Genomic DNA, 114,051 nt, shown 5'->3' on the forward strand with positions numbered 1-114,051 from the left:
TGTGCAGTCATGCGTAAATACCTGACTGGCGTCTGGGCTTGCCTGAAGCTCGGTGTGCCTTTCGATTCATCCGAGCTATTCAGCAATGAACACCTGAAAAACGCTTGACCACTAACAGAGTATCTACGGGATTGCGGCAAGCCAAAGCCCGTGTAGGAGCGCCGACCTCGGCGCGATAGGGTTGCAGCCAATCAGCAAAACCTGTGGCGCGACCGCAATTTCGTTCTTGTCAGAACAGCTTGCGGTACTGCACGAAGCCCGAGCGGTCGCCGATGCGCTCGTAGAGCAGTTGGGCCTTGGCGTTGGTCTCGTGGGTCAGCCAGTGCACCCGCGAGCAGCCCGCCTCCCTGGCCACGGCATAGACATGCTCGATCAGTTGCCGGCCGACGCCATTGCTGCGCACGTCCTTGGCGATGAACAGGTCCTGCAGGTAGCAGTAGTCGCCGATGGTCCAGCAGGAACGGTGGTAGAGCCAGTGCACCAGGCCGATGGCCTCGCCGTCGCGCCAGGCCAGGGCGGCGAACATCGGTTCGTCCGGGTCGAGGAAGCGCTGCCAGGTCACGGCGCTGGTGTCGGCGTCGATCTCGGTCATGTAGAAGCGCTGGTAACCCTGCCACAGGGGTAGCCAGGCGGCGTGGTCGGCGGCGCTGACGGCGCGGATTTCCACGGGAATGCGGACGGTCATGGGCAGCTCTCCTGAAGGTCGATCGACCGCCATCCTGCGATGCCTGGGCCGGCATCGCAAGCGACAGCGCGTCGCTGGCCCTGCTGCGTTGAATACCAGCCAGGCGCTAACGCCCGTTCAGGTAGGCCTTGCCGTAATGCCGTTCCAGGCGGGCCTGGAGCAGTTCCAGGCCGATCGACAGCAGCCAGTAGATCACCGCCGCGGTGGTCAGCATCTCGATGTAGCGGTAGGACGAGCGCCCGTAGGACTGGGCCAGGAACATCACCTCCCAGACTCCCATCACCGAGATCAGCGAGGAGTCCTTGAGCATGGCGATGAACTGGCTGGTGGTCGGCGGGATGATGGTGCGCATCGCCTGGGGCAGGGTCACCCGCCAGAAGATCACCACCGGCTTGAGACCCAGGGCCAGGGAGGCTTCGCGCTGGCCGGGGGCCACGCCGATCAGCCCGGCGCGGAAGATCTCGCTCAGGTAGGCGCCGTAGTTCAGCGACAGGGCGATGATCCCGGCGGCGATCGCGCCCGGCACCAGGCCCAGTTGCGGCAGGCCGAGGTAGATCAGCAGGATCTGGATCAGCAGTGGCGTGCCGCGGAAGAACGAGGCGTAGAAGCTGGCGATGCCGAAGGCCACGGCGCTCTTCGACAGGCGCGCCAGGGCGGTGACGAAGCCCAGCGCCAGGGACGCCCAGATCGAGCAGAAGCACAGGAACAGGGTCAGCGCCGCGCCCTGCAGGAAACCGTTCGGCGCCAGGTTGGCGCCGAGCAGGTTGGGCAGTTTCTCGAGGATGATCGAGAATTTCAGCTCGAAGCTGAGAAAGAACGCCACGCACAGGGCGAACAGGCCGGCCCAGGTGAGGTACAGGCGCGTACGGAAGCCGAGCAGGCGTTGCAACGGCGATTCGCGCACCGCCGGTGGCGGGCGCGGGGTTTCGGGGGCTGGCGTCATTGGCTGATGTCGGAACCGATCCACTTGTTGGAGATGGCCGCCAGGGTACCGTCCTGGCGCAGCTGGGCGAAGACGTCCTCGACCTTGGCCCGCCATTCGGCATCGTTCTTCTCGATGGCCACGGCGTTGGGTTCAGCGTAGAGCGGCTCGCCCGCCAGCTTGAAGCGCGGATCCTGGTCGATGCGCGGCTGTGCGGTGACCAGGTTGGTGAGGATGGCATCCAGACGCACGCCGGCGCCCAGGGCGAGGTCGTGGAAGGCCACGGTGTCGTTGTCGTAGGGGGCGACCTGGACGGCGTCGAAGGGATAGTCCAGCGGCTGGTCTTCGGCGCCTTCGATGACCAGATCCTTGTTCAGGTAGCTCTCGTAGGACGACGCGCTGGTGACGCCGACCTTCAGGCCGGACAGTTCCCTGGCCGACTGGATGCGCTCATCCGCGGCATTGACCACGATCACCGCCGGCGAGGCGTAGTAGGTGACCGGGAAGTCGAACACCTGCGCGCGCGCCTGGCTCGGCGTCATGGAGCAGATGCAGATGTCGTAGCGACCGCTCCAGCGGCCCGCGGCGATCACGTCCCAGGATGGCGTCTCCAGGCGCAGCTTGACGCCGAGCCGGTCGGCAACCGCCTTGGCCACGTCGACGTCGAAGCCATCGAGCTGATTCTGCTCGTTGAGGAAGGAGAACGGCGGGTAGTTCTCCATCAGCACGTTGACCAGTTCGCCATTCTTCTCGATGCGCTCGAGAGTGGGGCCGGCCAGAGCCTGGCTGCAGAGAGTGGCGAGGGTCAGCCCGAGGACCGGGAGCAGAGGGTTTTTCATGGGACTCCTTAGACGCGAAACAGGTTGTGGTGGGCACGAAGTCTGTATTAAATAGTTATAAATGATGCCGTCCAAATGAATTTAAGGAATATATATATGACGGAAACTTCTCTGCGCGCAGCTCCCCTGGTCATGCTCGATGGTGGTATGGGCCGTGAGTTGCAGCGCCGTGGCGCGCCTTTCCGCCAGCCGGAGTGGTCGGCGCTGGCGTTGACCGAGGCGCCCGATCAGGTGGAAGCGGTGCATGCCGCCTACATCGCCAGTGGCAGCGACGTGATCACCAGCAACAGCTATGCCGTGGTGCCCTTCCATATCGGCGAGCAACGCTTCGCCCGGGAGGGACGCGCGCTGGCCGCGCGTGCCGGCGAACTGGCGCGCCGCGCCGCCGACAGCAGCGTCCGCCCGGTGCGCGTTGCCGGTTCATTGCCACCGCTGTTCGGTTCCTACCGTCCGGATCTGTTCGAGCCGCAGCGTGTCGCCGAGGTGCTGACGCCGCTGTTGCAGGGCCTGGCGCCGCATGTCGACCTGTGGCTGGCGGAAACCCAGAGTGCGATCGCCGAAGCGCAGGCCATCCATGCCCATCTGCCGGACGATGGCAAACCGTTCTGGCTGTCCTTCACCCTGCAGGACGAAGAAACGGATGGCGTGCCTCGGCTGCGCTCCGGCGAGCCTGTGGCCGAAGCCGCCAGGGCCGCCGCCGGGATGGGCGTTGCGGTGCTGCTGTTCAACTGCAGCCAGCCGGAAGTCATCGGCGCGGCCATCGACGCCGCGCGCGAGACCTTGACCGGACTGGCCGTGGAGATCGCCATTGGCGCCTATGCCAATGCCTTTCCGCCACAGCCCAAGCAGGCCACGGCCAACGATGGCCTGGACCCGCTGCGCGAGGATCTCGATCCGCCCGGCTACCTGCACTGGGTGGCCGACTGGCGTGCCCGTGGCGCCAGCCATCTGGGAGGGTGCTGCGGCATCGGCCCGGAGCATATCGCGCTGCTGGCGCAGCGGCTGGTCTGAACGGCACCGCGTCATGCGCGGGCGCCGGAACTCAACGCCAGCGGCAACGCCCGGGCCGGTATGACGACCCGGGCGCTGCCCGGTCCGATCAGAAGCGCAACTGCCACTGGGCGACCAGGGCATGGTTCTGCGTGCGGCTGCCGTACTCGCCGCTGTAGCCCAGGCCCAGGCTCTGGCCATTGCTGATGCCCAGATCCAGGCCGGCTTCGGCCAGCAGGCTGTCGCGATCCAGGGCGCTGCCTTCGACGTTGAAGGCACTGCCGCCACTGAGGAAGGACTGCCGGGCCTGGCTATCGAGATCACCGTAGGTATGCCGCCAGCCCAGGCTGACACGCGGGGTCAGGCTCATGCCGTTGTCCAGGGTACCGAGGTGGGCCAGGCGCAGGCCCAGGGTGCTGCTGAGGTTGTCCTGTTTCTGGCTGTCGACATGCAGCGCCGCGGCGCCACCCTTTTCATCGTAGGACTCGTGGCTGTAGCGCTGGTAGCCGAGGCCGGCGAAGGGTTCGGCGAGCAGCCGGCCGCTGGCCATCTGGTAGCCCAGCTCGGCGAACACCTGCTGGCTGTCGGCGTTGTAGTCGCTACGCAGGCGGTCACTGAAACCGGCGAAGTCGACCCGTCGCGTACCGCTGTTGTCGTGGCGGCTGTAGGCCGCGCCCAGGCGCAGGGCGAAGGGGCCGCTCTGGCGCAGGGCATAGACGCCCAGGTGCAGGCTGTCGATATCGCTGGAGATGCCAGGGCCGGCATCCACATCGGTACGGGCGTAGCCGCCCAGCACGCCGATACGCCAGGTCGGGTTCAGCGCCCAGTCGGCGCCGAGCACCGCGCCGCGGGTATCCTGGGTCAGGTCATGGCCGCCCTGGCGGCCATCGAGCTTGCCGTGGCTGCCCAGGCCCTGCAGCCAGAGGCGCCCTTCGGCGCGCGGGTCGTTGAGGGTGCGGGCTTCGTTCGGCACGCCGCTGGCGGCGAGCAGTGGCGCTGCGTCGTGCAGCAGCGAGGCTTGCAGGTTGTCGGTCCCGCCCAGCTGCTGCATGGCGCCGAGCATGCTGCTGGCCACTTGTGCGTTGCCGGCCAGGCTGGCGGCCATGAGGCTGGCGTTGCTGCTGGCGGCCAACTGGTCGATGGCGTTGGCGGCAGTGCCGTTGCTGCTGGTCAGTACGGCGTTGTACAGCGTGCCGTTGCCCTGGGATTCCAGCGCACGCGCCGCGCCACGGCCGTTGGTGTTGCGCGCCAGGTCGGCGAAGCTGCGGTCGTTGCGGGCCAAGGTCAGGTCGACGTTGTGGGCAGCGTACTGCAGGGTCGGGGTCAGGAAGGCCAGGTTGCTGCTGAAATCGGCAAAGGTGCCGGTAATCGCGCCGTTAGCCTGGAGCACCTGATAGCTGCTCTGCAGTGGGTAGTCTCCCGCAAGCGCATCGATGCGCAGGTTGGCGCCGTTCAGGGCGACATCGCCGCCGACACTGAGCGTATTGCTGGCGCCTGCGGGGCTGACCGTCAGCGTCAGGGTCGAGCCGCTGGCCAGGTTCAGGTTGCCACCGACGACACCGCCGCTGAAGGTGGCGCCGTTGTCGACCTGCACATCGCCCTGCAGGGTGCCCAGGTTGAGCAGGCTGGCACCGCTGTAGATGCGCGTGCTGGCGCTGAAGTCGTCGCTGTCCAGGCTCCAGGTACCGCTGCGTACATCCAGGTTTTCGAAGTTGAGGCTGTTGCCGAAACGGCCGCCGGCGGCATCGTCGAGCACCAGCTTGTCGATTCCCGCGCCACCGTCGACGCTGCCGATGAAGCGTGCCGTGGAAAGCACGGTCAGGCTGTCGTCGCCATCGCCCAGATCCACGGCCAGGCCGTTGAGGCCTTCGATCAGGCCGGCATTGATCAGGCTGTCGTTACCGCCGCCCATCTGCACGGCGGCGGCCGCGGTGGTGCTGTTGGCCTCGTCGACGCGGGTGGTGTCGAGGCCGCCACGGATGCTGCCGCCGGCATGGTTGATCAGCACGTCGTCGAAGTCGCCGACCAGGCCGATGGCGGCCTCGTCCGCGCCGATGATGCTGCCGGCGTTGTCGATGCGGACCACGCCGCCCTGGGCGTCGCTGGTGCCACGGCCGCTGGCTACCGCGGAGCCGGCGGCGCCGTCGTCGATGAGGATGCCCTTGGCCTGGCCGAAGATGCTGGCGCCGGCATGGTTGATGAGGGTGCCGCCGCCGGCGGCGATGCCGTCCGCGCCGTTGGGGTGGCCGCCGGAGTCCAGGCCGCCGGCACCGGTGCCTTCGATGCGGCCGTGGTTCTCGATGTAGGCGATGCCGTCGATATCGACGCCGTCACCGTCGCCGTTGTCCTGGGTCAGGCCCGCGCCTTCGTGGTCGTAGACGTTGCCGGCGCCGGCGTAGTTGCCGCTGATCAGGCCATGGTTGATCACCACGCCGTGGCCGTCGATGCCGACGCCGGAGCCGTTCTTGCCCCTGATCTCGCCACCTGTGTAGTTGATGATCACCGGGTTGAGGATCTGGACGTTCTCGGTGGTGACGCCGTCGACCACCTTGTCGAAGGTCACGCCGTTGCCGTCCGCGCTGCGCACGATCAGGCGTTCCAGGCCGATCAGGTTGCTGTCCGCGGCGAAGGCCAGCGGGTCGCCGCCGTCGATGCCATGGCGCGGGCCGGTGATGGTGCCGTGGTTGAGGATGGCGACGTTGGCGCGTTCGTTCTCGATGGCCACGCCATCGGCGGCGGAGACGTCGGCTCCGCAGCCTACCGAGGCCGCCATGTAGTCGGGGCAACTGGTGTTGACCAGGCCGGTGGAGAAGATATGGCCGTAGTTGGTCAGGGTGAAGTTGCTGCCCAGACGCAGGGCGTCGTTGCCGGTGGAACTGATCACCGCCGTGCGATTGTCCACGGCACCGTTGATGATCTGGTTGTGCTCGCTGGTGTAATCGAGGTCGGCCTTGATCGCGCGTTCGCCGCCGATAGCGGCGCCGACCTGCGCGATGGTGCCCTGGTTGTCGATGACGTAGTGGCCGTCCTCCTTGTTGAGGCGGATGGTCTGCGCGCCGCTGGAGCTGATGACGCCGGTTTTTTCGTTGCTGAGGATCAGGGTCTGCCCGCTGGCGTTGGCATCGATGGCGCGTTGTGTGCCGGTATGCGCGATGGTGCCCGCGTTGTGGATGACGTACGTGCCGTTCTCGGAGTTGAGGTGCAGGGCGCTTTCGCCGCTGCCACTGGTGCTGATGGTGCCGGTATTGTTGAGGATCAGGCTCGAGCTGGCGCCGTTGATATGGATAGCGCGTTCGGCGCTGCTGATGCTGCCCGCGTTGTTGATGAGGTACTGACCGTTGGCGCGGGCGAGGCGGATGGCCGCGGCGCTGTTGGAGCTGATCGCGCCGCTGCTTGCGTTGTTGATGGTCAGGATCGGCGTGCCGGCGTTGGCATCGATGGCGCGGCCGCTGCCGGTCTGCGCGATGGTGCCGGCGTTGTTCAGTACCGAGGTGCCGGTCAGGACGTTGACCGCCACGCTACTGCCGCTGGTGCTCAAGGTGCCGCCCTGTTCGACGGTGCCGGTATCGGGCAGGGTCTGCGTGGTGGTCACGGTGCTGCCCGTGGCGATGGTGAAATCGGCCCCGACGGCCTGGCCGGCGAGGGCGGCCTGCAGGGCGATTACCAGAGGGAGCGGGTGCAACAGCGGGTTCAGTCGAGACATGGGGCACCAGTCGTTGGAGTAATAAGGCCAGCGACTATGCCCACATGATGTTACGGAGAGTTGACGGTCAGTCTGCGGCGCATTCACCGCACAGATCGAGCGCGAACAAACGTTCCACTTCGGCCTGCGGCAAGCCGGCGCCGAGCAGGGCGAACAGCTTGCCCAGTGCCGCCTCGCGGGTCATGCCGCCGCCGGATACCAGGCCGACCGCCGCCAACTGGCTGCCCGCCGCATACACGCCGAACTCGACATGCCCCTGGGGGCACTGGCTGATGGCGGCCAATACCACGCCCCGGGCATGGGCCTGGCGCAGCACCTCGAGCAGTTCGGCGTCGTCGCTGGGCCCCGTGCCGCTGCCGTAGCACTCCAGCAGCAGACCCTGCACGCCGCTGTCGAGCAGAGCCCGCAGGTGGGCGGCGCGCAGGCCGGGAAACAGCGGCTGCAGCGCGAGGTTGACCGGCTGGCGCGGCTGGCGGTAATCGATCTGCGCCGGCAGCGCCTCGAGGCGTTCGCCCTGGCGCCGGCGTGGCAGCACCTGGAAGGCATCGAAGGCATCGCTGCGCAGCTTGCCGACCCGGGCGCCATGCAGCAGCGCACCGTTGAAGAACAGGTGCACGCCGCTGGGAGCGCCGGCGGCCAGCACCCGCAGGGCGCCGAACAGGTTGGGCCAGGCGTCGCTGTTTTCGCTGCCCGCCGGCAGCATCGAGCCGGTCAGCAGCACCGGCACCGGCAGGCCCAGCAGCAGGAAGCTCAGGGCGGTGGCGCTGTAGGCCAGGGTGTCGGTACCGTGCAGCACCAGCACGCCGTCGCAGCCGTCCCGTTCGATGGCCTGGCGAATCGCCGCGACCATCGCCAGCCAGTGGCCCTGGTTCATGTTGGCGCTGTCGATCGGTGGCAGCAGCTCGCGGAAGATCCAGTTCGGCAACGCCGATTGCGCGTGCCGGGCCTGCTGCTCGCGCAGACGAGCCTCGAAACCGGAGGCCGGGGCCAGGCCGGCGGCGCTCATCTGCATGCCGATGGTGCCGCCGGTGTAGAGCACGAGGAGTTTTTGCGCTGCGGGCATGCCGTTGTCCTTGTGAGCAGAGTGGCTATGACGGGGTGGCAGGATACAACCGATCGCCGTTCATGGCAGGCTCGGCGTTCGCATCCGTGGCCATGGGCGGCACCAGGCCTGTCGCTGTCCGTCGCGGGGTCATGTGTCGGCCAGGGTGGTCGATGTGCCCGGGGCGGCGAACGGGGCAATCGTAATGGGGGATGGCAGGCAGCCATAAGCTGCAAGGCGGATGGCCGCCCCCTTCAAGCGGCAAGTAAAGGCGGTAGCGGACACTGCAGTCTGCGTGGGAGGGGCTTTAGCCGCTATTGGTCCGTCAAGGGCGCAAAGAGCTCGCGGCTAAAGCGGATCGCCGCCTGGCCCCTCCCACAGCCACAGGGCGTAGATACCGTCTTGAGCCTCACTTCGCAAGGGTGAGTTCAGGGTTGAACGGCTTGCCGGATTTCAGCACCCCGTAAGCGATGCACAGCAGCTTGCGCCTTTGAGCAACCACTCGGCCCGTTCGCTCGGATACGACATTGGCTCTGTGATGGGGCACTAGAGATCCGGCAGGGACGCCTGCACGTGTTGGGCGAATGCCTCGACCAGCAGGGAGGGCGGTTCATGATCGTATTCCAGGGCAATGCCCACGCTGGGCAATGGTGGCAAGGCCGCGCCGGTCTGCAGGATCTGCAGGTCGTCGGGAACCGCCGTCTGGGTCATGACCGCGATGGCCTGGCCTGAGCGCACCAACGCGGTCAGGCCGGCCAGACTGCTGGAGGCGTAGGCGATACGGAAAGGACGAGCGACTGCGCGCAGGGCGTGGCAGGCGGCCAGGTGATCCAGGGTGTCGGGATGGGACAGCGCCAGCGGCAGGACATCGAAGTCCAGTGCGGACGTGGTGGGGTGGCCGACCCACACCAGGGGTTCGCGGCGGATGACGGCCTCGGGACGTTCGCCCTCCGGCCACGACACCAGGGCCAGATCCACGGTGTGCTGTGCGAGGCGCTCGCGCAGTCGCGGCGTGGGCGCGCAGTCGACTTCCACCTGGGCCAGGGGGTGGCGTCTGGCGAATCCTCTCAGCAGTGCGGGCAGAAAGATCGTGGCGTAGTCGTCCGGGCAACCGAATCTGAGCGTGCCGCTCAGGCCTCGATCCGACAACTCGGCCAATGCCTCGTCGTGGCAGCGCAGAATGCGGTGGGCGTGAATCAGTAATTGCTCCCCCTGTTGGGTGAGCACCACGCCTCGGCCGGTGCGATGCAGTAGCGGTTGGCCGACGCATTGCTCCAGCCGCTTCATCTGCTGGCTCAGGGCCGCCTGGGTTCGGGCCACGCGATCCGCGGCGCGGGACAGGGCACGGGTTTCCGCAATGATCACGAAGGAACGCAGCAGTTCGATATCGAGAGATACTCCCAAGATATAAACACTCCTTAAGTCTCATATAAAAAGTATTAGATTTAATAAATGCATTTCTGCGCCTAATCTGCAAGCTCTTGAGTAATTACTTGTGGAGGGAATGGACGTGTCGGGGAATCTGGAGCCGGTATTCTGGGAAAATGCGCGCAAGCACCTGATCCGCTACGGCGGACAATTCGCACCGCTGATCATCGAGCGGGCGCAAGGCAGCTTTGTCTTCGACGCAGACGATCGGCCGATCCTGGATTTCACCTCCGGGCAGATGAGTGCCGTGCTCGGCCATAGCCATCCGGACATTGCCGCGGTGGTCGGCGAGTACGCCCACCGCCTCGACCACCTGTTCAGTGGCATGCTCTCGCGGCCGGTGGTGGAGCTGGCCGCGAAACTGGCGGAGAAGACCCCGGCGGGCCTCGACCGCGCGCTGCTGCTGAGCACCGGGGCGGAGTCCAACGAAGCGGCGATTCGCATGGCCAAGCTGGTCACCGGCAAGTACGAGATCGTCGGCTTTGCCCAGTCCTGGCACGGCATGACCGGCGCCGCTGCTTCCGCGACGTACAGCGCCGGGCGTCGCGGTGTCGGCCCGGCGGCGGTGGGTTCCTTCGCCATTCCGGCGCCGTTCCCCTACCGCCCACGCTTCGAGCGCAACGGCGAATACGATTACCTGGCCGAGCTGGACTACGCCTTCGAGCTGATCGACCGCCAGTCCAGCGGCAGCCTGGCGGCCTTCATCGCCGAGCCGATCCTCAGTTCCGGCGGCATCATCGAGTTGCCCGACGGCTACATGGCGGCGCTGAAGAAGAAGTGCGAGGAGCGCGGCATGCTGCTGATCCTCGACGAGGCGCAGACTGGCATCGGCCGCACCGGGATGCTGTTCGCCTGCGAGCGCGAGGGCGTCACCCCGGACATCCTGACCCTGTCCAAGACCCTTGGCGCCGGCCTGCCGCTGGCGGCGGTGGTCACCTCGGCGGCGATCGAGGAGCGCGCCCACGAGTTGGGCTACCTGTTCTATACCACGCACGTCTCCGACCCGCTGCCCGCGGCGGTCGGCTTGAAGGTGCTGGAGGTGGTCGAGCGCGATGGCCTGGTCGGCCGCGCCAATACCATGGGCAAGCGCCTGAAGGATGGTCTGCGGGCCCTGCAGGCGCGCCATGAGTGCATCGGCGACGTGCGCGGTCGCGGCCTGCTGCTGGGGCTGGAGATCGTCAAGGATCGGCGAACCAAGGAACCGGCTTCCGATCTCGGTGCGGCGATCACGCGAGAATGCATGAACCTCGGCCTGAGCATGAACATCGTCCAGTTGCCGGGCATGGGCGGGGTATTCCGCATCGCCCCGCCGCTCACCGTGAGCGAGGTCGAAATCGACCTCGGCCTGGATCTGCTGGATCAGGCCATCAGCCGAGTGCAGTGAACACCAAGGAGACGCTGCGCCCAGGCCGCTGTACGAGTTCCCCAACCTGCGCGGCGTCGAGCTGCTCTTCGCCTGAACTGTTTCACCCACCGATCGTTGTAGAGGTATCCATGAGCCAATCCTTGTTCGATTCACCGGAGATCCAGCAAAGACGCCAGCAACTGGCTGCCGCATTCCGCTGGGCGGCCGAGCTCGGCCTGCACGAGAGCACCTGCAACCATTTCAGCGTGATGGCGCCGGGTCTTGCGGATCATTACCTGATCAATCCCTTCGGCGTGCATTTCGCCGAGATGCGTGCCAGCGACCTGCTGTTGCTCGATGGCGAGGGCAGGGTGGTCGCCGGGCAGGGCGAGGTCGAGGCCAGCGCCTTCCACATCCACTCCAGCATTCACCGCGCCAATGCCCGGGCGGTATGCGTGCTGCACACCCACATGCCTTATGCCTGCGCCATTCTTGGCACCGAGCGGGGCCGTCTGGAGCTGTGCCACCAGAACGCGGTGCGCTTCCATGGTCGTATCGCCTATGACGACGAGTTCGGCGGCTTCAACGGTCTTGCCCTGGACGACGCCGAGGGCGCGCGCATGGCGGGGCTGCTGGACGACAAATCAGTGCTGATGCTGCAGTGCCATGGCCCCCTGGTCATCGGAGCCAGCGTGGCCCTGGCCTTCGACAACCTCTATTACCTGGAGCGTGCCGCCCAGGTTCAGGTGCTGGCGCAGTCCTGTGGGCGACCGCTGGCACTGATTTCCGAACAGCAGGCCGAGCGCGTCAGTGCGGATTTTCAGGCACAGGCCGAGCTCTATGCCGAGGCCCATTTCGCGGCGATCCAGCGCCTGCTCGACAAGCAAGACCCGACCTGGCGGCACTGACGCCCGGCCCGCCACAGAGACGGTGGCACCTGCAGTTCCCATAACTAACGTCTCTCCGACTTCGCACCTGCCTTCCGTGTCCTTACCGGGAGAACCGACGATGCGCATTTGCAAGCTTCACCCACGTTCCATCCTGCACACCCTTGCTCTGGCACTGACCCTGTCGTTCACCTCGCTGCTCCAGGCCGGCGACCTCGACGCGATTCAGGCGCGCGGCTACCTGCATGTCGTCACCGAGGATGACTTCAGGCCGTTCGAGTTCGTCGACAACGGCAAGCCCAGCGGTTTCAACCACGACATGATCGCCGAGCTGCGCACGTACGCGCCGTTCGAGATCCGCAGCAGCATCATTCCCTGGGCGGGCATGATGGCCGCGCTTTCCGCAGGCCGCTACGACGCCGCCGTCACCGGCACCATCGTCACCACCGACCGGCTCAAGGCGTTCAACTTCGTCGCACCCACCGCCGCGGCCACCCACTATTTCATCCGCCGTGCCGACGATGAAAGTCTCGCCAGCATCGCCGACCTGGACGGCAAGACCGTCGGTGTCCAGGCCGGCAGTGCCCAGCTCGCCCGCCTGCCGGAGTTGCAGGCCATGCTCGAGCGCACGGGTGGCAAGCTGGGCAGGGTCGTCGAGTATCCGTCCTACCCCGAGGTCTACGCCGACCTGGCCAGCGGCCGGCTCGACTACGCCATCAACACCATCATCGGCGCCCGCGCCGTGGTCGAGGAGCATCCGGGCCGCTTCGCCCTGGGCCTGCCGGTCTCCGGCCCCGGTTTCCACGGCTGGATGATCGCCAAGGACAGGCCGGAAGTGCTCGCCTTCCTTACCGACTTCGTCAACCACCTGCGCGACAGCGGCCGGCTGGGCGAGCTGCAGACGAAGTGGTTCGGGCAGGACTTTCCGGAGCTGCCCCGCGAAGCCATCACCTCGGCCGAGCAGTTCCAGAGCCTGACCACCGTCGATTGATCCACAAGGTGCCGCAAGGCACCTGCACGAGGAACCGCACATGGATGCCAATGCCTGGTTGTTGCTGCTGCAGGGCGCGTGGGTCACGCTCTGGATATCGGCCCTGTCCATCGTCCTGGGAATCGCCCTCGGCCTGGTCGTGGCGCTCGTGCGCGCGTCGCGCGTCCCTTTCGTCGCCCAGGCCCTGGCTGTTTACGTCAGCCTGACCCGGGCCACGCCGCTGGTGACCCTGGTGCTGATGATCTTCATCGCCGCACCGCACCTGGGCCTGGATCTCAGTCCCGCGGTGGTCGGCATCGTGGCCCTGACGCTGAACACCACGGCCTTCAATGCGGAGATCTGGCGTTCCGCCCTGGAGAGCTTTCCGCGCGAGCAACTGGAAGCCACCAAGAGCGTCGGCATGACGCCTGGCGTGGCCCTGCGCCGCATCGCATTGCCGCAGATGTTCCTGCGCGGGTTGCCGGCGCTGGTCAACGAGGCGACCTTCCTGGTCAAGGCCAGCCCGGCGGTGGCGGTGATCGGTCTGGTCGAGCTGACCCGCACCACCCAGCGTATCTCCGCTGCGACGTTCGAGCCCATGCCGCCGCTGCTGGCCGCCGCCGTGCTCTACATGCTTTTAATCTATGGCCTGGTGCGGCTGCAACGCGCTGCCGAGCAGCGCACGCTGCGCTTGGCCATGTAAAGGAGATTCCATGGACGCTTGGTACATCCTGTGGGCCGAACGGGCTCAACTGCTGTCCGGTTTCGCCACCACCCTGGCGCTTTTCGTCGGTGCCGCCGTGGGCGCCTTCATCCTGGCCGCGCTCCTGCTGCCGTTGCTGGAGGGGCGGATCACGCCGGCCCGGCGCCTGCTGCGCTCCTTGATCGATGGGGTACGCCTGCTGCCGTTCCTGGTGCTGCTCTACCTGCTGTACTACGGCCTGCCGCTGCTGGGCGTGCGCCTGGATGCGTGGGTCGCCGGCTACGTCGCGCTGATCCTCTATCACGGCCTGTACATCACCGAGATCCTGCGCGGCGCCCGCACCGTGCTGCCCAAGGGCCAGGCCGATGCCGCCCGCGCCCATGGCTATGCCACCGGCGGCCTGTACCGGCGCATCCTGCTGCCGCAACTGGTGCTGGGCAGCGCGCCGATGCTCGGCAACCAATTGGTGATCTGCCTGAAGGACACGGCCTTCTTGACCTTCATCACCGTGATCGAACTGACCGGCGCGGCGACGGCCATCCAATCCACCCACTTCATCCCGATCCAGGCCTTCGTGGTCGCGGTCGGGTTCTACTGGCTGATCAGTCTGGCCATCGAGGCGCTGACCCGCGCCCTGGGCCGCTGTGCGGCGAAACGAGGTTTGGCGTCATGAGCGACATCGTTGTCGAGATCCAGCACCTGTCCAAGAACTTCGATGGCGTGGAAGTGCTGCGCGATATCAACCTGCAGGTCACCCGGGGCCGCACCCTGAGCCTGCTCGGAGCCTCCGGTTCGGGCAAGTCCACGCTGCTGCGCTGTATCAATTGGCTGGAAGAACCCGATCGCGGCGTGGTGCGCATCGCCGGGCAGCGCATGGGTGTGAGCGAGGAGGGCAGGCGCCTGTCCGATCGCGCCCTGGCACGGCTGCGCGCGCGCACCGCCATGGTCTTCCAGAGTTTCAATCTCTGGCCCCACCTGACGGTGCTGCAGAACGTCATGGAGGCGCCCATCCATGTGCTGGGCGTGCCGCGTAGCCAGGCGCAGGCCGAAGCGCGGGCGTTGCTGGACAAGGTGGGCCTGGCCGCCAAACAGGACGTCTACCCGCACACCCTGTCTGGGGGGCAGAAACAGCGAGTCGCCATCGCCCGGGCGCTGTGCATGCACCCGGAAGTCATCCTGTTCGACGAACCGACCTCCGCCCTGGACCCGGAGATGGTCGGCGAGGTCCTGGCCGTGATGCAGGCGCTGTCGGCCGAAGGGCAGACCATGATCGTGGTGACCCATGAAATGGCGTTCGCCCGGGCGGCATCGGACGAAGTGATGTTCCTCGAGCGCGGAGTGATCCTGGAGCGCGGGACTCCTGACGATTTCTTCGAGCGCCCTGCCAGCGAGCGGGTGCGCCGCTTCCTCGGGTTACCGTCGAAGGAGGCTATCGTCCAGCCGCTGCCGGGCGTATGCCGAGCGGGTTCATAGCAGCCGGGTACCGAGGGGGATGTCGTCGTGGTCGGGGACGCACAGCGACACGCGCCCCTCGGCGTCATGGAAGACTGTGATCAGGCATTCGGAACGCAGCGGGTCGATTTGCTTGGGCGGAAAGTTGACCCCCGCTCACACTCGCTGTCGTGTAGAGACACCGGTCATCTCCGTATACGCGTTAAAGTTCTCGGGATCGCTGCCGAAAATTCCGCTAGGAGTTCGTTGCCGTGAGAGGAGGGACGTGCGATGGAGAACATGGGAATGTCCACCACGCTATCGGCGTGGCAGTCCAAGGTCGCGCCCGCGGGGCAGGCGGCACAGCAGGGGCAACCGCCACTGATTCGGTTGGACGCGCCGGCACCCGAGGCATCGGTGATCTACCATCCAGGCTCGGAAGACCCTGTCGATCGAGGCGATTTCGACGTGTATCAGAAGACGGGACGTCCCGCGTCCAACTATGCGATCCGCGCCGAACCGGTCGTATTGGCCGAACTCGGAGCCGTCCAAATCTCCTTGGCATCAGCCTACACGGACTTTCAGAAGGCACTGGCTGCGACTGATCCTGACCTTGTCGAGAAAAACTTTGGTTTCAGTGTTAGTCAGAATGGTCATCTGGTTGCCGTCAATGCGGGTTCATTGAGTCAAGATCAGATCCAGCGCCTGGAAACGGCGCTGAATGCTTCTTCTAGGCTTGTGAAAGCCGCCAACAGCTTTGCAAGGCTGAGCATGGAGTTCGTAGCTGCCAGCGCGGTATATGAGTACGGCAAGTTCCATCTGGATCTGGACAACTATGCCAGTACGATCGACCTTGGCCGGGCACTTGGCGTTGGTGCTCAGTCCGGACAGGATCGTTTCAACGGTCAGTGGGACATCCAGTTGTGGCGCAACGGTGAGAAGCGCTACGACGGTTGGGAAAAGCTCGTGGATGGGCAGTGGGTCGACGCACCCGAGTATCAGCCTCAGTCTGTCGTTGCTTACAGATGACGGCAGTGCCGGCTTGATGCCGGCACTGCGTGTGTTCGAAGGCTCAGCAAGGGGCTGCTGATCCGCGATTGGCTGCATAGCGCTTCCCAAGCGGATCGTCTCCCGGTTCCAGGGAGGGCTTGACGGCGGCATGTTGTCTGCCCGCATTCGCCAATGTTTGGCTCTGAACCCAAAAGACGGGTCGCCAGTTTCCCGTGGATGCTGCAGCCAGGTACCCGCGCGCGCCAAGGTGCTGGCCAGCGGCGGGTGTTCCAAGGCGATAGCGGCCGGTCGTAGGAATGGGTGCAACCCATCCGGCAATTGATGGGTTTCACCCATCCTACAGGCTGCCTCGCTTCTAGCTTCTAGCTTCTAGCTTCTAGCTTCTAGCTTCTAGCTTGTGGCTTGCAGCTTGCAGCTCAACGTCTGCTTCCGCCTTTTTGCAGTCATGGATGCCCGCAGCAGATCAGATATCCAGCCTGTAGGATGGGTGCACCCATCGGCAATTGATGGGTTTCACCCATCCTACGACCGTCCGCTATCGCTTTGTATCCGAAGGATGCGAGCGTGCAGCGGCTATCAGCACAGCTCCGGGTGTTTGTTGCAGGTGCCGTAGCCCTCGCTCTTCATCTGGTCCAGCGCTTGTTGAAGCCGTGCGACCACGTCGTCCGGCGTATCGAGGTTGAGCGCCAGGTACAGGTCGGAGCGGTCGAAGGTCAGCACGGTGCGCAGGCCGTTGACGTTGGCCTGGCGCGCCTGGTGCCGCCAGACCGGATCGGTGGTGCCCCACAGGTCGATGCGCCCTTGGGTCAGCTTGCCGATGTTTTCCGGGTCGCGCAGGGTGTTGATCGGCTGCAGGCCGGCCTTCTCCAAGGTCTGGCTGGCGGCGCTGTCCTTGTAGCTGCCGATGCGGTACTGGCTGGCCTCGTTGAGATCCTTGAGGTTGGGAATGTTCGAGCCCGGCGCGGCGAGCAGCACGCGCTCGACCTTGGCGATGGGGCCGACCCACTTGAACAGCGGGCGGCGGGCTTCGTTCATCGAGGTGGAGAACAGGCCGTGGTTGGCGTTTTCCAGGGTCGAATCGTAGATGCGTGCCCAGGGGAAGCGCAGGGTCAGGGTGTAGTCGATGCCGGCACGCTTGAACATCTCGCGCACGATGGTGGCGCTGACGCCCTTGATGTTGGCGTCGCGGGCGAAGTTCTTGTCGTTGTCGGCCATGTTGAACGGCGGAAAGTTTTCCGTTTGCAGCACGACTTTGTAACCGGCAGGCAACTCGGCCTGGGCGTTGAGGCTGATGACGCTCAGAAGGGACAGCAGACAGGCTGTGAGCCAGGCGGGTTTGACGGTCATGTGGCGAGCTCTCTTCTTGGCTGCGCCACCGTCATGCTCCGCGCCGTCCGGGGGCGGACGGCGCGGGGCCGGGAGGGACGTCAGCGCTGGTGATTGTGGGTCCGTGCTTCGACCGGTTTGCCCGCCGGCGGCGTCAGGTGCCTGAGCTGGTTGGGCGCGATCATGTTTTCCGGTCGAAGAATCTCGGCCAACGTAGCATCGTCGAGCAGTTGTTCCAAGCGCACCAGTTCCAATACGCCACGACCGCTGATCAGCGCCTCCTTGGCGATGCGCGTGGAGTTCTCGTAACCGATGTAGGGGTTGAGCGCGGTGATCAGGCCGATGGAGTTTTCCATCAGCGCGCGGCAGTGGGCTTCGTTGGCGGTGATGCCATTGATGCAGTGCTCGCGGAGCATGTCCATGGCCCGTTGCAGCAGGCGGATCGAGTCGAAGATCTTGTAGGCGATCAGCGGCTCCATCACGTTCAGTTGCAGCTGGCCGCCTTCGGCCGCCAGGGTCAGGGCCAGGTCGTTGCCGATCACTTCGAAGGCCACCTGGTTGACCGCTTCGGGGATCACCGGGTTGACCTTGCCCGGCATGATCGAGCTGCCCGGCTGGCGCGGCGGCAGGTTGATCTCGTTGATGCCGGTACGCGGGCCGCTGGAGAGCAGGCGCAGGTCGTTGCAGATCTTCGACAGCTTGACCGCGGTGCGCTTGAGCATGCCGGAGAACAGCACGAAGGCGCCCATGTCCGAGGTGGCTTCGATCAGATCCGCGGCCGGCACCAGCGGCTGGCCACTGATGGCCGCCAGGCGCTGCACGGCCAGGTGCTGGTAGCGCGGGTCGGCGTTGATGCCGGTGCCGATGGCGGTGCCGCCCAGGTTGACCTCGGTGAGCAGTTCCGGCGCCAGGCTGCGCAGGCGCGCCAGGTCTTCGCCGAGGGTGGTGGCGAAGGCGCGGAACTCCTGGCCCAGGGTCATCGGCACGGCGTCCTGCAGTTGGGTGCGGCCCATCTTCAGCACGTGGGCGAATTCCTCGCCCTTGGCGGCGAAGGCCTGGATCAGGCTGTCGAGGCTGGCCAGCAGGGTGTCGTGGCCGAGCAGCAGGCCCAGGCGAATGGCGGTGGGGTAGGCGTCGTTGGTCGACTGCGCCATGTTCACGTCGTTGTTCGGGTGCAGGTGCTTGTACTCGCCCTTCTGCAGGCCCATGGCTTCCAGGGCGATGTTGGCGATCACCTCGTTGGCGTTCATGTTGGTCGAGGTGCCGGCGCCGCCCTGGATCATGTCGACCACGAACTGGTCATGGAAGTCGCCACGGATGATGCGCGCGCAGGCTTCGCTGATCGCCGCATGCTTGGTGGCGCTGAGGTGGCCCAGTTCGCGGTTGGCATCGGCTGCCGCCTGCTTGACCATGGCCAGGGCCACGACCAGCTTCGGGTAATGCGCCAGCGGTACGCCGGACAGGCGGAAGTTGTTCACCGCGCGCAGGGTCTGGATGCCGTAGTAGGCATCGGCAGGCACTTCGAGGGTGCCGAGAAGATCTTTTTCGACGCGCAAGGATGCAGCAGCGGACATGATGGCTATGTTCTCAGGAAGGCGCGGAAGATACCGCGATGACCTCTAGAATAAGGCTTCAGGCCATTCGTCGACCAATGCTGTTACTTGCTGCCCTATGCGTAATCGGCATAATGTGGATGTGACTTACTAGGGTCTGTTGACGTTTCAGCACGACCGCGCCGGAGCCAGTTGTTGCGCGAGGCAAGGGCCGCGCCCGCTCCCGGCGGGCTTGCGGCATTTCCCACATCCCTGTGGGTCACACAGGTGCGAAGTTTGGCTGGCCAAATGAGCCACCGAGTAACGCCGCGTCGCGCAAAAACTGGCCCGGCCCTACGGGTTGCGCGGGAAATCTCGCCATGCGTCGTTGGAGGACTTGAAAAGGGAATGCCATTCCCTGCGTCCTCCGCCTCGCTTGGCGAGATTTCTCGCAGCAACGCGGCTTGCGCTGAAACGTCAACAGACCCTAGGCGCACCAAACGTGTGCGCAATGCCGCCGCGCGTCGAGGATGCCCCGTGAACCTGGAAACCAAATGGCTGGAAGACTTCGTCACCCTGGCCGCCACCCGCAGTTTCTCCGCCGCGGCGCAGAAGCGCTTCGTCACCCAGCCGGCGTTCAGTCGCCGCATCCGCAGCCTGGAAGCGGCGCTGGGGCTGACCCTGGTCAACCGTTCGCGCACGCCGGTGGAGCTGACCGAGTCCGGCCAGCTGTTCCTGCTGACCGCGCGCAGCCTGGTGGAGCAGCTCGGCGAAGTGGTGCGCCACCTGCATCACCTGGAGGGGCAGCAGGGCGAGGCCCTGCAGATTGCCGCGGCGCACTCCCTGGTGTTCAGCTTCTTTCCGGAGTGGATCGCCCGCCTGCGCCGCGATGGCCTGCCCCTGACCACCCGGCTGGTGGCCACCAACGTCGGCGAAGCCGTGCACTCCCTGCGCGAAGGCACCTGCGACCTGATTCTCGCCTACCACGACCAGGATGCCGCCGTGCAACTGGCGCCGGATCTGTTTCCCTCGCTGTTCCTGGGGCGCAGCGACATGCTGCCGGTCTGCGCCGTCGACGACAGCGGCGCGCCGCTCTACGACCTGGATGCCGGTCAGAGCGTGCCGCTGCTGGCCTACAGCGCCGGCACCTTTCTCGGCCGCTCGGTGAACCTGCTGCTGCGCCAGCGCGCGCTGCGCTCCACCACCGTGCACGAAACGGCCATGGCCGACAGTCTCAAGGCCATGGCCCTGCAGGGCCTGGGTGTGGCCTGGGTGCCAAGGCTGTCGATGCATGCCGAACTGGCCCGCGGCGAGCTGGCGATCTGCGGCAAGGAGCACTGGCACATCCCTCTGGAGATCCGCCTGTACCGCTGGAGCCTGTCGCGCAAGGCGGCGGTGCGCCTGCTGTGGCGCAAGCTCGAAGGCGGGGTGGGGCGGTAGGGCAGCTTCAAGCTGCAAGCCACAAGCCTCAAGTAAGAGCGAGAGCTTGACCGCGAGCTTGAGGCGCACGCCACACTAGCTTGCAGCTTGCAGCTTGCAGCTTGCAGCTTGCAGCTTGCAGCTTCGCGTTCATGGGGCCGGTGCAACGTGCAGCCGTTCATTGTCGGCGCTCACCGTCAATCGGGTCGTGCCCGGAGTCTCGAGCAGGCATTGCGCCAGGGCGGGTTCCAGCTCGACCCGTATACGGCGAGCCAGGGCGCGGGCGCCGAAGCGCACGTCATGTTCGCGGTACAGCCAGGCACTGGCGCTGGCATCCACCTGTAACGAGCGACCCTGGTGTCCAAGGCGCTGGTTGAGCTTGTCCAGCTCGATATTCAGCAAGGCATCGAGCCACTGTGCATCGACCCGCTCGAACACCAGCACGCGGTCGATGCGGTTGAGCCATTCCGGCTCGAAGCGCTCGTGCAGCACCTGCTCCAGCAGGGCTGCCTCCCCCGTCGGCGCCAGCCCCAGCCAGCGCCGCCAGCCACGGGCGAAACGCTCGCGGTAGCGCTGCGCCTGTTGCGCGCCGACATTGCTGGTCATGAAGATCAGGCTGTTGCGGAAATCCAGGGTGCGGCTGCCGGCGGTCAGGGTCAGCCGGCCATGCTCGAGAATACCGAGCAGGCTGCGCAGCACTTCCGGGCTGGCCTTCTCCAGTTCGTCGAACAGCACGATACCGGGTCGGCCGAAACTGCCGGCGATGGCCTCGGCATCGAACAGCGTGGTGCCTTCCTTGCTGCCGACATAGCCCGGTGGCGCGCCGGTCAGCGCGGCGGCGTAATGCGCCTGGGCCAGGGTGTGCATGTCGATGCGGCACAGGGCATCGGCGCGGCCGTGGATGGCCTGCGCCAGCAGGCGTACGATCTCGGTCTTGCCGACGCCGGTCGGGCCCATGAACAGGTTGACCGCCAGCGGCCGCTCGCGCTCGCCGATATCGGCCTTGACCACCTTGAGCAGCGCCTCGACCTGCGCCAGCACCGCCTCCTGGCCGACGATGCGCGAGCGCAGCAGGGCCATCACCGCCAGGGGCTCGAAGAGAAAGCGCGATGGCAGCCTGGCCGTAGCGCCCTGTTCGATCAGGCGCTCGCGGTTGTTCTCGATCAGGTCGTTGGCAAAAGGCATGGGCCGTCTCGATTTGATTGCGGGGTCGCAGAGACTGCGTGGAAGGGGCAGTCGCGGCTAAAGCCCCTTCCACGGTATTTCATCCGGCCGTGCGTTCCTTGCCCGGATGGGGCAGCTCGCCCACCGGGCAGTCGGCCACGCCGATGCTCGAGCGGGTGAGTTTCTCCACGTCCTCCCGGGCCTTCTGCGCATCCAGTACCCAGGTGCGGTAGAACTCGAACGGGCAGTCGGCCACGCCCTTGTCGCCATCGCCGGAGTTGTACACGCCGGTGTAGCCGCGATGCAGCAGCTTGAACAGGTGGTTCTGCGACTGGTCATTGGCGCGCGCGTCGCGGATCTGCGACACCGATAGCTGGGCGTACTGGATGCCCATCTCCTCCTCGCCGCATTCGCCGAGGGTGCGACCGTCGAAGCCAATCAGCGCGGAGTGGCCGAAGTAGCTGTAAACCCCGTCGAAGCCGGTGGCGTTGGCCACCGCCACGTAGCAGTTGTTGGCCCAGGCCATGGTCTTGGCCATCAGCACCTGCTGATCCTTGGCCGGGTACATGTAGCCCTGGCAGCGCACGATCAGTTCGGCGCCCTTCATCGCGCAGTCGCGCCAGATTTCCGGGTAGTTGCCGTCGTCGCAGATGATCAGGCTGATCTTCAGGCCCTTGGGGCCTTCCGATACGTAGGTGCGGTCGCCCGGATACCAGCCTTCGATGGGGCACCAGGGAATGCATTTGCGGTACTTCTGCACGATCTCGCCCGCATCGTTTATCAGCACCAGGGTGTTATACGGCGCCTTGTGCGGGTGCTCCTCGTGGCGTTCGCCGGTGAGCGAGAAGATGCCCCAGGTCCTGGCCTCGCGGCAGGCGGCGGAGAAGATCGCGGTTTCCTCGCCGGGGATGGTGGCGGCGGTGGCCATCATCTCGTCGTGGTCGTACATGATGCCCATGGTGCTGTACTCGGGGAACACCACCAGATCCATACCCGGCAGACCGAGCTTCATGCCCTTGATCATCTCGGCGATCCTGCGCGCGTTGTCGAGCACTTCTGCCTTGCTGTGCAGGCGCGGCATCCTGTAGTTGACGACGGCGACGCCGACGGTATCGGGGCTGCTGGAAATATCGCCGTGGCGCATAAAAGGCTCCTCAGGGAATCGAAAATACGAAAAGAGCGCTGAAGGCTCGAGGCTGAACGAAAAAGCGCTTTCTCACCCGGCTCTCCAGCCTCCAGCGCTTTACCTCGGCTGTTCGTCTAATGGCTGATCATCCACGGCCGCGCCGAGGGGCTGGCCTTGAGGCCGTGGGGATTGGCCCTGGTGCGCTCGACCGCTTTGCTCGGGCCGCAGCAACTGCAACTGGCGGGGTGTTTGCGCGTGGCCTTGTATGCTTCGAGGCTCTGCGGGGCATGGGCGCTGCGCTCGTTGGTCTCGTGCGCGCGGCGCTGGCTACCAGGCAGGGTGGTCAGGCCCGGTGCTGTGAGGATCACCCGCTCGCTCGGGGCATCGCAGTACGGACAGGCGCAGGCGCTGTCGCGCTCGGCCATTGGCCGCAGCACGCTGAAGTCGCCGCAGCTCGGGCAGTCGTATTCGTAGATGGGCATGGCAAGTTCCTCGAAAAAGTAACCCCTTGCCCGCTCCCACAAGCGGGAGAGGGGTAACAACAATCACTTGTCGTAGGCGATGGGCATGTCGATGCTGCCGTCGAGGAACTGGGTCGGGCCGCTGGCGCTGGGGTTGATGTCGAACTCGAAGATGTCGGTCGGCAGCCACAGGGTGGCGCAGGCGTTGGGGATGTCGACCACCCCGCTGATATGCCCCTGCACCGGCGCCGAGCCGAGCAGCGAGTAGCCCTGGGCCGGCGAGTAGCCGAACTTGGTCAGGTAGTTGATGGCGTTCAGGCAGGCCTGCTTGTACGCCAGGCTGACGTCCAGGTAGTGCTGCTTGCCGTCGTCGTCCACCGAGATGCCTTCGAAGATCAGGTAGTTGTTGTAGGTGGGCACGATCGGGCTGGGCTTGAAGATCGGGTTCCTGATGCCGTACTTGGCCATGCCGCCCTTGATCAGCTCGACCTTCATATGCACCCAGCCGGCCATCTCGATGGCGCCGCAGAAGGTGATCTCGCCGTCGCCCTGGCTGAAGTGCAGATCGCCCACCGACAGGCCGGCGCCGTCGACGTAGACCGGGAAGAAGATCTTCGAGCCGCGCGACAGATCCTTGATGTCGCAGTTGCCGCCATGCTCGCGCGGCGGCACGGTACGCGCGCCGGTGGCTGCCGCCAGGTCGCGGGCGGCGCCGCTGAGCTTGCCCATATGTGCGGTGGAGGTGAACGGCGGGTTGGCCAGCGGCGGCACGCGGGTCGGGTTGGTGTCGATCAGCGCCTGCTCGCGCCTGTTCCAGTCGGCGAGCATCTGGTGATCCGGCAGGCAGCCGATCAGGCCGGGGTGGATCAGGCCGGCGAAGCGCACGCCGGGAATGTGCCGGCTCTTGGTGAACATGCCCTCGAAATCCCAGATGGATTTCTGCGCGGACGGGAAATGGTCGGTGAGGAAACCACCGCCATTGCTCTTCGAGAAGAAGCCGTTGAAGCCCCACATCGAATCGGCCTTGGCGCCGATGTCGAGCAGCTCGACGATCAGCAGGTCGCCGGGTTCGGCACCCTTAACCCCTACCGGGCCGGACAGGTAGTGCACGGTGGACAGGTCGACGTCGCGCACGTCGCTGGCGTCGTCGTCGTTGTGGATCGCGCCGCCGGTCCAGTCGTAGGTCTCGAGGATGAAGTCGTCGCCCGGCTTGACCCAGCAGGCCATGGGGATGTCCGGGTGCCAGCGGTTGTGCACCTGTTCGTTGTCGGTAGCGGCCTGGTTGAGGTCGACCTTGATCAGGGTATCGGTCATGACGTTGCTCCTGGGACCTGTGGTGGATGCCGGCCGGGTAAGCGCCGGGGTACGCAGCCAGTCTCGGGGCAGCGTGGCAATCGGCAAATACGTTGGATGACGTATGCGCCAGGCCAGTGAATGCGCGGCCTCCGGGCATTTTTCGCGGGCGCGAAAAAGCGGCCGGCGCATGGAGAACACACCGACCGTAAAGCGGGAAATCAGCCCACAGCCCGAACGCTTGAGGCTTGAGGCTTGAGGCTTGAAGCTGCCCTTAAACCGACAGATAGCGGCTGATGCTCGCCTCGTCGACGTTCTCGCGCCGCTCCTCGACCACGAAGCGCCCCTTCTCGATCACCAGGAAGCGGTCGGCGATCTCCAGGGTGAACGACAGCACCTGCTCGGATACCACGATGGTCAGGTCGCGCAGGTCGCGGATCTCCTTCAGGCTGCGGGCGATGTCCTTGATGATCGACGGCTGGATGCCCTCGGTCGGCTCGTCGAGCAGCAGCACCTTGGGATTGGTGGCCAGCGCGCGGGCGATGGCCAGTTGTTGCTGCTGGCCGCCGGAGAGGTTGCCGCCCTTGCGCTGGCGCATGTCGTGCAGCACCGGGAACAACGAGTAGAGATCGTCCGGCACCTTGCCACCGGCAGAAGCCGGCAGGCCGGTCTGGATGTTCTCCAGCACGCTCATGCCGGGGAAGATCATCCGCCCCTGCGGCACGTAGGCGATGCCGCTTGCCACGCGCTGGTGGGTTTCCAACTGCGACACATCCTGGCCGTCCACGCGAATCTGCCCGCCCCATTGCGGCAGGATGCCCATCAGGCTCTTGAACAGGGTGGTCTTGCCCATGCCGTTGCGGCCCATCACCGCGACGATTTCCTTCTTCGCCACGTCGAGATCGAGTTCGTGGAGGATCTGGCTCTGGCCGTAGCCGGAAGCGAGGTTGCTGATGCTGAACATGTTCTGCTCCTTGTAAACGCTAGTCAGGCTACGGGACGCCACCATGCATACGGCAGAGCTCCTCAATGCCATGCCTTTCAACATGTTGGCGGCCCGAGAAGAGCGCTGGAGGCTCGAGGCTGGACGAAATGCGGCGTTGCTCTCCTCGTCCAGCCTTCAGCGCTCTTTGCGGCTTTATAGCTGTCGTTACCCGATAGCCGTCTTTCGAAGACGGTGAAAGGCATGCCCCTCAATGCCCCAGGTACACCTCGATGACCTTGGGGTTGCTCTGCACCGCATCCATGCTGCCCTCGGCCAGCACCTTGCCCTGGTGCAGCACGGTGACGCGGTGGGCGATGCTCTTGACGAACTCCATATCGTGCTCGATGACCAGCACCGAACGCCCCTGGCTGATGCGTTTGAGCAACTCGGCCGTGGCCACCCGCTCGCTGACGCTCATGCCCGCCACCGGTTCGTCGAGCATCAGCAACTGCGGGTCTTGCATCAGCAGCATGCCGATCTCCAGCCACTGCTTCTGGCCGTGCGAGAGCAGGTCGGCCTGGCGGTGCAGGTGCTCGCCGAGCATGATCTCCGTGGCCACCTGCTCGACCCGTTCGATCACCTCGGGCGAGCGCTTGAAGAACAGCGCGCCGAACACCTTGCGTCCCTTGGGATAGGACATCTCCAGGTTCTCGAACACCGTGAGGTTCTCGTAGATCGACGGGGTCTGGAACTTGCGCCCGACCCCGGCGCGGACGATGTCGTACTCGCGCATGCGGGTCAGCTCGCGACCATCGAAATCGATGCTGCCGGCGCTGGCCCTGGTCTTGCCGCAGATCAGGTCGAGCACCGTGGTCTTGCCGGCGCCGTTGGGGCCGATCACCACATGCACCTCATTGCGGTCGACATAGAGATTGAGGTCGTTGACCGCCTTGAAGCCGTCGAAGGACACGCTCAGCCCCTCGATGGCCAGCACCGGCTTGGGCATCTGGAAGCCGCTGGGATGGCTCATGGCGTGGTCTCCAGTTCAGGGGTGGGGCGTTTGCTCGCGGCGACCGCGGCGGGCGGCGGCGCGGCGACCACCTGCGGCTTGCGCCGCAAGCGCGCCAGCCAGCGCTTGCCGTGGCTGTCCCAGAGGCCGGCGAGGCCGTTGGGGAAGTACATCACCACGACGATGAACAGCCCGCCCATCAGGTACAGCCACAGCTCGGGGAAGCTCTCGGAGAAGTAGGTCTTGCCGAAGTTGACCAGCAGCGCGCCGTACACTGCGCCGAGCAGCGACAGGCGCCCGCCGACCGCGGCGAAGATGACCATCTCGATCGACGGCACGATGCCGACGAAGCTCGGCGACATGAAGCCCACCTGCAGGGTGAACATCGCCCCGCCGATACCGGCGAACGCCGCGCCGACGCAGAACACGAAGACCTTGAAGCTGGCCACGTCGTAGCCGGAGAAACGCACCCGTTCCTCCTTGTCGCGCATCGCCAGCAGCAAGCGGCCGAGCTTGGAGGCGATGATGAAGCGGGCGATGAGGATGCAGCCGATCAGCAGCGCCGCGCTGACGAAGTAGAGGATCAGCTTGGCCTCGTCGCTACGGATGTCCCAGCCCTTCAGGGTGCGCAGGTCGGTGATGCCGTTGACCCCGCCGGTCAGGCCCTGCTGGCCGATGATCAGCACGGTGAGGATCAGCGCGATGGCCTGGGTGACGATGGAGAAGTACACGTCGCCGACGCGGCGCTTGAACATCGCCAGGCCGATCACCAGCGCCAGCAGCACCGGCACCGCCACTACCGCGACCAGGGTGAAGCCGAGGCTGTGGAAGGGCTCCCAGAACAGCGGCAGTTCGGTGATCTGGTTCCAGTCCATGAAGTCCGGAATGCCGGGGGTGGACTGGATCCTGGTGCTCTCCGGGTCGGACGCCTCGAGCTTGAGGAACATCGCCATGCAGTAGCCGCCGAGGCCGAAGAAGATGCCCTGGCCGAGGCTGAGGATGCCGCCGTAGCCCCAGCACAGCACCAGGCCGACGGCGACGAAGGCGTAGGTCAGGTACTTGCCCACCATGTTCAGGCGGAAGGCGTCGAGCGCCAGCGGCAGCACCACCAGGATCAGCGTGGCGAGCAGCGCCAGGCCGATGGCGCCCTGCTTGCCGCCGAGCAGTTTGTCGAGTGTCGGGTTCATCAGCGGCTCCTTATTTGCGCACCTTGATCGAGAACAGCCCCTGCGGGCGCAGCATCAGGATCAGCACCACCGCCGACAGGGTCAGCACCTTGGCCATCGAACCGCTGGTGAAGAACTCCAGCAGCGATTGCGCCTGGGCGATGCCGAACGCCGAGGCGATGGTGCCGAGCAGGCTGGAGGCGCCGCCGAACACCACCACCAGGAAGGTATCGACGATGTACAGGGAACCCGCGGTCGGCCCGGTGGAACCGATGGTGGTGAAGGCCGCGCCGGCGACACCGGCCACGCCGCAACCGAGGGCGAAGGTCATGCGGTCGACGCGCCGGGTATTGATGCCCACGCCACGCGCCATCACCCGGTTCTGCATGGTGGCGCGCACCTGCAGGCCCCAGCGCGAACGGTAGATCATGAGGAACAGGGTGGCGGTGAGCAGAACGGTCAGGCCCATGACGAACAGGCCGTTGCGCGGAATGTCGATGGCCTCGGTGGGGTTCCACGAGCCCATCAGCCAGTCCGGCAGGGTGGCGCTCACTTCACGGGCGCCGAAGATCGAGCGAAAGCCCTGCTGCATCACCAGCGACAGGCCCCACGTGGCCAGCAGGGTGTCCAGCGGGCGCTGGTAGAGCTTGCTGATCATCGCCCACTCCACCAGCCAGCCGATAACCCCGGCGATGAAGAACGAGAGGGCGATGGCGAGGAAGAAATAGTAGGGCCCGAAGGCCGGTGCGTATTGCGCGGTGAGTGAGGACACCACGAAGGTGGTGTAGGCGCCGATGGTGAGGAACTCGCCATGCGCCATGTTGATCACGCCCATCTGGCCGAAGATGATCGCCAGCCCCAGAGCCATCAGCAGCAGAACGCAGAACACGGACAAGCCGTTGAACCCCTGCATGGCCGCGATGGCGCCGAATTCCGATAGCCATTCCATTAGAGAATCCTCGTTGAAAGCCGCTGGAGGCTGGAGGCTGAACGAAATCGAATCGTCCAGCCTCCAGCGCTTTCTTCGGCTCTTCGCCTTACTGGTAGCCTTTCGGGAACGGATTCGGTTCGATCAGATCGGACTCGAATACCACCTTGAACTGACCGTCCTTCTGCACTTCACCGATGCGGGTCTTGCTCCACAGGTGATGGTTGTCGTGCACCTTGACGTAGCCTTCCGGCGCGCTGGTCAGCTCGATGCTCGGGGAAGCGGCGACCACCTTGTCGATGTCGAAGCTGCCGGCCTTCTCCACCGCGGCCTTCCACAGCCAGGGGCCGAGGTAGGCGGCCTGGGTCACGTCGCCGATCACCGCGTCCTTGCCGTACTTGGCCTTGAAAGCTTCGACGAAGGCGGTGTTGTTCGGGTTGTCCAGGCTCTGGAAGTACTTCATCGAGGCGTAGAAGCCTTCCATGTTCTCGCCGCCGATACCGAGCAGCTCATCCTCGGTCACCGACAGGGTCAGCAGGGTTTGCTTGTCGGCGGTCACGCCGGCGGCCTTCATCTGCTTGTAGAAGGCCACGTTGGAGCCGCCGACCACCGCGGCGAAGACCACGTCGGGCTTGCGCAGCTTGATCTTGTTGATCAGCGAGCCGAACTGGGTATTGCCCAGCGGGTAGTACTCCTCGCCGACCACCTTGCCACCGAGCACGCTCTCGATGTGCTTGCGGGCGATCTTCATCGAGGTGCGCGGCCAGATGTAGTCGGAGCCGATCAGGTAGAAGGTCTTGGCCTCCTTCTCCTTGGCCACCCAGTCGAGCCCGGCGAGGATCTGCTGGGTCGCCTCCTGGCCGGTGTAGATGACGTTCTTCGACTGCTCCAGGCCCTCGTAGAAGGTCGGGTAGTAGAGCAGCCCGTTCTCCCGCTCGAATACCGGCAGCACCGCCTTGCGCGAGGCCGAGGTCCAGCAGCCGAACACGGTGGCGACCTTGTCGTTCACCAGCAGCTTGCGCGCCTTCTCGGCGAAGGTTGGCCAGTCGGAAGCCCCATCTTCCTGGATCACCTTGATCTGCCGGCCGAGCACCCCGCCGCTGGCGTTGATCTGCTCGATGGCCAGGCGCTCGGCCTGGATCGACCCGGTCTCGGAAATGGCCATGGTGCCGGTGGCCGAATGCAGAATGCCGACCGTGACCTCGCTATCGGTCACCGCCAGGCCGGTGCTGTTCACCTCGGCGCTGGCCACCTGGCCGAACAGGCTGGCGGCCAGCAGCGAGAGCGCCGCGGCGCCCGCCGCCAGCCGGCGGGGAAGAAGTCGAATCGGTTGAGAATCCATCGCTTTGCTCCTGAGCTGGTTATTCGTGCCGAACCACGCCGGCTGCGCAGCCAGGATGCGTCGCCCCCGGCAAGCGGGGTATACGCAGCATGACGTAACGGCATACGTCATCTGACGTACAGCACCACGCGCCACCCTGGTGCAAGCTGAGCGCGAGAAAACCAGCCAGGCAGAAGCCCGCGCGCGCGACAGGGGCCTTGCCGAGCCGGGGCATGGAAGTTGCAGTTTTCGCCGAGCACAGGACTGCGCTCTCGCGGCTGGATCCGCCCTCAAAGAGACCAGAATCAGGACACCACCCGTGCAGCAGACCGGCACCCAGCGCATCATCAAGATCCGCCGCGACTACAACTCCTGGGTCGCCGACGAGACCATGGAAGACTACGCCCTGCGCTTCACGCCCAGGTCGTTTCGCAAGTGGTCGGAGCTGCGCATCGCCAACACCGCCCTGGGCGCGGTGTCGTTCCTCGCCCTGGAGGCCATCGGCGGCGCCCTGGCGCTGTCCTACGGCTTCACCAACACCCTGTGGGCGGTGCTCGCGGTGAGCCTGGTGATCTTCCTCACCGGCCTGCCGATCAGCTACTACGCCGCCCGCTACGGCCTGGACATGGACCTGCTGACCCGCGGCGCCGGCTTCGGTTACATCGGCTCGACCATCACCTCGCTGATCTACGCCAGCTTCACCTTCCTGTTCTTCGCCCTCGAGGCAGCGATCATGGCCCTGGCCCTGGAGCTGTACTTCGACATCCCGCTGGCCCTGGCCTACGTCCTCTGCTCGATCATCATCATCCCGCTGGTGGCCTACGGCGTGACCCTGATCAGCCGCCTGCAACTGTGGACCCAGCCGCTGTGGCTGATCCTGCTGCTGCTGCCCTACGTGTTCGTCATCGCCAAGAACCCCGAGGCGCTATCGGATCTGACCAGTTTCGCCGGCCGCGAGGGCGAGCCCGGCAGCTTCAACCTGCTGCACTTCGGCGCCGCCTGCACCGTGGCCCTGGCGCTGGTCACGCAGATCGGCGAGCAGGTCGACTACCTGCGCTTCCTGCCGGAGAAGACCCGGGCCAACCGCGGCCGCTGGTGGGCCGCGCTGGTACTCGCCGGGCCTGGCTGGATCATTCCCGGGGCGCTGAAAATGCTCGCCGGCGCCTTCCTCGCCTTTCTCGCCCTGCAGCATGAAATCCCCATCGAGCGCGCCGCCGAGCCGACGCAGATGTACCTGGTGGCCTTCAACTACGTGTTCGCCTCGCCGCAGTGGGCGCTGGCGGCCATGGTGCTGTTCGTCATCGTCAGCCAGGTGAAGATCAACGTCACCAACGCCTACGCCGGCTCGCTGGCCTGGTCCAACTTCTTCGCCCGCATCACCCACAGCCACCCCGGCCGCGTGGTGTGGCTGGTGTTCAACGTGGCCATCGCCCTGATCCTGATGGAGCTGGGCGTGTTCGAGGCGATCGAGGAGGTGCTCGGCCTCTACGCCAATATCGCCATCGCCTGGATCGGCGCGCTGGTCGCCGACCTGGTGCTGAACAAGCCGCTGGGGCTGTCGCCGAAGTACATCGAGTTCAAGCGCGCACACCTGTACGACATCAACCCGGTGGGCGTCGGCGCCATGCTGATCGCCTCCCTGCTCTCGGTGCTGGCCCACGGCGGCCTGTTCGGCGAACTGGCCCAGGCCGCCTCACCCGCGGTGGCGCTGGGCTCGGCCTTCCTCCTCGCGCCGCTGCTGGCCTGGGCCACCGGCGGGCGCTACTACATCGCCCGCGAGCGCCAGCCGCATCTGCTCTACCCCTACACCCAGGCGGGCCAGGTGCAGTGCGTGCTGTGCAGCAACCGCTTCGAGGAGCCGGACACCGCCTTCTGCCCGGCCTACGGCGCGCCGATCTGCTCGTTGTGCTGCTCGCTGGACGCGCGCTGCGACGACCTGTGCAAGCCCCGCGCACGGCTGGTCGACCAGCTCGACGACTTCGTCGGCTGGCTGTTTCCCAGGGTCTCCATCCCGCGCCTGCACAGTCGCCTGGCGCAGTACCTGGGACTGCTGAGCCTGCTGGTGCTGATGCTGTTCGGCGCCCTGGCGCTGATCTACAGCCAGGTCTCGCTGGGCCTGTCGACGCAGGAGCCGGAGATGCGCCAGACGCTGTTCCAGGCTTTCCTCAAGGCCTTCCTGACCCTCTCGCTGTTCGCCGCCATGCTCGCCTGGTGGCTGGTGCTGACCCGCGAGAGCCGCCGCGTGGCGCAGGAGGAATCGGATCGCCAGACCCTGCTGCTGATGCAGGAGATCGAGGCCCACCGCAAGACCGACGAAGCCCTGCAGCAGGCCAAGGAAGCCGCCGAGGCGGCCAACGCGGCGAAGAGCCGCTACGTCACCGGGCTGTCCCACGAACTGCGCACGCCGCTCAACAGCATCCTCGGCTACACCCAGATCCTGCAGCGCGACGCGGCCATGCCGCCCCAGCACCAGGATGCCCTGGCCACCATCCTGCGCAGCGGCTCGCACCTGCTGTCGCTGATCGACGGCCTGCTCGACGTGGCCAGGATCGAGGCCGGCAAGCTGCACCTGGAGCTGGCGGAAATCCCCTTCCCCGAGTTCATCGATCAGCTCGAACGCATGTTCACCCCGCAGGCGGCGGAAAAGGGCCTGGGTTTCACCCTCGAACGCCTCGGCCGCATGCCGGCGGTGGTGCGCGGCGACGAGAAGCGCGTGCGGCAGATCCTGATCAACCTGCTGGGCAACGCGGTGCGCTTCACCGACCACGGCGAAGTGCGCCTGCGCGTCGGCTACATGCGCGAGACCGCCACCTTCGAGATCATCGACACCGGTATCGGCATCGCGCTGGAGCAGATCGAACGCATCTTCCAGCCGTTCGAGCGCGGCGACCTGATGCGCCAGGACAACGGCGTCGGCCTCGGCCTGACCATCACCCGCATGCTCACCGCACTGATGGGCGGCGAGCTGTCGGTGCACAGCGAGCCGGGCCAGGGCACCCGCTTCCAGGTGCGCCTGTTCCTCTCCGAAGTGCGCGTGCCGCAGGCGGTGGTGTACGTCGAGCACGACATCCTCGGCTACCAGGGCGAGCGCCGGCTGATCCTGGTGGTGGACGACCACCTGGAACACCGCCGCGTGCTGGCCGGCATGCTCGAACCGCTGGGCTTTTCGGTGATCCAGGCCGCCAGCGGCCAGGAAGCCATCCGCCTGGTGGCGCTGCACGGCCCGGACCTGATCCTCATGGACCTGTCCATGCCGCAGATGGACGGCTGGGAAACCAGCCGCCTGATCCGCCGCAACACCCGGTGCCGGGCGCCGATCATCGTGATCTCCGCCAACGCCTTCACCGACGACCGCGAACGCAGCGTCGCCGCCGCCTGCGACGACTACCTGGCCAAGCCGGTGTACACCCCGCAGTTGCTCGAACGCATCCAGCGGCAACTCGGTCTGACCTGGCTGCACCGCACCCAGGAACAAGCGCCAGCCGCCCAGGCCATGGTGCTGCCGGGCAGCGACGACCTGCAGGCGCTGCGCGAGCTCGGTGCCCTGGGCTACGTGCGCGGCATCCAGCAGCACCTGGATGACATCGACCAGCGTGACCCCGCCTGCGCCAGTTTCACCGCCACACTGCGTTTGCTGGTGAAGAACTTCCAGCTCGACGAATTCAACCGCCAACTGAAGGAGGCCGAACATGAATGCGCCACTCCCCCAGCCTGAATCGAGGCTGCCTGCCAGCCTGCCGGCCGAGCGCGGCATCATCCTCATCGTCGACGACACCCCGGACAACCTCGCGCTGCTCTCCGACGCTCTCGACGATGCCGGCTACATGGTGTTGGTGGCGCTGGACGGCGCCAGCGCGCTGGGGCGCATCCAGCGGCGGCGCCCCGACCTGATCCTGCTCGACGCGATGATGCCGGGGCTGGACGGCTTCGAGACCTGCCGACGGATCAAGGCCGATCCCGATAGCGCCGACATCCCGGTGCTGTTCATGACCGCCCTGACCGACAGCGAGCACGTGGTACAGGGCTTCGAGGCCGGTGGCATCGACTACGTGACCAAGCCGATCAACCCGGGCGAGGTGCTCGCCCGCGTCGCCTCGCACCTGCGCACCGCGCGCATCCTGCAGGCGGCACGCGCCGCCTCGGAACCGCTCAACCTGAGCCTGGACGATGCCCCGGCCCATGCGTGCCTGTCGGCGCGTTTCCAGCTCACCGAGCGCGAGGTGCAGGTGCTGCGCTGGGTGGCCTGCGGCAAGACCAACCGCGACATCGGCGACATCCTCGGCCTCAGCCCGCGCACGGTGAACAAGCACCTGGAGCACGTCTACGTGAAATTGGGTGTGGAGACCCGAACCGCGGCGGCTGCGGTAGCCATTTCTGCCAGAATGGTGCGTTGATCCGCTCGGTTCGTCGCCATACCCTCGGTTGCCGGGTCGTGTCGCTACAGGGCACCGCCAAAAACTGCTTGCGTTGTCATCGCGTGGAATGCCAGCCGGGTTTTGACGCCGCATGACCGAGCGCAGTCGTATTCACACAGCCTGCTACAGCCCGTATTTCTTCACCTTGTCGAACAGCGTGGTCTTGGCCATGCCCAGGGCCTGGGCGGCCTGGCTGAGGTTGCCGGCGTGGCGCTCCAGGGCGTCGCTGAGCAGGCTGCGCTCGAAGGCTTCCACCGCCTCGGCGAAGGCCGGGGCGTTGCCGTCGGTGCTGCCGCCGCTCTTCTTGAACACCGGCAGGCCCAGGGCGAAGCGCTCGGCGACGTTGCGCAGCTCGCGCACGTTGCCCGGCCAGTCGTGGGCGGTCAGGGTGGCGATGGTCTGCCGATCCAGTTCCGGCACGGCGCGGTCGAAGCGCAATGCCGACAGCTGCAGGAAGTGTTCGAACAGCAGGCTGATGTCTTCGCGGCGTTCGCGCAGCGGCGGCAGTTCCAGGGTCACCACGTTGAGCCGGTAGTACAGGTCGCTGCGGAACTGCCCGGCCTTGCCGGCTTCGTCGAGGTCGGCCTTGGTCGCGGCGATCACCCGGCAGTCGACCTGCACCGACTGGTTCGAGCCCAGGCGCTCCAGGCTGTGTTCCTGCAGCACGCGCAGCAGCTTGATCTGCAGGTTCAGCGGCATGCTCTCGACCTCGTCGAGAAACAGGGTGCCGCCATCGGCGTGTTCGATCTTGCCGATGCGCCGTTTGCCGGCGCCGGTGAAGGCATGGGCCTCGTGGCCGAAGATCTCGCTCTCGAACAGGTTTTCCGGCAGGCCGCCGCAGTTGAGGGCGACGAAGGCCTTGCTCTGCCGCCGGCTGAAGTCGTGCAGGCAGCGGGCGACCAGCTCCTTGCCGGTGCCGGTTTCGCCTTCGATCAGCACGTTGGCCGAGGTGTCGGCGACATTGGCGATCAGCTCGCGCAACGCCTGCATGGCCGGCGAGCGGCCGATCAGGCGTTGTTCCAGCGCCTGTTTGCCGGCCAGTTGGCGCCGCAGCGACGACACTTCCCGGGCCAGGCTGCGTTGTTCCAGCGCGCGCCGGGTGACGTCGACCAGGCGTTCGGGGGAGAAGGGTTTTTCCATGAAGTCGTAGGCGCCGTCGCGCATCGCGCCGACCGCCATGCCGATGTCGCCGTGGCCGGTGATCAGCACCACCGGCAGGGCCGGATCGCGGCGCTTGAGTTCGGCGAGCAGCTGCAGGCCGTCCATGCCGGGCAGGCGGATATCGCTGATGACGATGCCGGCGAAGTCGGCGTCGATGCGTTGCAGGGCCTGTTCGGCGCTACCGACGCCCTCGCTGACGATGTCTTCCAGGGCCAGGGCCTGCTGGCAGCCGAGCAGCACGTGGGGATCGTCTTCGACGATCAGCACGGTGAGGGCGTCATTCATGCTCGAGTGTCTCCGTGACAAGGGCGGCTTGGGGCAGGTTCAGTTCGAAGGCGGTGCCGCCGCTGGCCGGATGCTCGACCGTGAGGCTGCCGCCGGCGGCCGCGGCCAGGCTGGCGGAGAGAGTCAGGCCGAGGCCCAGGCCCTGTTCGCCGGGTTTGGTGGTGAAGAAGGGTTCGAACAGGTGCACCCGGGCCGCGGGGTCGATGCCCGGGCCGTTGTCGCGCACGCTGAAGCGATAGCGCTGGCCATCCTCGCGGCCGCACAGCCACAGCTGGCGATCCTGCTGGGCGCTCATGGCATCCGCGGCGTTGGCGATCAGGTTGACCAGGATCTGCTCCAGGCGGGTCTGGTCGATGGCCAAGCGGGTGTCGCCGTATTGACGGTGGATGCGCAGCGGCGTGCGCTCCAGGCGCGGCTGCACCACCAGCAGCGCCGCTTCCACGGCCTTGTCCAGGCTGGCTTCGCCGTGATCGTCGGAGCGGCGGGCGAAGGCGCGCAGGCTGCCGGTGATCTTGCCCATGCGGTCGACCAGTTCGTTGATGGTCTGCAGGTTGGTGCTGGCGACGTCGTAGGCGCCGCGGGCGAGAAAGCGCACGGTGTTGCCGGACAGGGTGCGCAGCGCCGCCAGGGGCTGGTTGAGCTCGTGGGCGATGCTGGTGGACATCTGCCCGATCACCGCCAGTTTGCCGGCCTGCACCAGCTCGTCCTGGGTCTTGCGCAGGTCGTTCTCGGTCTGCCGGCGTTCGCGGATTTCCGCCTTGAGCCGGTCGTTGCTGGCGCGCAGATCGGCGGTGCGGTCGGCGATCCGGCGTTCCAGTTCGTTGTTGGCTGCCTGCAGGGCTTCGCGGGCGGCCAGGCGCGTGGCGATGACCTTGCGCCGTTCGTTCCAGGCGATCAGCAGAAAGGCCAGCAGGGCGAAGGCCACGGCGGCGAGCATGCCATTGCTGATCGCTTCGCGGCGCAGATCCTGCAGCGGGCTGAGCAGGGTGAGGTGCCAGGGCGTGTCGTCCAGCGGCCGGGTCTGGGCCAGGTAGTTGATCGATTGGTCGCGGCTCGCGGGGGTGCCGGCGGCAAAGCTGACATGCTCGACGCCTTCGCCCAGCGGCGTGCGCGCCAGCGGGATCAGCTCATCGAGAGACGACCAGTGATACTGCAGGCTGCGCGCCAGGCGTTCCTTGATGTCGGCGTTCAGCGGGCGCACGGCCTTGAGCCGGCGCGCCGGGTTGCTGGAGAGGATGATGATGCCGTTCTCGTCGCTGACGTAGGCTTCCAGGCGCGCCCGCTGCCAGCGCTGCTCCAGGGCGTCGAGGCGCACCTTGACCACGGCCACGCCGATGATCCGGCCATTGGCCTTGAGCCCGTGGGACAGGTAGTAGCCGGCTTCGCCAATGGTGCTGCCGATGCCGTAGAAGCGCCCGGGTTCGCCGAGCACCGCATCCTGGAAATAGGCCCGGAAGGACAGGTCCTCGCCCAGGTAGCTGTCGGCCTGGCGCCAGTTGCTGGTGGCCATGACGCGGCCGTCGGTGTCCATGACGTAGATGGCCAGGCTGCCACTGCGTCGGTTGAGGCCTTCGAGGTAATCGTTGACGCGCTGACGACGGTAGGCGTCGGGCGTCAGCAGCAGGCGGCTGACGTTGGACTCCAGCTCCAGCAGGCTGGGCAGGTAGGTGTACTTGGTGATCTCGCTTTCCACCGCGCGGGCGTTGAGCTCGAGTTGCCGTTCGCCGCTTTCGATCAGGGCGCGGATACCGGCCTTTTCGCTGATGTGGTAGCCGGCGTAGCCGCAGCCGAGCACCAGCACGAGCATCAGCAGGATCAGCGACAGGTGGCGGACGAGGCGCGGTTTCACGGTCAAGGCGGGTGGCACCACACGGAGACTGGCGGAAGCGCATTGCATCACAGTCCTCCGGGGCTGGCCAGTTGTGGAGCGGGTCGCTGACTGTTGGAGCCAGCTTGCTGGCTCCAACAGGGTGCGTCAGTGCTGCAGGATCTTGGCGAGGAACTGCTGGGCGCGGTCGGAGCGGGCGCTGACATCGCCGAAGAACTCTTCCTTGGGGCAGTCCTCGACGATCTGGCCGGCGTCCATGAAGATCACCCGGTCGGCGACCTTGCGGGCGAAGCCCATCTCGTGGGTCACGCACATCATGGTCATGCCTTCGTGGGCCAGCTGCACCATCACGTCGAGCACTTCGTTGACCATTTCCGGATCCAGCGCCGAGGTCGGTTCGTCGAACAGCATCACCACCGGGTCCATGGCCAGGGCGCGGGCGATGGCCACGCGCTGTTGCTGGCCGCCGGACAGCTGGCCGGGATGCTTGTGCGCATGCTCCTTGAGGCCGACGCGCTCGAGCAGGGCCAGGCCCTTCTGGGTGGCTTCGGCCTTGCTGCGGCCGAGCACCTTGATCTGCGCGATGGTCAGGTTCTCGGTGATGCTCAGGTGCGGGAACAGCTCGAAGTGCTGGAACACCATGCCGACCCGCGAACGCAGCTTGGGCAGGTTGGTCCTGGGGTCGGCGATGGAGGTGCCGTCGACGGTGATGTCGCCCTTCTGGAACGGCTCCAGGGCATTGACGCACTTGATCAGGGTGGACTTGCCCGAGCCGGACGGCCCGCACACCACCACCACTTCGCCCTTGTTCACTTGCGTGGTGCAGTCGGTCAGCACCTGGAAGTCCCCGTACCACTTGTTGACGTTCTGGATGGAAATCATACGGCTAACCTTTTTTGCAGGAATTTCACCAGCTGCGAGGCGGCGAAGCTGATCGTGAAGTAGACGAGGCCGGCGAAGATCAGGAACTCGTGGGGCTGGCCGATGATGTCGCCGCGCGAGCGGGCGGCATTGAGGAAGTCCATCAGGCCGACGGTGTAGACCAGCGAGGTGTCCTGGAACAGGATGATGCTCTGCTGCAGCAGCAGCGGGGTCATCTTGCGGAACGCCTGGGGCAGGATGATCAGGCGCATGGTCTGCGCGTAGTTCATGCCCAGCGCCTGGGCGGCGCCCATCTGGCCCTTGGGAATGGACTGGATGCCGGCCCGCACGATCTCGCAGAAGTACGCCGCCTCGAACATGATGAAGGCCACCAGGCACGAGGCGAAGGCGCCGACCGGGGTGTCTTCGCCGGTGATCCAGCGCAGGATGAAGGGCACCGCGAAGTAGAACCAGGTGATCACCAGCAGCAGCGGGATCGAGCGGAAGTAGTTGACGTAGGTGGCGGCGACGTTCGACAGCAGCTTGCTGTGCGACAGGCGCATCATGGCCAGGACGGTGCCCAGCACCACGCCGCCGAGCACGCCCATGACCATCAGCTGCAGGGTCATGGCCATGCCTTCCCAGAGGCCGGGCAGGGCCGGGATGATCTGACTGAAATCCATCACTTGCCTCCCACGGAAATCAGGCCCGGTACCGCGACCTTGCGTTCGACCATGCGCATGAGCAGCATCAGGCTCATGTTCAGGGTGAAGTAGATCAGCGTGGCCAGGGTGAAGGCTTCGAACAGGTTGGCGCTGAATTCGGCGGTCTGCTTGGTCTGCGCCAGCAGCTCCATGAGGCCGATCAGCGAGGCCACCGAGGAGTTCTTGAAGATGTTGAGGAACTCGCTGGTCAGCGGCGGAATGATGATCCGGTAGGCCTGGGGCAGCAGCACGTTGCGGTAGATCTGCGGCAGGCGGAAACCCATGGCATAGGCCGCGGCGGTCTGCCCGGCGGGCAGCGCCTGGATACCGGTGCGCACCTGCTCGCACACCCGCGCGGCGGTGAACAGGCCCAGGCACACGACCACGCTCAGGTAGGCCGAGGTGGCCGGGGAGAGATCCTGCTTGAACCAGATCTCCAGCGGTTCGGGCAGCAGGTCGGGTACCAGGAAGTACCAGAGGAACAGTTGCACCAGCAGCGGTACGTTGCGGAACACTTCCACATAGGCCGTGGCGATGCCGGCGATCAGACGGTTCGGCACGGTGCGCATGACGCCGAGCAGCGAGCCGAGCGACAGGGCGATCAGCCAGCCGACCACGGCGATGGCGATGGTCCAGCCCAGGCCGGTGAGAAACCACTCCAGGTAGATCTCGCTGCCGATGCCGGTGGGCTTGAAGAATATGCCCCAGTCCCAGTTGTAGTTCATGCGGGTTTCCCCTCGCGTGAGGATACGATCTGCTGCGCGTCGGCCCTGCTGCGTTGAAAACAGACTCGGAAGTCGCTTGCGACTAACGCACTTCAGTGCGGCCCCGAAAGGGGCGAATGAAGTGAGTCATGCTCATGTGCTGCAGCACACTCCGCTTCCTCGCCTGCTTTATTCGCTGGCGCTCACCCTTCGGGCCAGCCTTTGGCCGTTACTCCCGTTGGTCGTTGCGCCTTGCATGGCTCTAGCTCGCGAGATCTTGAATACGTTCTACGCTGGCGAAGCGCGAGAGGGGTAACGGATGCCCGTACCCCATGGGCGGATAGCCTCGGCTTCGTCAGAAATTAGATTGGGGAAGCCGCTGGCTTCCCCGGGGTCCCCGCGCCGTCACGCCTTGTGAGCGTGGCGGCGCATCACCGTCAGATCTGTTCTGCAGATTTGTCGGTCGGTTCGGCGATCAGCTTTTTCAGCTCATCGCTCATGGGGAAATTCAGGTTCAGGCCTTTTGGCGGTACCGGCTGCTGGAACCACTTGCCATAGATGTCGTTGATTTCGCCGGAGGCGAAGGTGTCGCTGATGGCCTTGTCGACCACTTTCTTGAAGCCTTCGTCGCCCTTGCGCATCATGCAGCCGTAGATCTCGAAGGACTGCGGCTCGCCGACCACGACCCAGTCATCGGGCTTCTTGGCCTTGGCCATTTCGCCGGCCAGCAGGGCGTCATCCATCATGAAGGCCACGGCGCGGTTGGATTCGAGCATGAGGAAGGATTCGCCGTGATCCTTGGCGGAAATCACGTTCATGCCCATCTTCTTCGCGGCGTTCATGGATTTGAGCAGGCGCTCGGAGGTGGTGCCGGCGGTGGTCACCACGTTCTTGCCCTTGAGATCCGGGAAGTCGTTGATGCCCGAGGTCTTCTTGGTCAGCAGGCGGGTGCCCACCTCGAAGATGCCCACCGAGAAATCGACCTGGCGCTGGCGCTCGAGGTTGTTGGTGGTGGAGCCGCACTCCAGGTCCACGGTGCCGTTCTGCACCAGCGGGATGCGGGTCTGCGAGGTGACCAGGTTGTAGCGAACGCGCAGGTCGGGGATATCCAGTTCCTGCTTGAGTGCCTCGACCACCTTGAGCTGCAGGTCATGGGAGTAACCCACCGGCTGCTGCGGGCTATCGGCGAAGTAGGAGAAGGGGATGGACGAGTCGCGGTGGCCCAGGGTGACGGTGCCCGATTCCTTGATCTTCTTCAGGGTGCCGGTGAGTTCGGCGGCCAGGGTCGGGGTGGACATCAGGGCGGCGGTAACCGCTACAGCCAATACGCGGGGGACAATACGCATGAGTCGATTTTCCTCGGTGTTGTTGTTATGCGAGGCCGTGGCAGCGCGTTGGCTGGCACGCACCTCTTGTGGAAGAGCTATCGCATTCCTGCAGGCATAGGGAGCAGGATGCATGCCAGGCTTTGGCTGCACCGCCAGAGGCTGGCAACTCATTGAAAATATTGAGGTATTGTTTTTTCGCGCGGAACGCTTGGGGCCGCAGGGGTTCGGATATTCGATTGCGGCGCGCCTTGTCGTTCGGAAAGCCGAACGACAAGGCGCGTTTTGTAGCTACAGGCTCGAGCCACGGTAAGGCCAGAGTGAAAGCTTGACTGCCATCGGCGCCAGGCCCGCATGCTGATCGGCTTGCAGCTTGCAGCTTGCAGCTTGCAGCTTGCAGCTTGCAGCTTGCGTCAGCGATTGCGCAGGAAGGCGTTGATGAAATCGCCCTGGTTGGGCGCCTCGCGTTCGGTGGTGAAGACGATTCGGCCATCCTGCTCGCGTACCTTCATCTCCTTGCCGAAGCTGCACTGCACGGTGTTCAGCGTCTGCGTCTGCTGCTTGAAGTCGGCCGAACTGGCGCACAGGTTGCCCATCTGGGTGACCACCTCGCCGCAGAAGCTGGAAATGCTCAGTTCCTTGAGAAGGGTTTCGTCGAGGCCTTTCCAGTCCACCTCGGTGGTCAGCTTGCTGCCGCAACTGGCGGAGGCCTGGGCGTCCAGCTCCTGCAGGCGCTGCACGTGATACTGCTGGCGTTTCTCGCGATCGAAGCGGGCCAGTTCGTCCTGTACGCCGTCGCTCTTCTGCTTTTCGTAGAGGGCGAGCAACTCGGCGGGTTTGACCGCCTTGCTGGCCTTTTCATCGAAGCCCAGGTACAGCGGCTCGCGGCTGTCGGGCAGGTACAGCTGGTAGGACTCGCCGCCCCAGGCCTGGCGCTGCGTCACCAGGTTGTAGCGGCTGCCGTCCAGGGTGGTGCTGTAGTCGTGTTCCTGCTGCCCGCGTTGCCTGATCTCGGTCAGCAGGACGACCTCGTCCAGCGCATGATTGATGCCACGGATCTGCACCAGTGCCTGGCGCTCGTCGCTGCTGGGCGCCAGGATCACGCTGACGCCTTTGTCGGCGGTGAAGGCCTTGGGGTACTTGGCCAGTTCCAGCGCGCTGGCATTGAAGGTCAGGAAGGTGGAGGCGATGAGCAGCGACAGCCGTGTCATGGCGGAGTCCTTGTGGTGGGTGAAAAGGCAATGGTAAACGCGTCCGACAATGGGCGATGTGACTCCGTTCCCCGCTGTCGGTTCTGTCGGGCATGACGCGTGCTCGAAGGCTCGCGAGCCAGGGTCATGGAGCCAGGGCGGCTCCACGCAAGAGGTTCATGTGCGCTCGCCGCGGGGTGCGCCGGCCGCGAGCGCTTTGCCAGCGGGCTGGCGTTGCAGCCCGCTTAACGCGGCACGGCCGACGTCTCGGCTGTCAGAACTGCATCACCACCCGCCCTTCTATCTTGCCCGCGCGCATCTGCTCGAGGATGCCGTTGACGTTGTCCAGGCTGTCGGTGTGGATGGTCGCCTTGACCAGTCCTTCACCGGCGAAGTCCAGCGCCTCCTGCAGGTCGGCGCGGGTACCGACGATGGAGCCGGTGATGCTGATGGCCTTGAGCACCACATCGAAGATCGGCGTCGGGAAGTCGCCTGGCGGCAGGCCAATCAGGGCCACCGTGCCGCCGCGTCGGGCCATGCCGATGGCCTGGCCGAAGGCGCTGTTGGACACCGCCGTGACCAGCACGCCATGGGCGCCGCCGATATCGCGTTGAATGACGTCGGCCGGGTTCTCGTTGCGGGCATTGATGGTCAGGCTGGCGCCGAGCTTCTTCGCCAGCTCCAGCTTGGCGTCGTCGACATCGATGGCGGCCACGTGCAGGCCCATGGCGCGGGCGTACTGCACGGCGACGTGGCCGAGGCCGCCGATACCGGAAATGGCCACCCACTGGCCGGGCCGGGCGCCGGTCACCTTCAGGCCCTTGTACACGGTGACGCCGGCACAAAGGATGGGCGCGATTTCGGCGAATTCGACGCTCTTCGGCAGCAGACCGACGTAGTTTGGATCGGCCAGCACGTATTCGGCGTAACTGCCGTTGACCGAATAGCCGGTGTTCTGCTGATCGGCGCAGAGGGTTTCCCAGCCGGTCAGGCAGTGCTCGCAGCAGCCACAGGCGGTGTACAGCCAGGGCACGCCGACGCGGTCGCCCTCCTTGACCCGGGTCACGCCGCTGCCCACGGCGGCGACGTAACCGACGCCCTCATGGCCGGGAATGAACGGCAGGCTGGGTTTGACCGGCCAGTCGCCGTCGGCGGCGTGCAGATCGGTATGGCAGACACCGGCGGCCTCGATCTTGACCAGGATCTGCCCCGGGCCGGGCAGCGGAACTTTCACTTCTTCCAAGCGTAGCGGCTCGCCGAAGGTGTGTACGACGGCGGCTTTCATGGTCTGTTGCATGGCGCGTTCCTCCTATTCCCATGGAGGGAACAGTGTGGCTCATCGTTCTGAATGTGCATTGTCCCTGCGCAATGTTTTCAGCCTGGTGGCCGCTGCGATGTGCCTTGGGCGCCCGAGGGCCGGGCGCTGCAGCCTTGCGTCAGGTGCCGCTGTAGACCATCGGCCAATGGATGAATCCCGGTGCGGTTCTGGTATAATCAACGGTTTTCGCAAGCCACGCCCCTCGGGCGTGGCTTTTGATTTTCGGCAAGCGCCCGACAGCAGGGCGCTCCCTGCCGGACAGCCCGTATCGAGGTAAGGCGATGAGTGCATTGGTAGGCGTGATCATGGGCTCCAAGTCCGACTGGAGTACGCTCAGTCACACGGTGGAAATGCTCGACAGGCTGAGCATCCCCCACGAGGTCAAGGTGGTTTCCGCCCACCGTACCCCCGATCTGCTCTTCCAGTACGCCGCAGAGGCCGAAGGCCGCGGTATCCAGGTGATCATCGCCGGTGCCGGCGGCGCCGCGCACCTGCCGGGCATGTGCGCAGCCAAGACCCACCTGCCGGTGCTCGGCGTGCCGGTGCAGTCGTCGATGCTCTCCGGCGTCGACTCGCTGCTGTCCATCGTGCAGATGCCCGCCGGCGTGCCGGTCGCCACCCTGGCCATCGGCAAGGCCGGCGCCATCAACGCGGCATTGCTGGCGGCGAGTATCCTCGGCCACCAGCACCCGCAGTACCATGCCGCGCTCAAGCAGTTCCGCGACGAGCAGACCCGGACCGTGCTGGACAACCCGGATCCGAGGGCGCAGTGATGAAGATCGGGGTGATCGGTGGGGGCCAGCTCGGCCGCATGCTGGCACTGGCGGGAACGCCGCTGGGCATGAACTTCGCGTTTCTCGACCCGGCGCCGGACGCCTGTGCGCAAGCCCTGGGCGAGCACATCCGCGCCGACTACGGCGATCAGGATCACCTGCGTCAGCTGGCCGACGAAGTCGACCTGGTGACCTTCGAGTTCGAAAGCGTACCGGCTGAAACCGTGGCCTTCCTCTCCCGGTTCGTGCCGGTGTATCCAGGCGCCGAATCGCTGCGCATCGCCCGCGATCGCTGGTTCGAGAAGTCGATGTTCCGTGAGCTGGGTATCCCCACGCCGGAATTCGCCGACATCCAGTCCCAGGCCGATCTCGATACCGCCGTGGCCGACATCGGTCTGCCGGCGGTGCTGAAGACCCGCACCCTGGGTTATGACGGCAAGGGCCAGAAGGTGCTGCGCAAGGCCGAGGACGTAGTCGGCGCCTTCGCCGAACTGGGCAGCGTACCCTGCATCCTCGAAGGCTTCGTGCCCTTCACCGGCGAAGTGTCGCTGGTGGCCGTGCGCGGCCGCGACGGCGAAACGCGCTGCTACCCGCTGGTGCACAACACCCACGACAGCGGCATCCTCGAGCTGTCCATCGCCAGCACCGCCCACCCGCTGCAGGCGCTGGCCGAAGACTACGCCGGGCGGGTGCTGAGCAAACTCGATTACGTCGGCGTGCTGGCTTTCGAGTTCTTCGAGGTCGACGGCGGTCTGAAGGCCAACGAGATCGCCCCGCGGGTGCACAACTCCGGGCACTGGACCATCGAAGGCGCCGAGTGCAGCCAGTTCGAGAACCACCTGCGGGCCATCGCCGGCCTGCCGCTGGGCTCGACCGCCAAGGTCGGCGAAAGCGCCATGCTCAACTTCATCGGTGCGGTGCCGGCCGTGGACAAGGTGGTGGCCATCGAGGACTGCCACCTGCACCACTACGGCAAGGCCTTCAAGGCCGGGCGCAAGGTTGGTCATGCCACCCTGCGTTGCGCCGACCACGCCACCCTGGAGCGTCGCATCGCCGCCGTACGGGCATTGATCGACGCCGTCTGATCCGGGCTGTGGCGGACACGTGAGTTGAACCTCTCCCGCGCTGCTCTCGTCAGATGGAGGACGCCGCATCGATGCGGCGTTTCATTCATCCGGAGGACATCATGGGTATTATCGGCACTATTCTCATCGGCCTGATCGTGGGGCTGATCGCCCGTTTTCTCAAGCCAGGCAATGACAGCATGGGCTGGATCATGACCATCCTGCTGGGTATCGGCGGTTCCATCGCCGCGACCTACGGCGGTCAGGCACTGGGTATCTACCAGGCGGGTGAAGGTGCGGGTTTCATTGGCGCGGTGGTCGGTGCGATCATTCTGCTGGTGATCTATGGTCTGATCACCAAAAAGAGCTGACACCGGCAGCCGGACGCATCGACGCCTGGCCGCCTCCCGCTGGCGTTGCACCTACTGCGAGTCCCGTCGATGCGTTACTGCTTGTTGTCCCTGCTGTTGCTCTGTGGCCTCGCCCACGCCGAGCTGCCCGAAACCGACTGGCTGGAGCTGATGCCCGAAGAGGATCAGCGGGCGCTGGAGCAAATGCCGGAGATCGTCCACGACAGCCCCGAAGTGGCTGGCAGCTTCGACAGCAAAGGCGGTCTCAAGCAGCAGGACAAGGACCTGCCGGCGGTGATGTATTCGGCGAAGACGGTGCCGGGCCTGGACGGCAAGCAGATTCGTCTGGGCGGCTACCCGGTGCCACTGGAAACCGACAACGCCGGACGCAGCACACTGTTCTTCCTGGTGCCGTACCCCGGCGCCTGCATCCACGTACCGCCACCGCCCCCCAACCAACTGGTGCTGGTGCGCTATCCCCAGGGCATCGCCCTGCCCGATATCTACGAGCCGCTATGGGTCAGCGGTACGCTGAAGATCGAACCGGTCAGCAACGATCTGGCCGATGCGGCTTATGCGCTCGACGCCAGCAGTGCGCGGATGGTCGAGGAAAGCGATCTCTGATCAAACCGCGGCGCTGTGCGGGCGCCGCGGTTTTGCTTGCCTTAGGCGCGGAAGACCAGTTGCATCGCCTGACGAGCCATATTGACCACCGTCCTGGCCAGCAGGTCGAGCACCCAGCGCAGGAACGCCGTCGTGATATCCGCCGTCGAGGGTACGGCACGCCCCAGAAAATTGAAGATCTTGGCAATCAGGTTGCGTAGCGAATCGCTGATGTCCTTACAGATCTGCGCACCCTGTACCAGGATGCCGGCGATCTGGTCCAGGATCGTCATGCCGGCGGTAATGACGCTGCCTATCACCACATTGGCGGCCTTTTTCAACAGATACTGCATGGCTCTGGAAATCATCCACAACGTAGTGGCGGAATGCATCGTACCGCCGTAGCTGGCACTTTCCAGCCAGATATCGATATCGCGCGCGAGCGGCGGCTCCGGGTTACGGTACAGGCCGGCCCAGGCCGAGTCGCCGATGGACGCCATGTAGTTATCCATCTTGTGAGCGGCGAAAGCGAACGAGCCACCATTCCAGGGCAGCATGCAGACATTTCCTTCAATCGGTACGTGATTGAAGGGAAAGATCGGCACCATGCTCACCGGATCTGCGTTGTGGTAGACCCGGTGAATATTGTTGCTGCCCAGCTTGCCAGTGAGGTGGCGGGCGAAACCGGATACACCGGCTCGCGGTGAGCCAAAGGTATAGAGTTTGACGCCCGCCACACCCAGTTCGCTCAGGTGGTCGGCTGCTAGCGTGGCTAAGGCACCGCCAAGGCTATGGCCCACACAATGCACGGTACTGGGATTGCGCCCGCGCATGAACGTATCGATATCGGCACGCAGCGATTTGAATGTTTCGTTGAAGCCTGCGTGGACAGACCACGTGCTTGGCCCCCGTTGCAAACCGGCATTTGCATCAGTCGCCCAGTCTGCTGCGATATCGGTACCGCGAAAGGCCAGTAATATTTCGCCTTGCCGTCCGCCGATGCCATTAGCCGCGTAAGCAAACCCTGTCCGTGTCCTGAAGATTGCTCCGCTGGTACCGTCTGATTTCTGACCACCTTTGAAATCGAACAAATCACCCAGCCCACTGATGCTGGCTGATTGATAGACTTCGTTCATGCTTTCCGTCTGAACGAGATAGACATTCTTCGCAATGCTTGCGCTTTGTTTGGGTGTTAGAGGGTTCATCCAGATTCCCTTTTCTAATTACTCAGCTGCGGTGCAAATACCATAGCTTTCGATATCCGGGTGTGGGCCGGGCTCGTCTGTCAGTTCGCATTTTAGGCGGATCGGGCGACCTTTCAGCTCGCCAAGATCTTCATAGTTATGCTTGGCATGAAACCAACCTTGGTACTCTTTGCCTTCATGCCGTATCCGTAGATATTGGACAATGACAGGCTCGTGTGGCAGCAAGCCTGCGCTGATTGACTTTCCCGTAATGGTAGGAAAGCTGAACCGGCCCTGTTCATCGGTCGTGGTCGTTGAGGATTTTTTCTCTTTTTTCCAATGCCAGTTATATTCCTGTTCTACCTCGGCACCCTGCACAGGCTTGCCATTCAGAAAGACAGTGCCCTTTACTTCGGAGAACAAATAATAGGTTTTCGAGAAGGCCATTGCGTTTCCCTGTATGCATAGTGTTACTAGTATTAATGCGAGTTGTGATAGGCGGCGATACACGTTCGAACCCCTTAACGTTGTGGTCGAGTAAGCCGTTGTGTGGAGCCCTGTGTGGTGGTTAATCATCCTGCCTTTCCATCGTGCTGTAACAAACAAATGCCGAACGTTTCTGTTTCGGCTTGAGCGACGGGCTCGGCGTTAAGTTCGCAGTTGAATGTCAGTGCCCTGCCTTTCACTTCGCCAAGGTTGTCGTAATTGTGCTTGGAGAACACCCAGCCCTTGTGCTCCTTGCCTTGATAGCGCAGGGTGATTCGCTGGCCGATGGCTGGCTCATGGGGTATCAGGCCGGCAGTCAATGACTTGCCGGTGACTGCTGGGAAGTGGAAGCGCCCATTCGCACCGGTTTTTGTGCTGCTCTTGCGATGCTCGTTTTTCCAGTGCCAGTGATATTCCTGTCCGACCTCGACGCCCTCGACAGGCTGTCCATCAAGCAGCACCGTGCCCTCTACTTCGGAAAACAGATACAGCGTTTGGGTGAATGCCATGGCCTGTCCCTGTAGCAGTAGTCCCAGCAACACCAGCATCCAGCAGGTTGCGTTGCGGTTAGCGATCATACAGGCTGCGGCCCTGGGCAGACTGTCGTGGGTATGACTGCCGCGACATGGCCGAAGCGCGATGCGGCAATGGAGTATAGCGAGGGGCGCAGTGGGGATTGTTTGAGCATGTTCGCACTATCCTTGTGTCGTCGATCTTCCTGGATGGTCAACTGTCCAGCAACCGTGCCTGTCTGCGTGTCGGCGCGTTCGTTGGAAACAGCGCGCTGGTCAGTTGGGCGCGCACCAGCAGACAGCCGCACAGCCAGGCATTGCTGCTCGCTGAACGGCTGTCACCAGTGTTCGACCTGGTGCGGTCCGGCCAGGTCAGGTCGCTATCCGGATCCCTGTCCGCAATTGGGGGCATTTGGATCGTCGTTGGGGCTGCTGTCGTAGTCGGGATAGACGCTCGATTCCAGATCGAGTTCCGCGAGGCTGGCAGCTTCAGAAAGCTCCTTTGTTCAGATTGACTCTGGCGCATGGGCGATCTCCTGACGTGTAAAAGTCGGGCCGTCAGAGAAACCGCTCGCGCGTCTCTGTCGGAATAGCGCGTTTCATGCCGAAAAAGCGAGACGGAAGGCAAGGATTGGCCAATAGTGCGCTCTCAATCCTTGATTGTTGCCCGGCATTGCCCGAAGATTTTCAGCGCACCGCTTTACTCATCGGATGGAGAGCGATCAATACCGTGACTCAATACCGCCTTCAAGAAGCCGACCTCGACATTCCCGATTCCTGGCATGACCAGAGCATCAACATCTTCAAGCTGCCCGCCACCAACGGTGCCAGGGAAGCCAGTTTCGTCATCAGTCGAGATCCCAGCCAGGGCGACGTGCCCTTTGCCGACTACGTGACGCGGCAATTGGAGAGCGCCGAAAAGCAACTGCCGGGCTTCCGTCTGGTGAAACGCTGGGACATCGTCCTGCATGGCCATGCGGCTACCCTGCTCGACTACACTTGGCGGCGCGAAGGTCAGGATCTGATGTTGCGGCAGGTGTTCGTCGAGCGTAAACCGGCGGTATTGATCACCACCCTGACCACGACGCCGGAGGATCTCGTCCATCACGAGCCCGCCTGGAAGATGGTCATGCAGACACTCAAACCACTCCCGTCCGTCGCCTAGCGTTGTGAGCGCCTTAACGCAAGGTGGCGCGCACCTTCAAGGATCGTAGAGACGCGCAATGGATGTCCAGGCAGCAGCACGGCTAGGCGACGAGATCGCCCATGGTTTCGGCGTGGCGGCCATGGTCGCCGGTGCCGTGGCCGGCGCCCTGATCGGCGCGGCGATCGTCGCCGCCACCGTGGCCACGGGGGGGGTGGCGTTGGCGATCATGGCTGGCTCCATCGCCGCGGGCGGTCTGTCGATGTTCCAGATCGTCAAGGGTCTGAGTACCATCTGCAACTTGCCCGATCCGACCACGGGAGTCCTGATACGGGGCAGTATCAACGTCTACATCAATAGCCGTAATGCAATGCGCGCGGATGTCGACGTATCCACCACTTGCAGTGGTTTTCCCTGCAATCACCCGCCCTGGCCATTCCCGGTGCTGATCGCCGAAGGCAGCGCGACGGTCTTCATCAACGGCAAGCCGGCGGCGCGCCTGCATAGCAAGATGGTCTGCGGCGCGCATATCAAGACCGGTAGCGAGAACACCTTTATCGGCGGGCCGACGCTACGTGTCGCTTTCGTGCTGGATATTGAAGGTTGGCTGTACAACGGCCTGACGGCGCTGGGTATTCTGGCGGCCGGCGGTGCGCTGATTCTCGCAGCCATGGCTGGTACTGCGGCTTTCCTGGGCGCGGTGGCGATAGGCGGATTGGCGATAGGTGGCATGGTCTTGCTGGGCGAGCTCGGCGACCGGCTGGGGCCGGGCTACCGGGATCTGCTTCAGGGCGTGGCGGGAATGGCGCTGCTGGGGTTGGGGCCCAAACTGGTTCCCAAACCTAAATTACAAGGTCCCAAGGGATTCGAAAGGGTCTATTCGAAAGCGCCCGCTGCGAAAAGAGAGATCGACACCATAGCGGACCAAGTGGCTGCTCAATTTGGTGGGCGAGTGGCAAAAGCACCTATTAAGTCCCGGGAGCGGGCCATGCAGAAAGTCATGGATCATTACGATGGCGATGCAAGCCGCATCAAGGATTTGGCGCGCAATACGATCATCGTCGAGTCCGACCAGATTGGTGCGGTAACCGCTGAACTGAGCAGGCGTGGTGCCAACGTGAAGATCATCGATGGGGCAAGCGATCCTTTGGGATATAGCGGGGTGAACACTACGGTACAGACACGTGCGGGTATTCCAGCCGAAATCCAGGTCAATTCGCCGGAGATGATCTATGCGAAGGAACCGGAGGCTCTGGCAAGAGTGCTGCTCGGTGGTGATGATGCTTATAATGCCGTGGCTGCCGGTGCAGAAGTTCCTGGTGGTCTAGGCCACAAATACTATGAGCAATGGCGTGTGCTCGATAGCAAAAGCGTCGAAGCCAAGTCTATTGCAGAGCAGAGCCGAGCGTACTATGACGCGGTAAGGAGCGGCGGTGGGAATTAACAAGGGCGAAGCATTCGCCGCTCGCGATATCTATATCGACTATGACTTCGAGGAAGTCACTTACCGTTGGGATCATCGCGAGCAGAAGATATACGTGAAATTCTACGGCGATCAGGAACTGACGGACCCCGTTGCTCATGACAACCGCCTATACAACGAGGCTTTGCGTTTCGGCCGCGAAATTACCCGTGAACAGTACGAGCAAGGTTTCGTTCGTCGATGACTGTCCTTGATGCCGCGATTGCCCTCGCTTGCCGCGTGCATGCCGGCCAGGTGGACAAATCGGGCAAGCCCTACATCCTGCATCCGTTGCGCCTGATGCTGAAGTTCGATGATCTGGAGGGCCAGCTCGTCAGCGTTCTTCACGATGTCGTCGAGGATGGCGACGTAACGCTCGATGAATTACGTCTGCTAGGCATATCCGAGGCCGCGGTGATGGCGATTGACTGCCTGTCGAAGCGTCCCGGTGAGCCCTATGAGCGTTTCATCGAGCGGATTCGCCCGAACGATCTGGCGAGAAGGGTGAAGGTCGAGGACATACGGGACAACCTGGATCTGACCAGGCTCAGGTCGCTGCAGGAGAAGGACCTCGTGCGGGCCGCGAAGTACCACAAGGCGCTACGATACCTGCTCGAAGGGTGAGCGGATAAGCTCAGGACCAGGAAGACGAACCTTGTGGAAACTCGGCCGATGAGGGGCGCTATCGGTAAATCCCACTGTCTGCTCCGAGGCGTGTTGATCAGTTCGGTGCGGGAGGCGGGAAGATCGCGTCCACCTCGGCATCGATGGTGCCCTTGTCGCCCTGGCCCTTGGTGTCCACTTCGGTGGCGCCGCCGGAGTTGAGGTCCAGGCGTCCACCCGTGTCGATGTTGCCGTCGCCGCTGGCATAGAGGTTGAAGGCCGTACCGGAAATGTTGATTTCTCCGCTGGCGTTGAACTCCAGTACGCTCTTGCCGCACACCAGCCGAATCTGCGTGCCGGCCTCGATCACGAACTGGGTGCTCACGCTGTCCACCCTGCCGCCGCCAACCAGGGTCTTGTCGTTGGCCTTTACCGCGCGCAGACGATCCTCGCCGATGGTCGCCACCTCGTTGCGGCCGATGGATTTGTTGCGGTTGTGGCCCACCGAGTGGGATTCGTCGTTTTCCACGACGATGTCCTGGTTGCGCTCGGCGTGGATGTACAACTGCTCGGCGCCCTTCTTGTCCTCCATGCGGATCTCGTTGAAGTTGGCCGGCGTGCCGCCCTTGCTGGAGCGGCTCTTGATGCCGCTCTGGGTGGCGTTGACCGGCAGGTCGTAGGGCACGGTCTGTTCGGCGTTGTAGACGCGGCCGGTGATGATCGGCCGGTCGGGATCGCCCTCGAGGAAGCTGACGATGACTTCCTGGCCGATGCGCGGAATCTGGATCGAGCCCCAGTTCTTGCCGGCCCAGTTCTGCGACACGCGGATCCAGCAGGAGCTGTTCTCGTTGGACTGGTCGTGGCGATCCCAGTAGAAGTGCACCTTGACCCGGCCGTACTGATCGGTCCAGATCTCCTCGCCCTGGGGACCGACCACCATGGCGGTCTGCGGGCCTCGGACGATGGGTTGCGCGGTCAGCGGCAGAGGGCGGAACACCTGGCTGGCGTCGATGCAGGTCAGGGCGCTGTCGAACTGGAAGGCGCTGCTGTCCGTTCCGCTTTCGTAGCGCTCCTGGGTGACGTTGTAGTGCGCGCCGACGATCAGGTACTCGCGGTTCTGGTCCTCGCGCGGATAGCCGGTCATGCTGAACAGGTGGCCGCTGCCCAGCCCGCGGGCGTTGCCCTGCAGCTGGATCTGCTCGTACTGGGCGTGGATCGCCTCGAGGCGGTTGCGTGCGTACTGCTCGCCATCCTTGCTCTGCACGTACTCGCCCGGGTAGTCGTACAGCGGGTACTCGGCGTTGCTGTGGTTGCGCGGAATGTTCGAGCGCACTTCCAGGCGCGCGCTGGGGCGCTGGAAGTCGTAGTCGTTGAGTTCCAGCGAACCGGGCTGGATTTCCTGGGCCATGTGCCAGTCGTGGATATGGTCGCGCTCGCGTATCTGGTCGTCGCGTGGATAGAAGGGCACGCTGGCGTAGCCGGGCACGGTGCGGTGGGCGCCGTAGGCATCGCACAGCACCAGTACGTGGCGCTCCTGCTCGTGGCGGAAGTAGTAGTAGATGCCTTCCTGCTCGAGCAGCCGGCTGACGAAGTCGAAGCTGGTCTCGCGGTACTGCACGCAGTATTCCCACTCGCGGTACGAGCGCGAGAGGGCGTCCTCGAAATCGGAGAAGCCGAGATCGCGAAACACCTGCTTGACGATCTCGGGCACGGTCTTGTTCTGGAAGATGCGGCAGTCGGAGGTGCGCGAGAGCAGCCACAACCAGGGCTTGAGGCTGACCTGGTAGCTGGCGAACTGGCCGCTGCCGGCGGTCTGGCTGCAGCGGGCGACGATGCCATGGAAGTAGCGATCGCTGCCGTTGGGCAGTTGCACGGCCAGGCCCATGGGCTTGCCGAGCAGGCTGTCGAGCTTGAGCGAGGGGTTCTCCGAGACCAGGCTCAATTCGTACTGGAAGATCCGGCCGAGGGCTTCGACACCGGTCAGCCGCTCCAGTACCAGAGCGTTCTCGCCCAATGGACTGTTGACCTTGGCCAGGCGCGACTGTTGTGTGATTGCCATTTCCCATCCTCTGGCGCGATGACGACGTAGGCCGAATGTAACCGAGCTCGCGATTATCTGCTGAGACGCCGTTCGGAATGTGCGCTCAATCGGCCTGTCCTGTTGACGCCCGGCGCTGGTTGCCTTGGCGACGGGATTAAGGTGTAGCAAGCCGGGGGCGGTTGTCCAGTCAGGGGCGCTGCGGGTAAGGTGCCGCTTCAGCGAGCCGTCGTATCGAGCATGTCCGTGAATCGCTTCGCCCCTTACCAGCAACTGGCCAGCCACCTGCTGGCCAGCAGTGCGCAGTCCCTCGACGACGGCGCCCATGATCTGTCGCACCTGCAGCGGGTGTGGGCCAATGCCTGCCGGTTGCAGCGTGAGGAGGGCGGCGATCTGCAACTGTTGCTGGTGGCCGTGCTGCTGCACGACTGCGTCGCCGTGGAGAAGGATTCGCCACGGCGCTCCAGTGCTTCGCGGTTGTCCGCCGCCAGGGCCGCCGAGTTGCTCGCCGATCTGCAATGGTCGCGGCCACGCATCGATGCGGTCTGTCATGCCATCGAGGCGCACAGCTTTTCCGCCGCCATCGCACCGACCAGCCTGGAAGCGCGCATCCTGCAGGATGCCGACCGTCTCGATGCCATCGGCCTGATCGGTGTGGCGCGCTGTTTCCATGTCTCCGGGCGTATCGGCAGTGCGCTGTACGACCCCGCCGATATCGATGCCCGGCAGCGGCCGCTGGACGACCAGCGCTACGCCCTGGATCACTTTCACAGCAAGTTGCTGGGCCTGGCCGCCGGTTTCCAGACCGCCACCGGCGCGCGCCTGGCCGCCGAGCGGCATGCGCGCATGGTGGCTTTCCTCGACGGTTTTCGTGAGGAAAGCGGTGCCATGGCCTAATGCTGATCAAATAAGGTTCTTGTAGGAGCCGTCTCCGCCTACGGAAAATCGGCAAACCGCCGCCAGTGTAGGAGCGTCGACCTCGGCGCGATGCGAGGGTGGCCATCGCACAAAACGTGTCACGGCCACCAATCGCCGTGGGGTCGCGGTTCCTACGGGGCCAGGGCAAACCGACGTTTTGCAGGCCAAACGCTTAACTGACTGGCATTAGGCCATGACCCCACTCTCGAATTAGCTGAAGGAAATACGCATGCACTACGACGTCATCGTCATCGGTATGGGCGCCATGGGCGCGGCCACGCTGTACCAGTTGGCCAGGCGTGGCGTGCGGGTGGCCGGGCTGGATCGCCATGCGCCGCCCCACGACCAGGGCTCCAGCCATGGCGATACGCGCATCACCCGCCAGGCCGTGGGGGAGGGCGCGGCCTATGTGCCGCTGGCGCTGAATGCCCAGCGTATCTGGCGGGAGCTGGAGGCGCAGAGCGGCGTGTCGTTGTTCGAGGCCTGCGGCATGCTCATGCTGAGCAGCAGCCAGACGCCGACGCGCGGGCATGGCACGGCGGATTTCGCCGGCGAAACCGCAGCCCTGGCCAAGCGCTTCGGTATCGAACACCGCCTGCTCGACGCCGCGCAGATCCGCCAGCGCTTTCCCCAGTTCGGCGGCTTTGGCGAACAGGCCGTCGGTTATTACGAACCCGGTGCGGGTTACGTGCGACCGGAGCGCTGTATCCAGGTGCAGCTGCAACTGGCCCGGCAACTGGGCGCGACACTCCACCCGGATACGCCGGTCACCGGCATCGAGTCTCTCGGTCAGGGCGTGCGCGTGCGCACCGCCGCGGGCAGCCTGAGCGCCGACCGGGTGATCGTCAGCGCCGGCATGTGGACGGGGCGCCTGCTGGGCGAGCCCTTCGAGCGGCTGCTCAGGGTCTGCCGCCAGCAACTGCTCTGGTTCGAGCTGGACGAGCCCGAGCGCTTCGCCCCCGGCGCGCCCGTGTACATCCTCCTGCATGGCGCCGCCGATACCGACAGCTGCTACGGCTTTCCGCCATTGCCGGGGGAAAACGCCATCAAGATCGCTACCGAACAGTACCTGGACAGCAGCGACCCCGACGACGTCGACCGCAGCGTCAGCCAGGCCGATATCGACGCCTTGTATGACGCGCATGTGGCCGGCCGCCTGTTGGGCGTGTCGAAACGGCTGCTGAAGTCGAAGGTGTGCACCTACACCCTCACCCCGGATTTCGATTTCATCATCGATGCCCATCCCGAGCTGGCCGGGGTCACCGTGGTGTCGGCCTGTTCGGGGCACGGCTTCAAGCATTCGGCCGGAATCGGCGAGGCGCTGGCCATGCATCACTGCAACGAGCCGGGCGCGGTGGATCTGTCGGCCTTTGCCCTGGCGCGTCTGGCCGCCGGGCGTGCGTAGGGCTGCAAGTTAAAAGCGGTTCAGGCGTAACGTCCAGGCTTTTGCTTCTGGCTTGTCGCTTGAAGCTTGCCGCTCGAAGCTTTCAATCGTGCAACTGGCGGTACATCACATGGCAGTCCACCAGACCCAGGGTGCGGTGGCGGTAGGCCTTGGGCAGGGTGCCGACGATGGCGAAGCCGTGTTTCTGCCACAGCGCCACGGCGACCCGGTTGGTGGCCACCACGGAGTTGAACTGCATGGCCAGGAAGCCCAGCTCGCGCCCGACCTGCAACGAGTGCGCGCACAGGGCGCTGGCCACGCCCTTGCCGCGGGCGGCGGGAGCGGTCATGTAGCCGCAGTTGCATACATGGTCGCCGGGGCCGGCGGCATTGGCCTTGATGTAGTAGGTGCCGAGGATCTGCCCGTCCTGCTCGGCGACGAAGGTGGCGCGGGGCAGTTCGACCCAGAGTTTCCAGGCGGTATCGCGATCCATGGCCGGATCGTAGGCATAGGTTTCCTGGGCCTGGACGATGTCACGGATGATCGGCCAGACCTGCTCGAAGTCGACGGCGGTGATGGGGCGGATGGTGATCATGTTTCGCTTCATTCCTCTAGGGCCAGACGCAGGTATTCAGTTCGTCGAGGGCATCGCGGTCTTCCGCGAAATGGTAGGTCTTGCCGCTGCGCAGGTTGAGGTACTGGAAATCGAAGAGTACGGCCCCCTGGTGGTGAAAGCTGTAGCGTCCGCCGATGCGCTCCTCGGCGGGCAGGATTTCCAGCCAGGTGCTGAGGTATTCCCAGGGCCGGCCTTGGTTCTCGCCCTCTTCGTCGTCCAGTATCTCGCTGCTCTTGAATACCAGCGGCAGGCTGTCCGGCTGGCCGGCGTAGCGCACGTAGCCGGTGCGGTGCTGGCCCTGTTCGTCGCTGAGCAGGGCCAGGCTCAGGCGGATCGGCTTGCCGCTGCCCGTCGATTGCAGGCAGCGCACGTCGTCGGCCAGCAGTGGCAGGCTGGCCGCGCCCAGCAGCAAGGCGGCCAGGCCCTGGCGCAGGCAGTTCATCGGTCGAAGCCCTCGGCCAGGTGCTGATCCTTGAGCTTCACGTAGTTGCCGGCGGTGTAGCTGAAGAAGTTGCGCTCCTTGTCGGTCAGCGGCCGGGCCTGTTTCACCGGGCTGCCGACGTACAGGTAGCCGCTCTCCAGTACCTTGCCCGGCGGTACCAGGCTGCCGGCGCCGATGATCACCTCGTCCTGCACCACGGCGCCGTCCATCACCGTACTGCCCATGCCCACCAGGATGCGGCTGCCCAGGGTGCAGCCATGCAGCATGACCTTGTGGCCGATGGTCACCTCGTCGCCGATGATCAGCGGGAAACCGTCCGGGTTGAACGGCCCGGCGTGGGTGATGTGCAGCACACTGCCGTCCTGCACGCTGGTGCGTCTGCCGATGCGGATGCGGTGCATGTCGCCGCGGATCACGGTCAGCGGCCACACCGAGCTGTCTTCGCCGATTTCGACGTCGCCGATGACCACCGCCGAGGCGTCGACGAATACCCGGTCTGCCAGGCTCGGAGTAATGCCCTGGTAAGTACGAATCGCCACGATAGAACCTCTCAGAACCAGCTAAAAGTCTGCTGCGCGTCGGTCCTGCGGCGTTAAAAACAGGCTCGGAATGCTCATTTACAGCAGTAAACTCCGCTTCCTCGCCTGTTTTCGCCTTGCAGGGACCCTAGCTCGCTAGCCTTTAAGCAGGCTCTCAAGCTGCGCGAAGGGTTGATTGTAATTAAGATGACGCCATATCTGCTCAACAAGCCCTTCTATTCATTCCACCACAGGTACCCGACGTGAGTGCGAACAATCCCCTGCTGCAACCCTTCGACCTGCCCCCCTATTCGGCGATCCGCCCCGAGCACGTCGAGCCGGCGGTGGACGCCATTCTCGCCGAAAGCCGCGCAGTCGTTGCCGAGCTGCTGGCCAGCCAGGGCGATGCGCCGCGCTGGGCGTCGCTGATCGACCCGCTCGACGAGCAGGGTTCGAAACTGGGCCGGGCCTGGAGCCCGGTCAGCCACCTGAATGCGGTGTGCAACAACGCCGAGCTGCGTGCCGCCTACGAGGCCTGCCTGCCGAAACTGTCGGAATACTGGACGGAAATGGGCCAGAACCGCGCGCTGTTCCAGGCCTACGAGGCGCTGGCCGCCAGCCCGGAAGCGGCCGGTTTCGACGTGGCGCAGAAGACCATCCTCGAGCACGCCCTGCGTGATTTCCGCCTCTCCGGTATCGACCTGCCGCCTGCACAGCAGAAGCGCTACGGCGAGATCCAGATGAAGCTGTCGGAGCTGGGCAGCCGCTTTTCCAACCAGTTGCTGGACGCCACCCAGGCCTGGACCAAGCAGGTCGAGGACGAAAGCCTGCTCGTCGGCATCACCGATTCGGCCAAGGCGCAGATGCGCCAGGCGGCCGAGGCCAAGGGCCTGGACGGCTGGCTGATCACCCTGGAGTTCCCCAGCTACTACGCGGTGATGACCTACGCCGACAACCGCGCCCTGCGCGAAGAGCTGTATGCCGCCTATTGCACCCGCGCCTCGGATCAGGGCCCGAACGCCGGGCAGAACGACAACGGCCCGGTGATGGCCGAGATTCTCGACCTGCGCCAGGAGCTGGCGCGCCTGCTCGGTTTCGCCAACTATTCCGAGCTGAGCCTGGCCAGCAAGATGGCCGAGTCCACCGAGCAGGTGCTGAGCTTCCTGCGCGACCTGGCGGTGCGCAGCAAGCCGTTCGCCGAACAGGATCTGGCCGAGCTCAAGGCCTTCGCCGCCGAGCAAGGCTGCGGCGACCTGCAGAGCTGGGACGTGGGCTACTACAGCGAAAAGCTGCGCGAGCAGCGCTACAGCATCTCCCAGGAAACCCTGCGCGCCTACTTCCCCATCGACAAGGTGCTCAGTGGCCTGTTCGCCATCGTCGAGAAGCTCTACGGCATCCAGATCAAGGAACTGTCCGGCTTCGACAGCTGGCACCCGGACGTGCGCCTGTTCGAGATCGAGGAGAACGGCCAGCACGTCGGGCGCTTCTTCTTCGACCTCTACGCCCGCGCCAACAAGCGTGGTGGCGCCTGGATGGATGGTGCCCGCGACAAGCGCCGCGCCGCCGGTGGCGAGCTGGTCAGCCCGGTGGCCAACCTGGTGTGCAATTTCACCCCGGCTTCGGCCGGCAAGCCGGCGCTGCTGACCCACGATGAAGTCACCACGCTGTTCCACGAATTCGGCCACGGCCTGCATCACCTGCTGACCCGGGTCGAGCACGTCGGCGTGTCCGGCATCAACGGCGTGGCCTGGGATGCCGTCGAGTTGCCCAGCCAGTTCATGGAAAACTGGTGCTGGGAGCCCGAGGGCCTGGCGCTGATCTCCGGCCACTACGAGACCGGCGAGCCGCTGCCCCAGGATCTGCTCGACAAGATGCTGGCGGCGAAGAACTTCCAGTCCGGGCTGATGATGGTGCGCCAGCTGGAGTTCTCGCTGTTCGACTTCGAACTGCACGCCAGCCATGGCGACGGCCGCAGCGTGCTGGAGGTGCTCGAGGGCATCCGCGACGAGGTCTCGGTGATGCGTCCGCCGGCCTACAACCGTTTCCCCAACAGCTTCGCGCACATCTTCGCCGGTGGGTACGCGGCCGGTTACTACAGTTACAAGTGGGCCGAAGTGCTGTCCGCCGACGCCTTCTCGAAGTTCGAGGAAGAGGGCGTGCTCAACCCGCAGACCGGCCGCGCCTTCCGCGAGGCGATCCTGGCCCGTGGCGGCTCCCAGGCGCCGATGGTGCTGTTCGTCGACTTCCGCGGCCGCGAGCCGAGCATCGATGCCCTGCTGCGCCATCTGGGCCTGAGCGCGGAGGCGGCATGAGCGAGGTCACGCCCAAGCGCTTCATCGCCGGCGCCGTGTGCCCGGCGTGCAGCGAGATGGACAGCATCAAGATGTGGAACGTCGACGGCGTGCCGCACCGCGAGTGCGTGCACTGCGGTTATGCCGACACCCTGGATGAGCGCGGCAACTCGGTGGCCAGGGAACTGCCCACGCGGGTCAACGTCAGCGCCCTGAAACCCAAGGCCGCCGACCCCAAGGTCAAGGCCGTGCAGTTCTTCCCCAACCCGAAACTGAAGAAGGCCGACGACTGATCGACACGGATGGCGTGCCCGGGCCTGCCCGACGCCCGTGGCGATCTGTCCGCACAAGGAGCCTCCATGCGTTATCTGCTATTGCCGCTGCTGGTCGCTGCGCTATCGGCCCAGGCCGAGGTGCGTATCGACGATCTCGAAGCCAGGCGCGGCGACTGGGAAACCTACCGTTTCCCGCTGCTGAGCGGGGACAGCCCCGCCATCGGGCGTATCAACACCTTCCTGCACACGCTCGAGCTGCAGGCGTTGCCGGGCCGCTTCGAGCAGTCGCCGTTCGAGAAGGTCTGGCCGAAGCGAGGCGAGATCTGGGGGGTGAATCTCCTCGACTACCAGGTCGTCGGTCAAGGGCCGGGGTATCTGTCGGTGGCGATCGAGGGTGAATACACCGCGGCGTACACCAGCCGGAGCACACGCAGCTACAACTTCGACCTGGCCAGCGGCCGTCCCATCGCCCTGGCTCAGCTGTTCAGCCGCGACGGGCTGCTGCGTGTGCAACGCGAGGCGCAGGCCCAGCGGGCCAAGCGCATGGAGGACTTCCTCGGACAATTGCCGCCGGCTCAAGCCGGTCACGCCGAAGACATGAGCGAAGACGAGCAGTGGCAGGAGGATCAACGGGAGATGTATCTCCGCTGCCTGGATTCGCGGCGCCATGCCGACCTCGATTACGATCGCGTGCAACTGAGCGGCGACGCCCTGACCCTGATCGCCGAACCCTGCGCCGCCCACGTCGAGCGCGCCCTGGACGACCTGGGCGAGTTTCCCAACCGTTTCAGCTATCGGTCCCTGGGCGACGACCTCAGCCCCTATGGCCGCTGCCTGCTGCTGGAGCGCCGCGGCGATTGCGTGTTGCCCGTGAGCGAGAATGCGCAAGGCGTTTACCGGGGTACGCTGGGGCGTTATCCGATCACCCTGGTGATCGAGCGGCTGTACGCCGATGGCAGCCTGTCCGCCAGCTACTTCTACGACAAATACGCGAAACGCATCGAGCTGGGTGGCAAGTACCGGCAGGCTGTCCATACCCTGCGCGAGGGCGGCGAGTCGCCAGCGCGTTTCGAGCTCGAGCGCCAGGCCGACGGCAGCCTGAAAGGCACATGGCAGCAGGGCGACAAGCCGGTACTGGATGTTCGGCTGACCCCGTGATGGTGGCCGACAAGGAGGATCGATGTGGCATCTGGTATGTGGTGATAACGCGGTAGCGGCCGTGACCCATGTGATCGGCCGGCAGGCCGCCGAGGCTGGCTTGCGCGTGTTGCGCGACGATCTGGCGGTCGGTCCGCTGGGCGACGTGGACATGCCGCCCTGTAGCGCCCGCGTGGCTTTCTGGAGCGCGGTATGGCCCGAGGGGGTGACGCCGGTGCCGGATTTCGCCACGGAATTGCCCGCCGATGCGCGCTGGATCGCCGGGCTCGCCCGGCAGGAGAGGCCGGTGACCCTGTGGCACGGCGACAGTGCCAGCGAGCAATTGCTGCTGGCGCGGGTCGCCCATGCTCTCGAAGGCAGCCCACTGGCGTTATGGGAAGTGCCCTGCGGCAGCGGCGACAGCCGCGTCGAGACGCGCAAGGCGGTGGCCATGCATCGCCCCGAGGAACTGGCGGCATTGGCCCGACCGCGCGAGGTCGATGCCGCGCGGCGCCGCTTCCTGGCCGCGCAATGGCGCGCTGGGCTGGCGGACAACGCGCTGATCCGCCGCTGGCAGGCGAATGCCTTCCACGGCGAGGACTACCAGGTTATCGACGCTGCCCTGCTGCATCATGCTTCCGCCGAGGAGCAGCCGCTGGCGCGACTGATGGCCGAGGTGATGGCGCGCAACGACGGTTTCTTCGCCAGCGATTACTTCCTGTTCTGGCGTGCCCGTGAGCTGGTAGCGGCGGGGCACTTGCAACTGACCAGGGAGAGTGGAGAGCATGGCTATGCTGGATTGCAGGTACGCCGATCCTAGTGTCGCGTCAACCCTGAAATGCCGGACGTAGATACCGCCTCGCCCCGAGACCTTGCCATGCCGTTCGGAGTCGGCGTGCCCATTGGTAGGCGTGTCGCCCCCTGCGCGAATCGATGGCGGCCGCCACCCGATATCGGTGCCGTGCGCACCATTCGCTCCGGGTCGGGGCTCCTACGCTAGCGCGGCAAACCGCCGACCGTGTAGGAGCGCCGCCCCCGGCGCGATGCGATGGCGGCCATCCCGCAGAGTCCGTGGTGTGGTCACCATTCGCCGCGGGGGCGCGGCTCCTACGCTAATGCGGCCCGCCCCCTACGAGAAGCCGTTCAACCGTCAGTTGGCCTGTGACGCGACCCAGGGTCCGAGCGCGTGGCGCCAGGGTAGGTTGCTGGGCCGCACCGGCTGCGAATAGCGTGGCCAGCGCGGGTGATGGATGGCGCTCAGCCGCGAAAGAACTCCCCCGGTGTGGCGCCGAACTGCTGACGAAAGGCGGCGATGAAGGCCGAGGTGGAATCGTAGCCGCAGAGCAGGGCCACGTCGGTGACGCGCTGGCCCTGCTCCAGCGGCGTGAGGGCGCCGAGCAGGCGCAGGCGCTGGCGCCAGGCGCGGAAGGTCAGGCCGGTGTCGCGCAGGAACAGGCGGCTCAGGGTCTTTTCCGAGGTACCCAGCCGCTCGCCCCAGGCCGCCAGGGTGCGGTCGTCGTCCGGCTGCGCCTGCAGGCGGCGGCACAGGGTGCGCAGGCGCGGATCGCTCGGCAGCGGCAGCGACAGGTGCACCTGGGGGGCGGCGCGCAGGCGGTCGAGCAACACCTGGGCCAGGCGCCCCTCGGCGCCCTGTTCGTCATATTCCACCGGCAGTTGGCTGAAGCTGCGGATCAGCTCGCGGGTCAGGGCGTCGACACCCAGCACCCGGCAACTGCCGGGTTGCGGATCGGCGCTGCCATCGTCCAGGTAGAGGCTGCGCATCTCGGTATGCGGCGAGCTGTGCACCTCGTGTTCGAGGCCGGCGGGAATCCAGATCGCGCGCTGCGGCGGCGCAACGAAACTGCCCGCCGCGGTATGCACGTGCAGCACGCCCTGGATGGCATAGGTCAGCTGTACCCAGGGGTGGCTGTGGCGCGGCGTGCCGGTCTGGCGGATCAGCGATTCGTTGCGCGCGTAGAGCGGGCGCGGCAGGCGATCGAGCTGGGGCACGCTGCGTTCGGTGACGCTGTGATGTCCGTTCGGCGACATGATCTGGCTTTATGGCGTTAGTCGGCAATGACGGCTCAGGGTAGAGTGAGCGCCTTTGCATGGCAACCGCGCTTGCCTTCGTTCGTTCGGAATCCTGCCCATGGCCCGCTCCCGTCTGCTCCCCGACAACTTCACCCTGACCCTGGTCGCCGTCGTCGCCACTGCCACCCTGCTGCCCGTCAGCGGCGATACCGCCGTGGTCTTCGGCTGGGTCACCAACCTGGCCATCGCCTTGCTGTTCTTCCTGCATGGCGCCAAGCTGTCGCGTGAAGCCATCGTCGCCGGAGCCGGGCACTGGCGCCTGCACCTGCTGGTGTTCAGTTGCACCTTCATCCTCTTCCCCCTGCTGGGCCTGGCGCTCAAGCCACTGCTGTCGCCCATGATCGGCACCGAGCTGTACCTGGGCATGCTCTACCTGTGCGCGCTGCCGGCCACGGTGCAGTCGGCCATTGCCTTCACCTCCCTGGCGCGCGGCAATATCCCGGCGGCGATCTGCAGCGCGGCGGCCTCCAGCCTGTTCGGCATCTTCCTCACCCCCTTGCTGGTGGCGTTGCTGATGGACGTGCACGGCGACGGGGGGTCGACCCTGGACGCCATCGGCAAGATCACCCTGCAACTGCTGGTGCCCTTCATCGCCGGGCAGATCGCCCGACGCTGGATCGGCGCCTGGGTGGGGCGCAACAAGAACTGGCTGAAGTACGTCGATCAGAGCTCGATTCTGCTGGTGGTCTACACCGCCTTCAGCGAGGCGGTGGTCGGCGGGCTGTGGCAACAGGTGTCCTGGCCGACGCTGGCGGCGCTGGTGTTCGCCTGCTGTCTGTTGCTGGCGCTGGCGCTGATCGCCACCAGCCTGCTGGGCCGGTGGTGCGGCTTCGACCTGGAGGACCGCATCACCATTCTCTTCTGCGGCTCGAAGAAGAGCCTGGCCACCGGCGTGCCGATGGCCCAGGTACTGTTCGCCGGTAGCAGCATCGGTCTGATGATCCTGCCGATGATGCTGTTCCACCAGATCCAGCTGATGGTCTGCGCAGTGCTCGCCCAGCGCTACGCCCGGCGGCCGGAGGCGACCGTGCCGGGGCCGTTGACCGAGTAACGGCATGCCGTGCAGGCCTTTGCTGTGCATCGGCCTGCGGCTCACGCCCGGATCGCCGCGACCAGCCGTTGGCGCGGCCACTGATGCCGTTCACCCGGCCCGCGGGACGTCACCCTCATCCTCCTGCAGACGGCTCGAAAGGGGCCAGGCCTGTCGCAGACACCCTTCGCAGGCTGCGCTGCCGGCTCATGTCTGCGCGGTTTTGTCGGCGCCCCTGCAACACCTTTCCTAGAGCGCTCGCGGCACCCTGCCGAAATGATCGGTATGATCAAATTTCTTTCTTTATATGATCGTATCGATCATTTTATGTAACCGTTCATCGGATTAAGGTCGACATTTTTGATTGATTCGATCAAAAGTGGTGACCATAAAAATCAAAACGGAGCTATCCGATGAACTTCACAGGCATTGTCCCCGCACTCGTCACCCCGTTCACGGCGCGTCAGGAAGTGGATGAGGCCGCGCTGGGCGGGCTGATCGAGAGCCTGATCGATGCGGGCGTTCACGGCTTGTTCGTGCTGGGTACCAACGGCGAGTTCTTCGCCCTTCGCGAGGACGAGAAGGTGCGCATCGCGCGCCTCACGGTCGAGGCCGCAGCCGGCCGCGTTCCGGTGATCGCCGGCACCGGCGCCTTCGCCACGCGTGACGTGATCGAGCTGAACGGCAAGATGGCCGACGTCGGCGTTCAGGCACTGTCGGTCATCACGCCGTTCTTCAATGCGCTCAGCCAGAGCGAACTGATCACCCACTACGAGACCGTCGCCGACGCCTCCGCGCTGCCGATCATGATGTACAACATCCCGGCCAAGACCGGCATGTCCATCGGCATTCAGGCCGTCGCCACGCTGTCGCAGCATCCGCAGATCAGGGGCATCAAGGACAGCGCCGGCAACTTCGACAACCTCGTGCAGATGATCCGCTACCGCAGCGACGACTTCGCCGTGTTCGCCGGCACCGATTCGCTCATCTACTGGAACCTGCTGGCCGGCGGCGACGGTGCCGTGGCCGCTACGGCCAATGCCGTGCCGAACCTGGTCATGTCCATCTGGACGCATTTCCAGGCCGGCGACCATGCCGCCGCCCGTGCGGCCCAGGAGGCCCTGCGACCGCTGCGGGACGCCTTCGCCCTGGGCACCATGCCGGTCGTGCTCAAGAAAGCCACGGATCTGCTCAACGTCCCGGTGGGGCCCTGTCGCGCGCCGACCGCGGCGCTCGACGAGGCCACGCTGCAGCGGCTCGAAGGGCTGCTGTCCGTCTACCGTCGCTGATTGCCGGAGAACGCCATGTCCCTCTACCACTTCCAGACCGTCAAGCACATCGTCCACGGCGCGCAGAGTCTGAACACCCTGGGCGACCGCCTCGGCCTGCTCGACACGTCGCTGCAGCGGGTGGTGCTGGTGACCCAGAACGCCATGCACCGCCTCGCTGTGACGACGCGGGTCGTCGGGGCGTTGCAGCAGCGCGGCATCGCGGTGACGGTGGTCGACGAGGTCGAGATCGAACCGACGCTGGATAATATCGAAGGCGTGTTCCGCCGCCAGATCGCGCCCCATGCGCCGGACGCGCTGATCGCCATCGGCGGCGGCAGCGTGCTGGACGCCGCCAAGCTGTTCTCGGTCATGCTGACCAACGACACCCCGCTCAGGGACATGCTCGGCATCGACCGGGTCGGCCGCCCCGGCAAGCCGACGGTGCTGGTGCCGACCACCTCGGGCACCGGCTCGGAGGTGACGCCCAACGCCATCGTCACCCTCCCGGACGAGGAGCTCAAGGTCGGTGTCGTCAGCCGTCACCTGCTCCCGGCCCTGGTGATCCTCGACCCGATCCTGACCCTCGGCCTGCCCAAACCCATCACCGCCGCCACCGGCATGGATGCGTTCACCCATGCGCTGGAATCCTTCATTTCCACCAAGGCGAACCCGCTCAGCGACACCTTCGCCCTGGAGTCCATGCGCCTGATCGCCGGCAGCATCGTCGAAGCCTACCGCCAGCCCGACTCGGTGCGCGCCCGTGGCGACATGCTGCTGGGCTCGATGTACGGTGGCCTCGCCCTCACCGCCGCCGGTACCGCCGCGGTGCACGCGCTGGCCTATCCGCTGGGCGGCAAGTTCCACGTCACCCACGGTGTCGCCAACGCCATGCTGCTGCCCCACGTGATGGCCTTCAACATGGACAGCTGCGCCGCGCGCCTCAAGCGCGCCGCCTGCGTGTGCGGCATCGCCCGTGACGGAGACAGCGACGAAAGCGCCGCCCGCGCGCTCATCGAGCAGATCGGCGCCTGGACGGCCACCCTCGAGATCCCGCAGAACCTGCGCGATTTCGGGGTGGCCGAAGAACACCTGGCGGACATGGCCGTCGCCGCCTCCAAGGTCACGCGGCTGATGGTCAACAACCCCAAGGCCCTGAGCCTGGACGACATACAGGCCCTCTACCGGCGACTGCTGCCATGAGCGCTGGCCTGCTGATCGTCGCCGACGACCTCTCCGGCGCCGCCGACTGCGCGGCCGGATTCGCCCGCCGGCTGAGCACCCGCGTGCTGCTGGATGGCTCGGCGGCACGGCTGTCCGAGGTCACGGCCCTGGATCTCGACACCCGCCGCCTGACGCCCCGCGAGGCGGCGCGGGCGAACCGGGCCATCGTCGAGTCGGGCGCATGCGCCGGGCTGGCCCTGTACAAGAAGATCGACTCCACCCTGCGTGGCAATGTCGCCGCCGAAGTCGCCGCGCTCGGTGGACGGGGCATGGCGCTGGTGGCGCCGGCGTTCCCCGCCATGGGCCGCACCACGCGGGGCGCCGTCCAGTACGTCGACGGCGTGCCGGTGGACCGCTCCGATGTCTGGAGCAACGAACACCTCACTGGCAGCGCCCACCTCGTGACCCTGCTGGAGGCGCAGGGCCTGCGCTGCGCCCACCTCGACCTGGAGCAGGTCCGCGCCAGCGGCACCCTGGAGGAGCGGCTACGCCAGCACCTGCTGGATGGTGTGCACGCCGTCATCGGCGACGCCGAGACGGATGCCGACCTGCAGGCCCTGGCCCAGGCATCCGCGCCCCTGCGTGAGCGGCTCTACTGGGTCGGCTCGGCGGGCCTGGCCCAGCACCTGCCCGCGGCGCTCGGCTACCCGGCGGAGCGGGCGCTGGAGGCCAATCCGCAGGGCCCGATCCTGACGGTGGTCGGCAGCATGTCCCGGCATTCCCAGGGGCAGGCCGAATACCTGCTGTCGCGAAGCGGCCAGGCGCACGAACGCCTCGATCCCCGGCTGTTGCTGGCCGCCGGCCGCCAGGCCGACCGCGAGGCGCTGGCCGAGCGCCTGCGCGCGCGGCTCGCCAGTGGAGCCGACCTGCTCGTCAGCCTGGCCCAGGAACATCGCGACCCGGCCCAGGCCACCCTGCTCTCGGCGTCCCTCGCACGGCTGCTGCAGGGCGCGTTGGGCGAAGCCGGTTCGCTGATCGCCACGGGCGGGGAAACCGCCCGCGCCGTGCTGAGCGCTGCCGGCATCGACGCTCTGCGTGTCCATGGCGAACTGCTGCCGGGTGTCGTGCTGTCGTCCGCCGCCTACCAGGGGCGGCGTCTCGGCGTCGTCACCAAGGCCGGCGGCTTCGGCCAGCCCGACACCCTGCAGCGTGCCTGGAGCGCCCTGCAGGCCGACGCCGCAACCCGCACCGACACGCCGTTTACGCTAGAGGAACCCCAGCATGTCTGAGCGCCCCGTCATCGGGATCACCATGGGCGATGCCGCCGGCATCGGCCCCGAGATCATCATGAAATCCCTGGGCCACGCCTCCGTCTACGCGCTCTGCCGTCCGCTGGTCATCGGCGACGCCCGGCGCCTGGCGGACGCCAACCGCATCGTCGGCGGCACGCTGCAGGTGAACGCCATCGAGCACCCGGAGCAGGCGCGCTTCCAGCCGGGCGTCGTCGACTGCATCGACCTTGGTCTGATCCCGCAGGACCTGCCCTACGGCCGGCTGTCGCCGATCGCCGGCGACGCCGCCTTCCGCTACATCGAGCGTACCGTGGAACTGACCCGCGACGGCCTGCTGGACGCCATCTGCACCGCGCCGCTGAACAAGGAAGCGCTGCATGCCGGCGGCCACCTGTTTCCCGGCCACACCGAGATGCTGGCGCACCTGACCGGTGTCGAGGAGGTCTCGATGATGCTGATGACGCCCATCCTGCGCGTCATCCACGTCACCACCCACATCGGCATCCTCGACGCCATCGCCCGGATCGAGCCGGGCCTGGTCCGCCGCACCATCGAACGCGCCCACGAGACGCTGCTGCGCGCCGGCATCGACGACCCGCTGATCGCGGTCTGCGGCATCAACCCGCACGCCGGCGAGAACGGCCTGTTCGGCTACGGCGAGGAGGCCAGCAAGATCCAGCCGGCCATCGAGGAACTGCGCGCCCGCGGCTGGCGCGTGGAAGGCCCGCTGCCGGCGGACACGCTGTTCTTCCGCGCCGGCCGCGGCGACTTCGACGCGGTGGTCGCGATGTACCACGACCAGGGCCATGGCCCGGTGAAGGTCATGGGCCTGGAAGCCGGGGTGAACATCACCATCGGCCTGCCGGTGATCCGCACCTCGGTGGATCACGGCACCGCCTTCGACATCGCCGGCCAGGGCATCGCCGACGAACGCAGCCTCATCGAAGCGTTGCGCCAGGCGGTCGAGCTGGCCACGCGCAAACGGAGCAACCGCAGCCCCTGAAAACCCTGCGCCCAGACCGACCGCTCCCACAAGAACAATACGGAGATCCAGCCATGCGCGTTGTCAGCACATCGCCTTCTTTCGCCCAGTATTCCCAGGCGCCACTGGCGTTACTGGCCGAGCACGGCATCGACTGCCTCAGACTTGCCGCCGACCTCACGCAAGAGGCCTTCATCGAACAGGCCAGGGACGCGCAGGCCGCCATCGTGGCGTTCACCCCCATCAGCGCCCGTGTGCTGGATGCGCTGCCGAACCTTCGCCTCGTCTGCAAGCATGGCGTCGGTGTGGACAACATCGACCTCGACGCCGCCCGCGAACGCGGCGTGTGGGTCTGCAACGTGCCCGGCGCCAACCGGCACGCCGTGGCGGATTTCACTTTCGCGCTGCTGCTGGCGCTGGCCCGGCGCATTCCCCAGGCGGATCGGCTCACCCGCCTTGGCGAGTGGCCACGGCTGTTCGGCGTCGGCGTGCATGGCAAGACCCTGGGCATCGTCGGGCTCGGTAACATCGGCCGGGAAGTGGCGCGCAGGGCGTGCGGCTTCGATATGCAGGTACTGGCCCATGAACCCTATCCCACGCCCGGCCTGGAGGCTCAGCTCGGCGTCGAGCTGTGCTCGCTGGACGAGCTCTGCGCCCGTAGCGATTTCATCAGCCTGCACGTGGGCCTGGATGCCGCTACCCGGCATCTGATCGATGCCGCCGCGCTGGCCCGGATGAAGCCCGGCGCCATGCTGATCAACGCCGCGCGAGGCGGCGTCGTCGACGAAGACGCGCTGCATGCGGCACTGCGCGACGGCAGGATCGCCGGCGCCGCGCTCGATGCCTTCGAGCAGGAGCCGCCCTATGGGAGCGCGCTGCTCGGCCTCGATTCGGTGATCGCCACCTCGCACATCGCGGGATACACGGAGGAGGCCCTGACTGCCCTGAGCCTCGCCTGTGTCGACAACGTCATCCGTGTCGCCCGGGGCGAGACCCCGCTCAATGTCGTCAACGCAACGTAAGCCGACGACTTCCGTCCACGCACCTTGCACAACGAAAAAGGCAGCCACCATGTCGACGATAACAAGAAAAGACGCTCGAGAAGAGGCCGTCCTGGCCGGACAACCGCCGCTACTGAAGGACCCCTACGCACTGCATGAAGACGACGTGCTCGAACCCCCGACCACCTGGGCCGGGCGGCTGAGCTATCTCGGTCCGGGTATCATCATTTCGGCCGCGGTGATCGGTTCGGGCGAACTGATCACGACCACGGCGCTTGGCGCCAAGGCGGGGTTCGTGCTGCTCTGGCTGGTCATCATCAGCACCGCGCTCAAGGTCTGGGTACAGCTCGAACTCGCCCAGTGGTCGATCCTCAATGGCAAGCCTGCGCTACAGGGATACAGCCAGATAGGGCCGAAGTTCTTCGGCATCGGCTGGATCAACGCGCTATGGATCCTGATGGATTTCGCCAAGGTTCTGCAACGAGGCGGCATCATCGGCGGCACGGTGGCGGCGTTCAGTATCCTCTACCCGGTCGTCGGTGAACCGCTGGGCACGCCATCCCTGGTGTTCTGGACGGTCATGCTCATCGCCGGGGTGGTCGCGCTTCTCTACACCAACCGCTATGGCATGCTCGAGCGCGCCGCTTTCGTCTCGGTGGTGATATTCACGCTGATCACCGTGGGGCTCGCCCTGGGGCTGCCCTTCACTCCCTTCGCCTATACCGGCTCGACGCTGCTCGATGGGCTGAGTTTCGCCATTCCCGCGGGAACCCTGGGGTTCGCGGTGGCGATGTTCGGCATCACCGGGGTCGGCGCCGATGAAATGACCACCTACACCTATTGGTGCATCGAAAAGGGCTACGCGCGCTGGACCGGGCCGAACAATGGCAGCGAAGCCCGCGCCAGACGCGCCGAAGGCTGGATCAAGGTGATGCGCACCGACGTCCTGATCTCCTGGGTCATCTGTACGCTGTGCACCATGGCGTTCTACGTGATCGGCGCCGCGGTCCTGCATCCGCAGGGATTGGTGCCCCAGGGCAACCAGATGATCACCACGCTCAGTCGCATCTATACCGACACCATGGGCCCCTGGGCGCACTGGCTGTTCCTGGTCGGCGCGATCACCGTGCTGGGGTCGACGCTGATCGCCTCCACGGCCAGCGTACCGCGGCTCTGGGCCAATACGCTCGGTCTGCTGGGCGTGATCGACTGGCAGGACCTGGCCGCGCGCCAGCGGGCGATACGCATCATGACCGTGGTGTTTCCGATCATATGGGCCATGGGGTTTCTGGTGATCCAATCGCCCGTGCTGATGGTACAGATAGGCGGCGTGGCCAGTGGTATCTTCCTGCTCGCCGTGGTCATCGCCGTCTGGCGATTGCGAGCCACCGAAGTACCCGAGCGTTTCAAGCGCAATCGCTTCTTCAGCGTGGCGTTGCTCTTGAGCAGCGTCGCCATCGTCGCGCTGGGGATCTACTCGACCGCCAACGTTTTCGGCTGGAGCATAGGCTGAGCCATGGCTGTCGCCGGTCGCATCCGTCCCGGGCATCGGGCGCCGTTACTCGGGCGGATCATCACCGCCAGGCAGGCACGGCCGGGCCCCGACTCGACGCGAGGAATTGCGCTAAAGTGGGCGTTTCATCCCGATGGGGCAGGTCATGAAAGTCGCCAAGCGTCGCCAACTGATCCTCGATCTGATCCACAGCGGCAATACCAATGTCGAGACGCTCTGTGGCCACCTCGGTGTGTCCGAGGCCACGGTGCGACGCGATCTCACCGCCCTCGCCGAGCAGGGGTTGATCATGCGGATCTACGGTGGCGCCGCCCATATCGGCACCCGGGAACCCGAAGCCTCGCTGCAGGAACGCAGTGGCCACTTCAGCTCGGACAAGGCCCGCATCGCCCGCGCCGCGCTGGCCCACATCGAGGACCATGACACCATACTGCTCGACGGCGGGACCTCCACGGCGGCGCTGGCCAAGCTGCTGGGCCAGCGGCGCGGGCTGCATGTCATCACCAACAACCTGCTGGCGGCCACTGCGCTCGGCGAACTGCCCGAGGGGCGTGTCACCCTGCTGGGTGGCGATCTGCGCAGCAGCAGCATGGCCACCTTCGGGCCGGCCGCCATGGCCGTATTGGAGCGCCTCACTGCGGACAAGGTCTTCGTCAGCGCCGACGGCGTCGTCGCCGGTCGCGGCCTGTGCGAGGCCAGCGCCGGGCAGTCCTACCTCAAGGAGCGGATGATCCAGCAGGCCGCCGCGGTGTTCATCCTGGCGGACGCCAGCAAGCTCGGCCGCGACCGCCAGCAGTACTGGACGCCGCTCAACACGCCCTGGACGCTGATCACCTACCGTGCCTCGGCGGATCTGCTCGCGCCGTTCGAAGCGGACCCCTGGTCACACGTGGAGCAGGCAGGTTGACGGGCAGAACCCGCGACATGCCCGCCGGCGCCGGCCCGCAGGATCGCTGGCCTCAAAGCTGTCTCGGCCCGTGCGCCAGTTCGCCGCTCAGGGCCATCTGGCGCGCCCATTGGGCGTTGCGCTCGAAGCCGTAGCGCTGCTGCAGCGACAGGGTCTCGCCACCCATGTACTGGGCCTGGCTCTGCAGCAACAGCAGGGCGCTGACGGTGTCGCCACGTTCGATATAGGCCGCGATCGCTTCGTCGATCAGCGGGTACAGGTCGTTGTGCTTGCTGCCGCCGCAGGGGATGGCGCGAAACCCCGCGCGCCGTTGCCACAGGGGGTCGTCGGCCAGCTCCGCCGGGCCGTCCGCCTGGCTGACCAGGAGGGACGACGCGTCGGCGTATTCCGGTAGTCGTTGCAGGATGCGTTCGAGCAGCACGATGGCCTCGTCCACTGCCTGCCGACCGACCAGCAGGCGCGCTTTTTCGTAGGCGGCCTGCGGCGCGTCGGGGTCTTGGCTGAAGTCGGGATGCTCCAGGTAGCCATCGTCATCCTCCAGGCCCTGCGAGGCGGCGAGAAAGGTGTCCAGGCTGGAGAAGGCCGGCACCAGGCTAATGCCTGTCAGTTAAGCGTTTGGCCCACAAAACGGCAGCTTGCCCTGGTCCTGTAGGAGCCGCGACCCCGCGGCGAATGGTGCCCACGCCTCGGATTCCACTGGATGGCGACCTCGCATCGCGCCGAGGTCGACGCTCCTACACGGGCGGCGGTTTGCCGCTCTTCTGCTCCTACAAAAACCTTATCTGATCGGCATTGGGCACCAGGCGCCCTTCGTCGTGGTAGGTCTCGGCCACCAGCGGCGCGCATCCCTCCTGGCCCACCGGCCAGTACAGGCCGTAGCTGTCGCCGTTGCCCAGGGCGTGCTCGGCGAAGGGCACGAAGCCCGGCATGCTTCCCGGCGTACAGACGCTGTCCAGGCTGATCTCGGCGACGCGATCGGGCAGTTTCAGGGGCATGGGCGGCTCCGTGCGAATGGGCTGGGCCACGGCAGTCTACCCCAGTGCCGCTCAGCCATCTTCGCGCGCCGGCTCCTGGATGCGGTAGCAGGCCACGTACAGCGCCGGGAGGAACAGCAGGGTCAGCAGGGTGGCGCTGAAGATGCCGCCGATCATGGCGTAGGCCATCGGCCCCCAGAACACTTCGCGGGCGATGGGGATCATGCCCAGGCTGGCCGCGGCGGCGGTCAGCAGGATCGGCCGGCGGCGGTGCTGGGTGGCCTCGATCACCGCCTTCCAGGGTGAGTCGCCGGCCCGTTCGAAGGCGTCGATCTGGGTCACCAGGATCACCGAGTTGCGGATGATGATGCCGATCAGCGCCAGCACGCCGAGGATGGCGACGAAGCCCATGGGCGTGCCGGTGGGCACCAGGGCCAGCACCACGCCGATCAGCCCCAGCGGCGCCACGCTGAACACCAGGAAGGTCTTGGCCACGCTGTGCAGCTGGATCATCAGGAAGGTGGCCATGAGGAACAGCATCAGCGGCAGCACGCTGGCGATCGGGCCCTGGGCCTTGCCGCTCTCTTCCACGGTGCCGCCGGTGGCGACGCTGTAGCCCGGCGGCAGCGCGTCGGCGAAGGTGCGGATGTCCGGTGCCAGGTTGGCGACCAGGTCGGTGGGCTGGATGTCGCCGACCACCGACGCCTTGAGGGTGATGGTCGGCTTGCGGTCGCGGCGCCAGACCAGCGGCTGCTCCAGCTCGTAGCCGACGCTGGCGAAGGCGCGCAGCGGGATGGAGGTGCCGCTGGGATTGACGATCTGCAGGTTCTCCAGGGTTTCCGGCGAGCTGCGCTCACTGTCCTCGGCGCGGCCGATGACGTCGATCAGGTAGATGTCGTCCTTCACCTGGGTCACGCTCACGCCGCTGACGATGCTGTTCAGCACATTGGCCACATCCTCGGAGGACAGCCCCAACTGGCGTGCCTTGTCCTGGGCGATGTCGATGCGCAGCACCTTGCCCGGCTCGTTCCAGTCGTAGACCATCTCACCGATGTCCGGGTTGCCGTCCAGCAGGGTGGCCAGCTCCAGGGCATGCTTGCGCACCTGGTCGACATCCTTGCCGCTGATGCGGTACTGGATCGGCCGCCCCACCGGCGGGCCCATCTCCAGCGGCTGGACGAAGCCACTGATGCCGACGAACTCCTCGCGCAAGCGTTGCCTCAGTTTGCCGATCAGCCGGTCGCGGGCGTCGATGTCCTGGCTGACGATCACCAGCTGCGCATAGAAGGGGTTCTGCAACTGCTGATCCAGCGGCAGGTAGAAACGCAGCGCGCCCTGGCCGATGTAGGTGCTCCAGCGGGCGATGTCGGGGTCGTCCACGAGGCTGGCCTCGAGGCGGTCGACCGCGGCGCGGGTCTCGTTGATCGAGGCGTTCTGCGGCAGGTTGAGGTCGACCAGGATCTCCGGGCGATCCGACGCCGGGAAGAACTGGCTCTGCACCTGGGTCATGCCCGCCAGGGAGGCGAGGAACAGCGCCACGGTCAGGCCGATGGTCCACCAGCGGTGGCGCATGGCCAACAGCAGACCCTGGTCGAAAGCCCGGGCGATGCGCCCCGGGCCTTTATCCTTGCTCTTCAGGCGCTTGGGCAGGATGTGCACGGCGATCACCGGGGCGAACACCACGGCCACCACCCAGGACAGCGACAAGGCCACCGCGATCACGGCGAACAGGGTGAAGGTGTACTCGCCGGCCGAACTGGCGTTGAGGCCGATGGGCACGAAGCCGGCCACCGTCACCAGGGTGCCGGTGAGCATGGGGAAGGCCGTGGAGGTATAGGCGAAGGTGCCGGCGTCGTGCAGCGAGTCGCCTTTTTCCAGGCGCGTGACCATGATCTCGACGGTGATCATGGCATCATCCACCAGCAGGCCGAGGGCGATGATCAGCGCGCCCAGGGAGATGCGCTGCATGGTGATGCCGCTGTACTCCATGAACATGAAGACCATGGCCAGCACCAGGGGGATCGAGCAGGCCACCACCAGGCCGGCGCGGATACCGAGGCTGACGAAGCTGACCAGCATGACGATCAGCACCGCCTCGAACAGCGCGCGGGTGAAACCGCTGACGGCTTCCTCGACCACCTCGGCCTGGTCGGAGACCACGTGCACGCCGACCCCCACCGGCAGGTCGGCGGCCAGCGCGTCCATCCTCGCGTGCAAGGCCTTGCCGAAGGACTGGATGTTGCCGCCGTCGCGCATGGCGATGGCCAGGCCGATGGCGGGCGTACCGTTGTAGCGGAACAGCGCCTGCGGCGGATCGGCGTAGCCCCGGCTGATCTCGGCGATATCGGCCAGGCGGTAGAAGCGCTCGTCGAGGCGCAGGTTGACGTTGCGCAGGTCGGCTTCGGAGGCGAACTGGCCGCTGGTGCGCACGGAAATGCGCTCCGGCCCGGCCTCGATCACCCCGGAGGGGGTCACCGCGTTCTGCGCCTGCAGGCTCTGCATCACTTGGGCCTGGTCGATACCCAGGGCCGCCAGCTTGCGGGTGGAGAAATCGAGGAAGAACACCTCGTTCTGCTGGCCGACCATCTGCACCTTGCCCAGATCGGGCACGCTGCGGATCTCGGCGCGCACCTGCTCGACGTAGTCGCGCAGCGCCCGCATGCTCAGGCCCTCGCCGGTGAAGGCGTAGATGGAGCCGAACACGTCGCCGAATTCGTCGTTGAACGAAGGACCCTGCAAGCCCTGGGGGAACTCGCCACGGATGTCGTCGACCTTCTTGCGCACCTGGTACCAGATCTCGGGAATGTCGCCGGCCTTGGTGGTGTCGCGCAGGAACACCATGATGGTCGATTCGCCGGGGCGGGTGTAGCTCTTCACGTAGTCAAGCGAGTCGAGTTCCTCGAGCTTCTTCTCGATGCGGTCGGTGACCTGGCTCAGGGTCTCGTCCACCGTGGCGCCGGGCCAGCGGGTCTGGATCACCATGGTCTTGATGGTGAACGCCGGGTCTTCCTCGCGGCCCAGGTTCAGGTAGGAAATGACGCCCATGAGCAGGGCGACGAACATCAGGTACCAGACGAACGACTGGTGGCGCAGCGCCCAGTCGGAAAGGTTGAAGCCGTCCTTGCGCGGCGCCTGCTGGTTCATGGTGCCACGCCCTCGTCGATGCGTATCCGTTGACCTTCGTGCAGCTCGCTGAGGCCGGCGCTGACCACCTTGTCGCCCGGGGCGAGTTCGCCCTCGACGCTGACCCGTTCGCCCTCGCGCCCGAGCACCCGGACCGGCCGCGGGCTGACGGTCTGCGCAGCGCTGTCGATGACCCAGACCCGCGGCTGGCCGTCGACCTCCTGTACGGCGCTGGCCGGCAGCACGCTGCGCGGCTGCACCGGCCGCATCAGGCTGACGCTGACCGCGGTGCCCAGGCGCAGCCCTGGCGGTGTCTGCTCCAGGGACAGGCGCGCGCGGCGGGTACGGGTGCCGGCGTCGGCACGCGGCTCCAGCTCGCGCAGGCGCCCACGGCTGGCGACCTTCGGCTCGAGTTGCGAGGCCACGGTGAACTGCACTTCAGCGTCCAGGGCGTCGGCCAGCTCCACCGGCAGGTCGAACACCGCCTCCTTGACCTCGGGACGGGCCAGGGTCACCACGTCCTGGCCGGCGCCGACCACCTGCCCGGCTTCGACGTGCCAAGCGGTGACCACGGCATCGAAGTCGCTGCCGAGGGTGCCGTAACCGAGCCGGTCGCGGGCCTGGCGCGCGGCGGCGGCGGCCTGGTCGCGGCTGCTGCGGGCGCTGCTCAGTTCGGTCTGCGCCTGCTCCAGTACGGCCTTGGCGCCGACCCCGCGGTCGAACAGCTCCTGCTGGCGGCGGGCGTTGGCCTGGGCGTTGATCCACTGCGCCTCGCTGCGGGCCTGGTCGCCCTCGCTGGCGCGCAGGGCGTTCTGCTGGTCGGTCGGATCGAGGATGGCCAGGGGTTCGCCGGCCTTCACCTCGGCGCCGGCATCCACCAGGCGCCGGGCCACCCGGCCGCCGACGCGAAAGCCCAGGGTGCTCTGCACCCGCGCCTCGATGGTGCCGGCGAAGCGCCCCAGGGCCTGTTCATCGAGCTGCTGCACCTCGGCGTAGAGCACGGGGCGGATCGGCGCCGCGGGGGCGTCGTCGTCGCAGCCGGCGAGCAGCACGGCGCAGGGCAGCAGGCAGGCCGCGGCGATACGGTGCGGTAACGGGCTGTGCACCTTCATGGCTGCTCTCCGGCGCTGCGATCGGTGGCGATCTCCACCCGCTGCCCGGGATGCAGCAGCTGTCCGCCGGCCACCACCACCCGGTCGCCGTCGTCGAGGCCGTCGCTGATGATCACCTTGTCGGTCAGGTAGCGGCCCACGCGCACGGGGTGCAGGGCGACCTTGCCCTCGGCGTCGAGTCGCCAGACCGCCGGTTCGCGCTCGGCCTTGGTCAGTGCCGACCAGGGCAACTCGACGCTGCGCGTGGCCGGGTTGCGCACCTGGGCGCTGACCGCGGCGCCCAGGGTCATGGCCGGCGGCGCCTGCTCCAGGCTCACCTTGACCTGCACCGTGCCGCTGCGCGCCGAGACCGTTGGCGTGACTTCGCGCACCGTGCCCTCGGCGCTGACCGTCGGGTCCTCGAGCAGGGTGACCTGCAGGCGCTGCCCGCTGGGGGCGGCGAGCAGGGATTCGTAGACGTTGAACACCGCATCGCGTTCGCCGTCGCGGGCCAGGCTGAAGACCGGCGCGGTGGCCTGCACCACCTGGCCGACCTCGGCCTGGCGCGCGGTGATCAGCCCCGCCGCCTCGGCGCGCAGTTCGGTGTAGCCGCTCTGCTCGCGGGCATCGGCCAGTTGTGCCTCGGCAGCGGCCAGGCTGTTGCGCGCGCTGCGTTCGCTGGCCAGGGCGCTGTCGTATTCGCTGCGGCTGGTGTAGCCCTTGGGCAGCAGTTGCTGCTGGCGCCAGAGGTTGGCCGCGCTCAGCTTGAGTTGCCCGCGCGCCGCCTCGGCCGCGGCTTCGGCGGAGCGCACGGCGTTGCGCTGATCCTGCGGGTCGAGGCGGGCCAGTACCTGCTCGGCCTCGACACGGTCGCCGACGTCGACCAGGCGTTCGACGATCTTGCCGCCGATACGGAACGACAGGTCGGTCTGCACCCGGGCCTGGATGTCGCCGGTGATGCTGGCGTCGGTGGCATAATCGACGATGCTCACCGTCGCCACCCGAACCCGCGGGTGCTGCGGCTCGGGCGGCGCCTGCTCGCCGCAGCCGGCCAGGATCGCGCAGGCCAGCAGGCCCGCGGTGGCGCGGTGCGAAACGAAGAAGGGGACGGACGGCATGCGGGCTCCGGCACGGTGGTCGATGCGATGGGCTGTGCAATTGCGACCGCGAGCACCGACGAACGGTTCAGCCAACCTTTGCCGCCGACGAGGGCCCCTTGTGGGGTTGCGGTGAAAGCGAATACTGTATTTATATACAGTTATCGAGTGCGACACCATGAACCCCACATCGCCACCACGCGGTCGCGGCACCGCCAGCAATCCGCACAACCGCTTCGCCCCGACCTGCAGCCAGGCCGAGGACGATGGCTGGTACCAGGAACAGACGCCGCTGACCTTCGCCACCGAGGTGCGCCACGAACTGGCGAAAAGCGTGATCACCCGCAACAACTCGCCGGACGTGGGCTTCGACCGCTCGGTGAATCCCTATCGCGGCTGCGAGCACGGTTGCATCTACTGCTTCGCCCGGCCCAGCCACGCCTATTGGGACCTGTCGCCGGGCATCGATTTCGAGACCCGGCTGATCGCCAAGAGCAACCTGGCCGAGCGCCTGGAAGAACAACTGAGCAAACCGGGCTATGTGCCGCAACCGATCGCCCTGGGCATCAATACCGATGCCTACCAGCCCATCGAACGCGAGCAGCGGCTGACCCGTCAGGCCCTGGAAATCCTCCTGCGCTACCGTCACCCGGTGAGCGTCATCACCAAGAGCACGCTGATCCTGCGCGATCTCGACCTGCTCGAGGAAATGGCCAGCCAGCGCCTGGTCAGCGTGGCCTTCAGCGTCACCACCCTGGACGATGAACTCAAGCGCATCATGGAGCCGCGCGCCGCCTCGCCCTCCGCCCGGCTGCGGGCCATGCGCAGCCTGCACGAACACGGCGTGCCGGTGGGCATGATGGCCGCGCCGATGATTCCGATGATCAACGACAGCGAGCTGGAGCGCCTGCTCGAGGTCGGCCGCGAGGCGGGCGCCCGCTCGGCCGGTTATGTGCTGCTGCGCCTGCCGCTGGAGATCGCCGGGCTGTTCGAAGAGTGGCTGCAGAACCACTTTCCCGAGCGCGCCGAGCATGTGATGAGCCTGATCCGCCAGTCCCGCGGCGGCAAGGACTACGACAGCCGGTTCGGCACGCGGATGAAGGGCGAGGGGCATTTCGCCGAACTGCTGGCCCAGCGCTTTCGCCTGGCCAGGCGCCGCTACGGCTACGACCGCACCCCGCGCGAAGGGCTGGACTGCTCGCTGTTCTGCCCGCCCGGTCGGCAGATGGGCCTGTTCTGAACGCCATCCCGTAGCCTGGCGTTGAGCGACGCGAAACCCAGGGCACCATTCCCGGGTATCGCTGCGCTCAACCCGGGCTACAGGAGGTGCGGCGGCCACTTCGATGGCAGGTTCCGAGCAGGCCGTAGCGGCGACAGGACCGTAGCCTGGCGTTGAGCGCAGCGAAACCCAGGGCGCCATCTCCCGGGTATCGCTGCGCCCAACCCGGGCTACAGGAGGTGCGGCGGCCACTTCGAGGGCAGGTTCCGAGCAGGCCGTAGCGGCGACAGAACCGTAGCCTGGCGTTGAGCGACGCGAAACCCAGGGCGCCATCTCCCGGGTATCGCTGCGCTCAACCCGGGCTACATGAAGGGGCGTCGCCGCATTGGAATCGTCTCGGCGAGCGGAGATTCGTCACGCCGACGTGCCTTGAACGATTTTGCCACAGTCCAAGCCTTCGACCACTTGCCGGCAAGCCCTGCCGGCTGGGAAGCTGTGCGCTGTCGCACGCTTCGCCCCATCCGTACACGAGGTAACGCTATGCCTGGTAATCATCGTCCTGCCGATGGCAAACCCGCAAAAACCGCCGCGTCGGCCGCCGAGGCGCTGGATCACCTGGTCGAGGGCTTCCTGCGCTTTCGTCAGGATGTCTTCCCGCAGCAGCAGGCGCTGTTCAAGAAGCTGGCCCATGCGCAGACGCCGCGGGCGATGTTCATCACCTGCGCCGATTCGCGCATCGTCCCCGAACTGATCACCCAGAGCGAGCCGGGCGACCTGTTCGTCACCCGCAACGTCGGCAACGTGGTGCCGCCCTACGGGCAGATGAACGGCGGCGTGTCCACCGCCATCGAGTACGCCGTGGCAGCCCTGGGCGTACAGCACATCATCGTCTGCGGTCACTCCGACTGTGGCGCGATGAAGGCCGTGCTCGACCCCGAGACCCTGGAGCGCATGCCCACGGTCAAGGCCTGGTTGCGCCATGCCGAGGTGGCGAAAACCGTGGTCGCCGACAACTGCGGCTGCGCCGACCACACCACCCTGGGCGTGCTCACCGAGGAAAACGTGGTGGCCCAGCTCGACCACCTGCGCACCCACCCCTCGGTGGCCTCGCGTCTGGCCGCCGGGCAGTTGTTCATCCATGGCTGGGTGTATGACATCGAAAGCTGCCAGATCAAGGCCTACGATGCCGAGACCGGCGGATTCCGCCAGATCGGCGACGGCCCGCTGCCGATGGCCACGCCTCGTGCACGTTATCCACAGGGCTGAGTCGGTCTGCTCGCTGTGGGTTGTGTAGTGGGGCCGCGATAAGGCGCTAGCCGACATTCGATATGGGTGGGCTGAAGCGGATCGCCGCCCGGCCCTCCCTACAGCGGTCACACGCACTCACGCTCTGCGTGGGAGACAGAAGGTGTGGGAGCGCGCCATGTGCGCGAATCGCGGGCGCGGCCCGCTCCCACAGTGGATCGCACAACGTCGGTCCACCGCTCTGCAATCGCAATGGTGGATGAAAAGAGCGTCATCCACCCTACGTCCTGGTCGTTGATGGCGGCGCCTGCCAAAGGCGTTAAAAAGCAATAGCGGCCATTTGTAGGGTTGGACGACGCTTCTCCCGTCCACCGGCTCCATGATCGCAGTGGTGGATGAAAAAAGCGCCGGCCACGCCTGCCTCTGTGACAGGGTTCGCGGGCGCGAGATCGGCGAACTTGGAGGGCTATGCTAGGGTCTCTAGTCGATATTCCGACAAGAACAAGACGACGCCGCCCGAATCATGTCCCGAACCCAGAGAACGCCCGATCCTTCCTACGAGTTGATGGACGATCACGAAGGCCATTCGTTGATCTATCGCCAGCATGGCTTTCCCAGCCCCCTGGTGCGCTGGCATTTCCACAAGGAATACGAGCTGCACCTGATCGTCGCCAGTTCGGGCAAGGTGTTCGTCGGCGACTACATCGGCAACTTCTCTCCCGACAGCCTGTTTCTCACCGGCCCCAACCTGCCGCACAACTGGATCAGCCAGATGGAGGCGGGCGAGCAGGTCGCCGAGCGCGACATGCTGGTCAACTTCACCGACGAGGTGCTGGAGAGCGGCACCGCGGTGTTCACCGAACTCAAGGATCTGCAGCCGCTGCTGGCGCGCGCGCAGTACGGCATCGAGTTCCGCTGCAAACGCACCATCGGCGAAGCGCGGCAACTGCTGCAGCGCATCGCCGACTCCCAGGGCATGACCCGCCTGGGCCATTTCTTCATCCTCATGGAGCTGCTCGCCGGCTGCGACGACTACCAGTTGCTGTCGGACATGACCGCTCCGCAACTGGCCGACGAACACCACGTGGAGCGGATCAACCGGGCGGTGGACTACATCTTCCAGCACTACGCCCAGGAGCTGTCCCAGGAGGAGGTGGCCGAGTACCTGGGCATGACGCCCAGCTATTTCTCGCGCTTCTTCAAGCAGGCCACCGGGCGGGGCTTCGTCGAGTTCGTCAATCGCATGCGGGTGAGCAAGTCCTGCGAGCTGCTGACCAAGAGCGACAAGCCGGTGACCCAGGTGTGCTTCGAGTCCGGCTTCAACAACATCTCCAACTTCAACCGGCGTTTCCAGCAGCTCAAGGGCATGACCCCGAGCGGCTACCGCAAGCTGGTCACGCAGCGCGTGACCGAGCAAAACCTGTACTGATTGAGCCTCGCCGATCTGCCTCCCGGCACCTTGGATGGCCGTGCTTGACGCATTGCGTGCTCGTTCGGCAGGGTTTTGCCCGTGTCGTCCAGTGCAAAAAAGTATCGATTTCTGTGCAGGCAAGGCGTTGTTGCCCCGGGCGCGCGGGGGTGTAATCCAGGCCGTGCAATACAAAAACAATAATGTCTCCCGAGGTCGCACCGGCCAGGGAGAGGAGTTCAAGACCCATGAACAACTCGACCAAAGCACTCGTTGCCGCTTCATGCCTGTCGCTCACCGTTTTCGCCCAGGCCGCCGAAACCCTGACCATCGCCACGGTCAACAACAGCGACATGATTCGCATGCAGCGCCTGGCGAAGACCTTCGAAGAGCAGAACCCCGAGATCAAGCTCAAGTGGGTGGTGCTCGAAGAGAACGTCCTGCGTCAGCGCCTCACCACCGACATCGCCACCCAGGGCGGCCAGTTCGACGTGCTCACCATCGGCATGTACGAAGCGGCGCTGTGGGGCGAGAAGGGCTGGCTGGAGCCGATGACCGATCTGCCCGCCGACTACGACCTCGATGACGTCTTCCCCTCGGTGCGCGAAGGCCTCTCGGCCAAGGGCCAGCTCTACGCCCTGCCGTTCTACGCCGAAGCCTCCATCACCTATTACCGCACCGACCTGTTCGAGCAGGCCGGGCTGACGATGCCCGAGCAGCCGACCTGGGAACAGGTGGCCGAATTCGCCGGTAAGCTGCACCAGCCGGACAAGGGTCAGTACGGCATCTGCCTGCGCGGCAAGGCGGGTTGGGGCGAGAACATGGCGCTGATCAGCACCGTGGCCAATGCCTTTGGCGCGCGCTGGTTCGATGAGCAGTGGCAGCCGGAATTCACCGGCAGCGAGTGGAAGAACGCGCTGAACTTCTACGTCGACACCATGAAGAAATACGGCCCGCCGGGCGCGTCGAGCAACGGCTTCAACGAGAACCTGGCGCTGTTCAACAGCGGCAAGTGCGCGATGTGGGTCGATGCCAGCGTGGCCGGCTCGTTCGTCACCGACAAATCGCAGAGCAAGGTGGCCGACTCGGTGGGCTTCACCTTCGCCCCGACCCAGGTCACCGACAAGGGCGCCTCCTGGCTGTACTCCTGGGCGCTGGCGATCCCCACCAGCTCCAAGTCCAAGGACGCGGCCAAGACCTTCAGTGCCTGGGCCACCTCCAAGGCCTATGGTGCGCTGGTCGCCGAGAAGGATGGCGTGGCCAACGTGCCGCCGGGCACCCGCGCCTCGACCTACAGCGATGCCTACATGCAGGCCGCGCCGTTCGCCAAGGTCACCCTCGACTCGCTGAAGAAGGCCGATCCGGCCGACCCCAGCGCCAAGCCCGTGCCCTACGTGGGCATCCAACTGGTGACCATTCCCGAGTTCCAGGCCATCGGCACCCAGGTCGGCAAGCTGTTCGCCGCCGCCCTGACCGGGCAGATGCAGCCTGATCAGGCGCTGCAGGCGGCACAGCAGAGCACCGAGCGGGAAATGAAGCGCGCCGGTTATCCCAAGTAGCCAATCCGTAGGGTGGGTTAGGCGCCTTATCGCATGACATGCGTGTCATGCAATAGGCATGGCGCCGTAACCCACCATGGGCGCAACGCAGACGATCGCCTGGTGGGTTACGCGACGCCCCGCAATCGTGGCGACAGTTAGAAACGCTATACGGCGCCGCTAACCCACCCTACGTAAAGCGTCATCCGCTGTAGAACCGTCTTTCGGAGACACGATGAACACCATCGAAAATCCTGCAGAGCAGGCCCGCGAGCCGGCGCCGCGAAAATCGCGACGCCTGGCGCCCGGCTGGTTCCTGGTCAGCCCCTCGGTGATCCTGCTGCTGATCTGGATGATCGTGCCGCTGGGCATGACCATCTATTTCTCGCTGATCCGCTACAACCTGCTGTATCCCGGCGACAACGATTTCGTCGGCCTGGAGAACTTCGAGTACTTCGTCACCGACGCCGCGTTCCTGTCCGGTGCCACCAATACCCTATTGCTGGTCGGCAGCGTGTTGCTGATCAGCGTGGTGTTCGGCGTGCTGATCTCGGCCCTGCTGGAGGCCAGCGAGTTCTTTGGTCGGGGCATCGTGCGGGTGCTGTTGATCTCGCCGTTCTTCATCATGCCCACGGTCAGCGCGCTGCTGTGGAAGAACCTGATCTTCCACCCGGTCTCGGGGATTCTCGCCGCGGTCTGGCAGTTCTTCGGCGCCCAGCCGGTGGACTGGCTGGCGCACCACCCGTTGTTCTCGATCATCATGATCGTGTCCTGGCAGTGGCTGCCGTTCGCCATCCTCATTCTGATGACCGCCATGCAGTCCCTCGACCAGGAACAGAAGGAAGCGGCGCGCCTCGATGGCGCCGGGCCGATAGCGATCTTCTGGCACCTGACCCTGCCGCACCTGGCGCGGCCCATCGCCGTGGTGGTGATGATCGAAACCATCTTCCTGCTTTCGGTATTCGCCGAGATCTACACCACCACCGGCGGCGGCCCGGGTTACGAGTCGACCAACCTGGCCTACCTGATCTACACCCAGGCGCTGCTGCAGTTCGACGTGGGCATGGCCTCGGCGGGCGGGCTGATCGCGGTGGTCATCGCCAACATTGCCGCTATCGTGCTGATCCGCATGATCGGCAAGAACCTGACCGATAAACAGTGAGGGCGCCGAGATGTTGACCCTGAAGCAATCCCGCCGCCTGCAGAGCGTGCTCATCGGCACGCTGGCCTGGGCCATCGCCGCGCTGATCTTCTTTCCGATCTTCTGGATGGTCATGACCAGCCTGAAGACCGAACTCGACGCCTTCGCCACGCCGCCGCAGTTCATCTTCACGCCGACCCTGGAGAACTACCTGCACATCAACGAGCGCAGCGACTACTTCAGCTTCGCCTGGAACTCGGTGCTGATCTCTTTCTCGGCGACCCTGCTGAGCATGCTGATCGCCGTGCCGGCGGCGTACTCCATGGCCTTCTTCGAAACCCGCCATACCAAGCGCACGCTGCTGTGGATGCTGTCGACCAAGATGCTGCCGCCGGTGGGCGTGCTGGTGCCGATCTACCTGCTGGCCAAGCAGTTCGGCCTGCTCGATTCGCGCATCGTGCTGATCGTCATCTACACCCTGATCAACCTGCCGATCGTGGTGTGGATGGTGTACACCTACTTCAAGGACATCCCCGTGGAAATCCTCGAGGCGGCGCGCCTGGACGGCGCCAGCACCTGGCAGGAAATCGTCCGCGTGCTGCTGCCCATCGCCCGTGGCGGCCTGGCCTCGACCATGCTGCTGTCGCTGATCCTGTGCTGGAACGAGGCGTTCTGGTCGCTCAACCTGACCAGTTCCGCCGCCGCGCCGCTGACCGCCCTGGTGGCCTCCTATTCCAGCCCCGAAGGCCTGTTCTGGGCCAAGCTTTCCGCCGTCTCGACGCTGGCCTGCGCGCCCATCCTGATCTTCGGCTGGATCAGCCAGAAGCAGCTGGTGCGTGGCCTGTCGTTCGGCGCCGTCAAATAATCGAATAACAAGAGGGTTGATTCCATGGCTGACCTGAAAATCCGCAACCTGAAGAAAGGCTTCGACGGCACGGCGATCATCAAGGGCATCGACCTGGATATCGAGAACCGCGAGTTCGTGGTCTTCGTCGGGCCGTCCGGCTGCGGCAAGTCCACCCTGCTGCGGCTGATCGCCGGGCTTGAGGAGGTGTCCAGCGGCACCATCACCCTCGATGGCGCCGACATCACCGATACCGCGCCGGCCAAGCGCGACCTGGCCATGGTGTTCCAGACCTACGCCCTGTACCCGCACATGACCGTGCGCAAGAACCTCTCCTTCGCCCTCGACCTGGCCGGTGTCGGCAAGCAGGAAGTGCAGGCCAAGGTGGCCGATGCCGCGCGCATCCTTGAGCTGCAGCCGCTGCTCGAGCGCAAGCCCAAACAGCTCTCCGGCGGCCAGCGCCAGCGCGTGGCCATCGGCCGCGCCATCGTGCGTAATCCGAAGATCTTCCTGTTCGACGAGCCGCTGTCCAACCTCGACGCTGCCCTGCGCGTGCAGACCCGCCTGGAACTGGCGCGGCTGCACAAGGAGCTGAAGGCGACCATGATCTACGTGACCCACGACCAGGTCGAAGCCATGACCCTGGCCGACAAGGTGGTGGTGCTCAACGGCGGCCGCGTGGAGCAGGTCGGCTCGCCCCTGGAGCTGTACAACCACCCCGACAACCTGTTCGTCGCCGGCTTTCTCGGCACGCCGAAGATGGGCTTCCTGCGCGGCCGGGTCGAGCGGGTCGACAGCGGCCTGTGCCAGGTGCGCCTGGACAGCGGCGCGACCCTGGATCTGCCGCTGGCGGGCACCGGGCTGGCCAGCGGCAGCCAGGTGACCCTGGGCATCCGCCCCGAGCACCTCAACGTGGTGCCCGTGGGGCAGGGCCGGCTCAAGGTCACCGCCGACGTCAGCGAACGGCTGGGCAGCGACACCTTCTGCCACGTGCGCGCCGGCTCCGAGGAGCTGCTCACGGTGCGCGTGCGCGGCGACTTCGCGCCGACCTACGGCGAGGCCCTGGAACTGGCTTTCGATCCCGCCCATTGCCACCTCTTCGACGCCGATGGCCAGGCCATCGACAAACGCATCCAGCCCGAGCAGGCGGCCTGACCGGCCGCCGCTCGAGGCGATTCAGGAACGACCCCATGAAACTATCTCGCCAGCACCTCGACTCGCTCGCGGCAGACGTCGCGGTTCCCGCCTATGACCCGGCCAGCACCCGCCAGGGCATCGCCCACATCGGCGTGGGCGGCTTCCACCGCGCCCACCAGGCGATCTACACCGAGGCCCTGCTCAACCAGGGCGAGGCCCGGGACTGGAGCATCTGCGGCGTCGGCCTGCGCCGCGAGGACCGCGCCATGCAGGAGGCCCTGGCCGAGCAGGATCACCTCTACACGATGCTCGTGCTGGGCGACGAACCGGGCCTGGAAGTGCGCGTGGTCGGCGCCATCAGCGGCATGCTGCTGGCCGAGGATTCGCCGGCGGCGCTGATCGACAAACTCGCGGACCCGGCGATCCGCATCGTGTCGCTGACCATCACCGAAGGCGGCTACTGCATCGACGACAGCAGCGGCGAATTCATGGCCGATCTGCCGGACATCCAGCACGACCTGGCCCATCCCGACAGCCCGCGCAGCGTTTTCGGCTTTCTCTGCGCGGCGCTGGCCCGACGGCGCGCCGCCGGCATCCCGGCGTTCACCCTGATGTCCTGCGATAACCTGCCGCACAACGGCGCGGTGACGCGCAAGGCGCTGCTCGCCTTCGCCCACCTGGCCGACCACGAGCTGGCGACCTGGATCGATGGCCACGTGAGCTTCCCCAATGCCATGGTCGACCGCATCACGCCGATGACCAGCGACGCCCACCGGCTGCAGCTGTCGGCGCGGCACGCCATCGAGGATGCCTGGCCGGTGGTCTGCGAGCCCTTCGTGCAATGGGTACTGGAGGACAAGTTCGTCAACGGCCGGCCGGCCTGGGAAAAGGTCGGCGTGCAGTTCACCGACGACGTCACCCCCTACGAAGAGATGAAGATCAAGCTGCTCAACGGCAGCCACCTGGCGCTGACCTACCTGGGCTTTCTCAAGGGCTACCGTTTCGTTCACGAAGCCATGAATGACCCGCTGTTCCAGCGCTATGTACGCAGCTTCATGGAGCTCGACGTGACGCCACAGCTGGCGCCGGTGCCCGGTATCGATCTGGACCGGTACAAGGACACCCTGATCGAACGCTTCTCCAACCAGGCCATCGCCGATCAGCTCGAGCGGGTCTGCTCGGACGGTTCGTCGAAGTTTCCCAAGTTCATCGTGCCGACCCTCAACCGCCTGATCGCCGATGGCCGTCCGCTGGAGCGCGTGGCGCTGGTGGTGGCGGCCTGGGCGCTGTACCTCAAGGGGGTCGACGAGAACGGCACGGCCTATCGCATTCCCGATCCGCGCGCCGAGTTCTGTCAGGCCCTGGTCAGCGATGACGATCGGCTGCGCGAGCGGCTGCTGGGCGTCGAGGCCATCTTCGGCACGGCGATTCCACAGTCGGCCGCCTTCGTCACCGCCTTCGAGCTGTGCTACGACAGCCTGCGCAAGCTCGGCGTCAGCCGCACCCTGCAGACCCTGCTGGGTGAATGACCCGGCGCCACCCATCGTCAAGGAGCAGCCCATGAGCAGCCTGCTGGAACAGCTCAAACGACACAGCCTGGTGGTCGCCGACAGCGGCGACCTGGAAGCGATCAAACGCTTCCAGCCAGAGGACGCCACCACCAATCCATCGCTGGTGCTCAAGGCCCTGCAGGCCGGCCAGTACGCCAGCCAGGTCGAGGCGGCGCTGCGTTGGGCACTGCTCAACAGCCGTTCGCCCCATGATGTGCTGAGCCTGGCCGGCGATCGCCTGGTGGTCGCCATGGGCCTGCAGATTCTCGAGCAGGTGCCGGGCAAGGTGTCCACCGAAGTGCCGGCGTCGCTGTCCTTCGACACCCAGGCGACCCTGGCGCGGGCCCGTGCGCTGTATCGCCATTACCTGGAGCAGGGCGCCGACGGCGAACGGGTGCTGGTCAAGATCGCCGCCACCTGGGAAGGCATTCAGGCGGCCCGGCAACTGGAGCGGGAGGGCATCCACTGCAACCTCACGCTGATCTTCAACCTGGCCCAGGCGCGCGCTTGTGCTGAGGCTGGCGTGTACCTGGTGTCGCCCTTCGTCGGGCGCATCCTCGACTGGCACCAGCGGCAGATGCCGGAGCGCAGCTTCAGCGCCGAGAACGATCCCGGGGTGTGCTCGGTGCGCGAGATCCACGCCTACTTCAAACGCCATGCCTACCCCACCGTGGTGATGGCGGCCAGCTTCCGCAACGTCGACGAGATCCTCGCCCTGGCCGGCTGCGACCGCCTGACCATCGGCCCATCCCTGCTCGGCGAGCTGGCCGGGCGCAGTGGCGAGCTGGTGCCGGCCCTGAACGACGCCGGGCGTCGCGAGGCTCGTCCCGAGGCGTTCGACGAAGCGAGCTTGCGCTGGCAGATGAACGAAGACGCCATGGCCACGGAGAAGCTCGCCGAGGGCATCCGCCAGTTCCATGCCGACCACCTCAAGCTCGAAGCGCTGCTGTCCGAGCGCTTGCGCGCGCTGCACTGAGCGGGAGGCCGGCATGTTCCTCGGCATCGACTGCGGCACCCAGGGCACCAAGGCGCTGATCCTCGATGCGCAGAGCGGTCGCGTGCTCGGCGAGGGCAGTGCGGCGCACCGCCTGATCAGCGGCGCCAACGGCCGTCGCGAGCAGGAACCGGACGACTGGCTGCAGGCCTTCGAGCAGGCCACGCGGGCGGCGCTGCAGCAGGCCGGCGTGGCGGGCGGCGCGATTCGCGGCATCGGCGTGTCCGGCCAGCAGCACGGCCTGGTGCTGCTCGATGCCCAGAGCCAGGTGCTGCGCCCGGCCAAACTGTGGTGCGATACCGAGTCCGCCGGGGAGAACCAGCACCTGCTGGATTTCCTCGGTGGGGAAAGCGGCTCCCTGGAACGCCTGGGCGTGGCCATCGCTCCGGGCTACACGGTGTCCAAGCTGCTGTGGACGCGCGATCACCATCCCGAGGTGTTCTCGCGCATCGCCCACATCCTGCTGCCCCACGACTACCTCAACTACTGGCTCACCGGCCGCTGTTGCGCCGAGTATGGCGATGCCTCGGGCAGCGGCTACTTCAACGTGCGCACGCGCACCTGGGACACCGCGCTGCTGGAGCTGATCGACCCCGATGGCGCGCTGGTGCGGGCGCTGCCCGAGCTGATCGAAGCGCATCGATGCGTCGGGCCGATCCGTCCGCAGATCGCCGCGCGCCTGGGCATCGACCCGGGTGCGCTGGTCGCCAGCGGCGGCGGCGACAACATGATGGGCGCCATCGGCACCGGCAACATCCGTCCGGGATCGATCACCATGAGCCTGGGCACCTCGGGCACGGTCTACGCCTATGCCGATCAGCCGCGGATCAGCCCGCATCCGCAGGTCGCCACCTTCTGCTCGTCGTCCGGCGGCTGGCTGCCGCTGATCTGCACCATGAACCTGACCAACGCCACGGGCGCCATCCAGCAACTGCTGGAACTGGATCTGGCGAGCTTCTCGGCGCTGCTCGAGCAGGCGCCCATCGGCGCCGGCGGCGTGCTCATGCTGCCCTTTCTCAACGGCGAACGGGTGCCGGCCCTGCCCCAGGCCAGCGCCAGCCTGCACGGCCTGACCAGCGACAACCTGAACCGCGCCAACCTCTGCCGCGCGGTGGTCGAGGGCACCACCTTCGGCCTGCGTTACGGCCTCGACCTGTTGCGCGACAGCGGTATCCACAGCCAGGACATCCGCTTGATCGGCGGCGGCGCGAAGAGCCCGGCGTGGCGGCAGATCGTCGCCGACATCATGGGCACGCCGGTGACCTGTCCGCGCCACACCGAGGCCGCGGCCCTCGGCGCGGCGATCCAGGCCGCCTGGTGCGTGGCCCACGAGCGGGGCCAGGCGCTCAGCCTCGCGTCGCTGTGCGACACTTGCGTGAGCCTCGACGAGCAGCGCGTCACGCAGCCCGACGGGCAGCGCAGCAGCGCCTACGAAGTCGTCTACCAGCGCTACCGGGAGCAGGTGCGCCAGTTGCAATGAACCGATCCGGCGGCCCGTGCCGCCCACCCTGCCCTGCGCGAGCGCGCCTTCTGTGATGCGGAGAACCCCATGTACCTGGTATGCGGCGAAGCCCTGTTCGATTTTTTCTGCCAGCCCGGCGCGCGCCACAGCGAGCTGAATTTCCAGGCCCTGGCCGGCGGCTCGCCGTTCAACGTGGCGCTGGGGCTGTGCCGGCTGGGCGTGGAGGCGGCCTTGTTCGGCGCCATTTCCAGCGACTACCTCGGCCAGCGCCTGCGTCAGGTGCTGCTGGAGGAGGGCGTGAGTGATCGCTATCTGATCGCCAGTGAGGCGCCGACCACCCTGGCCATGGTCGCCGTGGATGCCCAGGGCTCGCCGCAATACATGTTCCGCGGCGAAGGCTGCGCCGACCGGCAACTGCTGCCGGAACACCTGCCGCTGCTGGATGCGCGGGTCAGCGGCCTGCATGTCGGTTCCTACTCGCTGGTGGTGACCCCGATCGCCGACACCCTGCTGGCGCTGGTGCGGCGCGAAAGCGGGCAGCGGCTGATCAGCCTGGACCCCAACGTACGTCTCAATCCGGCGCCTGATATCGCGCTATGGCGCCAGCGGATTGAATCTTTTGCCGCCCACGCGCATCTGATCAAGGTCAGCGAGGAAGACCTGGGACTGCTCTATCCCGGTGTCGAGCCACTGACGATCGTCGAGCGCTGGTTGGCGCAGCGCTGCCAGTTGGTGTTCCTGACCCGTGGCAGCGAGGGGGCGAGCGTGTTCAGCCGGCAGCACGGGCAGTGGTCGATTGCGGCCCGCACCGTGGTGACCCGCGACACCGTCGGCGCAGGGGATAGCTTTCAGGCGGCGATCATCGCCTACCTGGTGGAACAGGGGCTGGACAGCCCCGAGGCCCTGGCCACGCTGTCGCGTGAGCACATCGACGCCATGCTCGGCTTCGCCGTGCAGGCGGCGGCGCTGACCTGTTCGCGGGTCGGCCCGCAACTGCCGTATCGACATGAGCTGGCAGGTTATCAGGCCGTTGGAACGAGCGAGGCGCAGTAGGCGATTTTTGACGCAGTGTTGCCAGCGCAGGCGTTTTCCAACGGTGTGCCTTTGAATTCGTGAGGCCAGCGGGAGCTGGCCGCAACCAAGGAGTCGTCATGCCGCACCTTTCATCGTCGCTGGATGTCACCCAACTGCCCAGCTGGCAGGCCCTGGCCGCCCACCGCGAGCGTCTGGGCGGATTCAGCCTGCGCCAGGCCTTCGCCGCCGATCCGCAGCGCTTCGAGCGTTTCACCCTGAGCGGTTGCGGGCTGTTTCTCGATTACTCGAAGAACCTCATCGATGTCGAAACCCGCGAGCTGCTGGTCAACCTGGCCCGCGAAGTGGGCCTGGACCGGGCTATCCGTTCGCTGTTCGACGGCGACCTGGTCAACGCCTCCGAGGGGCGTCCGGCGCTGCACACGGCGCTACGCCGGCCGCTGGGCGACAAGGTGCTGGTCGACGGCGCCGACGTCATGCCCGACGTACAGCGCGTGCTGCACCAGATGACCGAACTGGTCGGGCGCATCCATGACGGCCTCTGGCGCGGCTACACGGAAAAGCCCATCACCGACGTGGTCAACATCGGCATCGGTGGCTCCTTCCTCGGCCCGCAACTGGTTTCCGAAGCCCTGCTGCCGTTCGCCCAGCGCGGCGTGCGCTGCCATTACCTGGCCAATATCGACGGCAGCGAATTCCACGAGCTGGCGGCCAAGCTGCGCGCCGAGACCACCCTGTTCATCGTCTCGTCGAAATCCTTCAACACCCTGGAAACCCTGAAGAACGCCCAGGCGGCGCGCGGCTGGTACCTGGCCCAGGGCGGTTCGGAAGCCGAGCTGTACCGCCACTTCATCGCGGTGTCGAGCAACCGCGAGGCGGCGGTGGCATTCGGCATCCACGAAGAGAACATCTTCCCCATGTGGGACTGGGTCGGCGGGCGCTATTCGCTGTGGTCGGCCATCGGCCTGCCCATCGCCCTGGCCATCGGCATGTCCAACTTCAAGGAGCTGCTTTCCGGCGCCTACCGCATGGACGAGCATTTCCAGAGCGCGCCCTTCGAGGCCAACATGCCGGTGCTGCTGGCCCTGCTCGGCGTGTGGTACGGCAACTTCTGGGATGCCCAGAGCCACGCGATCCTGCCGTACGACCATTACCTGCGCAACATCACCAAGCACCTGCAGCAACTGGACATGGAGTCCAACGGCAAGCGCGTGCGCCAGGACGGCCAGCCGGTCACGACGGCCACCGGCCCGGTGATCTGGGGCGGCGTCGGCTGCAACGGCCAGCACGCCTATCACCAGTTGCTGCATCAGGGCACGCTGCTGATTCCAGCCGATTTCATTGTGCCGGTGAGCAGCTACAACCCGGTTGCCGATCACCACCAGTGGCTGTTCGCCAACTGCCTGTCGCAGAGCCAGGCACTGATGCTCGGCAAGTCGCGCGAGGAAGCCGAAGAGGAACTGCGCGCCAAGGGCCTGGGCGAAGAGGAAGTGCAACGCCTGGCGCCGCACAAGGTGATTCCCGGCAACCGGCCGAGCAACACCCTGGTCATGGAGCGCGTCAGCCCACGACGCCTGGGCGCGCTGATCGCCATGTACGAGCACAAGGTGTTCGTGCAGAGCGTCATCTGGGGCAACAACGCCTTCGACCAGTGGGGCGTGGAGCTGGGCAAGGAGCTGGGCAAGGGCGTCTATTCGCGCATGGTCGGCGACGAGGACAGCGCCGCCGAAGACGGCTCGACCCAGGGCCTGATCGAGTTCTTCCGGGGCCGTCACCGCGGTTGAACGCGGTCGCATGGCGACCACGCGATTCGCTGGGATGGCCACGATCGATTCGCGCCGGGGGCGACGCGCCTACATGGGCGATGGCCACCGCGCTCCCAGGTGGGAGCCGCGCCCCCGCGGCGAATGGCGGCCATGATGCGATCTGCCGGAATGGCCACGATCGATTCGCGCCGAGGGCGACGCTCCTACACGGGCGACGTCCACCGCGTTCCCCTGTGGGAGCCGCGCCCCCGCGGCGAATGGTGGCCATGACGCGATCTGCCAGGCTGGCCACGATCGATTCGCGCCGAGGACGACGCGCCTACGCGGGTGACGTCCACCGCGTTCCACTGTGGGAGCCGCGCCCCCCGCGGCGAATGGCGGCCATGATGCGATCTGCCGGAATGGCCACGATCGATTCGCGCCGAGGGCGACGCTCCTACACGGGCGACGTCCACCGCATTCCGCTGTGGGAGCCGCGCCCCCGCGGCGAATGGTGGCCATGATGGGATCTGCCAGGCTGGTCACGCTCGAATTGCGCCGGGGGCGACGCTCCTACGCGGGTGATGTCCACCGCATTCCGCTGTGGGAGCCGCGCCCCCGCGGCGAATGGCAGCCATGACGCGATCTGCCGGGCTGGTCACGCTCGATTCGCGCCGAGGACGACGCGCCTACATGGGCGACGTCCATGTGGGAACTGCTCCCCGCAAAGTACCGTCATAGAGCCTGCTATTAAGTTTCAGTTAAGTCTCCTGGATTAGCCTGATCGCCAATATGACCAATCGGTCATATTGCGAATTGCCACCATATGGCAAGTCACCATCACAGGACTGAGACCAGGAGGAAGCATGAGCGAGCGCATCCGTTCGATCCCATCCGCCACCGCCGGGAAAGCCGCAAGACCGAGCGCCGACGAGGCCTTCCACGCCTTGCTCGACGGGTTCCGCCGCTTTCGCCGCGATGTCTTTCCCCAGCAGCGCGCGCTGTTCAGCAAACTGGCGCGTCAGCAGAATCCCCGCGCCATGTTCATCACCTGCGCCGATTCGCGCATCGTCCCCGAACTGATCACCCAGAGCGAGCCGGGCGACCTGTTCGTCACCCGTAACGTCGGCAACGTGGTACCGCCCTACGGGCAGATGAACGGTGGCGTGTCCACCGCCATCGAGTACGCGGTGATGGGCCTGGGCGTGCAGCACATCATCATCTGCGGCCATTCCGACTGCGGCGCGATGAAGGCCGTGCTCGACCCCGAGACCCTGGAGCGCATGCCCACGGTCAAGGCCTGGTTGCGCCATGCCGAAGTGGCGAAGACCGTGGTCGCCGACAACTGCGGCTGCGCCGACCATTCGACGCTGGGCGTACTCACCGAGGAAAACGTGGTGGCCCAGCTCGACCACCTGCGCACCCACCCCTCGGTGGCCGCGCGCCTGGCCAGCGGCCAGTTGTTCATCCATGGCTGGGTGTACGACATCGAAAGCTGCGCCATACGCGCCTATGACGCCGAGCGTGGCGAGTTCCTGCCCCTCGATGGCGATACCGCCCCCACGGCAAGCCCGCGAGCGCGCTACCTGGCGTCGTGAGCGTTGCCGACAGGACGTCACCCGGTGGCCATGAATCGACCTGCGGGCCAAGCGCCCGCCAACAATCGACAGCCTGTTTCAGGGTTTTGACTGCCTACCTGCCAGACGGCAAGCACAGCTTGTCGTCCTGACCTTTCGTGCGCCGTACCCGCAGGAGACCGCACCATGACCCTAGCTTCCTTCAAGTCCGCGCTACCACGGGATGCGCTTGCCTCCATCGTGGTCTTTCTCGTCGCCCTGCCGTTGTGCATGGGTATCGCCATCGCCTCCGGCATGCCGCCGGCCAAGGGACTGGTCACCGGCATCATCGGTGGCCTGGTGGTCGGTTGGCTGGCCGGTTCGCCGCTGCAGGTCAGCGGCCCGGCCGCCGGCCTCGCCGTGCTGGTCTTCGAGCTGGTGCGCAGCCACGGTGTGGCCATGCTCGGGCCGATCCTGCTGCTGGCCGGGGTGCTGCAACTGCTGGCCGGTCGTTTGCGCCTGGGCTGCTGGTTCCGCGTGACCGCCCCCGCGGTGGTGTGCGGCATGCTCGCCGGCATCGGCGTGCTGATCGTGCTCTCGCAACTGCATGTGATGTTCGATGTGAAACCCCAGGCGTCCGGCCTGGACAACCTGCTCGCCTTTCCCGAGACCCTGCGCCAGGCGCTTCCCGGCCTCGGCTCCGGCAGCGGCTTGGCGGCGGCATGCCTGGGTCTCGGCACCATCGCCTGCATGGCCCTGTGGGACAAGCTGCGCCCGCAGTCATTGCGCTTTCTACCCGGTGCCCTGCTCGGCGTGGCGCTGGCGACCCTGGCCAGCCTGTGGCTCGACCTGGCGGTGGCCCGCGTCCAGGTGCCCGCCACGCTGAGCGATGCCATCGACTGGCTGCAGCCTGCCGACCTGCTGCGCATGGCCGATCCACAGCTGTTGCTGGCCGCCGTGGTGGTGGCTTTCGTCGCCAGCGCGGAAACCCTGCTGTCCGCCGCGGCGGTGGACCGCATGCACAACGGCGCGCGCTCCAACCTCGACCGCGAGTTGTCCGCCCAGGGGATGGGCAACATGCTCTGCGGCCTGCTCGGCGCCTTGCCGATGACCGGGGTGATCGTGCGCAGTTCGGCCAATGTCCAGGCCGGCGCGCGCACGCGCATGTCGGCGATCCTGCACGGCGCCTGGCTGCTGGCGTTCGTCATGCTGCTGCCCGGCGTGCTGCAGAGCATCCCCATCGCCTGCCTGGGCGGGGTGCTGGTGTACACCGGCTGCAAACTGGTCGACATCAAGGCCATGCGCAACCTGGGCCGTTACGGCCGGGCGCCCGTATTGATCCATGCCGCCACGGCCCTGGGGATCGTCGCCATCGACCTGCTCAGCGGGGTGCTCATCGGCTTCGCCCTGACCCTGGTCAAGCTGGCCTGGAAAGCCTCGCGCCTGAAGATCAGGCTGACCCGCCTCGGCCCGGACGAGGCCGAGCTGCACCTGAGCGGCGCCGCCACCTTCCTCAAGGTGCCGAAGCTGGCCAGCGTGCTGGAAAGCGTCGCCCCGACCACCCACCTGCACGTGCCCCTGACGCGACTGAGCTATGTCGATCATGCCTGCATGGAACTGCTCGATGACTGGGGCCGCGCCGCCCGCCAGCAGGGCGGCGCCCTGCACATCGAACGACACGGCCTCAACCGGCGCCTGGAAGGGCGCCTGCTGAACCCGAGACGCAGTCCGGTTTGAGGCAGGTCACAAGCTGGAAGCTAGTGTCGTGTCAACCATGAAATGTCGGACTCCCGTGGTTATCGTCTTGATCCCTGGTCAGCAAGAGCCCGTTCGGAATCAGGGTTCGCCAGTAGGAGCGTCGACCCCGGCGCGATGCGATGGTGGCCATGCTGCAAAAACGCGCTATGGCCACGATTCGCCGCGGGGTCGCGGCTCCTACACGAATGTGGCCATGCTGCACGCTTATTGCTGAGTCCGGTAGATACCGCGCGCCCGACATCTGATCTGTGTCGCGACACTAGAAGCGAAGAGCGAAAAAGCCCTTGCCATCGGGTGAGGGCGTCATACGCTGTTCCAGCCTCCAGCCTCCAGCCTCCAGCCTCCCCTATGCCTAAGACGCAATTGGCATATCTTTCCTGTAGTTATACGCGCTCGCTATAACCATGCCTCCCTGGGCGCGCCAGCCCAGGGTTGCCGCGGCGTAGCGCCTCGCTGTCGGCGGCTCTGGCCTGCGTTGCGGGGTACCGGGGCGCGGCTATACTCGAAATCGAAAGGCAGTACCTGATGAGACCGGACGGGCTTCGGCACCAAGGTTTCGACAGCCGTTGCCAGTAGTCACAGTCAGCGCAGCGCCACGGCCCTGCGTCCACCGTAGTGGTAGTCGATCCCTTTCCGCGGGCCTGACCGGCGGGATAACAAGAACGATAAAGGGGAACCCGCATGACGCGACATCCAAGGGTTTGGATGGGTCTGCTGCCGTGCCTGGCATCCGCTTCGGCGCACGCCAGCTGGACGGTCAACATGGCGCCGGGCGCGACCGAGGTCAGCCGTTCCGTGTTCGACCTGCACATGACCATCTTCTGGATCTGCGTGGTCATCGGCGTGCTGGTGTTCGGCGCCATGTTCTGGTCGATGTTCATGCATCGGCGTTCCAAGGGCCGGCAACCGGCGCATTTCCACGAAAGCACCACGGTGGAAATCCTCTGGACCGTGGTTCCCCTGCTGATCCTGGTGCTGATGGCGATTCCCGCCACGCGCACGCTGATCGATATCTACGACTCCTCCGAATCCGAACTCGACATCCAGGTCACCGGCTACCAGTGGAAGTGGCACTACAAGTACCTGGGCCAGGACGTCGAATTCTTCAGCAACCTCACCACCCCGCGCGCGCAGATCAACAACCAGGCGGCGAAGGGCGAGCACTACCTGCTCGAGGTGGACGAGCCGCTGGTGGTGCCGGTCGGCACCAAGGTGCGTTTCCTCATCACCGCCGCCGACGTGATCCACTCCTGGTGGGTACCGGCCCTGGCGGTGAAGAAGGACGCCATCCCCGGTTTCGTCAACGAATCCTGGACGCGCATCGACGAGCCGGGCATCTACCGTGGCCAGTGCACCGAGCTGTGCGGCAAGGATCACGGCTTCATGCCGGTGGTGGTCGATGCCAGGAGCCAGGAGGATTTCGCGGCCTGGCTGGCCGAGCGCAAGGCCATCGCCGCCGCCGAACGTGAGTTGACCAGCAAGGAATGGACGCTCGAAGAGCTCATGGCCCGTGGCGAGAAGGTCTACAACACCGCTTGCGCGGCCTGCCACCAGGCCTCGGGCGAAGGCTTGCCGCCGATGTTCCCGGCGCTCAAGGGCTCGGCCATCGCCACCGGCCCCACCCGGGAGCACATCCATATCGTGGTTGAGGGCAAGCCGGGCACGGCCATGGCGGCGTTCGGCAGGCAGCTGTCGGAGGTCGACCTGGCGGCGATCATCACCTACGAGCGCAACGCCTGGGGCAACAATGTCGGCGACATGGTCACGCCCAAGGACATTCTCGACTTCAACAAGGCGCAGGAGTGACGACATGAGTGCAGTGATCGATCCGCATCCTGCGGATCACGGCCACGCCGACCACCCCCATGGCCCGCCCAGTGGCCTGATGCGCTGGGTGCTGACCACCAACCACAAGGACATCGGTTCGATGTACCTGTGGTTCAGCTTCGCCGCCTTCCTGCTCGGCGGCTCCATGGCCATGGTCATCCGCGCCGAGCTGTTCCAGCCGGGGCTGCAGATCGTGCAGCCGGAGTTCTTCAACCAGATGACCACCATGCACGGCCTGATCATGGTCTTCGGCGCGGTGATGCCGGCCTTCGTCGGCCTGGCCAACTGGATGATCCCGCTGATGATCGGCGCGCCGGACATGGCCCTGCCGCGGATGAACAACTTCAGCTTCTGGCTGCTGCCGGCGGCCTTCGGCCTGCTGATCAGCACCCTGTTCATGGAGGGTGGCGGGCCGAATTTCGGCTGGACCTTCTATGCGCCGCTGTCCACCACCTACGCCCCGGAGTCGGTGACCTTCTTCATCTTCGCCATCCACCTGATGGGCTTCAGCTCGATCATGGGCGCGATCAACGTCATCGCCACCATCCTCAACCTGCGCGCGCCGGGCATGACCCTGATGAAGATGCCGCTGTTCGTCTGGACCTGGCTGATCACCGCTTTCCTGCTGATCGCGGTGATGCCGGTGCTGGCCGGCGTGGTGACCATGATGCTGATGGACATCCACTTCGGCACCAGCTTCTTCAGCGCCGCCGGCGGCGGCGACCCGGTGCTGTTCCAGCACGTGTTCTGGTTCTTCGGCCATCCCGAGGTGTACATCATGATCCTGCCCGCCTTCGGCGCGGTCAGCTCGATCATCCCGGCCTTCGCGCGCAAGCCGCTGTTCGGCTACACCTCGATGGTCTATGCCACCGCGGCCATCGCTTTCCTGTCGTTCATCGTCTGGGCGCACCACATGTTCACCGTCGGCATTCCGCTGACCGGCGAGCTGTTCTTCATGTACGCCACCATGCTCATCGCCGTGCCCACCGGGGTGAAGGTGTTCAACTGGGCCAGCACCATGTGGCGCGGTTCGATGACCTTCGAGGCGCCGATGCTGTTCTCCGTGGCCTTCGTCATCCTGTTCACCATCGGCGGTTTCTCCGGGCTGATGCTGGCCATCGCCCCGGCGGACTTCCAGTACCACGACACCTACTTCGTGGTGGCGCACTTCCACTACGTGCTGGTGCCGGGGGCGATCTTCGGCATCTTCGCCTCGGCCTACTACTGGCTGCCGAAGTGGACCGGGCACATGTACGACGAAACCCTGGCCAAGCTGCATTTCTGGATGAGTTTCGTCGGCATGAACCTGGCGTTCTTCCCCATGCACTTCGTCGGCCTGGCCGGCATGCCGCGGCGCATTCCCGACTACAACATGATGTTCGCCAACTTCAACATGGTGTCCTCCGTCGGCGCCTTCCTGTTCGGCACCACCCAGCTGCTGTTCCTGTTCATCGTCATCAAGTGCATCCGTGGCGGCCAGCCGGCCCCGGCCAAGCCTTGGGACGGCGCCGAGGGGCTGGAGTGGTCGGTGCCGTCGCCGGCGCCCTACCACACCTTCCAGACGCCGCCGGAGCTGGACGAGGAACTGGCGGGGCAGCGCCATGAATGAGTCGCTGCCGATCCGCCGCCTGGTCGTCCGCCTGTCGCTGGTGGTGGTCGGCATGTTCGCCTTCGGTTTCGCCCTGGTGCCGATTTACGACGTGATGTGCCAGGCCTTCGGCATCAACGGCAAGACCGCTGGCGCCTATCGGGCCGGCGCCGGGCCGGTGGACGAGGCCCGTCAGGTGCGCGTGCAGTTCCTCGCCACCAATGCCGCGGGTATGGCCTGGGAGTTCGGCCCCCAGGGCGATGAGGTCACCGTGCATCCGGGGGCGACCACGCAGATGCTGTTCATCGCCCACAACCCGACCGAGCGGCCCATGACCGCCCAGGCCGTGCCCAGCGTGGCGCCATCCAAGGCGGCGGCGTTCTTCCACAAGACCGAGTGTTTCTGTTTCACCCAGCAGGTGCTGCAACCGGGCGAACGCATCGAGATGCCGGTGCGCTTCATCGTCGACCGCGATCTGCCACGCGATGTCCATCACCTGACCCTGGCCTACACGCTGTTCGATATCACTGCGCGCAAACCGCCCGTGGCGCAGGCGACCCCGGCTCCATAAGGAGAACACCATGTCGAGTCATGAGCACTACTACGTTCCGGCGCAGAGCAAATGGCCGATCATCGCCACCTTGGGCATGCTGATCTCGGTGTTCGGCGTGGCCACCTGGTTCAACGACCTCAAGGCCGAGCGCGGCGAATCCCATGGCCCGCTGATCTTCTTCGTCGGCGGCCTGCTGCTGGCCTACATGCTGTTCGGCTGGTTCGGCAACGTCATCAGGGAAGGCCGCAGCGGTCTGTACAGCGCGCAGATGAACCGCTCGTTTCGCTGGGGCATGAGCTGGTTCATCTTCTCCGAGGTGATGTTCTTCGCCGCCTTCTTCGGCGTGCTGTTCTACGTGCGCATGTGGACCGGGCCCTGGCTGGGCGGGGAGGGCAGCAAGGGCATCGCCAACATGCTCTGGCCAGGCTTCGAATACAGCTGGCCGATGCTCGATACCCCGGACCCCAAGCTCTACCCTGCGCCCAGCGGCACCATCAGCCCCTGGGGCCTGCCCTTGCTCAACACCGTGCTGCTGGTCAGTTCCAGCTTCACCCTGACCTTCGCCCACCACGCCCTGCGCGCCGACAAGCGCAAGGCCTTGAAGATCTGGCTGGCGCTGACCCTGCTGCTGGGCGTGGCTTTTCTCGCCCTGCAGGTGGAGGAGTACATCCACGCCTACAGCGAGCTGGGGCTGACCCTGGGCTCGGGCATCTATGGCGCCACCTTCTTCATGCTCACCGGCTTTCACGGCGCCCACGTGACGCTGGGCGCGATCATGCTCACGGTGATGCTGATCCGTGTGCTGCGCGGGCATTTCAGCCCCGACCAGCACTTCGGCTTCGAGGCGGCCAGCTGGTACTGGCACTTCGTCGACGTGGTCTGGGTCGGCCTGTTCATTTTCGTTTACGTGATTTGAGGGCAGCGGCAAGCGGAAAGCTTCAAGCCGCACGCAAGAGCGGGAATACGAATTCGTAGGAGGGGCGGGCCGCGTAGGTGAAACCCATCAACAGCCGTAAGCGAGAAGCGCCAGGCAGGCGCTACCAGGTGACATGGGAGGTCAACTGGCCGCTGAAGAAGCCCCAGGCGACCAGGGCGAGAGTGATGGCGGTGAGGATGACGCGCAGGGTGAGCGAGTTGACCAGGCGAGCGCTGCGGCCCTCATCGCGGATCAGGAACACAGGGTCTGTTGACGTTTCAGCACGACCGCGCCGGAGCCCGTTTTGCCGCGAGGCAAGGCACGAGACGCGAAGTTTAGCGGGCTAAATGAGCCGGCGAGAAACGCAGCATCGCGGCAAAACGGGCCCGGCCCTGTGGGTTGCGCGGGAAATCTCGCCATGCGTTGTTGGAGGACTTGGCAAGGGAACACCATTCCCGGCGTCCTCCGCCTAGCCTGGCGAGATTTCTCGCGGCAACGCGGCTTGCGCTGAAACGTCAACAGACCCTAGGCCCCAGAACAGACTGATGGCGGTGGCAAGCAACATGAGGAGGATGATGACCTTGAGCATGCGTGACTCCCGGACGTTGGCCCTGTCCAGTATAGCCAGCGTGCCCCGGCGCCCGCTTTTCCGCCCCGGCAGGCTGCCCAGCCTGCTGGTGGCGCTGCTGCTGCCGAGCATGATCGGCCTGGGCTTCTGGCAGCTGTCCCGGGCGGCGGAAAAGCAGGAGCTGATCGCCGTCCACGAGCGCCGCATGCTGCAGGCCCCCGTCACAGTCGACGCCTTGCCCGGCATCGAGGATCCGGCCCAGCTGCGGGTGCGCCTGCAGGGGCGCTTCGATGCGCGGCATACCTGGCTACTGGACAGTCGCGTGCGCGATGGCCAGGCCGGGGTCGAGGTGCTGCAGCCGTTTCACGATGACCTCAGCGGCCGCTGGCTGCTGCTCAACCGTGGCTGGGTGGCGTGGCCGGATCGTCGCGTGGCGCCGGCCTTCGGCACACCGGATACGCCCCTGAGCCTGACCGCCAGCGTCTACCTGCCGCCAGGCCGTGGCCTGCAGCTGCAGGACGAGCGCGAGCCGGCCGCCGCCTGGCCGCGGCTGATCGGCCAGGTCGAGCCCGCGCGGCTATGGGCCGAGCTGCGGCGTGACGGCCTGGCTTACGAAATGCGCCTGGAACCGGGCCCGGCGTCGCTGCGCGGCGGCTGGGCGGTGGTGGCCATGAGTCCGCAGAAACACACCGGCTACGCCGTGCAATGGTTCGCCATGGCCGGTGCGCTGACGCTGCTGTTCCTCTACCTCGGTGTGCACAACGCACGGGAGATCCGCCATGCAACCTGCCATCGCCACGCCTGACAGGGCGCCCGGTCGCGGCCGTGGCCGCCTGCAACTGCTGTTGATCCTGGCCATCGTCATCGGCCCGATGTTCCTCGCCAGCGCCATGTACCACCTGCGCTTCTGGGTACCGGAAACGCGCAGTTACCACGGTGCCCTGATCGGCGACGGCAGAACCCTGGCCGATCTCGGCGTGCTCGGCGCGCAGCCGGCGCGCTGGCAGTTGCTGGTGACCGTGCCGGATCGTTGTGACCAGGCCTGCCGGCAATTGATCTTCGCCGCACGGCAGATCCATATCGGCCTGAACCGCGACGTGATCCGCGCCAGCCACGGACTGGCCGTGGCCCGGCCGCTGGACGCCGGCTACGACGCGCAACTGCGCCGCGAATATCCGCAACTGGCGCGCTACGCCCTACAGTTGCCGGCCTATGCCCGGGTGGCCGGCGCGGGCGCAGGCGCGCAGCTGTGGATCGTCGACCCCCACGGCAACCTGGTGCTGCGCTATGACGCCAGCAGCAAGGGCAAAGCGATTCTCGACGACCTGCGTTACCTGCTGAAGGTTTCGCAAATTGGCTGATCACCTGTAACGCTCGGCGCCGGCGCCCTGGGCGGGTGCCCGCGGGGCTGGTTCGGAGGAGATGCGATGACCAAGCGCGGCTATCGACTGGCCCTGTTCGCCACCCTGCTGGCCGTGGTGGTGGTACTGCTCGGCGCCTACACGCGGCTGACTCATGCCGGCCTGGGTTGCCCGGACTGGCCGGGTTGCTACGGTTTCCTCGGCGTGCCCATGAGCGAGCACAAGCAACTGCTGGCCGGCGAGCGCTTTCCCGAGACGCCGCTGGAGGTGGCCAAGGGGTGGTACGAAATGATCCATCGCTACTTCGCCGCCGCGCTGATGCTGCTCGCCGCGGCGCTGGTGGCCCGGGCGCTGCGCCACCGTGGCGAGCCCGGCCAGCCGCTGAAGCTGCCGCTGCTGATCCTCGCCCTGCTGGTGGTGCAGGCGGCGTTCGGCATGTGGACGGTGACCCTGAAACTCTGGCCCCAGGTGGTGACGGCGCACCTGCTGGGCGGCTTCGCCATCCTCGCCGCGCTGTTTCTGCTGACCCTGCGACTGTCCGCCTGGCGCCCGGCGATCACCCCGCTGACCGCGCAGTTGCGCGGCCTGGCCCTGGGCGCATTGCTGCTGGTGATCGGCCAGATCGCCCTCGGTGGCTGGGTCAGCAGCAATTACGCGGCGGTGGCCTGTGTCGACCTGCCGACCTGCCACGGCGAGTGGTGGCCGCGGATGGACTTCGCCAATGGCTTCCACCTGACCCAGCACATCGGCCCCAATTACCTCGGTGGCCAGCTCGACAGCGATGCCCGCACGGCGATCCACATGGCCCATCGCCTCGGCGCGCTGCTGGTGACCCTGGTGCTGGGGCTGCTGGCCTGGCGCCTGCACCGGGCTGGCGATAGCCGCCTGGGCGGCGTGCTGCTGGCGGCGCTGGCGCTGCAGGTCGGCCTGGGCATCGGCAATGTGCTGCTGCACCTGCCGCTGCTGGTGGCGGTGGCGCACAACGCCGGCGGTGCGGCGCTGCTGCTGACCCTGGTGGCCATCAACTACCGCCTGAGCGCCGAACCCGTGGTGGTCGCCGGCGTGGTGCGGCTACCGCTGTGGCGTCATGGGCTTACCGCCTTGCCGGGCAAATGAGGAGTCGCGCGATGAACAGCCTGTCCAAGGTCAGCCAGGCCGGCTGGCGGGATTACCTGGCGCTGACCAAGCCGCGGGTGGTGCTGCTGATGTTGATCACCTCGCTGGTCGGCATGTTCCTCGCCACCCGCGCCGGCGTGCCCTGGACGGTGCTGCTGTTCGGCAACCTGGGCATCGGCCTGTGCGCCGGGGCCGCGGCCACGGTCAACCACGTGGTGGACCGGCGCATCGACGCACTGATGGCGCGCACCCGCAATCGGCCACTGGCCCAGGGCCGCGTAGCGCCGGCCGCGGCGCTGGCCTTCGCCCTGCTGCTGGCGGTCTGTGGCCAGCTTTTGCTGCTGCGTTTCACCAACCCCCTGGCCGCCTGGCTGACGCTGGCCTCGCTGCTCGGTTACGCGGTGATCTACACCGGCTTCCTCAAACGCGCCACGCCGCAGAACATCGTCATCGGCGGGCTGGCCGGCGCCGCGCCGCCGCTGCTCGGCTGGGTGGCGGTGAGCGGGCATGTCAGCGCCGAACCGCTATTGCTGGTGCTGATCATCTTCGCCTGGACACCGCCGCATTTCTGGGCCCTGGCGATCCACCGCAAGGCCGAATACGCCAAGGCCGACATACCGATGCTGCCGGTCACCCATGGCGAGCATTACACCAAGATCCACATCCTGCTCTACACCTGCATGCTGTTCGCCGTTACCCTGTTACCCTATGCGATCCGCATGAGCGGGTTGCTGTATCTGGTCTGTGCGGTGATCCTGGGGCTGCGTTTCCTGCACTGGGCCTGGGCGCTGTACCGTGACAGCCGGCCGCATGCGGCAATGGCGACCTTCACGTACAGTATCTGGTACCTTTTTCTGCTGTTCATCGCCCTGCTGGTCGATCACTACCTGTTCGTATGACCGTTGGTTCGGCCAACCGTTTGCCAGGCATTCGAGCCTGGCGGGCGTCCTCATCCGCCCCGCCCATGCCATGGGCGGGTTCGTCGGTGCCCTGGCCGGGACCGGCGAGCGTCGGCGATCCGCTGTCCAACCTGACCCTCGTTGCCGCCATGACCCGAACCCAAACCACCGTTTTCGTACTCGTCGCCGTCGTCGCCCTGGTGCTCGGCCTGACCGTCAACAAGGTGCTCAACAGCAAGGCGCAGAACGATCCGGCCGCCTTGCTCGATGCCGGTATCGTCCTGCTGCCGCAACACCGTCAGGTGCCGACGCTGGACTTCACCGACCAGGACGGCCAGACCTTCGCCACCGACCAGCTCACGGATCGCTGGAGCCTGCTGTTCTTCGGCTACACCTTCTGCCCGGACATCTGCCCGGCAACCCTGGCCCAGTTGCGCCAGCTGCGTAGCCAGATACCGCCAGAGGCCTGGGACAACCTGCGCATCGTGCTGGTCAGCGTCGACCCGAACCGCGATACGCCCGAGCAGTTGCACAAGTACCTGGGCTATTTCGATGCCGGCTTCGTCGGCCTGACCGGCGAGCCGGACACCCTCCAGCAACTGGCCAATGCGCTGAGCATTCCCTACATCCCGGCCGATACCAGCAAGGAAAACTATACAGTCGACCATAGCGGCAACCTGGCGATCATCGGCCCGGACGGCACCCAGCGCGGCTTCATCCGCGCGCCGATCAACAACGAAAAACTCGCCGCCCAGTTACCCGCCCTGTTGCGCAAGGATGGTTGAGTCGATGGGTTTCACCCATCCTACGTGCTACGAGTCGTAGGATGGGTGAAACCCATCGCACTGCAAAAACTGACCCAAAGTGCGTAGGATGGGTGCAACCCATCACATACTTCAAAACCGACCCAAGGAAGGGAACGTTGATGACTGGCTATCGCCGCCACTACCGCGCAGGCGGTGTGTATTTCTTCACCTTGACGCTCGCCGATCGCCATAGGGATTGGCTGGTTTCCAATATCGATGTCCTACGCCGGAGCGTCCGGGAAGAGCAACGGCGTGCGCCCTTCGCCTTGCACGCCTGGGTGGTACTGCCTGAGCACCTTCACTTGCTGATGCGCCTACCGGATGGCGACAGTGATTTCTCCAACCGGCTACGGCGCATCAAGGGCAATTTCTCCCGCCAGATTCCCTTGCCCGCGCACAGGCGGCAAAGCCTGCTAGGCAAGGGGGAGCGCGGTATCTGGCAACGCCGATTCTGGGAGCATGCCATTCGTGACGAAGAGGATTGGCAGCGGCATATCGATTACATTCATCACAACCCGGTCAAACATGGAATGGTGGATCGGGTACGCGACTGGCCGTATTCATCCTTCCATGCCTATGTGCAGCGAGGGGACTATCCACTGGATTGGGGATGGGCAGCGGAAGAGGACATCCCGGCCGGGGAGTAAGTTATGGCGCTATTGATGGGGCGGGCCGCGCAGGTGAAACTCATCATGCATTCCCCGCCATGCCCGTGTGGTACCAGGGCCATTGCCCACAGGATTGCGCATGGGCAAATGGGATTTGGCGGCTTTGATGGGTTGCACCCATCCTACAGTCCGTAGGATGGGTGCAACCCATCGCTTGAACCAAAGACCTACTTGGCGAACAACTGGCCGATATCCTTGAAGGCCTTGAATTCCAGGGCGTTGCCGCAGGGGTCGAGGAGGAACATGGTGGCCTGCTCGCCCACCTGGCCCTGGAAGCGTACGTAGGGCTCGATCACGAACGCCGTCTGCCGTTCCCGCAGGCGCTGCGCCAGGGCTTCCCAGGCCGGCCATTGCAGCACCACGCCGAAATGTGGCACCGGTACGTCGTGGCCGTCCACCGGGTTGCTGTGGGCCGCTTCCTGATACGCCATCTTCGGCGCTTCGTGGATCACCAACTGGTGGCCGAAGAAATCGAAATCCACCCAGTGGTCGCTGCTGCGGCCTTCGGCGCAGCCGAAGATCTCGCCATAAAAGTGTCGTGCCTTGGCCAGGTCGTAGACCGGGATGGCCAGGTGAAACGGGGACAATGCCATATTCAGGCTCCTTCAGTCGGTACCGGTCGATTTTAGGGTTAATGATTTCGATTGAAAGCGAATATTATTACGCTCGAGCTCAAATAAAATTGATCAGACGTCCGCCATGCTCCGTGAACTGAAAACCTTCATCGCCGTCGCCCGCCACGGCACCTTCGCTGCGGCGGGGCTACGGGTCGGCCTGACCCAGTCCGCCGTGAGCGCGCAGATGCGCGTGCTGGAACAGGGCCTCGGCGTGCGCCTGTTCGACCGCAGCGGACGCAGCGCGGTGCTGAGCGCCGCTGGCCGTCACGCCCTGCCACTGGCCGAGCAGATACTTGGCCTGTACGCACGGATGGCCGCGCCCACCGCCCTGGCGGAATGGCGGGGCGAATTGAAGATCGGTGCCATCGCCAGTGTGCAGACCGGCCTGCTGCCCGAGGCGCTGGTGCGTTTCCGTAGCCAGGCGGCCCAGGTCGAATTGAAACTGGTGCCCGGGGTTTCCCTCGATCTGCTCGGTCAGGTGGATGCCGGTGAGCTGGATCTGGCCGTGCTGATCCGTCCGCCCTTCGAGCTGCCCAAGGAATTGCTGCAGATCGAGCTGGTGCGCGAACCTTTCGTGCTGATCGCCCCGCCCGATCTGCCGGGAGACGACCCGCTGCAACTGCTGCGTGAACAGCCGTTCGTACGCTACGACCGGCGTTCCTTCGGCGGCCGCCAGGTCGAGCGCTTTCTGCGCGAGCAGCGCCTGACCCCGAACGAGGCGCTGGAGCTGGATGAACTGGAAGCCATCGTGCGCATGGTCGAGTGCGGCCTGGGCGTTTCCCTGATTCCACGGGCCGGGCTGTGGTGCCAGCGGCCTTCGGCCCTGCGCGTGCTGGAGCTGGGCGAGCTCGGCTTTCATCGGCAATTGGTGGCGATTCTGCGCCGGGCCCAGCGTCAGCCCGCCCTGGAATGGCTGCTGCAGTGCCTCAGAAGGGAAAATGACAATTGAAAATTATTCTCATTGGTCGTTAAGATGCGGCTCCGTCCCGCTCAGGTCAGGTGCGTCGATTGTCGGATCTGGATATCAAAGGCCTTTTCCAGCAGCACGCCAGGGCGCTGCAAAGCTTCCTGCTGCGCAAGAGTCGTGATCCGCAACTGGCGGCCGACCTGGTGCAGGAGAGTTTCCTGCGCCTGACCGAACAGGCCCGGCGCGACCAGATCGACAACTCGCCCGCGTACCTCTACCGCACCGCCCGCAACCTGTTGATCGACCATCGCCGCCAGCAGGAGCGACGCCGGACGGATCTGGTGAGCGAGGATGTGCTCAATGCTGTCGAAGATGAGGTCGACAGCCTGGAAGACACGACCGAGAGGCAGCAACGTATGGAGCTGTTGCAGCGTGCGGTTGCCGAACTACCGCCGCGAACCCGCGAAATCTTTCAGCTCAACCGGATCGACGGCCTGACCCATGCCGAAGTCGCCCGGCGCCTGGCGATCAGCGACAGCTCGGTGCAGAAGCATCTGTCCAGGGCGCTGGCGCACGTCATGGCGCGCCTGGTCGAACGGCCGTGAACGGCAAGGGTGCCGGTGTCGGCAAGCGCTTTTACGGTAAAAGTGCCGCTCAGGCGTCATTACCCCTATAAGAGAAACCGAGAGCACGACGTGAATAGCCCAGACCTGCAGGATCGCGGGATACGCCAGGCCGCCGCCGAGTGGACGGTGCGCATGAGCGACTCGCCGCTTAGCGAGGACGAGCAGCAGGCGCTGCGGGCCTGGCTCGCCCTCGACCCGCGCCATGCCGAGGCGTTGCGCTTCGCCCGTCAGACCTGGGGCGATCTGGCGGCCCTGCCGGTTGCCGCGCAGGGGGCGCCACGTCGCGCGCCGGCCGCCGCCGTTGCCGTGGCGCGTCCACGCCGGCGGCGTGCGCTGCGCTGGCTGAGCAGTGCTTCGCTACTGCTGCTATTGGCAGGGTTCGGCTGGTTGCAGGGCCCGGCCCTGTACCTGCCGCTGGTCGCCGATCACCTGACCGCCAGCGGCGAAGTGCGCACGGTCGAACTGCCCGACGGCAGCCAGGCGACCCTCGACGCGCGCAGCGCCATCCGTCTCGATTACACCGCCCAGGCCCGCCGTGTGGAACTGCTGGCCGGCTCGGCGATCTTCCAGACCGCCCCCGTGGGCAGGCATGAATCACGGCCCTTCATCGTCGACAGCGCCGGCGGCAAGGCCCAGGCCCTGGGTACCCGCTTCCTGGTCAGCCGCGATGACGCCGAGCAGGCCTGGGTCGGAGTCATGCAGCACCGCGTCGCGGTCAGCAAGCACAGCCACAGCCTGATCCTCGAAGAAGGGCAGAGCGCCCGTTACGACGCCGATGGCCATATCGAGCGCCTCGACCTCGACCTGGCGCGCGCCAGCAGCTGGCAGCGCGGGCTGCTGATCTTCGACCAGGTGCCGCTGGCGCAGGTGGCGCAGCAGCTCAACCGCTACCGCGACGGGCATATCCTGATCGCCGACGGCCAACTGGCGCAACGCAAGGTCAGCGGCGTATTCCGCCTGGACTCGCTGGACGGCGCCGTCGCCACCCTGACCGGCGAACTGCACGCCCGGCATACCGACCTGCTCGGTGTCAGCCTGATCTACTGAGCGCCGATGCCTGCCGCGCTCAAGGGGCGAGCGTAGCAGCCGGGGGGCGCCTGGCCCTTGCCGGCGTTGCTGGGTCGGACGACGAGCCGTGCTTGGCCTGCAGGAAGCCTTCGAAATCAAAGAGCGCGCTGCTTGTCGTCTTCCATTCGGCGGATTACGCCTTCGGCCAATACGCCCTACGGGATTCAGAATTGCCAGATTCGTGTAGAAGCCGCGACCTCGCGGCGAATCGCGGCCATAGCGCGATTTCTGCAACATGGCCACCATCGCATCGCGCCGGGGTCGGCGCTCCTACATGATCGGTGGTTTGCCGCGACCCCGTAGCCGCGCCCCCGCGGCGAATCGTGGCCATAGCGCGATTTCTGCAACATGGCCACCATCGCATCGCGCCGGGGTCGGCGCTCCTACATGATCGGTGGTTTGCCGCGATCCCGTAGGAGCCGCGACCTCGCGGCGAATGGTGGCCATAGCGCGATTCTTGCGGCATGGCCGCCAGCGCATCGCGCCGGGGTCGGCGCTCCTACATGATCGGTAGTTTGCCGCGATCCCGTAGGAGCCGCGACCTCGCGGCGAATGGTGGCCATAGCGCGATTTCTGCAGCATGGCCGCCAGCGCATCGCGCCGGGGTCGGCGCTCCTACATGATCGGTGGTTTGCCGCGATCCCGTAGCCGCGCCCCCGCGGCGAATGGTGGCCATAGTGCGATTTCTGCAGCATGGCCGCCAGCGCATCGCGCCGGGGTCGGCGCTCCTACATGATCGGTGGTTTGCCGCGATCCCGTAGGAGCCGCGATCTCGCGGCGAATGGTGGCCATAGCGCGATTCTTGCGGCATGGCCGCCAGCGCATCGCGCCGGGGTCGGCGCTCCTGCGTGTGAACCCTGACTCCGCGATCTGCTGGGCCACCCGTAGGGCCGTCTCCCGGCTCTCCACCGTTTGCAAACGCCTGTGAAAAAAACTCGAAAATTCCTTACTGAGTTTTCCGGGCTGGAACGTCTTGCCTATTGATAGTGATTTTCATTACTGGAAATACACATAAGAAGCAGGGCAATGGGGAGCGAGGGAATGAGTCATCAAGTAGCCAGGACACTGCGAGCGCGCCGCTCCGTGCGCCTGGCCGGCAGTCTGGTGGTAGGCGCGACGCTCGCCTTCAGCGGCGCAGCCTGGGCACAGCAGGCCGCCAGCAGCGCGGCGCAGGCCAGCGCCAGCACCGAGCAGGTCGATTTCGATATTCCCGCGCAGCCGCTGGGGAGCGCTGTGATCGCCTTCGCCGAGCAGGCCGGGATTCAGGTGTTCTTCGACAGCAGCAAGCTGGCCGGCCTGCACAGCCGCGAACTGCAGGGCCGGCACTCCGCCCAGCAGGGCCTGGATCTGCTGCTCGGCGGCCTGCCGGTCAGCTACAGCTTCACCGGCGAGCGGCGGGTGAATCTGGAACGGGTGGTGGAGGTGGGGGGGACCCTGGAGATCCAGGCCACCACTATCGAGTCGACCCAGGACATCGGCAATGAATGGATCTACCAGGCGCCGCGTTCGGTCAGCGTGATCACCCGCGAGCAACTCGACCGCAACCCACCGCGCCACGCCGCCGACATGCTGGTCGAGACCCCAGGCGTGTACAGCGCGGTGAGTGCCCAGGACCCCGGTCTGTCGGTGAACATCCGCGGCATGCAGGACTTCGGTCGGGTCAATACCATGATCGATGGCATGCGCCAGAACTTCAACGAGAATGGCCACCAGCAGCGTAACGGTCAGTTGTATGTCGATTCCGAACTGATCAGCAGCGTGGTGATCGAGAAGGGCCCGCGTTCCGACGTTACCGGCGCCACGTCGATTGCCGGCAGCGCCAACTTCGGCACGCTGAATGTCGACGATATCATTCTGCCGGGCCAGGACACGGGCGTACGCCTGCGCGGCATGACCGGCCTGGGCGGTTACGGGAATGGCGTGAATTTTATCGGCAGCGCCGCGGTGGCCGGCCGCCTGGGCGACAACCTGGAACTGCTCGCCGCCCGCAGCCGCCGCAGTTTCGGTGACTATGCACCGGGTTCGCGGCGGGAGAACTTCGATTTCCTCACCTCCGGCGTGCAGGACGGCCTGGGCGGCGTGACGCAGGTGGTGGATCGCATCAAGTTTTCCGACCAGGAGCAGGACTCGGAACTGTTCAAGGGCCGCCTGATCCTGACGCCGGAGCAGTCCCTGCAGTTCACCTATGTCGGCACCGACCTCAGCTACAACAACGTTTCGGATCGACGGGTGACCAGCGCGGTGGATGGTTCGGTCATCGACGGTGAAGAAGCCTGGGCCAAGTTCGGCGATGCCAGTGCGCGCTCGCAGTCCTTCGGCCTGGACTACACCTATGACCCGGATTCGCCGTGGATCGATCTGAAGGCCAAGGTCTACTACGTCACCACCGAGAACCAGCGTGACACCGCCGCCGGTCGTCCGATCGTCACCGATGGCGTGAATATGACCGAGACCGCCTGGCGTCTGGGCTACTGCCGGCAGAACCCGATCCCGACGTCCTGGGTGGAGGCATGCGAAGCGGGTCTGGGCAACGAGAGCGAGACGCGCATCGATACCTATGGCTTCACCCTGGACAATACCGCGCGCTTCGCCCTCGGCGGTGTCGAGGGCTTCAGCTTCAACCACGGCCTGGAGTACTACCAGGACAAGGGCACCTCCAAGACCCGCAGCGATTACCAGGGTGAAACCATCGCCTCGGCGCAGAACACCCTCAACCCCAATGGCAAGCGCAGCATCGCCAGCGCCTTCGGCAGCCTGACCTTCGAGACCGAGCAGGTGACCCTTTCTGCCGGCCTGCGTTACGACAGCTACTGGCTGAAGGGCAAGACCCAGCTTCCGGTAACCGACTGGAACTATCGCTCGCGCGCGGAACTGGTTCAGAGCAACATAGAAACGCAGTTGCAGACCTATATCGCCAATTGCGCGAATCCGAACCTCTCGGATCGCAATCGGCAACGGGCCTGTGATGCCATACCGACATGGCAGGGCTACCTGGCGGCAGGCCCGGAGAGCGCGCCTTTCTACAATAATGGCCAGTATGCGCCGACCTGGGTGTCCAGTCCGGGCCTGCGCGAGTATCGCGTGGATGAGCACCTGGACAAGTTCCTGCCCACCCTTTCCGCAGCCTATCGTCCGGCCGACTGGCTGGAGCT

The 114,051-nt window shown here is 65.7% G+C and carries 100 protein-coding genes and 1 pseudogene (1 of these 101 only partly in view); 61 read left to right on the forward strand and 40 right to left on the reverse strand.

Annotated features, from left to right (window positions below; all coding sequences use genetic code 11):
- Positions 1–229 precede the first annotated feature (229 nt).
- The 3 genes from DNK34_RS16715 to DNK34_RS16725 all read right to left on the reverse strand — a co-directional run bounded on the left by DNK34_RS16715 (position 230) and on the right by DNK34_RS16725 (position 2,446).
- Entirely contained in the window at positions 230–685 is a 456-nt protein-coding gene (locus DNK34_RS16715) for a GNAT family N-acetyltransferase (RefSeq protein ID WP_207401606.1), read from the reverse strand.
- Between the two features lie 106 nt (positions 686–791).
- Positions 792–1,628: an amino acid ABC transporter permease gene (locus DNK34_RS16720; protein WP_131176273.1), complete on the reverse strand. Its 837-nt coding sequence runs from the start codon at positions 1,626–1,628 to the stop codon at positions 792–794.
- Positions 1,625–2,446 (reverse strand): ABC transporter substrate-binding protein, encoded by an 822-nt coding sequence (locus DNK34_RS16725; RefSeq protein WP_131176272.1) that lies wholly within the window; start codon positions 2,444–2,446, stop codon positions 1,625–1,627. Before DNK34_RS16725 ends, DNK34_RS16720 begins: the two co-directional genes overlap by 4 nt.
- 96 nt (positions 2,447–2,542) lie before the next feature.
- Here DNK34_RS16725 and DNK34_RS16730 point away from each other — a divergent pair, with 96 nt between their 5' ends.
- Positions 2,543–3,457, forward strand: a complete 915-nt coding sequence (locus DNK34_RS16730) for a homocysteine S-methyltransferase family protein (RefSeq protein WP_131176271.1) — start codon at positions 2,543–2,545, stop codon at positions 3,455–3,457.
- An 88-nt stretch (positions 3,458–3,545) separates the two neighbouring features.
- Here DNK34_RS16730 and DNK34_RS16735 read toward each other — a convergent pair whose 3' ends face one another.
- From DNK34_RS16735 to DNK34_RS16745, 3 genes are all read right to left on the reverse strand, one after another.
- Positions 3,546–7,139, reverse strand: a complete 3,594-nt coding sequence (locus DNK34_RS16735) for an autotransporter family protein (protein WP_131176270.1) — start codon at positions 7,137–7,139, stop codon at positions 3,546–3,548.
- 67 nt (positions 7,140–7,206) lie between these two features.
- A complete protein-coding gene (locus tag DNK34_RS16740; protein WP_131176269.1) occupies positions 7,207–8,202 on the reverse strand; it encodes an asparaginase in 996 nt (331 codons plus the stop codon).
- Positions 8,203–8,727: 525 nt separating this feature from the next.
- Positions 8,728–9,585: a LysR family transcriptional regulator gene (locus DNK34_RS16745; protein WP_131176268.1), complete on the reverse strand. Its 858-nt coding sequence runs from the start codon at positions 9,583–9,585 to the stop codon at positions 8,728–8,730.
- 106 nt (positions 9,586–9,691) lie between these two features.
- Between DNK34_RS16745 and DNK34_RS16750 the strand changes: the two genes are divergently transcribed.
- The 7 genes from DNK34_RS16750 (at position 9,692) to DNK34_RS16785 (ending at position 15,974) form a co-directional block, all read left to right on the forward strand.
- Positions 9,692–10,993, forward strand: a complete 1,302-nt coding sequence (locus tag DNK34_RS16750) for an aspartate aminotransferase family protein (protein ID WP_131176267.1) — start codon at positions 9,692–9,694, stop codon at positions 10,991–10,993.
- A 110-nt stretch (positions 10,994–11,103) separates the two neighbouring features.
- The gene (locus DNK34_RS16755; protein ID WP_131176266.1) at positions 11,104–11,862 is read left to right on the forward strand and encodes an aldolase; all 759 of its coding nucleotides are present in this window, start codon (positions 11,104–11,106) and stop codon (positions 11,860–11,862) included.
- Positions 11,863–11,962: 100 nt separating this feature from the next.
- The gene (locus DNK34_RS16760; RefSeq protein ID WP_131176265.1) at positions 11,963–12,832 is read left to right on the forward strand and encodes a transporter substrate-binding domain-containing protein; all 870 of its coding nucleotides are present in this window, start codon (positions 11,963–11,965) and stop codon (positions 12,830–12,832) included.
- Between the two features lie 40 nt (positions 12,833–12,872).
- The gene (locus DNK34_RS16765) at positions 12,873–13,514 is read left to right on the forward strand and encodes an amino acid ABC transporter permease (RefSeq protein ID WP_131176264.1); all 642 of its coding nucleotides are present in this window, start codon (positions 12,873–12,875) and stop codon (positions 13,512–13,514) included.
- A gap of 10 nt (positions 13,515–13,524) precedes the next feature.
- Positions 13,525–14,187 carry an ABC transporter permease subunit gene (locus DNK34_RS16770; protein ID WP_131176263.1) on the forward strand — a complete coding sequence of 221 codons (663 nt, stop codon included), beginning with the start codon at positions 13,525–13,527 and terminating at the stop codon, positions 14,185–14,187.
- A complete protein-coding gene (locus DNK34_RS16775) occupies positions 14,184–14,987 on the forward strand; it encodes an amino acid ABC transporter ATP-binding protein (protein ID WP_131176262.1) in 804 nt (267 codons plus the stop codon). Before DNK34_RS16770 ends, DNK34_RS16775 begins: the two co-directional genes overlap by 4 nt.
- Positions 14,988–15,251: 264 nt before the next feature.
- Positions 15,252–15,974: a hypothetical protein gene (locus DNK34_RS16785; protein ID WP_131176261.1), complete on the forward strand. Its 723-nt coding sequence runs from the start codon at positions 15,252–15,254 to the stop codon at positions 15,972–15,974.
- Positions 15,975–16,532: 558 nt separating this feature from the next.
- Here DNK34_RS16785 and DNK34_RS16790 read toward each other — a convergent pair.
- Both DNK34_RS16790 and DNK34_RS16795 read right to left on the reverse strand, forming a co-directional pair.
- Positions 16,533–17,303: a substrate-binding periplasmic protein gene (locus DNK34_RS16790; protein ID WP_131176260.1), complete on the reverse strand. Its 771-nt coding sequence runs from the start codon at positions 17,301–17,303 to the stop codon at positions 16,533–16,535.
- Positions 17,304–17,383: 80 nt separating this feature from the next.
- On the reverse strand, positions 17,384–18,856 hold the full coding sequence (locus DNK34_RS16795; protein WP_131176259.1) for an aspartate ammonia-lyase: 1,473 nt from the start codon (positions 18,854–18,856) through the stop codon (positions 17,384–17,386).
- Positions 18,857–19,351: 495 nt separating this feature from the next.
- On the opposite strand from DNK34_RS16795, the gene DNK34_RS16800 reads away from it, so the two are divergent.
- Entirely contained in the window at positions 19,352–20,254 is a 903-nt protein-coding gene (locus tag DNK34_RS16800; RefSeq protein WP_131176258.1) for a LysR substrate-binding domain-containing protein, read from the forward strand.
- Positions 20,255–20,383: 129 nt separating this feature from the next.
- Here DNK34_RS16800 and DNK34_RS16805 read toward each other — a convergent pair whose 3' ends face one another.
- The 9 genes from DNK34_RS16805 to urtA all read right to left on the reverse strand — a co-directional run bounded on the left by DNK34_RS16805 (position 20,384) and on the right by urtA (position 29,647).
- A complete protein-coding gene (locus DNK34_RS16805; protein ID WP_131176257.1) occupies positions 20,384–21,418 on the reverse strand; it encodes an AAA family ATPase in 1,035 nt (344 codons plus the stop codon).
- A 79-nt stretch (positions 21,419–21,497) separates the two neighbouring features.
- Positions 21,498–22,541 carry an aliphatic amidase gene (locus DNK34_RS16810; protein ID WP_131176256.1) on the reverse strand — a complete coding sequence of 348 codons (1,044 nt, stop codon included), beginning with the start codon at positions 22,539–22,541 and terminating at the stop codon, positions 21,498–21,500.
- Between the two features lie 116 nt (positions 22,542–22,657).
- A complete protein-coding gene (locus tag DNK34_RS16815; protein WP_131176255.1) occupies positions 22,658–23,005 on the reverse strand; it encodes an FmdB family zinc ribbon protein in 348 nt (115 codons plus the stop codon).
- 63 nt (positions 23,006–23,068) lie between these two features.
- Positions 23,069–24,298 (reverse strand): formamidase, encoded by a 1,230-nt coding sequence (gene fmdA / locus DNK34_RS16820; protein ID WP_131176254.1) that lies wholly within the window; start codon positions 24,296–24,298, stop codon positions 23,069–23,071.
- Between the two features lie 253 nt (positions 24,299–24,551).
- A complete protein-coding gene (gene urtE, locus DNK34_RS16825; protein ID WP_131176253.1) occupies positions 24,552–25,241 on the reverse strand; it encodes an urea ABC transporter ATP-binding subunit UrtE in 690 nt (229 codons plus the stop codon).
- A gap of 229 nt (positions 25,242–25,470) precedes the next feature.
- Positions 25,471–26,232, reverse strand: a complete 762-nt coding sequence (urtD, locus tag DNK34_RS16830; protein ID WP_131176252.1) for an urea ABC transporter ATP-binding protein UrtD — start codon at positions 26,230–26,232, stop codon at positions 25,471–25,473.
- Positions 26,229–27,398, reverse strand: a complete 1,170-nt coding sequence (urtC, locus tag DNK34_RS16835; RefSeq protein ID WP_131176251.1) for an urea ABC transporter permease subunit UrtC — start codon at positions 27,396–27,398, stop codon at positions 26,229–26,231. Before urtC ends, urtD begins: the two co-directional genes overlap by 4 nt.
- 10 nt (positions 27,399–27,408) lie before the next feature.
- Positions 27,409–28,326, reverse strand: coding sequence for an urea ABC transporter permease subunit UrtB (urtB, locus tag DNK34_RS16840; protein WP_131176250.1), 918 nt, complete (start codon positions 28,324–28,326; stop codon positions 27,409–27,411).
- Positions 28,327–28,414: 88 nt separating this feature from the next.
- Entirely contained in the window at positions 28,415–29,647 is a 1,233-nt protein-coding gene (urtA, locus tag DNK34_RS16845) for an urea ABC transporter substrate-binding protein (RefSeq protein WP_131176249.1), read from the reverse strand.
- Positions 29,648–29,945: 298 nt separating this feature from the next.
- Between urtA and DNK34_RS16850 the strand changes: the two genes are divergently transcribed.
- Together DNK34_RS16850 and DNK34_RS16855 are read left to right on the forward strand one after the other, a co-directional pair.
- Complete coding sequence (locus DNK34_RS16850) at positions 29,946–33,341, forward strand: ATP-binding protein (protein WP_131176248.1); 3,396 nt, start codon at positions 29,946–29,948, stop codon at positions 33,339–33,341.
- On the forward strand, positions 33,316–34,020 hold the full coding sequence (locus DNK34_RS16855; RefSeq protein ID WP_131176247.1) for a response regulator: 705 nt from the start codon (positions 33,316–33,318) through the stop codon (positions 34,018–34,020). Before DNK34_RS16850 ends, DNK34_RS16855 begins: the two co-directional genes overlap by 26 nt.
- A 144-nt stretch (positions 34,021–34,164) precedes the next feature.
- Here the strand turns inward: DNK34_RS16855 and aauR are convergent, their stop codons facing one another.
- From aauR to adhP, 8 genes are all read right to left on the reverse strand, one after another.
- A complete protein-coding gene (gene aauR / locus DNK34_RS16860; RefSeq protein WP_131176246.1) occupies positions 34,165–35,487 on the reverse strand; it encodes a two-component response regulator AauR in 1,323 nt (440 codons plus the stop codon).
- Positions 35,480–37,384, reverse strand: coding sequence for a sensor histidine kinase (locus tag DNK34_RS16865; RefSeq protein ID WP_131176245.1), 1,905 nt, complete (start codon positions 37,382–37,384; stop codon positions 35,480–35,482). The genes aauR and DNK34_RS16865 overlap by 8 nt, the downstream gene beginning before the upstream one ends.
- 78 nt (positions 37,385–37,462) lie before the next feature.
- Positions 37,463–38,197 (reverse strand): amino acid ABC transporter ATP-binding protein, encoded by a 735-nt coding sequence (locus DNK34_RS16870; protein ID WP_131176244.1) that lies wholly within the window; start codon positions 38,195–38,197, stop codon positions 37,463–37,465.
- Positions 38,194–38,862 carry an amino acid ABC transporter permease gene (locus DNK34_RS16875; RefSeq protein ID WP_207401605.1) on the reverse strand — a complete coding sequence of 223 codons (669 nt, stop codon included), beginning with the start codon at positions 38,860–38,862 and terminating at the stop codon, positions 38,194–38,196. Before DNK34_RS16875 ends, DNK34_RS16870 begins: the two co-directional genes overlap by 4 nt.
- A complete protein-coding gene (locus tag DNK34_RS16880; protein ID WP_131176242.1) occupies positions 38,859–39,605 on the reverse strand; it encodes an amino acid ABC transporter permease in 747 nt (248 codons plus the stop codon). Before DNK34_RS16880 ends, DNK34_RS16875 begins: the two co-directional genes overlap by 4 nt.
- A 416-nt stretch (positions 39,606–40,021) precedes the next feature.
- Complete coding sequence (locus DNK34_RS16885; protein WP_131176241.1) at positions 40,022–40,930, reverse strand: glutamate/aspartate ABC transporter substrate-binding protein; 909 nt, start codon at positions 40,928–40,930, stop codon at positions 40,022–40,024.
- A gap of 392 nt (positions 40,931–41,322) precedes the next feature.
- Entirely contained in the window at positions 41,323–42,120 is a 798-nt protein-coding gene (locus DNK34_RS16890; protein WP_131176240.1) for a hypothetical protein, read from the reverse strand.
- 253 nt (positions 42,121–42,373) lie between these two features.
- Entirely contained in the window at positions 42,374–43,396 is a 1,023-nt protein-coding gene (gene adhP / locus DNK34_RS16895; protein WP_131176239.1) for an alcohol dehydrogenase AdhP, read from the reverse strand.
- 302 nt (positions 43,397–43,698) lie between these two features.
- Here adhP and purE point away from each other — a divergent pair, with 302 nt between their 5' ends.
- The 4 genes from purE (at position 43,699) to DNK34_RS16915 (ending at position 46,228) form a co-directional block, all read left to right on the forward strand.
- On the forward strand, positions 43,699–44,190 hold the full coding sequence (gene purE, locus DNK34_RS16900; protein ID WP_131176238.1) for a 5-(carboxyamino)imidazole ribonucleotide mutase: 492 nt from the start codon (positions 43,699–43,701) through the stop codon (positions 44,188–44,190).
- On the forward strand, positions 44,190–45,275 hold the full coding sequence (locus DNK34_RS16905; RefSeq protein ID WP_131176237.1) for a 5-(carboxyamino)imidazole ribonucleotide synthase: 1,086 nt from the start codon (positions 44,190–44,192) through the stop codon (positions 45,273–45,275). The genes purE and DNK34_RS16905 overlap by 1 nt, the downstream gene beginning before the upstream one ends.
- Before the next feature lie 101 nt (positions 45,276–45,376).
- A complete protein-coding gene (locus tag DNK34_RS16910) occupies positions 45,377–45,625 on the forward strand; it encodes a GlsB/YeaQ/YmgE family stress response membrane protein (RefSeq protein ID WP_131176236.1) in 249 nt (82 codons plus the stop codon).
- A 69-nt stretch (positions 45,626–45,694) separates the two neighbouring features.
- A complete protein-coding gene (locus tag DNK34_RS16915; protein ID WP_131176235.1) occupies positions 45,695–46,228 on the forward strand; it encodes a DUF3299 domain-containing protein in 534 nt (177 codons plus the stop codon).
- 41 nt (positions 46,229–46,269) lie between these two features.
- Here DNK34_RS16915 and DNK34_RS16920 read toward each other — a convergent pair whose 3' ends face one another.
- The 3 genes from DNK34_RS16920 to DNK34_RS16930 form a co-directional block, all read right to left on the reverse strand.
- Positions 46,270–47,412, reverse strand: coding sequence for a lipase family protein (locus tag DNK34_RS16920; protein WP_131176234.1), 1,143 nt, complete (start codon positions 47,410–47,412; stop codon positions 46,270–46,272).
- Positions 47,413–47,430: 18 nt separating this feature from the next.
- Entirely contained in the window at positions 47,431–47,838 is a 408-nt protein-coding gene (locus DNK34_RS16925) for a DUF4198 domain-containing protein (RefSeq protein ID WP_242675170.1), read from the reverse strand.
- Positions 47,839–47,963: 125 nt separating this feature from the next.
- Positions 47,964–48,455, reverse strand: coding sequence for a DUF6795 domain-containing protein (locus tag DNK34_RS16930; protein WP_131176232.1), 492 nt, complete (start codon positions 48,453–48,455; stop codon positions 47,964–47,966).
- A gap of 664 nt (positions 48,456–49,119) precedes the next feature.
- On the opposite strand from DNK34_RS16930, the gene DNK34_RS16935 reads away from it, so the two are divergent.
- Genes DNK34_RS16935 through DNK34_RS16950 form a run of 4 tightly spaced genes read left to right on the forward strand, consistent with a single transcriptional unit; the run spans position 49,120 to position 51,619 of the window.
- Positions 49,120–49,554, forward strand: a complete 435-nt coding sequence (locus DNK34_RS16935) for a DcrB-related protein (RefSeq protein WP_131176276.1) — start codon at positions 49,120–49,122, stop codon at positions 49,552–49,554.
- 58 nt (positions 49,555–49,612) lie between these two features.
- Positions 49,613–50,977 (forward strand): PAAR domain-containing protein, encoded by a 1,365-nt coding sequence (locus DNK34_RS16940; protein WP_131176231.1) that lies wholly within the window; start codon positions 49,613–49,615, stop codon positions 50,975–50,977.
- Entirely contained in the window at positions 50,967–51,200 is a 234-nt protein-coding gene (locus DNK34_RS16945; protein WP_131176230.1) for a hypothetical protein, read from the forward strand. The genes DNK34_RS16940 and DNK34_RS16945 overlap by 11 nt, the downstream gene beginning before the upstream one ends.
- A complete protein-coding gene (locus DNK34_RS16950) occupies positions 51,197–51,619 on the forward strand; it encodes a GTP pyrophosphokinase (RefSeq protein WP_131176229.1) in 423 nt (140 codons plus the stop codon). The genes DNK34_RS16945 and DNK34_RS16950 overlap by 4 nt, the downstream gene beginning before the upstream one ends.
- Before the next feature lie 97 nt (positions 51,620–51,716).
- Here DNK34_RS16950 and DNK34_RS16955 read toward each other — a convergent pair whose 3' ends face one another.
- Positions 51,717–53,657, reverse strand: a complete 1,941-nt coding sequence (locus DNK34_RS16955; RefSeq protein ID WP_131176228.1) for a type VI secretion system Vgr family protein — start codon at positions 53,655–53,657, stop codon at positions 51,717–51,719.
- Between the two features lie 219 nt (positions 53,658–53,876).
- Here DNK34_RS16955 and DNK34_RS16960 point away from each other — a divergent pair, with 219 nt between their 5' ends.
- Together DNK34_RS16960 and solA are read left to right on the forward strand one after the other, a co-directional pair.
- Positions 53,877–54,533, forward strand: a complete 657-nt coding sequence (locus DNK34_RS16960; protein WP_131176227.1) for an HD domain-containing protein — start codon at positions 53,877–53,879, stop codon at positions 54,531–54,533.
- 250 nt (positions 54,534–54,783) lie between these two features.
- Entirely contained in the window at positions 54,784–55,959 is a 1,176-nt protein-coding gene (gene solA / locus DNK34_RS16965) for an N-methyl-L-tryptophan oxidase (protein WP_131176226.1), read from the forward strand.
- Between the two features lie 82 nt (positions 55,960–56,041).
- On the opposite strand, the gene DNK34_RS16970 is transcribed toward solA, so the two are convergent.
- From DNK34_RS16970 to DNK34_RS16980, 3 genes are read right to left on the reverse strand one after another with little or no spacing between them, the layout of a single operon-like run.
- Entirely contained in the window at positions 56,042–56,533 is a 492-nt protein-coding gene (locus tag DNK34_RS16970; RefSeq protein ID WP_131176225.1) for a GNAT family N-acetyltransferase, read from the reverse strand.
- A gap of 16 nt (positions 56,534–56,549) precedes the next feature.
- Positions 56,550–56,996: a hypothetical protein gene (locus tag DNK34_RS16975; RefSeq protein ID WP_131176224.1), complete on the reverse strand. Its 447-nt coding sequence runs from the start codon at positions 56,994–56,996 to the stop codon at positions 56,550–56,552.
- Positions 56,993–57,535 (reverse strand): gamma carbonic anhydrase family protein, encoded by a 543-nt coding sequence (locus tag DNK34_RS16980; protein ID WP_131176223.1) that lies wholly within the window; start codon positions 57,533–57,535, stop codon positions 56,993–56,995. The genes DNK34_RS16975 and DNK34_RS16980 overlap by 4 nt, the downstream gene beginning before the upstream one ends.
- A 242-nt stretch (positions 57,536–57,777) precedes the next feature.
- Between DNK34_RS16980 and prlC the strand changes: the two genes are divergently transcribed.
- The 4 genes from prlC (at position 57,778) to DNK34_RS17000 (ending at position 62,037) form a co-directional block, all read left to right on the forward strand.
- A complete protein-coding gene (gene prlC, locus DNK34_RS16985) occupies positions 57,778–59,826 on the forward strand; it encodes an oligopeptidase A (protein WP_131176222.1) in 2,049 nt (682 codons plus the stop codon).
- Positions 59,823–60,098 (forward strand): YheV family putative zinc ribbon protein, encoded by a 276-nt coding sequence (locus DNK34_RS16990; protein WP_131176221.1) that lies wholly within the window; start codon positions 59,823–59,825, stop codon positions 60,096–60,098. Before prlC ends, DNK34_RS16990 begins: the two co-directional genes overlap by 4 nt.
- A gap of 66 nt (positions 60,099–60,164) precedes the next feature.
- On the forward strand, positions 60,165–61,238 hold the full coding sequence (locus DNK34_RS16995; RefSeq protein ID WP_131176220.1) for a hypothetical protein: 1,074 nt from the start codon (positions 60,165–60,167) through the stop codon (positions 61,236–61,238).
- Between the two features lie 22 nt (positions 61,239–61,260).
- Positions 61,261–62,037, forward strand: a complete 777-nt coding sequence (locus tag DNK34_RS17000) for a DUF1835 domain-containing protein (RefSeq protein ID WP_131176219.1) — start codon at positions 61,261–61,263, stop codon at positions 62,035–62,037.
- A 437-nt stretch (positions 62,038–62,474) separates the two neighbouring features.
- On the opposite strand, the gene DNK34_RS17005 is transcribed toward DNK34_RS17000, so the two are convergent.
- The gene (locus tag DNK34_RS17005) at positions 62,475–63,266 is read right to left on the reverse strand and encodes an AraC family transcriptional regulator (protein ID WP_131176218.1); all 792 of its coding nucleotides are present in this window, start codon (positions 63,264–63,266) and stop codon (positions 62,475–62,477) included.
- Between the two features lie 100 nt (positions 63,267–63,366).
- Between DNK34_RS17005 and DNK34_RS17010 the strand changes: the two genes are divergently transcribed.
- The 8 genes from DNK34_RS17010 (at position 63,367) to DNK34_RS17045 (ending at position 72,465) form a co-directional block, all read left to right on the forward strand.
- Complete coding sequence (locus DNK34_RS17010; protein WP_131176217.1) at positions 63,367–64,359, forward strand: bile acid:sodium symporter family protein; 993 nt, start codon at positions 63,367–63,369, stop codon at positions 64,357–64,359.
- Positions 64,360–64,751: 392 nt separating this feature from the next.
- Complete coding sequence (dapA, locus tag DNK34_RS17015) at positions 64,752–65,627, forward strand: 4-hydroxy-tetrahydrodipicolinate synthase (protein WP_131176216.1); 876 nt, start codon at positions 64,752–64,754, stop codon at positions 65,625–65,627.
- A 15-nt stretch (positions 65,628–65,642) separates the two neighbouring features.
- Positions 65,643–66,809, forward strand: a complete 1,167-nt coding sequence (locus DNK34_RS17020) for an iron-containing alcohol dehydrogenase (protein WP_131176215.1) — start codon at positions 65,643–65,645, stop codon at positions 66,807–66,809.
- Entirely contained in the window at positions 66,806–68,059 is a 1,254-nt protein-coding gene (locus DNK34_RS17025) for a four-carbon acid sugar kinase family protein (RefSeq protein WP_131176214.1), read from the forward strand. Before DNK34_RS17020 ends, DNK34_RS17025 begins: the two co-directional genes overlap by 4 nt.
- Entirely contained in the window at positions 68,052–69,065 is a 1,014-nt protein-coding gene (gene pdxA, locus DNK34_RS17030; RefSeq protein WP_131176213.1) for a 4-hydroxythreonine-4-phosphate dehydrogenase PdxA, read from the forward strand. Before DNK34_RS17025 ends, pdxA begins: the two co-directional genes overlap by 8 nt.
- 53 nt (positions 69,066–69,118) lie before the next feature.
- On the forward strand, positions 69,119–70,066 hold the full coding sequence (locus DNK34_RS17035) for a phosphoglycerate dehydrogenase (RefSeq protein ID WP_131176212.1): 948 nt from the start codon (positions 69,119–69,121) through the stop codon (positions 70,064–70,066).
- A 49-nt stretch (positions 70,067–70,115) separates the two neighbouring features.
- Positions 70,116–71,558 (forward strand): Nramp family divalent metal transporter, encoded by a 1,443-nt coding sequence (locus DNK34_RS17040; protein WP_131176211.1) that lies wholly within the window; start codon positions 70,116–70,118, stop codon positions 71,556–71,558.
- 145 nt (positions 71,559–71,703) lie between these two features.
- Positions 71,704–72,465 (forward strand): DeoR/GlpR family DNA-binding transcription regulator, encoded by a 762-nt coding sequence (locus tag DNK34_RS17045; RefSeq protein WP_131176210.1) that lies wholly within the window; start codon positions 71,704–71,706, stop codon positions 72,463–72,465.
- A gap of 52 nt (positions 72,466–72,517) precedes the next feature.
- Here the strand turns inward: DNK34_RS17045 and DNK34_RS17050 are convergent, their stop codons facing one another.
- The 5 genes from DNK34_RS17050 to DNK34_RS17070 all read right to left on the reverse strand — a co-directional run bounded on the left by DNK34_RS17050 (position 72,518) and on the right by DNK34_RS17070 (position 78,771).
- Positions 72,518–73,054 carry a hypothetical protein gene (locus DNK34_RS17050; RefSeq protein WP_131176209.1) on the reverse strand — a complete coding sequence of 179 codons (537 nt, stop codon included), beginning with the start codon at positions 73,052–73,054 and terminating at the stop codon, positions 72,518–72,520.
- A gap of 178 nt (positions 73,055–73,232) precedes the next feature.
- Positions 73,233–73,460, reverse strand: coding sequence for a hypothetical protein (locus DNK34_RS17055; protein ID WP_131176208.1), 228 nt, complete (start codon positions 73,458–73,460; stop codon positions 73,233–73,235).
- A gap of 51 nt (positions 73,461–73,511) precedes the next feature.
- Complete coding sequence (locus DNK34_RS17060) at positions 73,512–76,583, reverse strand: efflux RND transporter permease subunit (RefSeq protein ID WP_131176207.1); 3,072 nt, start codon at positions 76,581–76,583, stop codon at positions 73,512–73,514.
- A complete protein-coding gene (locus DNK34_RS17065; RefSeq protein WP_131176206.1) occupies positions 76,580–77,674 on the reverse strand; it encodes an efflux RND transporter periplasmic adaptor subunit in 1,095 nt (364 codons plus the stop codon). The genes DNK34_RS17060 and DNK34_RS17065 overlap by 4 nt, the downstream gene beginning before the upstream one ends.
- Positions 77,671–78,771, reverse strand: a complete 1,101-nt coding sequence (locus tag DNK34_RS17070) for an efflux RND transporter periplasmic adaptor subunit (RefSeq protein ID WP_131176205.1) — start codon at positions 78,769–78,771, stop codon at positions 77,671–77,673. The genes DNK34_RS17065 and DNK34_RS17070 overlap by 4 nt, the downstream gene beginning before the upstream one ends.
- A gap of 157 nt (positions 78,772–78,928) precedes the next feature.
- Between DNK34_RS17070 and DNK34_RS17075 the strand changes: the two genes are divergently transcribed.
- The 18 genes from DNK34_RS17075 (at position 78,929) to DNK34_RS17160 (ending at position 102,263) form a co-directional block, all read left to right on the forward strand.
- Positions 78,929–79,990, forward strand: coding sequence for a PA0069 family radical SAM protein (locus tag DNK34_RS17075; RefSeq protein WP_131176204.1), 1,062 nt, complete (start codon positions 78,929–78,931; stop codon positions 79,988–79,990).
- A gap of 519 nt (positions 79,991–80,509) precedes the next feature.
- The gene (locus DNK34_RS17080) at positions 80,510–81,235 is read left to right on the forward strand and encodes a carbonic anhydrase (protein WP_131176203.1); all 726 of its coding nucleotides are present in this window, start codon (positions 80,510–80,512) and stop codon (positions 81,233–81,235) included.
- 502 nt (positions 81,236–81,737) lie between these two features.
- Positions 81,738–82,643 (forward strand): helix-turn-helix domain-containing protein, encoded by a 906-nt coding sequence (locus DNK34_RS17085; protein WP_131176202.1) that lies wholly within the window; start codon positions 81,738–81,740, stop codon positions 82,641–82,643.
- 227 nt (positions 82,644–82,870) lie between these two features.
- Complete coding sequence (locus DNK34_RS17090) at positions 82,871–84,181, forward strand: ABC transporter substrate-binding protein (protein ID WP_131176201.1); 1,311 nt, start codon at positions 82,871–82,873, stop codon at positions 84,179–84,181.
- Between the two features lie 214 nt (positions 84,182–84,395).
- Positions 84,396–85,322: a carbohydrate ABC transporter permease gene (locus tag DNK34_RS17095; protein WP_131176200.1), complete on the forward strand. Its 927-nt coding sequence runs from the start codon at positions 84,396–84,398 to the stop codon at positions 85,320–85,322.
- A gap of 10 nt (positions 85,323–85,332) precedes the next feature.
- Entirely contained in the window at positions 85,333–86,166 is an 834-nt protein-coding gene (locus DNK34_RS17100; protein ID WP_131176199.1) for a carbohydrate ABC transporter permease, read from the forward strand.
- Positions 86,167–86,190: 24 nt separating this feature from the next.
- A complete protein-coding gene (locus DNK34_RS17105) occupies positions 86,191–87,300 on the forward strand; it encodes an ABC transporter ATP-binding protein (RefSeq protein ID WP_131176198.1) in 1,110 nt (369 codons plus the stop codon).
- Between the two features lie 35 nt (positions 87,301–87,335).
- Entirely contained in the window at positions 87,336–88,811 is a 1,476-nt protein-coding gene (locus DNK34_RS17110; protein WP_131176197.1) for a mannitol dehydrogenase family protein, read from the forward strand.
- A gap of 31 nt (positions 88,812–88,842) precedes the next feature.
- A complete protein-coding gene (gene tal / locus DNK34_RS17115; RefSeq protein ID WP_131176196.1) occupies positions 88,843–89,808 on the forward strand; it encodes a transaldolase in 966 nt (321 codons plus the stop codon).
- A gap of 13 nt (positions 89,809–89,821) precedes the next feature.
- Positions 89,822–91,306, forward strand: coding sequence for a xylulokinase (xylB, locus tag DNK34_RS17120; RefSeq protein WP_131176195.1), 1,485 nt, complete (start codon positions 89,822–89,824; stop codon positions 91,304–91,306).
- A gap of 69 nt (positions 91,307–91,375) precedes the next feature.
- Entirely contained in the window at positions 91,376–92,341 is a 966-nt protein-coding gene (locus tag DNK34_RS17125; RefSeq protein WP_131176194.1) for a carbohydrate kinase family protein, read from the forward strand.
- Between the two features lie 98 nt (positions 92,342–92,439).
- A complete protein-coding gene (gene pgi / locus DNK34_RS17130; protein ID WP_131176193.1) occupies positions 92,440–94,104 on the forward strand; it encodes a glucose-6-phosphate isomerase in 1,665 nt (554 codons plus the stop codon).
- Positions 94,105–94,931: 827 nt separating this feature from the next.
- Positions 94,932–95,663: a carbonic anhydrase gene (locus tag DNK34_RS17135; RefSeq protein WP_131176192.1), complete on the forward strand. Its 732-nt coding sequence runs from the start codon at positions 94,932–94,934 to the stop codon at positions 95,661–95,663.
- Positions 95,664–95,828: 165 nt separating this feature from the next.
- Positions 95,829–97,358: a SulP family inorganic anion transporter gene (locus DNK34_RS17140; protein ID WP_131176191.1), complete on the forward strand. Its 1,530-nt coding sequence runs from the start codon at positions 95,829–95,831 to the stop codon at positions 97,356–97,358.
- A gap of 702 nt (positions 97,359–98,060) precedes the next feature.
- Entirely contained in the window at positions 98,061–99,185 is a 1,125-nt protein-coding gene (coxB, locus tag DNK34_RS17145; RefSeq protein WP_131176190.1) for a cytochrome c oxidase subunit II, read from the forward strand.
- Positions 99,186–99,189: 4 nt separating this feature from the next.
- Positions 99,190–100,815: a cytochrome c oxidase subunit I gene (gene ctaD, locus DNK34_RS17150; protein WP_131176189.1), complete on the forward strand. Its 1,626-nt coding sequence runs from the start codon at positions 99,190–99,192 to the stop codon at positions 100,813–100,815.
- Entirely contained in the window at positions 100,808–101,365 is a 558-nt protein-coding gene (locus tag DNK34_RS17155; protein ID WP_131176188.1) for a cytochrome c oxidase assembly protein, read from the forward strand. Before ctaD ends, DNK34_RS17155 begins: the two co-directional genes overlap by 8 nt.
- A 10-nt stretch (positions 101,366–101,375) precedes the next feature.
- Positions 101,376–102,263, forward strand: coding sequence for a cytochrome c oxidase subunit 3 (locus DNK34_RS17160; protein ID WP_131176187.1), 888 nt, complete (start codon positions 101,376–101,378; stop codon positions 102,261–102,263).
- A 121-nt stretch (positions 102,264–102,384) separates the two neighbouring features.
- Here DNK34_RS17160 and DNK34_RS17165 read toward each other — a convergent pair.
- Positions 102,385–102,522, reverse strand: a pseudogene (locus tag DNK34_RS17165) (DUF2909 family protein); the annotation flags it as partial.
- Between the two features lie 328 nt (positions 102,523–102,850).
- Here DNK34_RS17165 and DNK34_RS17175 point away from each other — a divergent pair.
- The 6 genes from DNK34_RS17175 to DNK34_RS17200 all read left to right on the forward strand — a co-directional run bounded on the left by DNK34_RS17175 (position 102,851) and on the right by DNK34_RS17200 (position 107,660).
- Positions 102,851–103,636 (forward strand): SURF1 family protein, encoded by a 786-nt coding sequence (locus DNK34_RS17175; protein WP_131176275.1) that lies wholly within the window; start codon positions 102,851–102,853, stop codon positions 103,634–103,636.
- Positions 103,611–104,192 carry a hypothetical protein gene (locus tag DNK34_RS17180; protein ID WP_131176184.1) on the forward strand — a complete coding sequence of 194 codons (582 nt, stop codon included), beginning with the start codon at positions 103,611–103,613 and terminating at the stop codon, positions 104,190–104,192. Before DNK34_RS17175 ends, DNK34_RS17180 begins: the two co-directional genes overlap by 26 nt.
- Positions 104,193–104,258: 66 nt before the next feature.
- Entirely contained in the window at positions 104,259–105,308 is a 1,050-nt protein-coding gene (locus DNK34_RS17185) for a COX15/CtaA family protein (RefSeq protein WP_131176183.1), read from the forward strand.
- A gap of 11 nt (positions 105,309–105,319) precedes the next feature.
- Positions 105,320–106,207 carry a heme o synthase gene (gene cyoE / locus DNK34_RS17190; RefSeq protein WP_131176182.1) on the forward strand — a complete coding sequence of 296 codons (888 nt, stop codon included), beginning with the start codon at positions 105,320–105,322 and terminating at the stop codon, positions 106,205–106,207.
- Positions 106,208–106,356: 149 nt separating this feature from the next.
- Positions 106,357–106,992 carry an SCO family protein gene (locus tag DNK34_RS17195; protein WP_131176181.1) on the forward strand — a complete coding sequence of 212 codons (636 nt, stop codon included), beginning with the start codon at positions 106,357–106,359 and terminating at the stop codon, positions 106,990–106,992.
- 140 nt (positions 106,993–107,132) lie between these two features.
- Positions 107,133–107,660 (forward strand): REP-associated tyrosine transposase, encoded by a 528-nt coding sequence (locus tag DNK34_RS17200; protein WP_131176180.1) that lies wholly within the window; start codon positions 107,133–107,135, stop codon positions 107,658–107,660.
- Positions 107,661–107,848: 188 nt separating this feature from the next.
- On the opposite strand, the gene DNK34_RS17205 is transcribed toward DNK34_RS17200, so the two are convergent.
- The gene (locus DNK34_RS17205; RefSeq protein WP_131176179.1) at positions 107,849–108,274 is read right to left on the reverse strand and encodes a VOC family protein; all 426 of its coding nucleotides are present in this window, start codon (positions 108,272–108,274) and stop codon (positions 107,849–107,851) included.
- A 106-nt stretch (positions 108,275–108,380) separates the two neighbouring features.
- Here DNK34_RS17205 and DNK34_RS17210 point away from each other — a divergent pair, with 106 nt between their 5' ends.
- The 4 genes from DNK34_RS17210 to DNK34_RS17225 form a co-directional block, all read left to right on the forward strand.
- Positions 108,381–109,247: a LysR family transcriptional regulator gene (locus tag DNK34_RS17210; protein WP_131176178.1), complete on the forward strand. Its 867-nt coding sequence runs from the start codon at positions 108,381–108,383 to the stop codon at positions 109,245–109,247.
- Positions 109,248–109,306: 59 nt separating this feature from the next.
- Positions 109,307–109,810 (forward strand): RNA polymerase sigma factor, encoded by a 504-nt coding sequence (locus DNK34_RS17215; protein ID WP_131176177.1) that lies wholly within the window; start codon positions 109,307–109,309, stop codon positions 109,808–109,810.
- 90 nt (positions 109,811–109,900) lie between these two features.
- On the forward strand, positions 109,901–110,878 hold the full coding sequence (locus DNK34_RS17220) for a FecR family protein (protein ID WP_131176176.1): 978 nt from the start codon (positions 109,901–109,903) through the stop codon (positions 110,876–110,878).
- 1,062 nt (positions 110,879–111,940) lie between these two features.
- Positions 111,941–114,051, forward strand: partial view of a TonB-dependent hemoglobin/transferrin/lactoferrin family receptor gene (locus tag DNK34_RS17225; RefSeq protein ID WP_165497323.1) — the 5' portion only. It continues 889 nt past the right edge of the window; the window shows 2,111 of its 3,000 coding nt (coding positions 1–2,111); its start codon is at positions 111,941–111,943; the stop codon falls past the right edge of the window.

Source organism: Phytopseudomonas dryadis (genome assembly GCF_004327355.1).
In the GTDB taxonomy this organism is placed as follows: Bacteria; Pseudomonadota; Gammaproteobacteria; order Pseudomonadales; family Pseudomonadaceae; genus Aquipseudomonas; species Aquipseudomonas dryadis.

Bases quoted from the DNA above. Each gene is read 5' to 3' on its own strand.
- DNK34_RS16715 (WP_207401606.1), bottom strand. From the start codon at position 685: ATGACCGTCCGCATTCCCGTGGAAATCCGCGCCGTCAGCGCCGCCGAC.
- DNK34_RS16720 (WP_131176273.1), bottom strand. From the start codon at position 1,628: ATGACGCCAGCCCCCGAAACCCCGCGCCCGCCACCGGCGGTGCGCGAA.
- DNK34_RS16725 (WP_131176272.1), bottom strand. From the start codon at position 2,446: ATGAAAAACCCTCTGCTCCCGGTCCTCGGGCTGACCCTCGCCACTCTC.
- DNK34_RS16730 (WP_131176271.1), top strand. From the start codon at position 2,543: ATGACGGAAACTTCTCTGCGCGCAGCTCCCCTGGTCATGCTCGATGGT.
- DNK34_RS16735 (WP_131176270.1), bottom strand. From the start codon at position 7,139: ATGTCTCGACTGAACCCGCTGTTGCACCCGCTCCCTCTGGTAATCGCC.
- DNK34_RS16740 (WP_131176269.1), bottom strand. From the start codon at position 8,202: ATGCCCGCAGCGCAAAAACTCCTCGTGCTCTACACCGGCGGCACCATC.
- DNK34_RS16755 (WP_131176266.1), top strand. From the start codon at position 11,104: ATGAGCCAATCCTTGTTCGATTCACCGGAGATCCAGCAAAGACGCCAG.
- DNK34_RS16760 (WP_131176265.1), top strand. From the start codon at position 11,963: ATGCGCATTTGCAAGCTTCACCCACGTTCCATCCTGCACACCCTTGCT.
- DNK34_RS16765 (WP_131176264.1), top strand. From the start codon at position 12,873: ATGGATGCCAATGCCTGGTTGTTGCTGCTGCAGGGCGCGTGGGTCACG.
- DNK34_RS16770 (WP_131176263.1), top strand. From the start codon at position 13,525: ATGGACGCTTGGTACATCCTGTGGGCCGAACGGGCTCAACTGCTGTCC.
- DNK34_RS16775 (WP_131176262.1), top strand. From the start codon at position 14,184: ATGAGCGACATCGTTGTCGAGATCCAGCACCTGTCCAAGAACTTCGAT.
- DNK34_RS16785 (WP_131176261.1), top strand. From the start codon at position 15,252: ATGTCCACCACGCTATCGGCGTGGCAGTCCAAGGTCGCGCCCGCGGGG.
- DNK34_RS16790 (WP_131176260.1), bottom strand. From the start codon at position 17,303: ATGACCGTCAAACCCGCCTGGCTCACAGCCTGTCTGCTGTCCCTTCTG.
- DNK34_RS16795 (WP_131176259.1), bottom strand. From the start codon at position 18,856: ATGTCCGCTGCTGCATCCTTGCGCGTCGAAAAAGATCTTCTCGGCACC.
- DNK34_RS16805 (WP_131176257.1), bottom strand. From the start codon at position 21,418: ATGCCTTTTGCCAACGACCTGATCGAGAACAACCGCGAGCGCCTGATC.
- DNK34_RS16810 (WP_131176256.1), bottom strand. From the start codon at position 22,541: ATGCGCCACGGCGATATTTCCAGCAGCCCCGATACCGTCGGCGTCGCC.
- DNK34_RS16815 (WP_131176255.1), bottom strand. From the start codon at position 23,005: ATGCCCATCTACGAATACGACTGCCCGAGCTGCGGCGACTTCAGCGTG.
- fmdA (WP_131176254.1), bottom strand. From the start codon at position 24,298: ATGACCGATACCCTGATCAAGGTCGACCTCAACCAGGCCGCTACCGAC.
- urtE (WP_131176253.1), bottom strand. From the start codon at position 25,241: ATGTTCAGCATCAGCAACCTCGCTTCCGGCTACGGCCAGAGCCAGATC.
- urtD (WP_131176252.1), bottom strand. From the start codon at position 26,232: ATGAGCCATCCCAGCGGCTTCCAGATGCCCAAGCCGGTGCTGGCCATC.
- urtC (WP_131176251.1), bottom strand. From the start codon at position 27,398: ATGAACCCGACACTCGACAAACTGCTCGGCGGCAAGCAGGGCGCCATC.
- urtB (WP_131176250.1), bottom strand. From the start codon at position 28,326: ATGGAATGGCTATCGGAATTCGGCGCCATCGCGGCCATGCAGGGGTTC.
- urtA (WP_131176249.1), bottom strand. From the start codon at position 29,647: ATGGATTCTCAACCGATTCGACTTCTTCCCCGCCGGCTGGCGGCGGGC.
- DNK34_RS16855 (WP_131176247.1), top strand. From the start codon at position 33,316: ATGAATGCGCCACTCCCCCAGCCTGAATCGAGGCTGCCTGCCAGCCTG.
- aauR (WP_131176246.1), bottom strand. From the start codon at position 35,487: ATGAATGACGCCCTCACCGTGCTGATCGTCGAAGACGATCCCCACGTG.
- DNK34_RS16865 (WP_131176245.1), bottom strand. From the start codon at position 37,384: ATGCAATGCGCTTCCGCCAGTCTCCGTGTGGTGCCACCCGCCTTGACC.
- DNK34_RS16870 (WP_131176244.1), bottom strand. From the start codon at position 38,197: ATGATTTCCATCCAGAACGTCAACAAGTGGTACGGGGACTTCCAGGTG.
- DNK34_RS16880 (WP_131176242.1), bottom strand. From the start codon at position 39,605: ATGAACTACAACTGGGACTGGGGCATATTCTTCAAGCCCACCGGCATC.
- DNK34_RS16885 (WP_131176241.1), bottom strand. From the start codon at position 40,930: ATGCGTATTGTCCCCCGCGTATTGGCTGTAGCGGTTACCGCCGCCCTG.
- DNK34_RS16890 (WP_131176240.1), bottom strand. From the start codon at position 42,120: ATGACACGGCTGTCGCTGCTCATCGCCTCCACCTTCCTGACCTTCAAT.
- adhP (WP_131176239.1), bottom strand. From the start codon at position 43,396: ATGCAACAGACCATGAAAGCCGCCGTCGTACACACCTTCGGCGAGCCG.
- purE (WP_131176238.1), top strand. From the start codon at position 43,699: ATGAGTGCATTGGTAGGCGTGATCATGGGCTCCAAGTCCGACTGGAGT.
- DNK34_RS16905 (WP_131176237.1), top strand. From the start codon at position 44,190: ATGAAGATCGGGGTGATCGGTGGGGGCCAGCTCGGCCGCATGCTGGCA.
- DNK34_RS16910 (WP_131176236.1), top strand. From the start codon at position 45,377: ATGGGTATTATCGGCACTATTCTCATCGGCCTGATCGTGGGGCTGATC.
- DNK34_RS16915 (WP_131176235.1), top strand. From the start codon at position 45,695: ATGCGTTACTGCTTGTTGTCCCTGCTGTTGCTCTGTGGCCTCGCCCAC.
- DNK34_RS16920 (WP_131176234.1), bottom strand. From the start codon at position 47,412: ATGAACCCTCTAACACCCAAACAAAGCGCAAGCATTGCGAAGAATGTC.
- DNK34_RS16925 (WP_242675170.1), bottom strand. From the start codon at position 47,838: ATGGCCTTCTCGAAAACCTATTATTTGTTCTCCGAAGTAAAGGGCACT.
- DNK34_RS16930 (WP_131176232.1), bottom strand. From the start codon at position 48,455: ATGATCGCTAACCGCAACGCAACCTGCTGGATGCTGGTGTTGCTGGGA.
- DNK34_RS16940 (WP_131176231.1), top strand. From the start codon at position 49,613: ATGGATGTCCAGGCAGCAGCACGGCTAGGCGACGAGATCGCCCATGGT.
- DNK34_RS16950 (WP_131176229.1), top strand. From the start codon at position 51,197: ATGACTGTCCTTGATGCCGCGATTGCCCTCGCTTGCCGCGTGCATGCC.
- DNK34_RS16955 (WP_131176228.1), bottom strand. From the start codon at position 53,657: ATGGCAATCACACAACAGTCGCGCCTGGCCAAGGTCAACAGTCCATTG.
- DNK34_RS16960 (WP_131176227.1), top strand. From the start codon at position 53,877: ATGTCCGTGAATCGCTTCGCCCCTTACCAGCAACTGGCCAGCCACCTG.
- solA (WP_131176226.1), top strand. From the start codon at position 54,784: ATGCACTACGACGTCATCGTCATCGGTATGGGCGCCATGGGCGCGGCC.
- DNK34_RS16970 (WP_131176225.1), bottom strand. From the start codon at position 56,533: ATGATCACCATCCGCCCCATCACCGCCGTCGACTTCGAGCAGGTCTGG.
- DNK34_RS16975 (WP_131176224.1), bottom strand. From the start codon at position 56,996: ATGAACTGCCTGCGCCAGGGCCTGGCCGCCTTGCTGCTGGGCGCGGCC.
- DNK34_RS16990 (WP_131176221.1), top strand. From the start codon at position 59,823: ATGAGCGAGGTCACGCCCAAGCGCTTCATCGCCGGCGCCGTGTGCCCG.
- DNK34_RS16995 (WP_131176220.1), top strand. From the start codon at position 60,165: ATGCGTTATCTGCTATTGCCGCTGCTGGTCGCTGCGCTATCGGCCCAG.
- DNK34_RS17000 (WP_131176219.1), top strand. From the start codon at position 61,261: ATGTGGCATCTGGTATGTGGTGATAACGCGGTAGCGGCCGTGACCCAT.
- DNK34_RS17005 (WP_131176218.1), bottom strand. From the start codon at position 63,266: ATGTCGCCGAACGGACATCACAGCGTCACCGAACGCAGCGTGCCCCAG.
- DNK34_RS17010 (WP_131176217.1), top strand. From the start codon at position 63,367: ATGGCCCGCTCCCGTCTGCTCCCCGACAACTTCACCCTGACCCTGGTC.
- dapA (WP_131176216.1), top strand. From the start codon at position 64,752: ATGAACTTCACAGGCATTGTCCCCGCACTCGTCACCCCGTTCACGGCG.
- DNK34_RS17020 (WP_131176215.1), top strand. From the start codon at position 65,643: ATGTCCCTCTACCACTTCCAGACCGTCAAGCACATCGTCCACGGCGCG.
- DNK34_RS17025 (WP_131176214.1), top strand. From the start codon at position 66,806: ATGAGCGCTGGCCTGCTGATCGTCGCCGACGACCTCTCCGGCGCCGCC.
- pdxA (WP_131176213.1), top strand. From the start codon at position 68,052: ATGTCTGAGCGCCCCGTCATCGGGATCACCATGGGCGATGCCGCCGGC.
- DNK34_RS17035 (WP_131176212.1), top strand. From the start codon at position 69,119: ATGCGCGTTGTCAGCACATCGCCTTCTTTCGCCCAGTATTCCCAGGCG.
- DNK34_RS17040 (WP_131176211.1), top strand. From the start codon at position 70,116: ATGTCGACGATAACAAGAAAAGACGCTCGAGAAGAGGCCGTCCTGGCC.
- DNK34_RS17045 (WP_131176210.1), top strand. From the start codon at position 71,704: ATGAAAGTCGCCAAGCGTCGCCAACTGATCCTCGATCTGATCCACAGC.
- DNK34_RS17055 (WP_131176208.1), bottom strand. From the start codon at position 73,460: ATGCCCCTGAAACTGCCCGATCGCGTCGCCGAGATCAGCCTGGACAGC.
- DNK34_RS17060 (WP_131176207.1), bottom strand. From the start codon at position 76,583: ATGAACCAGCAGGCGCCGCGCAAGGACGGCTTCAACCTTTCCGACTGG.
- DNK34_RS17065 (WP_131176206.1), bottom strand. From the start codon at position 77,674: ATGAAGGTGCACAGCCCGTTACCGCACCGTATCGCCGCGGCCTGCCTG.
- DNK34_RS17070 (WP_131176205.1), bottom strand. From the start codon at position 78,771: ATGCCGTCCGTCCCCTTCTTCGTTTCGCACCGCGCCACCGCGGGCCTG.
- DNK34_RS17075 (WP_131176204.1), top strand. From the start codon at position 78,929: ATGAACCCCACATCGCCACCACGCGGTCGCGGCACCGCCAGCAATCCG.
- DNK34_RS17080 (WP_131176203.1), top strand. From the start codon at position 80,510: ATGCCTGGTAATCATCGTCCTGCCGATGGCAAACCCGCAAAAACCGCC.
- DNK34_RS17085 (WP_131176202.1), top strand. From the start codon at position 81,738: ATGTCCCGAACCCAGAGAACGCCCGATCCTTCCTACGAGTTGATGGAC.
- DNK34_RS17090 (WP_131176201.1), top strand. From the start codon at position 82,871: ATGAACAACTCGACCAAAGCACTCGTTGCCGCTTCATGCCTGTCGCTC.
- DNK34_RS17095 (WP_131176200.1), top strand. From the start codon at position 84,396: ATGAACACCATCGAAAATCCTGCAGAGCAGGCCCGCGAGCCGGCGCCG.
- DNK34_RS17100 (WP_131176199.1), top strand. From the start codon at position 85,333: ATGTTGACCCTGAAGCAATCCCGCCGCCTGCAGAGCGTGCTCATCGGC.
- DNK34_RS17105 (WP_131176198.1), top strand. From the start codon at position 86,191: ATGGCTGACCTGAAAATCCGCAACCTGAAGAAAGGCTTCGACGGCACG.
- DNK34_RS17110 (WP_131176197.1), top strand. From the start codon at position 87,336: ATGAAACTATCTCGCCAGCACCTCGACTCGCTCGCGGCAGACGTCGCG.
- tal (WP_131176196.1), top strand. From the start codon at position 88,843: ATGAGCAGCCTGCTGGAACAGCTCAAACGACACAGCCTGGTGGTCGCC.
- xylB (WP_131176195.1), top strand. From the start codon at position 89,822: ATGTTCCTCGGCATCGACTGCGGCACCCAGGGCACCAAGGCGCTGATC.
- DNK34_RS17125 (WP_131176194.1), top strand. From the start codon at position 91,376: ATGTACCTGGTATGCGGCGAAGCCCTGTTCGATTTTTTCTGCCAGCCC.
- pgi (WP_131176193.1), top strand. From the start codon at position 92,440: ATGCCGCACCTTTCATCGTCGCTGGATGTCACCCAACTGCCCAGCTGG.
- DNK34_RS17135 (WP_131176192.1), top strand. From the start codon at position 94,932: ATGAGCGAGCGCATCCGTTCGATCCCATCCGCCACCGCCGGGAAAGCC.
- DNK34_RS17140 (WP_131176191.1), top strand. From the start codon at position 95,829: ATGACCCTAGCTTCCTTCAAGTCCGCGCTACCACGGGATGCGCTTGCC.
- coxB (WP_131176190.1), top strand. From the start codon at position 98,061: ATGACGCGACATCCAAGGGTTTGGATGGGTCTGCTGCCGTGCCTGGCA.
- ctaD (WP_131176189.1), top strand. From the start codon at position 99,190: ATGAGTGCAGTGATCGATCCGCATCCTGCGGATCACGGCCACGCCGAC.
- DNK34_RS17155 (WP_131176188.1), top strand. From the start codon at position 100,808: ATGAATGAGTCGCTGCCGATCCGCCGCCTGGTCGTCCGCCTGTCGCTG.
- DNK34_RS17160 (WP_131176187.1), top strand. From the start codon at position 101,376: ATGTCGAGTCATGAGCACTACTACGTTCCGGCGCAGAGCAAATGGCCG.
- DNK34_RS17175 (WP_131176275.1), top strand. From the start codon at position 102,851: ATGCGTGACTCCCGGACGTTGGCCCTGTCCAGTATAGCCAGCGTGCCC.
- DNK34_RS17180 (WP_131176184.1), top strand. From the start codon at position 103,611: ATGCAACCTGCCATCGCCACGCCTGACAGGGCGCCCGGTCGCGGCCGT.
- DNK34_RS17185 (WP_131176183.1), top strand. From the start codon at position 104,259: ATGACCAAGCGCGGCTATCGACTGGCCCTGTTCGCCACCCTGCTGGCC.
- cyoE (WP_131176182.1), top strand. From the start codon at position 105,320: ATGAACAGCCTGTCCAAGGTCAGCCAGGCCGGCTGGCGGGATTACCTG.
- DNK34_RS17195 (WP_131176181.1), top strand. From the start codon at position 106,357: ATGACCCGAACCCAAACCACCGTTTTCGTACTCGTCGCCGTCGTCGCC.
- DNK34_RS17200 (WP_131176180.1), top strand. From the start codon at position 107,133: ATGACTGGCTATCGCCGCCACTACCGCGCAGGCGGTGTGTATTTCTTC.
- DNK34_RS17205 (WP_131176179.1), bottom strand. From the start codon at position 108,274: ATGGCATTGTCCCCGTTTCACCTGGCCATCCCGGTCTACGACCTGGCC.
- DNK34_RS17210 (WP_131176178.1), top strand. From the start codon at position 108,381: ATGCTCCGTGAACTGAAAACCTTCATCGCCGTCGCCCGCCACGGCACC.